This is a genomic window from Bacillus sp. GC_Bacil_1, from assembly GCF_026540675.1.
Taxonomy (GTDB): domain Bacteria; phylum Bacillota; class Bacilli; order Bacillales; family Bacillaceae_G; genus Bacillus_A; species Bacillus_A cereus.
Genome location: NZ_JALNUG010000003.1, coordinates 57,672 through 173,014, shown reverse-complemented (window position 1 = coordinate 173,014; position 115,343 = coordinate 57,672). Strand labels below are relative to the sequence as shown.

Below are 115,343 nucleotides of genomic sequence, written 5' to 3'. Positions count from 1 at the left end.
ATGTTAAGAAAGATATTGAAACAGCTAAAACGGAGTTAAATCAAAAGGTTCAAAGCGTGGAAGGTAAAGCGCAAGAAATAGCTGGACAAATAGTGGATGTTCAAAAGCAAGTTAATGGCAAAGTGGATCAAACCTGGATTGATAATCAGTTGAAAGATAAGGCTGATAAATCTGGTGTTTATACGAAAGATGAAATTAAAGATGGTTTCATAGGTAAACAAATTTATGAAACTGATAAACAAGGGAACGTACAGAAATTCAGGGATATTAATACATCTATTGGTCAAACGAATGAAGCTCTTACACAGAAAGCGGAGAAGTCAGAGCTAACGAAAACAAACGACGGTTTAACTAAACTGCAAAACAAAACAAATGAAATTGAAACAACAGCAAATGGCACTAAACAAAAGTTAAGTGAACTAGAAACCACTGTTAATAACACAAATGTCGGTGGAAGAAACTATGTTCTTGAATCTGATAAATTTATATCACCACCTAGTACTATGCAAAGTTTCAAATTTGTAAATGATTTAAAAGACTTACAAGGAAAACAGGTTACATTAAGTGTTTATGTTGAAATTAAAAATGCGAAAATGGGAGTTAATCCATCTAATAGAATCGGTTTTGAACCTTCTATACGATATTCTGATAATACAATTCAACATCTCGGCGCTTGGTTAAGAATAACGGATGGTATGAACTTTAAAGGTATTATAAGTACGACTGTATCGATTAAGGATATAGAAGTCTTAAAAACAGAACAGAATGCAGTGTATATTCAATGTGGCGGTGACTACGTAAAAGTAGGTAGACCCAAAATAGAAATTGGCAACAAAGTAACAGACTGGACACCAGCACCAGAAGATCAAGTAACAACAACTGATTTTACTAAAAAGACGGTAGAAATCGAGACTACTATTAAAGGGATTAACACTACGGTTTCTAATGTTCAAAACGAACAAGGAAAGCTTACTGAACGTGTAACGAAATCCGAGCAAACCGCGGATGGATTTAAAACTTCAATTGAATCGTTAACTAAGAAAGATACTGAGATTAGTAATAAATTAAATACGGTTGAATCCACTGTGGAAGGTACGAAAAAAACGATATCTGCTATACAATCCGATACGACATCACTTAAACAGACAACAACTGAAATTAAAGAAGAAGCAGGAAAGATTAGTGAGAAGTTAACAAGTGTAGAAAAGAACTTCAATGAGCAAGAAATAGGAGTACGTAATTTAATATCAGACACGAAATATTGGGAAACGACGCAACTATCTTCAAATTCAGCTTATGGAGTATTTAAGAATAACTTAAATCAAATATTTAGTGAATTAGCTGGTGGAATTGTAACCTTTAGCTTCGATGTAAAAATTACAACAACGGATAAAACGGCAGGTCGCGTTCAGTTCTATGGCGAAAACGGTTCACCTAAATATACATTCATTAGACAAATATTCACAGGAATTACGGACGAATTCCAACGGGTTACGTACACTACAAAAATTACAGAGCTGCCTAATAACACAGGACAAGCGAGACTGGAATTTTGGGGAATAGATGCTAAAACAACAAAAATCATTATTCGAAATTTCAAACTTGAAAAGGGGAATAAAGCTACTGGATGGACACCAGCGCCTGAAGATCAAGTAACAACCGATGAATTCACCAAGAAAACAACCGATATTGAAAAAAGTGTGGATGGTATAAAAGAAAATATAACTATGGTTGAACAAAATCAAACGGGATTTGATAAACGTGTAACAGCAGTAGAGAAAAACTCTGAAAGTATTTCTCAAAATGTTAGCAAGTTACAAGAAACGCAAACGACACAAGGTAAACAGATTTCTGAAGCGCAATCTACAATCAAACAACATTCTGACGCGCTAAATTTAGCTGTAAAAATGAAAGATGTTGAAGATTACGTAGGTGGAATTGGTAATCAAACGGTTTTACGCAATGTCTTGTGGAAGAACGATACGAAATATTGGCAATTAACTTCAAACGCAGCAAGAGATACACAAGTCACTTATAAGGGGTGCAATTCACTTAGTGTTATTACTACAGGTAATGCGAGCAATTTGTATAAAGGAGCATCGCACGATTATATAAATGCCGGGCCTGGATGGAATTATGTTTTCTCTGCTTACTTTTATACAGATAACAAAGCTAGTATAGATGCCGGAGCTGCTATCGAGATTCAATGTTACGATGCAAACAATAAAATGATTAAAAATTACTTACAAGAAATAACTATTTCACAAGGAACATGGATTCGTACACATGTGGCAGGGCTATTAGTTGAAGGCACAAAAAAAGTTAAAGTACTGTTTTGGGTTCGTAAAAATGGTCGTCTATGGATGGCACAACCCATGTTGCAAATTGGTGATAAACCTTCTTCATTTATGGAGAACCCTGTTGATATTGTAGATAAAGATAAAATCATGGAAGAAGTGGCCGATAAGGTAGCAACTGAAGGTTACACTAAAAAAGTTACAGAGTTAGAAAGAAGTATCGCTGCTAATGAAGAAGGCGTTACTATCATTTCCGGAAAACAGGAAAGTTTTATTAATGAGACCTATAATGCCTATGTAAAGAAAACGGAATCTAAATTCCAGGTATTAGATGAAGGAATCCTTGCGCAGATTTTAAAGGACGGCATTGTTACTGCTATTAATATGTCCCCTGGGAAAATTACAATCAATGCTGCAAAACTTGATATTAATGCAGATACAGTTGTGAAATGGCTCACTGCACAAGGGATAGATGCCAATGTAATTAAAATTTCTGGTGATGTTGTAACGATTGATAAAAGCGGTATTACTGTTAGAATGGCAAATTTTCTTTATCAAGATGAATTCGGCAAAAAATATTCTGTTATGCCGAAAAAGAACCTTATTGCGGATCATATGTTTTCCAGTATTTCATGTTATTTACCAACGAATAATATGAGAAGAATTAAGCACAGCCCCGAGTGGAAAATAACAGGCGAACCGTACATTGAAGATAACTATACCAATTTCGGTTATGAGCAAATGATTAACGCTATGCGTATTAATGTTCAGCATTGGATTAGATATCCATTGTTTAGTGGTGTGAAAAGGGGGAAGAAGTATACTTTATCTGCCCATTTCCGTGCGGCAACTTTGAACGGGAATATCACATCTGATTATCCTCGTTTACGGGTTATAACAGGGCACTTTGCGCCAGATGGACGACCGGTAGAGGATTTAAGGTTTGAAAAAGCATATGATGCGCCAGGAAGAAGTATAGTCCGTTATTCTAACACTTTTACAATCCCCGACAACTTTCCTGATAATGGATTTTGTTATTTTGACATTTATGGTGCTGGGGATTACGCAAGTAATATGGCTGTATGTGTATCAGGTGTGCAACTTGTAGAAGGTGATTTACCAGCTGTTTATAATTGGGATACTACTATCGATAATATTGCATCCGGTTATACTCCTGTACAATCGCTATCTATAGGTAATAGAGATACATTTTTAGGTTATGGAGTTACCTCCCCTGAGTTTCGAATTAACACGAATGCAGACGTTCATTTTAACAGAAAAATATCAACTTACGGAGTGAACGTTGGAGGACAACCATTTGGATCTTATGGATCTATCTTTTATGCGAATGGTGCATCTGGTTGGTCATTCTATACGATGGGCATTGATGGTAACTGGAAAACTTGGAATGGTATATAAAAGGAGAGGTATGAATGGAAAATAACAATATACAAGGAATGCCTTTACAAGCAGGTGAAGGCAGTCCGTTTGTGGGTAGATTAGTAGATGCGGAGCGTATCCAAAATGGCGTTCTGGTACAAATACCTTTTGACATGTTAGATTATGCGGGCATTCAAGAAAAAGAAAAAGTTGAAGTTTGGGGCATGTCTGACGGCACACTGAGTATTCGTATGGCAACCAAATGTGAAATGTGTAATAGAGGGGCTAGACTCTTCGAATTACAAATAGGGAGTAATTCGAAGAAAGTTTGTGCAGAAGATTATTATAAACTTACAGGTGAACAACCTCAAATAACATTAAATGAAAACAAATCAGAGCAACCATAGGTTGGTCTTTTTATTTTGCACGAAAAGGAGATGAGAACAGTGGAAGATGCAATTTTCAACTCAGTCATTCAACAAGGTGCATTTGCAGCGTTATTTGTGTGGATGCTATTTACTACACAAAAAAAGAATGAGCAGCGTGAAGAAAAGTACCAACAAGTAATTGATAGAAACCAACAAGTAATAGAAGAGCAAGCAAAGGCTTTTGGATCTATCTCTAAAGATGTAACAGAAATCAAACAAAAACTATTTGAAGGAGATGTTCAATAATGGGGTATATCGTTGATATTTCAAAATGGAATGGTAATATTAATTGGGATATAGCAGCACTGCAATTAGACTTAGTAATTGCTAGGGTACAAGATGGTTCTAACGTAGTTGATCATATGTATCAAAGTTATGTTGGTGAAATGAAAAAACGTGGTGTTTCTTTTGGTAACTATGCATTTTGTCGATACGTTTCTGAAAATGATGCACGTGTAGAAGCTCGTGACTTTTGGAATCGTGGAGATAAAGATGCATTGTTCTGGGTAGCTGATGTGGAAGTGAAAACAATGGGGAATATGTTAGCTGGAACATTAGCTTTTATTGATGAATTACGTCAATTAGGTGCTAAAAAGGTTGGGCTATATGTTGGTCATCATACATATAAAGAATTCCAGGCGGATAAAATAAACGCTGATTTTGTATGGATTCCCCGATATGGTGGGAATAGACCAGCTTATCCATGTGATATCTGGCAATACACAGAGACAGGTAATGTACCTGGTATCGGTAAGTGTGATTTGAACCAATTGATTGGCAGTAAATCGTTATCTTGGTTTACAGGAGAGGAACAAACAGAACAATCTGTTGCTAATGGTGGCTATCAATACGTTAAATCTGGTGGATTTGGTATTTCACTGGTTCAGGAAGTCGTAAATGCTATGAATGAGCGCGGAACAAAAGGGAAGGTTGTCTCTGATCCATTAACTGGTTTAGCTTACTTACAAACTGAAGTACTACCTAATGGGGAGCTTGATAAGATTACAGCTTGGATGGATGAAAGAAACTGGTGGTACGAGTACATTAAAAAATAAAACAAAAGAATAGTTTGATGTATAAAAAAGTCGCCCTTAATTTGAAGTGCACCCCAATTGGACGGCTTTTTTATACAAGTTTACTTTTGCTACATCTTACTACATTATAACGACTATGCCATAGTTATTGTATTTGGTTTCTATTATAAATTGGTATTAAATAATTTAATTGAAGTGCACTGCATTTCTATCCATTCATTTGCTATATCTTGCTCGATTCCTTCTATATCAATTAGTACTATACTATCATAGACATTTAGTGTTGCTAAGTTATCCTCACTGTTATAATCTAACTTAGCGATGACTTTAAAGCCTTCATCATTCTGAATTATTGCATTTGCATTTTCAACTGAAAAGGCTATATTTGTATTCCATATAAATTCATCATCTATATCTATTTCGACATTATAGTTTTCATTTTTTTCTGGTTTATTGCCATCCCACTCAGCGATAAATTGACTGCTATCAACTTGAACTAATACTTTATATCCATCTAATAACTTTTCTGATATATCTACTATTTTTACATTCATTGCTTATTACTCCTGTATTATTTTTTATAGGGTACTCTAACTATGTAACAGCAAATAAAGCCTATGTGTATGTGAGGTAAAGTGAAAAAAGGCTCTCAGTTAAGAGAACCTTTTTATCTATCTTCAACGCCATTCTATATCATTTGAATCAAAGTAGCAGCAGGTACCCTAATTCCTTCTAATTAATTATTTTTCGATACAAGCCAATTGTTTTCATAATTTAGATTTTCGTTATTCCCCACATACTGAATTCATAATGATATTCCGTTCTTTCGATACATACGCCGAATTCTAAATCATCACCAACTAATACAAAATCCGCATACCCAGTTAGAAATCTTGATATGGTTGATAACTCTTCTAGATTATCAAATACTTCAGCAATGTTTAGCTTAACTGCTTCAATTTTACCACCCTTAGAGAAAAAGAGTCTCCCTTGATTAACTGGAAATTTAATGTTTTTAGCTGTTTCTTTTAACAGCGCTATTGATAGTCTTCCGTTTTCTTCATAATCAGTGCTACCAAAATTTTTTATGTTTGAATTTTGTTCTAGCGTATTAAATAATTCTTTACAAAATAAATCATTAGATTCTGCATCCATAAATGAGTCCATAGAAATCGTAACAATATTAGAAAGTTCGTCTATTAGTTCTTTTCTACTAGCGTTTCTTTTTGCTTTCATTTTTAGAATTTCGATTCGGCTTTTATTCATATTACTCAAAATCTTTCACACCTTTAGTTTCTTATTTTTTTCCTTTTTTCTTGTATCCTTCAAAATCTTCCGGATAATGTCCAGGGTGTTGGTTATATCTTCCTTTTTCCAGTGGGCTTCCTTTTTCATCATCTGCAGTATGGAAATGGGAACCCCTTCCCATTTTATCTTCTCTATGCTCAATTATATATACTTTTTCATTCTTAATATTAGAATATTCTTCTACCCACCTATGTTCACTAGTTCCATCAAAGATTTGAGTAGGTTTTTGGCGTGGAGTAGAGTTTGGGATTCCAGCGTTACGTCTAGCTTTACGATATGCGCCATTACTAGTTAATAATTTGTCCTGTCTCTCAAGATGAGCTTTATAATTTTCAGTAGCTCTAGCAGTTTTAGCGGCTTTAGTAGCTTGAGCTGCATCTGCAGTCATTTTTACACCTTTTCCAACTTTAGCGAGTTTTCCGAATGGTGTAATACCAGCTACGGCCATTCCGCCTGCAAAAATTCTATCCCAGGTTGACAGTTTTTCTCCAGTAGAAGGGTCAACTCCATCCCAAACTCTTTTAATATCATACTCACCAGTTAATTCACCAGCAATATCTCGAGCTAGTTTGCCGCTATCAAATCCTTTTTCTTCAGAAGAAGGTTTACCACACATTGCGCCTTCTTCCAATGTAACATCTTGATCATCCGCATTACGGAATTTTTCAGCAATTCGTTTTAAATCTTCTTCCACTTGTATAATTGAATTGATAGATGTAAAAGCTCTTGGTCTCGCATCATTGAACATTTGAATGAACTGTTGATTAGAGGCACCAATCCATTGAAAACACAATTGATCTATTTCATTACATAAATTATTATGTATAGATTCTAATGCGATTCGGGTATTACTTGCACGATTCGCAACTTCTTCTAGCATTTCAGGTGTTACTTTGATTTGAACCATTTTTTTCCTCCCTCCCCCAATTAAAATTATGAGACAAAAAGAAAAAAATGTAAATACAGAAACTTTAGATTAATATAATAATATTCGCGTGAAATAGAATCTGCTTAATTGTAAATGAAGCCTATATATGTTAAATATTTTCTTACAAAAGAATAGTTGTATGAACAAAAATTATTATCTGGTTCTATATGTAGATGATTATATATTGATTTTCATCTTTATAAATGTTAGGGTAAATATACACCGTTTCTTATTTATCTATGAGTACTGTCTGTAGAACGAATAGAATAATTTGAAAAAAATCCCCTTTTGCACCTATATGCAGAAGGGGATTTTAATATTTATGAGATTTAAAATTTACTTTTAGATAATGCTTTAAGTACTGGCTTTACAATTAAACCTATTAAACGAAAGCCTTTAAATATAGAGCGTACAACTTTCATGAAGATGCCCCCTAAACTAAATAATGTATCAAGTATTTATTATTTCTTTTCTTTAACTTCATATTTAGCTTCAATAAAATTCAGTACTTTACCCTTTGGGTCATCATTCTCAAATTGAACAGCAGTAACTGTATGTACACCTGGTTTTAATGTATCTTCTGCTAATGTGAAAGTTGATTGTGTTAATTCACCGACTTGAGTAGTTCTATCAAAGATTTTATCAACGTAAACAAATGTTTGTTTGTCACCTTGGAAGTTAGCATAATCTAAACCGATTTGATCCATGATTGTGTTTTTATCCGAGAATAAGACAGGTACATTTCCATTTTCGGAGTTTCCGGCTGGAGTATCAACTGTTATTTTTCCTTCTCCAACTGGTTTAGCATCTTTAGGGAAAGGATGCTTACTAGTTTTTTTAGTACTAGTTTCAGATTTTTCGCTTTGTGTTGTTTGATCTTTAACTTCACTCTTGCTATCTGTAGAACCACATCCAGCTAAAAGTCCTATTGATAGTCCTGCAATAATTAATTTTTTCAAAGAATGTTCCTCCTAGTTGATGTTAATAACTGTATTATTATATCAAAAAACAAAGATGTAGAGATTGTTTATGAAATAATAAAATGAATACTTTATGTTTAGAAAATTTTTCTTCCATATAAAATTATAACAATTTAACAAAACATGATTTCTATATACAATAGAAGAAATAAAAGGTCCTTCTTGTGTTATCACCCTGTTGGCGTCAACCTCATGCGCCTAATGGCCACAAAAAATATCTATTTCGTCCCATTCGGTCAAGATGCGCCAGAGAAAAAACCGAACTCAATGGTAGCTCGTATGGAGTTACTGGAAGATACAGTATTAGAAGCGCTGCAAGGAAAGCAATTGCAACCGGTGGTCGTAGAAAAATTCAGATATATGAATTAAAAAACGAAAAAAAACGGACAATTTTTGATGAAACCATCATTCTTACTGTAGAATATGATAAAATTAACGTTATTAAGATTAGAAGGGGTATTGTATACTCCTTCTGATTCTAAGTTATAGAAGGATTGGTATCTAGAAAGGGGCATAGTGATGGAAAAGCAAAAAACTTTTCATGTCGCTGTAGTTGGAGCAACCGGCGCAGTTGGTGAACAAATGTTAAATACTTTAGAGAAACGAGAATTTCCAATCGGGAAATTAACGTTACTTTCATCTAAACGATCTGCAGGTAAGAAACTTGTATTTAAAGGCGAAGAATTTACAGTTCAAGAGGCAACTCCTGAAAGCTTTGAAGGAGTAGATATCGCACTATTTAGTGCTGGTGGATCTGTATCGAAACAATTAGCGCCAGAAGCAGCAAAACGCGGTGCGATTGTTGTTGATAATACAAGTGCATTCCGTATGACAGAAAACGTGCCACTTGTTGTACCTGAAGTAAATGAAAACGACTTAAAAGAACATAATGGTATTATTGCAAATCCAAACTGTTCTACAATTCAAATGGTAGTAGCTCTTGAGCCAGTTCGTCAGCAATATGGTTTAAAACGAGTAATCGTTTCCACATATCAAGCTGTATCAGGTGCTGGTGCGGCAGCTATTGAAGAACTTCATGAACAATCACAAGCAATCTTAAATGGCGAAGAAGTTAAGGCAAATGTTCTTCCTGTATCAGGTGATAAGAAGCATTTCCCAATTGCTTTTAATGCGATTCCACAGATTGATAAGTTCCAAGATAATGGATTTACATTTGAAGAAATGAAAATGATTAACGAAACAAAAAAAATTATGCATATGCCTGAATTAGAAGTAGCGGCAACATGTGTACGTTTACCAGTTGTATCAGGACACTCTGAGTCTGTTTACATCGAAGTAGAAAAAGAAGGCGTAACAGTAGCAGAATTAAAGAGCTTACTTGCAAATGCGGAAGGTATTGTTCTGCAAGATAATCCAGAAGAGCAGTTATATCCAATGCCAGCTACTGCAGTAGGTAAAAACGAAGTATTCGTTGGAAGAATCCGTAAAGATTTAAATAACGATAAAGGATTCCATCTTTGGGTCGTATCTGATAACTTATTAAAAGGCGCTGCATGGAATTCTGTTCAAATTGCAGAGCGCTTAGTAAAATTACAATTAGTGTAAACGGCTAAGAGAAGGTGCAAAATATGAAAATAATTGTTCAAAAATTTGGTGGCACATCAGTACGTGATGACAATGGACGTAAGCATGCGCTTCATCATATAAAGAAATCATTAGCTGCTGGTTATAAAGTAGTTACTGTCGTATCTGCTATGGGTCGTAAAGGTGAACCATATGCAACGGATACGTTATTAAGTCTTGTAAATCAAGAGGAATCTACTATTTCTAAACGTGAGCAAGATTTATTATTATCGTGCGGAGAGTTAATCTCTGCAATTGTTTTCTCTAATATGTTGAATGAGAACGGTATAAAAGCAGCAGCATTAAATGGTGCACAAGCTGGTTTTGTAACGAATGATGACTTTACGAATGCAAAGATTATTGAAATGAATTGCGATCGTATACATGAAGAGTTAGAAAATGTAGATGTAATCGTCGTTACAGGATTCCAAGGGCAAACGAAAAAAGGTGATACGACAACACTTGGACGCGGAGGTAGTGATACTTCAGCTTCAGCATTAGGTGTTGCACTTCATGCTGAATACATCGATATATTCACTGATGTAGAAGGTGTTATGACTGCGGATCCTCGTATTGTAAAAGATGCACGTCATCTTCAAACTGTAACGTATAACGAAATTTGTAACATGGCTTATCAAGGTGCGAAAGTCGTTCATCCACGTGCAGTTGAAATTGCGATGCATGCAAAAGTGCCACTTCGTGTACGTTCTACGTATTCTGATAGTGAAGGTACGCTTATTTCAGCATATGACGGTGCTACAAGAGGTCGTGATGTAGAAGAACGTCCTGTTACAGGTATCGCCCACGTATCAAACGTAACGCAAATTAAAGTGCTTGCAAAAGAAACGGCATATGATTTGCAACAACATGTGTTTAAAGAGATGGCGAACGAAGGAATAAGTGTCGATTTAATTAATATTTCACCTACTGGTGTAGCATATACGGTGAGTGATAATGTATCAAGTCATGCAGTTAAATTATTAAAGAACCTTGGATATGAGCCAATTGTGACAGAGCATTGTGCGAAAGTATCTATCGTTGGAGCTGGAATGGCAGGATACCCAGGGGTTACTGCGAAAATCGTTACAGCTTTAGCGGAAAAAGGTATTCAAATCCTGCAATCGGCAGATAGTCATACAACAATTTGGGTTCTTGTAAAAGAAACTGATTTAGTGGAGGCTGTAAATGCATTACATAGTGCGTTTGAGCTTTCAAAAGAAAAGCAACTGGAACAATAAGGAGTGAGACCATGATAGATTTTGGGACAATTGCAACCGCGATGGTAACACCGTTTGATATAAACGGGAATATCGATTTTGCAAAGACAACGAAATTGGTAAATTATTTAATTGATAACGGTACAACAGCAATCGTGGTAGGAGGAACGACAGGAGAATCTCCTACATTAACTTCAGAAGAGAAGGTAGCGTTATATCGCCATGTCGTATCTGTTGTCGATAAAAGAGTGCCCGTAATCGCTGGAACAGGTAGCAATAATACGCATGCTTCTATTGACTTAACTAAAAAGGCAACAGAAGTTGGTGTGGATGCAGTAATGCTAGTAGCACCGTATTATAATAAGCCGAGTCAAGAAGGAATGTATCAGCATTTTAAAGCAATTGCTGAAAGTACGCCGCTTCCGGTTATGCTATATAACGTTCCAGGACGATCTATTGTACAAATCTCCGTTGATACAGTTGTTCGTTTATCAGAAATAGAAAACATTGTTGCTATTAAAGATGCCGGCGGCGATGTGTTGACAATGACAGAAATCATTGAAAAAACAGCGGACGACTTTGCGGTATACAGCGGTGATGACGGTTTAACGTTACCGGCTATGGCAGTTGGGGCTAAAGGTATCGTTTCGGTAGCATCTCATGTTATCGGAAATGAAATGCAAGAAATGATTACAGCATTTCAAGCAGGAGAGTTTAAAAAGGCACAAAAATTACATCAATTACTTGTAAGAGTAACTGATTCGTTATTTATGGCGCCAAGTCCAACTCCAGTAAAAACAGCGTTACAAATGGTTGGATTAGATGTAGGTTCTGTACGTTTACCACTTCTTCCATTAACAGAAGAAGAAAGAGTAACGTTACAATCTGTAATGCAATCTATTCCTCGTTAATAAAAATGACCTAGTGTGAAACTAGGTCATTTTTTTATTGATATGAAAATGTTTGAATCTGTTTTAAAGTGAATCTTTTGTAAAATGATTTTAGGATCGCCTTTCTCGTCTGTATATGACCCTATAATATAGAAAACATTTTATGTTGAAAACGAGTATATTACGCTACGCGTTCTCTACTTGTTAAAGTATGATATTGTTCTTTCATTAATTTGGTTCCAACATCTTTTTCTCGATAATGGCTGTCAAATCCTGCTAAAAATTTAACCTTATTAAATTTCTATTAGATTTTGTAATTCATAGCCTTTTGTCATGTAATGCAATGTTTATAAGAAAAGGATCTTACATCTTTAATTTTGTTGAAAAGTAGTTGCTAGTACAGAAAATACTTTCGATTATGTTTTTATAGGAATTGCCTCAAATATGACGTAATCTATAAAAAAGCTTCATTTTATAAGTGTTTTTGTGCAATTCAAGAAAAAAATCTAGGAAATCCATCAAATGAAAGTAATTTAAAGTGTTTAAGTTATTTTTTCAAATAACATGGAGTATAAAAGCAGCGGAAATAAGCCATATACTTTTAGTGCTGTTCCTTTCTTTTACTTTTTCTTTCGCACGATTTAACTTGTGTTCTATTTCTTGTATCAGGTATAATATGGCTAAGTAGCTTAGTACGGGTATGCTTAGCAAAATTGGGAAAAATTATAATTTAATTAAATTTTCATATCATATCGAATAAGATATTTGATTTATATAATGAAAGAGAGGTGAAACCTGGTTTAAAAAATAAACAAGGACATGATATCGCATAACGGTAAGGACATTCGTCTTGGACGGTGAAAATATGGTGGTTGTAGAGTTTCCCCTGGTGTCTCTGCAATTTTAGTGAAATCAGTGTTTGCAAGATTTTTAAACCAGGCAACAACATGAAGAGAAAAGAGAATGAGTCTGTTAAAGTATTTGCTCTTGGTGGAGTAGGTGAAATCGGGAAAAACATGTACTGTGTTGAAATTGATTCTGAAATCTTTATCGTAGATGCGGGGTTAATGTTCCCGGGAGATGAAATGTTTGGAATTGATATCGTTATTCCTGATATTACATATTTAGTGGAAAATCAAGAGCGAGTAAAAGGTTTATTTATTACTCACGGTCATGAAGATCATATTGGTGGAATTGTGTATGTGCTTCGTAAATTATCTATTCCAGTCTATGCAACGAAATTAACAGTAGGACTTATACAAGAAAAACTTGGTGAAGCGGGCATGTTAGGCCGTGTAGACCTAAAAACAATCGATTCAAATTCAACAGTAGAGTTTAACACTACAACAGTGTCATTCTTCGGAACGACACATAGTATTCCGGATTCTGTTGGCGTTTGTTTCCATACATCAAAAGGTGCAATCGTATATACGGGAGACTTTAAATTCGATCAAACTCCAATTGGAAATAGTGGAGCAGATCTTGGGAAAATGGCGCAAATCGGAAATGAAGGTGTACTTTGCCTATTATCTGATAGTACAAATGCAGAGCGTCCAGGGTATACAGGTTCAGAAAAAGAAGTTGGTGTAGAAATTTCTAAAGTGTTCTACGGTGCAGAAGGTCGTATTATCGTTGCTTCATTTGCATCGAATGTACATCGTATTCAACAAGTATTTGATGCAGCTGCCGAAACAGGGCGAAAAGTAGCGGTAGTAGGACGTAGTATGGTGAAAGTAGTAGACATTGCAAGACGTCTTGGTTATTTAGATGTTCCAGAAGGTATGGTTATTTCATTACAAGAAGTAGACAACTTCCCAGAGAAAAAGGTAGCTATTTTAACGACAGGTAGTCAAGGTGAACCGATGGCTGCTCTATCTAGAATGGCAAAACAAGCACATAAACAAATTTCAATTCGTAAAGGTGATACTGTTATCATTGCTGCTTCGCCAATTCCGGGTAATGAAATATCTGTATCAAAAATTATTGATTTGTTATTTAGAGCTGGAGCTGAAGTTGTTTATTACGGCGAAAGAAAAGTTCACGTTTCAGGTCACGGTAGCCAAGAAGAATTAAAATTAATGTTAAATTTAATGAAACCGAAGTACTTTGTACCCGTACATGGTGAGTTTCGTATGCAAAAAGCACATGCGTATTTAGCTGAAGATGTAGGTATTACAAGAGAAAATATCTTTATCGTAGAAAAAGGTGATGTAATTGCTTTTGGTGACGATGAAGCGAACTTAGTCGGTAAAGTACAAGCTGGTAATGTTTTAATTGATGGATTAGGTGTAGGTGACGTTGGTAATATCGTTCTTCGAGATAGAAAGATGTTATCTCAAGATGGAATATTAGTAGTTGTTGTAACACTTGGTAAAGATGAAAAGAAAATTATCTCTGGTCCAGAAATCATTTCACGTGGTTTCGTATATGTTCGTGAATCAGAAGCGTTAATTGAACGATCTACAGAGATTGTACGTATGATTGTTGAGCAGTCAATTAAAGAATATTCGATTGAATGGTCAATGTTAAAACAAAATATTCGTGAATTATTAGGACAGTTCTTGTACGAAGAGACAAAGAGAAAACCTATGATTTTACCGATTATTATGGAAGTATAAAAAAGATCACCCTTATGGGTGATCTTTTTTTCTTTTTAACCCTATCGAATGAAATTTATAACTTAAGAAATAATAGTTATATACGAGTGAAAGGGGATGCGAAATGACAGAACGTGATCGATATACAAATGAAGAAAAAGAAGCTGAGCCAAAAGAAGCTGGAAAAGAGGCTTCAATAGTAGAAAAAATTCAACAGCTTGGACAGACAAATGTACCACAGATGAATGAATCACGTATTCATTGTTTAACGATTATCGGACAAGTGGAAGGTCATGTTCAATTACCGCCGCAAAATAAAACAACAAAATACGAGCATATCATTCCGCAAATTGTTGCGATTGAACAAAATCCAAAAATTGAAGGTTTGCTGTTAATATTAAATACGGTTGGAGGTGACGTTGAAGCTGGACTAGCAATTTCTGAAATGGTAGCTTCACTTTCAAAGCCAACAGTATCTTTAGTTTTAGGTGGGGGACATTCCATTGGTGTACCGATTGCTGTTTCTACTGACTATTCGTTTATTGCGGAAACTGCGACGATGACAATTCATCCGATTCGTTTAACAGGTCTTGTCATAGGTGTGCCACAAACATTTGAGTATTTGGATAAGATGCAAGAAAGAGTCATTCGTTTTGTGACGAAGCACTCGAAAGTAACAGAAGATCGTTTTAAAGAGCTTATGTTTGCGAAAGGAAATTTAACGCGAGATATTGGGACGAATGTAATTGGTGGGGATGCAGTAAAGTACGGTCTTATAGATGATGTTGGTGGTATTGGAAATGCAATTCGAAAATTAAACGAATTAATCGATGTTCGCGCGGAAGGTAGTGCAGAAGGGACAATGTTACAATGATTTTATATACAATTATGCCAGAGCAACTTGTGTATCCGGCCGATTATTCACAATGTGAAAGTCAAAAAGTTGTAAATATAAATGGTGTGGAATTAATGGTTTCTGAAGAGGAACATGGGTGTTATTCTATTGTACGTGTGCTAAGTACGGACCCACTTCACTATTTAGAGTTTGAGCCAGGTCAGAAAATAACCTTTTAGCAAAAAGAAGGATTTTGTTTAGAAGCTATGGTATAATATAAAAAACAAGACGGTTGAGCAGCCATGAGTAGGCTGCTTTCTTCTGTTTATTTAGCATTTTACAAGAAGTGTAAAAATAGAAGATATAAAGACCTGAAAAATAGAGAAAACAGACATATAAATAGAGCGTTTTTAGGAGAGCTTTACTTATATGTAGAACACGAGGTGAAGAAATGGCAAAACAAAAGCAAAGAGGGACGAAGGCAAAGGCAAGACGTACGATAAAGCCAACTTTGTATTATGAAATCGTCGGTTTAACTCTTTTTGCACTTTCGATCATTACGATTTTACAGCTAGGCGTTGTAGGGAAATCGTTTGTGTTATTTTTTCGCTTCTTCTTTGGTGAGTGGTACATAATTGGTGTGTTAGGTGTAATAGCTTTATCGGTTTCCTTTGTTATAAAACGCGGATGGCCGAACCTTTTAAATAAACGGTTAATTGGATTTTATTTAATTGTATTGGCAATATTAATGTTTAGTCATATTACATTATTTAACCTTCTTACAAAAGATGGAGCAGTGCAAAATACTTCTGTTATTGTGAGTACGAAAGATAACTTCTTTCTTGAAATGAAAAAAGGGCCAGATAGCGTTCATTTAGGTGGTGGTATGTTTGGTGCGCTTATGTTCGCGACATGTTACTTCCTATTCGACGAAGTAGGAGCCTATATCATTGGAATTATTTTAGTTATTCTCGGGGTACTCTGTATAACAAATAAACATATTGGAGAAGTGTTAGCTCCAGTTGGTAGAATTCTTAGAAGTCAATTTCAAGTGATACAAGGGGATTATAAAGATTGGAGATCCAAAAGAACGGCTGAACAAACAGAAAAGAAAAAAACAACAAGAAGTACAAGAAGCAAACGTGCTGCAGAACAAGAAGAAGTTATTGAGCCGATGGAAGAAATCCAAATTGATCCGCCAATTATTTCAAATTTCACTGAGAATTATCCTGTAAATGAAGAAGAGGGTAAACGAATTGAAGTAGAGCAAGAAGATTTGATCACTTCACCGTTTATTGAAGAGACTCCACCAATTGAAGAATCAAAGAAAAAGCGTGGAGAAAAAATTGTTGAATCGTTAGAGAGTGAAGCGCAAGCACCTCCTATGCAATTTTCAAATGTAGAAAATAAAGATTACAAGCTTCCTTCACTTGATATATTAAAATTTCCAAAGAATAAGCAAGTTACAAATGAAAACGCGGAAATTTATGAGAATGCTCGTAAATTAGAACGTACATTCCAAAGTTTCGGAGTGAAAGCGAAAGTAACCAAAGTGCATAGAGGTCCTGCAGTTACAAAATATGAAGTGTATCCTGATATGGGGGTAAAGGTAAGCAAAATTGTCAGTTTAAGTGATGATTTAGCCCTTGCTTTAGCTGCAAAGGACATTCGTATTGAGGCGCCAATTCCCGGGAAATCAGCTGTAGGGATCGAAGTTCCGAACTCAGAAGTTTCGATGGTAACGCTGAGGGAAGTTCTTGATTCTAAGGCTAATAATCATCCGGAAGAGAAGTTGTTAATTGGTCTTGGCCGAGATATTACAGGTGAAGCTGTATTAGCCCGTTTAAATAAAATGCCCCATTTACTCGTAGCTGGTGCGACAGGTAGCGGGAAAAGTGTATGTATTAATGGTATTATTGTTAGTATTTTAATGCGTGCAAAACCGCATGAAGTAAAATTAATGATGATTGACCCGAAAATGGTAGAGTTAAATGTATATAACGGTGTGCCTCATTTGTTAACGCCAGTTGTAACTGATCCGAAAAAAGCATCGCAAGCATTGAAAAAAGTTGTGAGTGAGATGGAACGTCGTTATGAATTATTTGCTCATAGTGGTACACGTAACATTGAAGGATACAATGATTATATAAAAGAACATAATAGTCAATCAGAAGCGAAACAACCCGAATTACCGTATATTGTAGTAATTGTGGACGAGTTAGCAGATTTAATGATGGTTGCTTCGTCTGATGTAGAGGATGCGATTATGCGTCTAGCGCAAATGGCTCGTGCTGCTGGTATTCATTTAATTATTGCAACGCAACGTCCGTCAGTTGACGTTATTACGGGTGTTATTAAAGCAAATATTCCATCACGTATTGCATTCGCTGTATCTTCTCAAACAGATTCTCGTACAATTCTTGACGGTGGTGGTGCAGAAAAGCTACTAGGTCGTGGCGACATGCTGTTTATACCAATTGGTGCATCGAAACCTGTACGTGTACAAGGTGCATTTTTATCAGATGATGAAGTTGAGAGAGTTGTAGAATATGTTATTGGACAGCAAAAAGCACAATATCAAGAAGATATGATTCCGCAAGATGTTCCTGATACGAAGCAGGAAGTAGAAGATGAATTATATGATGAAGCGGTTCAACTTGTAGTGGAAATGCAAACAGCATCTGTTTCTATGCTACAACGTAGGTTTAGAGTAGGTTATACGCGAGCTGCTCGTCTAATTGATGCAATGGAAATGAATGGTGTAGTAGGTCCATATGAAGGTAGTAAACCGAGAGAAGTACTCATTAATGATGTACAAGAAAAAAGTTCTTAAAAAAAGCCTAATTGTTTTTACAATTAGGCTTTTTTATATAGTGTTTTTGTTATATACTATACTCAGCAATAAAGAAAGGGCTTACATTTATAAGGTCCCTATAGAATACGAATACTTTGAGTGTGTTTTATGTGAATGTTCGATATTTAATACAGAAAAATGTTGGATTTTGTTGACACGTATGAGAGCAAGTGGTAAGATTACTTCGAAAAGAATCACTGCCTCATATAATCTTGGAGATAAGGTCCATAAGTTTCTACCTGGCAACCATGAATTGCTAGACTATGAGGGGAAAAGTGTGTAACAAAGGATGTAAAGGATCTTTGTGCCGAACTTTTTCTCGAAATGAGGAATGTTTATGGTGCAAAGTTTTTTTTATACAGTAAAGAGTGAAAATTTCATTTTAAAAAATTATTATTATTTATTCGACAATTGTGCTTATTTTTAGTGGTTAGTCATTTGTACTATGTTGTAAGTTGAAAAAAGAGAAAAGAAGTCTTACATCAGAGGTCGAATAATTGAAATGCGGGGGAGTCTTATGTCAGTAAAATCCGATAGTCGTCACCTATATTTACGGGTGATTGATCACATCAAAGAAAAAATTAAAGATGGGGCTTATAAAGAACGACAAAAGTTACCATCAGAGTTTGATTTAGCGAAAGAACTTGGCGTAAGTAGAGCGACTTTAAGGGAAGCGTTACGTATTTTAGAAGAAGAAAATGTTGTCATTCGTAGACATGGTGTAGGGACATTTGTAAATGCAAAGCCATTATTTTCTTCTGGAATAGAACAACTTTCTAGTATTACAGATATGATTTCTAGTGTGGGGAAAACACCAGGAACGATTTTTTTATCATCATCTACTACAACTTTAACAGAAGAGGAAAAAGAGAAGTTTAATAGTGAAGATGGTTTTAATGCAGTGATGATTGAACGCGTGCGTACAGCAGATGGGGAACCTGTTGTATATTGTATCGATAAACTTGCAAAAGAAATATTGCCAGATTTATCGGGTTACAATGAGGAATCATTATTAACGGTGATACATAATAACACGCATAAGCGCATAACATATGCGGTTGCTCACATTGAGCCAATTGGCTATCACCCTAAAATCTCACCAATTTTAGAATGTGAGCCTGAAACAGCACTGCTTGTATTAAAACAAATGCACTATGATCAAAATGATGAGCCAATCTTATATTCTATCAATTACTTTAGAGCTGATAAGTTTAGCTTCCACGTATTAAGAAAGCGTATGTAGGTAAGTTCCTTTTTAGGGAGGTGACAGCAAGAAGTAAGGGACAGCAGCGAAAGAATAAATAAATATATATCATTTTTGGAGGGGTTTCTAGTATGAAGAAAAAAGCAGGTCTTTTATTATCATTAACATTAGTAGCAAGTACAGTTTTAGGTGCATGTGGTAACTCGGATAAGGCAAGCAGTGACAAGAAAGACACGAAAGACTTCAAGGTTGGTATGGTAACGGATGTTGGGGGCGTTGATGACAAATCGTTCAACCAATCTTCTTGGGAAGGACTAAAAAAGTTTGGTAAAGATAATGGATTAAAGGAAAAGACAAATTATCGTTACCTACAGTCTGAAAAAGAAGCGGATTATATTCCAAACTTAAAGAAATTTTCAAAAGATAAGTATGATTTATCTTTCGGAATTGGTTATAAATTAGAAGGTGCAATTAAAGAAGTAGCAAAAGAATCTCCAAAACAACAATTTGCAATCGTTGATACTGTAGTAGATGCACCAAACGTAACGAGCATTACATTTAAAGATCATGAAGGATCATTCCTTGTAGGTGCGGTAGCAGCTATGTCAACAAAATCAAATAAAGTAGGATTTGTTGGTGGGATGAAGAGTGATTTAATTAGTAAATTCGAAAATGGATTTAAAGCGGGTGCAAAAGCAGTAAATCCAAACATTGAAATCGTATCTGAATATGCAGAAGCATTCGATAAACCTGAAAAAGGTACAGTTCTTGCATCAGCAATGTACGGTCAAGGCGTAGACGTAATTTACCATGCTGCTGGTGGTACAGGTAACGGTGTATTCACTGAAGCGAAAAACCGTAAGAAAAAAGGTGAAAATGTTTGGGTAATCGGTGTTGACCGTGACCAAAACCAAGAAGGTATGCCTGAAAACGTAACATTAACTTCAATGGTAAAACGTGTAGATATCGCTGTTGAAAAAGTAGCACAAGAAGCGAAAGACGGTAAGTTAAAAGGCGGTAAAGTAGAAGCGTTTGGTTTAAAAGATGACGGTGTTGGTATTGCAAAAACAACTGACAACGTGAAAAAAGTTAACCCTGAAATTTTAACAAAAGTAGAAGAGCTTGAAAAGAAAATTACAGACGGTGAAATTAAAGTACCAGCTACAGATAAAGAGTATAAAGAATATGAAGCTTCTCTAAAAAAATAAATAGAGAAATAGCAAAGGTTAGTTCATAGAACTAACCTTTGTATGTATAAAACTTCCGAATTGCTTAATAAGTTAATAGTGTAATAGGGAATGTTCCCTGTTAAAAGGAGGAACACAATGGAATACGTAATTGAGATGAATAACATTACGAAAGTATTCCCAGGCATTGTAGCGAATGATGATATTACGCTGCAAGTAAAGCAGGGTGAGATACATGCTTTACTTGGAGAAAATGGTGCAGGGAAATCCACATTGATGAATGTACTATTTGGTTTGTACCAACCAGAACAAGGTGAAATTAAAATTAAAGGAAAGTCTGTAAACATTACCAATCCGAATGTGGCAAATGACCTTGGTATTGGAATGGTTCATCAGCACTTTATGCTTGTTCATAATTTTACAGTTACAGAAAATATTATTCTCGGAAATGAACCGAAGAAAAAAGGGAAAATTGCTGTTGAGGAAGCTGCTAAAGAAATTCAAAAACTGTCTGAACAATACGGTTTAGCTGTAGATCCATATGCGAAAATACAGGATATTTCAGTTGGTATGCAACAGCGTGTTGAGATATTAAAAACTCTTTACCGCGGTGCAGAAATTTTAATATTTGATGAACCGACAGCTGTGTTAACACCGCAAGAAATTCATGAGCTAATTCAAATTATGAAAAAGCTTGTGCAAGAAGGAAAATCTATTGTTCTTATTACACATAAGTTGAAAGAAATTATGGAAGTTTGCGATCGTTGTACGATTATTCGTAAAGGAAAAGGAATTGGAACGGTTGACGTTGCAAATACGGATGAAAATAAACTTGCAGAATTAATGGTCGGACGTCAAGTGAATTTTAAAACAGAAAAAATAGACGCGAAACCAAAAGAAGAGGTACTTTCAATTGCAAACCTTGTTGTTCACGATGCACGTCAACTACCTGCTGTAAAAGGCCTTGACTTAACTGTTCGTGCGGGGGAAATTGTTGGGATTGCAGGGATTGATGGAAACGGACAAAGTGAATTAATAGAAGCAATTACTGGTTTACGAAAAGTTGAGTCAGGTTCTATTGCAATTAAAGGGAAAGAAATAACAAATTGGCCTGTTAGAAGAATAACAGAAGAAGGAATTGGTCATATTCCAGAAGATCGTCATAAACACGGACTCGTCCTTGATTTTTCTGTTAGAGATAATATAGTTCTGCAAACGTACTATAAGAATCCGTTTTCAAAGAAAGGGATTTTAAATTTCAGCAAAATTACAGAAAAAGCAAAGGCTCTTATTGAACAGTTTGATGTACGTACACCTAGTGAGCAAACGTTAGCACGCGCTCTATCTGGGGGAAATCAACAAAAAGCAATTATTGCACGTGAAGTAGACCGTGATCCGGATTTATTAATCGCAGCACAGCCAACACGTGGTTTAGATGTAGGAGCAATTGAATTTATTCATAAGAGATTAATAGAGCAAAGGGATAAAGGGAAAGGTGTATTACTTTTATCACTAGAGTTAGATGAAATCTTAAATGTTAGCGATCGAATTGCTGTTATTTATGAAGGGAAAATTGTAGCAATAGTTGATGCGAAAGAAACGAATGAACAACAGCTTGGATTGTTAATGGCTGGAGGAACAAAGAAGGAGCAGGTGGGTACAAATGGCTAAAAAACTTTTAACAGAACGAACGATAAATATTTTAGTCCCAGTACTATCCGTTATTTTTGGCTTACTTGTCGGAGCGATTGTAATGCTAGTTAGTGGTTATGATCCAATTGTGGGTTATAGTGCACTTTGGACAGGGATGTTCGGCAGCGCAAGTGCGATTGGTGAAACGCTTCGTACAATGATACCGCTTATTCTTGCTGGTTTATCAGTGGCGTTTGCATTTCGTACAGGTTTATTTAATATCGGGGTAGAGGGTCAATTGCTAGTTGGTTGGCTTGCAGCGGTTTGGTTCGGTTATGCAGTTTCACTACCAGCTTTCCTTCATATTCCATTATCTATTTTATTCGCAGCATTGGTAGGAGGAATTTGGGGCTTCATTCCTGGATATTTAAAAGGAAAGTTTCAAGTTAATGAGGTTATTGTAACAATTATGATGAACTATATCGCATTATATGTAACATATGACATCATTAAGCGCTTTTTACATGAAGGTAATGATAAAACGTATGACATTAAAGAGAGTGCATCACTATCTTCAGACTGGCTTGCTTCTATTACTGATGGTTCGCGTCTTCACTGGGGAATTATTGTAGCAATATTAATTGCTATTTTAATGTGGTTCTTATTAGATCGAACAACTTTAGGCTACGAATTAAAGTCGGTAGGATTTAATCAGCATGCTTCTCAATATGCAGGTATGAAAGTTTCTCGTAATGTAGTATTCTCCATGACAATTGCTGGTGCATTTGCGGGGATTGGTGGAGCGATGGAAGGATTAGGAACATTCCAGAGTATGACAGCGATGTCTTCGTTTACAGGAGTAGGATTTGATGGGATTGCTGTAGCATTACTTGGAGGGAATAATCCGTTTGGGATAATCCTTTCAGCTTTATTATTTGGTGGTTTGAAAAGTGCTTCCCCTCAAATGAACTTTGAGGCAGATGTACCATCAGAGCTTATTAATGTAATTATTGCATGTATCATCTTCTTTGTTGCATGTAGTTATGTGTTAAGATGGGCGCTTACACGCATGAGCAAGGAGGGGAAATAAATGAGCTTTTTAGATATATTAGCCATTCTTGTGACGGGTACGTTATATACATCGGCACCTATCATTTTCACAGCACTAGGTGGTGTATTTAGTGAACGATCGGGTGTTGTAAATATCGGATTAGAAGGACTAATGCTATTTGGTGCATTTATTGGAGTTGTTACAAACTTATTAATGGGTGATACTTGGGGAACGATGACTCCGTGGATTGCGTTATTATTTGCGGCAATTGGTAGTGGATTATTTGCATTACTTCATGCGGTAGCTTCTATTACATTCCGAGCAGATCAAGTTGTAAGTGGTGTAGCAATTAACTTCTTATCTCTTGGTTTAACGGTATTTGCAATTAAGAAGATTTTTGATAAAGGGCAGACTGACTTTATTCAGTATCGTATTGAAAAGATTGATATTCCAGGCCTTTCGGATATTCCGGTTTTAGGGAAAATATTTTTCTCGAACGTACCAATAACGTCGTATATTGCCATTATTTTAGCATTCGTTGTTTGGTATGTTATTTATAAAACACCGTTCGGTCTTCGTCTACGTGCTGTTGGTGAACACCCAATGGCAGCGGATACGATGGGGATTAACGTATATAAAATGCGCTATATTGGAGTCTGTATTTCAGGAGTGTTTGCTGGAATTGGTGGAGCGATTTTTGCAATGTCAATTTCTAATAACTTCTCAGGGGCAACTATTACAGGACAAGGTTTCTTAGCTTTAGCTGCTATGATTTTTGGAAAGTGGAATCCACTAGGCGCACTAGGTGCAGCTCTATTCTTTGGTTTTGCACAATCTCTTAGTGTAACGGGCGGAACAATTCCTGTATTAGATCAAATTCCAAGTGTTTTATTAACGATATTACCATATGTATTCACAATATTAGCGCTTGTTGGTTTTGTGGGTCGTTCTGAAGCTCCGAAAGCATTAGGAACTCCTTATGAAAAAGGAAAACGATAAGTATTTTATAAGTATAAAAAAGCTCGCACATTAGTGTGGGCTTTTTTACATAGAATATATTTAATACGGAATTTTACTATGTTCCTTACATATTAAAGTTTTTAGAAAGAATCATATGTAAGCATAATAAGGGAGAAAAGTTGATTTTTTATTTCTAAAAACTGTATATTGAAGAGGAATATTCCTATATACGTAAAGGAGGGCTATAAATGAAACTAATGGAACAACAACTACATGAGTTAGGTGGTTTGCGCGTACATATTATTCCGACTGATAAATATAAAACGAATACCTTTGTATTTCGTTTTAAAGCGCCTTTAAATGAGGAGACGGTGACAGAGCGTGCCCTATTGCCATACGTATTGCAAAGTGCGACAGAAAAATTACCTTCTGTAATTCGTCTTCGTCAATATTTAGAAGAATTATACGGGTCTTCTTTAGCAGTAGATGTAAGTAAAAAAGGGGAAGACCATATTATCTCCATTTATGTAGACATTGCAAATGAAGTATATTTACATGATGCACCACCGTTATTTGAAAAAGCGCTTTCTATGTTGTCGGATATTGTGTTACATCCAGCGACGGAGGGGAACGGTTTCCTACCTTCTATCGTAGAAAGTGAAAAAAGAGCACTGTTACAGAGAATTGAAGCTACTTATGACGATAAAATGCGTTATGCAAACGAGCGTTTAATTGAAGAAATGTGCAAAGTAGAACCGTATCGTTTAAGTGCAAATGGAAAAAAAGAGAGTGTTGCTTCTATTACAAATGAAAGTCTGTATCAATATTATCAAAAGGTGTTAGCGGAAGATGAGATGGATCTATATATTATTGGTGATATTTCAGAAAACGCCGTTGATCTTGTAAGTAAGTATTTTTCTATTTCAGCTCGTCCAGTGAGAGAAAGAAATGTACTCCTTCATAGACGAAATAATGAAGAAAAAGAAGTTGTTGAAAAACAAGAATTAAAACAAAGTAAATTACACATCGGTTATCGTACATTTGTCACATATAAAGATGAAGATTATTTTGCATTGCAATTGTTCAATGGATTGTTTGGTGGTTTTTCTCATTCGAAGTTATTCGTAAATGTGCGTGAAAAAAATAGTTTAGCGTACTATGCAGCATCGCGCTTTGAAAGTCATAAAGGTTTATTATTTGTTATGTCAGGAATTGAAGCGAAAAATTATGAAAAAGCAGTTGAGATTATTAAAGAACAAATGCTTGCGATGCAAAACGGAGAGTTTTCTGAAGAAGAAATACATCAAACAAAAAGTGTCATCCAAAATCAAATATTAGAGGCGATTGATACACCGCGTGGATTTGTAGAAATGCTATATCATGGTATTATTTCAGATCGTACACGTCCAGTTAAAGAATGGCTTACAGGTATAGAAAGTGTTACAAAAGAAGAAATTGTAAAAGTTGCTAAAAATATTGAACTAGATACAATTTACTTTTTACAAGGAACGGAGGGAGAGTAAATGGAGAAAATTATTTATGAGCAATTAAAAGAAACACTCTATTATGAAAAACTTCCTAATGGATTAGATGTATATGTTTTACCGAAACAAGGATTTAATAAAACATTTGCGACGTTTACAACGAAATATGGTTCAGTAGATAATACATTTGTACCATTAGGGAAAGAAGAAATGATTCGTGTACCTGATGGGATTGCACATTTTCTTGAGCATAAATTATTTGAAAAAGAAGATCACGATGCTTTCCAATTGTTTAGTAAACAAGGAGCATCGGCAAATGCTTTTACATCCTTCACACGAACAGCTTACCTTTTTTCATGTACTTCAAACGTAGAACAAAATTTAAATACATTACTAAACTTTGTGCAAGAGCCTTATTTCTCTGAAAAAACAGTTGAAAAAGAGAAGGGGATTATTGGGCAAGAAATTCAAATGTATCAAGATAACCCAGATTGGCGTTTGTACTTTGGGTTAATTGATAGCTTGTTTGTAAAACACCCAATTAAAATTGATATTGCAGGGACAATCGAATCTATTAGTAAAATTACGAAAGATTTATTATATGAATGTTATGAAACATTTTATCATCCGAGCAATATGTTATTATTTGTTGTGGGTGCAATTGATCCAGAGAAAACAATGGATTTAGTACGTGAAAATCAAGCAAAAAAAGATTATAAAAACCAGCCAGAAATTGTGCGTTCATTTGAAGAGGAACCAAATGAGGTAAATGAAAAGAAAAAAATTATTTCAATGCCTGTGCAAACACCGAAATGTTTAGTTGGTATTAAAGCGACTAATTTAAAAGAAAAAGGGCAAGCGCTTTTAAAACAAGAAATTGCGCTTACGTTACTTTTAGATTATTTATTTGGAAAAAGTTCTGTTCATTACGAAGCTTTATATAATGAAGGGCTTATTGATGATTCATTCTCGTATGACTATACAGAAGAAAATAACTTCGGTTTTGCAATGGTTGGCGGTGATACGAAACAACCTGATGAATTGGCAGATCGTTTAAAAGATATTTTATTAAAAACAGATTATGATCAATTAGATGCGGCGGCATTAGAACGAGTGAAGAAAAAGAAAATTGGTGGTTTTTTACGCTCGTTGAATTCACCAGAATATATTGCAAATCAATTTACACGATATGCGTTTAATGAATCTAGTCTATTTGATGCATTGACTGTATTAGAAGGGCTAACCGTTCAAGACTTACAAGAAGTAGCAAAATTATTGTTATCAGAAGAAAAAATGAGTGTTTGTCAGGTGTTACCGAAAAAATAACATTTTAAAGATACCCTCATCTTATCATTGAAAAATTGTAAGATGAGGGTATTATTTAGTTGTGTGAAAAGTGAACTTGTAGAGATAAGAGAGGGAATTTATGAAAAAGTATGCGTTAGTAACTGGAGGGAGCGGAGGGATTGGCTCTGCTATTTCGAAACAATTAATTCAAGATGGATATACAGTTTATGTTCATTACAATAACAGTGAAGGAAAGGTATTGGAATTGCAGAAAGCATGGGGGGAAGTTATCCCTGTGCAAGCGAATTTGGCTTCTAGTGATGGAGCAGAGCAATTGTGGAGACAAATTGAACATCCTATTGATGTTATTGTATATGCAGCTGGGAAGAGTATTTTTGGACTAGTAACAGATGTAACAAACGATGAATTGGATTATATGGTAGAACTTCAAGTGAAGAACGTATATAAATTACTTTCAATGGCACTTCCGCCTATGATTGGGAGGAGAAGTGGTAATATTGTAATTGTTTCATCTATATGGGGACAAATAGGGGCTTCTTGTGAAGTGCTTTATTCAATGGTAAAAGGGGCGCAAAATTCATATGTGAAAGCTTTGGCGAAAGAAGTGTCTTTAAGTGGATTACGTGTGAATGCGGTAGCACCAGGAGCAATTGAAACGGAAATGTTAAGTGTTTTTTCTGAAGAAGATAAAATGGGAATTGCTGAAGATATACCATTAGGTAGAATAGGGTTACCAGAAGAAGTAGCAAAAACAGTTGCATTCCTCGTATCACCAGGAGCATCTTACATAACTGGACAAATCATCGGAGTGAATGGTGGTTGGCACTGCTAAAAATTTCTTACATAAAAAATGAATAGTTGCACAAATTAAGCATGATTTTATTACTCAATAGTGAGGTGCTTAATTATGTCAGTATTAGATAATTTTGATCAGTGGAAGAGCTTTTTAGGAGATCGTTTAGAGCAAGCGCAAGGAAAAGGTTTAGACGGCGGTGCGGTATCAGATATGGCATTTCGTGTTGGCGACTACCTTGCTAATGAAGTAGAAGGACGCAATGACCAAGAGAAATTATTAGCTGAGCTTTGGAAAGTTGCTGATGAACAGGAGCAACATACCATTGCAAACTTAATGGTTAAGTTTGTACAACATAAGTAAAAGTAGAGAGGAGATTCTCCTCTCTACTTTTTTTGTATAATAATTACACAGGATAGATTATACATTTAGCTTCCCTATTAAGGTGAAATCATATAATATAGTACGTAGGTGTAAAGTAAGCAAGGGGAGTGATCTTGGATGATTGAATGGTATTTTGAATATGAAATACATAAAAACCGACCTGGCTTGCTTGGTGACGTTTCTTCGTTAATCGGTATGCTCGGCATTAATATTGTCACAATTAATGGTGTAGATAATGCACGACGTGGGTTACTTCTTATGTGTGATAATCAAGAGCAAATCTCTAGACTTGAATCAATTTTAAATACGATGGATAACATAACGGTAACGAAATATCGTCCGCCCAAGCTAAGAGATAAGCTAGCGGTTAGGCATGGTAGGTACATACAACGAGATGCAGATGATAAGAAAACATTTCGATTTGTGCGTGATGAATTAGGCTTACTTGTAGACTTTATGGCAGAAATTATGAAAAAAGAAGGCCATAAACTAATTGGGATACGCGGAATGCCTCGTGTCGGAAAAACAGAATCCATTGTTGCTGCAAGTGTTTGTGCAAATAAAAGGTGGTTATTTGTATCATCTACTCTTATTAAGCAAACTGTTCGCAGTCAATTAATTGAAGATGAGTATAGCGATGACAATATTTTCATCCTAGATGGAATTGTGTCAACGAAGCGTGCTAACGAAAGACATTGGCAGCTCGTTCGTGAAATTATGAGATTGCCTGCAACGAAAGTTGTGGAACATCCTGATGTATTTGTGAGTCAGTCAGAATACACATTGGATGATTTTGATTATATTATCGAGTTGCGTAACGATTATGATGAAGAAATTCAATATAATTTAGTAGATGAAATTGAGCAAGGTACGCAAAATAATTTCTCTATGTTTGACTTTTAAAGAAATATTGAGGTGTTAGTAGTGACGGAATTGGGACAAAAGCTGAAAGAAGCAAGAGAAGCGAAAGACTTGACTATTGATCAGCTGCATGAGATTACAAAAATTCAAAAACGCCACTTAGTGGCAATTGAAGAAGGCAATTATGATGTATTGCCAGGAGCTTTTTATGCGCGTGCATTCATTAAACAATACGCAGATGCGGTTGGATTAAATGGAGAGGAACTGCTTGTAGAACATCAGAGTACGATACCACAATCTGAGAAGCGTGAAGTTCCACAAGTATCAACGGGACAAAAAACACAAGAAACAATGCAAAAATCTTCATCATGGCCAATTGCAGATCACATGCCGAAAATCTTAGTTGCGTTGTTAGTAATCGCAGTTGGAGTGGTAATCTGGTTTGTGTTTCAAGCGTTAACTGGAAAAGATGATGAAAAAGTTCCGAGTGCTCAAAGTGAGAAAATTGAAGTTCAAAAAGCAAAAGATTCTCCGTTAGATACGAAGAAAGATGAAGCGAAAGCGGAAGAACCAAAAAAAGAGGAACCAAAAAAAGAGGAACCAAAGAAAGAAGAACCAAAGAAAGAAGAGCAACCAGCACCACCAACGGGACAGCAAGAAGTGAAAGTAGTTGGAACAACTGGTAAGGTATCTACTTTGGAAATTCATAATAATAAAACGTTAGAATTGGAAATCATAGCGAAGGGTACAAGCTATGTAGATGTTAAAGATGATGCGGGTAACGAAATTTTAAACACTACAGTACAAGGTGGTCAAACAGAAAAACGTGATGTATCAACATTAAAAGAAGTACGACTTAATATTGGAAATGCAACGAATGTTGAAGTTAAACTGAATGGCCAAGTGGTTGCTTTCCCATTGGACCCAGAAAAAGAACTTCACCAAAGATTGGTGATAAAAAACCAAGGGATAGGGCAACCTGCACAATAACAGTCATCGCTTCGATGACTTTTTTCAATGAACAAATGTTTTTGATATGATGGAGGAATAGCTGTGAATTTACCAAATAAAATTACAATATCTAGAATCTTCTTAATTCCAATTTTCATGGTAATTATGTTAGCGCCCTTTAATTGGGGTTCATACACAATTGGTGATGTTGATTTACCAATTCAACATTTAGTGGGGGCACTTATCTTTATCGTTGCTTCAGCTACAGATTGGATTGATGGACATTACGCAAGGAAGTATAATCTTGTAACGAACTTAGGAAAGTTTCTTGATCCGTTAGCTGATAAATTACTGGTTTCAGCAGCACTTATTACATTGGTAGAGATGCGATATGTACCGGCTTGGATTGTTATTGTAATTATCAGTCGTGAGTTTGCTGTAACAGGTTTACGTCTTGTACTTGCTGGAACAGGGGAAGTAGTTGCGGCAAATCAGCTAGGGAAAATTAAGACATGGACACAAATTATTGCGATTGCAGCATATTTATTACACGATGTACCTTTAAATTTAATCCATATTCCAGTTGCGGATATCTTCATATGGATTGCATTAATCTTTACTGTTATTTCAGGATGGGATTATTTCTGGAAAAATAGAGCTGCTTTTGTAAACTCAAAATAGAAGTTTATGGGGGAATTGGGATGAATGCTGAGATTATTGCGGTTGGAACTGAATTATTACTTGGACAAATTGCAAATACAAATGCCCAGTTTTTATCTGAAAAGTTGGCTTCAATTGGAATTAACGTGTACTATCATACTGTTGTTGGTGATAATAATAAGCGACTGCAAAAGGCGATTGAAGCTGCGGAAGAACGTGCTGATATCCTTATTTTTACAGGTGGATTAGGACCGACAAAAGATGATTTAACGAAAGAAACGATAGCGACTAGTTTAGATGAAAAGCTTGTGTATGATGAAAAGGCATTAGACTTAATAAGTAATTACTTTAAGCGTACAGGCCGTGAATTTACGGAGAATAATAAAAAGCAAGCGCTCGTTTTAAATGGAGCAACAGTATTTGCAAATGACCACGGTATGGCGCCGGGTATGGGGGTAAATAAGAACGGAAAAGTTTATATTTTATTACCAGGGCCGCCAAAAGAAATGAAACCAATGTATGTAAGTTACGTAGAGCCTTTTTTACGTAATTTTACAACAGGAGAAAACATTTATTCACGTGTGCTTCGTTTCTTCGGTATTGGGGAGTCCCAATTAGAGGTGAAAGTTCAAGATTTAATTGATGGACAAACAAACCCAACAATTGCCCCGCTAGCAAATGATGGAGAAGTGACATTACGTTTAACCGCTAAGCATCAAAATGTTAGCGAAGCGGAGAAACTAATTCAACATGTGGAAGATTTGATTTTAGAAAGAGTAGGAGAATTTTTCTACGGATATGACCAAGAATTTTTGCATTATAAGGCAATCGAGTTATTGAAGAGAAAAGGGTTAACTTTAGCATGTGCAGAAAGTTTAACAGGTGGTCTTTTTGGAAATCAAGTAACTGAAAATGCTGGTGTTTCTTCTGTATTTAAGGGCGGTGTCATTTGTTATCATAATGATGTGAAGCAACATGTTTTACGTGTGCCTGAAGAAGTGTTGCATACTGATGGTGCAGTTAGTAAGGAATGTGCTCGTTATCTTGCTGAAAATGTTAAGGATTTATTAAAAGCGGATATCGGAATTAGTTTCACTGGGGTAGCAGGGCCAGATGCTTCAGAACAGAAAGAGCCAGGAACAGTATTTGTTGGATTAGCGATTAAAGGTGAACAAACTGCAGTCTTTCCTCTTAATTTAAGTGGAAGTCGTCAACAAATTAGAGAACGATCAGCAAAATATGGATTTTATCATTTATATAAAAAGCTAGAAGAGATATAAGTTTCTTCTAGCTTTTTTTATAGTTAAATTCCGTATTTGTGTGATGGAAAATAAAAAAATCGAATAAATGTTCGATTTTTGTTGGCAAATTGAATTGAAAATAGGTATAATAAGATTAGCAATTCAGTTAAGGAGGAATTTTGAATGAGTGATCGTCAAGCGGCATTAGATATGGCGTTAAAACAAATAGAGAAGCAATTCGGTAAAGGTTCAATTATGAAATTAGGAGAACAAGCGGAACGTAGAATTTCTACAATTTCAAGTGGTTCTTTAGCACTTGATGTGGCGCTAGGGGTAGGCGGATACCCACGTGGCCGTATTATCGAAATTTACGGACCTGAAAGTTCAGGTAAAACGACAGTTTCATTACATGCAATTGCAGAAGTACAACGTCAAGGTGGACAAGCAGCATTCATCGATGCGGAGCACGCAATGGATCCTGTATATGCACAAAAATTAGGCGTTAACATAGATGAATTACTATTATCACAGCCTGATACAGGGGAGCAAGGATTAGAAATCGCAGAAGCACTTGTACGAAGTGGTGCGGTTGACATTATCGTAATTGACTCTGTAGCAGCTCTTGTACCGAAAGCAGAGATTGAAGGAGACATGGGTGACTCACACGTAGGTTTACAAGCACGTTTAATGTCACAAGCACTTCGTAAGCTTTCAGGAGCAATTAACAAATCAAAAACAATTGCAATCTTTATTAACCAAATTCGTGAAAAAGTTGGGGTTATGTTCGGAAACCCAGAAACAACTCCAGGTGGTCGTGCGTTGAAATTCTATTCAACTGTCCGTCTTGAAGTGCGTCGTGCGGAGCAATTAAAGCAAGGTAACGACATCGTTGGTAATAAAACAAAAGTAAAAGTAGTGAAAAATAAAGTAGCGCCACCATTCCGTGTTGCTGAAGTTGATATTATGTACGGAGAAGGTATTTCAAGAGAAGGTGAAATCTTGGATATGGCTTCTGAGCTTGATATCGTTCAAAAGAGCGGTGCTTGGTATTCTTATAATGAAGAACGTTTAGGACAAGGTCGTGAAAATTCGAAGCAATTCTTAAAAGAGAATACGGACTTAAGAGAGGAAATTGCCTTCTTTGTTCGTGATCATCACGGAATTGGTGAAGATTCTGGTGTGGAAGACACGGAAGATTCAACTCTTCAAGATTAAAAAATAAAAGACACGGGTCCCGTGTCTTTTATTTTTTTACCTTCTATTAAAGGGGTATCTATCGTAGTGGTTAAAATATTTTTTTGACTCAAATGGGATGTGTAAAGAGGAATATTCATATGTTTTAAGGGAATAAAATGGTATTTACTAAGGTTTTCCAGGATAATAAGCTATCAATTTTTCAAATTCAGATAACATTCAGGACTGAAGGTAAAGAAAGTAAAAGTAGACAACGCTTGACAATGAAAATTACGATAGATACAATGAGAATGTATATTTTTTCTTATATACGATATACTCTTCTCAAGAAGAGAAGTAATATTCGGAGTAAGGTTTAAAACTTACCGAAATAATAATATGACATTTTAATTGTGAAATGAAGAAAGTCCCTTAAAAAAGCGGGACGACGGTCTTTGCTGTATGTTGTAATTTAATGTACATGCCGACAGTCTTTTTTCATTCATAGCAAGGGGAGGTGAAATCATGAGTAGTACAGTTTGGATACTCATCTCCATTTTGCTTGCAACAACAGTCGGTGCAGTTGTTGGCTTTTTTGTTCGAAAGTCTATTGCTGAAGCGAAGATTAATGGTGCGGCTAATGAAGCGAAACGTATTCTAGACGAAGCGAATCGTGAGGCTGAAGCACTTAAGAAAGAAGCGCTTTTAGAAGCAAAGGATGAAATTCATACACTTCGTACAGAAGCTGAATTAGAAATTCGTGACCGTAGAAGCGAATTACAAAAACAAGAAAATCGTTTAATGCAAAAAGAAGAGAACCTTGATCGTAAAGACGAAACGCTCGATAAACGCGAGCAGCAGTTAGAGAAGAAAGAGGATTCTCTTGTAGCGAGACAACAACAGATTGAAGAGTTGGAAAGCAAAGTGGGAGAGTTAGTTCAAAAGCAACAAACAGAATTAGAGCGCATTTCCAATCTGACACGCGAACAAGCGAAAGCAATTATTCTTGGTAAAGTAGAAAATGAAGTTTCTCATGAAATCGCTGTTATGGTAAAAGAAAGTGAAGTTCGCGCGAAAGAAGAAGCGGATAAGAAAGCAAAAGAGATTTTATCTCTTGCAATGCAAAGATGTGCAGCTGATCATGTTGCTGAAACAACCGTTTCGGTTGTAAATCTTCCAAATGACGAAATGAAGGGACGTATTATCGGGCGTGAAGGTCGTAATATTCGTACGTTAGAAACGTTAACGGGTATTGACTTAATTATCGATGATACACCAGAGGCGGTAATCCTTTCTGGATTCGATCCAATTCGTCGTGAAACAGCTCGTATCGCTCTTGATAAACTAGTACAGGACGGACGTATTCACCCAGCGCGTATTGAAGAGATGGTCGAAAAATCAAGACGTGAAGTGGACGAGTATATTCGCGAAGTCGGAGAGCAAACAACGTTTGAAGTGGGTGTTCATGGATTACACCCAGATTTAATTAAAATTTTAGGTCGTTTAAAATACCGTACAAGTTATGGACAAAACGTCTTAAAACACTCTATGGAAGTTGCATATTTAACTGGACTTATGGCAGCAGAGCTTGGCGAGGATGAAAAACTAGCAAGACGTGCTGGTCTATTACATGATATCGGAAAAGCGATTGACCATGAAGTAGAAGGTAGCCACGTTGAAATTGGTGTTGAACTCGCAACGAAATATAAAGAGCATCCTGTAGTTATAAACAGTATCGCATCTCACCATGGTGACACAGAACCAACTTCTATCATTGCAGTTTTAGTTGCAGCAGCAGATGCTTTATCAGCTGCAAGACCGGGAGCTCGTAGTGAAACGCTTGAAAACTACATTCGTCGTCTTGAAAAGTTAGAAGAGATTTCAGAGTCTTATGAAGGCGTTGAAAAATCATTTGCAATTCAAGCAGGACGTGAAGTTCGTATTTTGGTAAAACCAGATACAATCGATGATTTAGAAGCTCATCGTTTAGCTCGTGATATCCGAAAACGTATTGAAAATGAACTGGATTACCCAGGACATATTAAAGTAACTGTTATTCGTGAAACACGTGCAGTGGAATACGCAAAATAAAGTGGTGAAACACCACTTTATTTTTTTGTGTTGGAATTGGATAAAATAAAGACAGTTAGTTATATAGCGTAAAAGTGAAACAAACTTATAATAAACATATTATAAGGAATTTCCTTAATGCTATAGCAATAAAAAATGCAGTACATAGAAAGGGTAAGACATATGAGAATATTATTTGTTGGGGATGTAGTAGGATCTCCTGGTAGAGGTATGATTCAACAATACGTACCGGCATTAAAGAAAAAATATACACCTACAGTAACAATCATTAATGGAGAAAACGCAGCAGGTGGCCGTGGGATTACAGAAAAAATATATCGAAACTTTTTAGAGTGTGGGGCGCAAGCAGTTACACTTGGAAACCATGCTTGGGATAATCGTGAAGTATTTGAATTCATAGATGATGCAAAATATCTTGCAAGACCAGCTAACTTCCCAGAAGGAACTCCAGGAAAAGGACTTATCTTTGTGAACTGTAATGGAACAGAAGTTGCAGTTATTAACTTACAAGGACGTACTTTCCTTCCTCCGATTGATTGTCCATTCCGTAAAGTGGATGAATTAATTAATATTGCGAAAAAACGTACGAATATTATCTTTGTTGATTTCCATGCGGAGACTACAAGTGAAAAACAAGCGCTAGGTTGGTATGTAGATGGACGTGCTACAGCAGTAGTAGGTACGCATACGCATGTTCCTACAGCGGATAACCGTATTTTACCAAGCGGAACGGCATATATTACAGATGTTGGGATGACAGGGCCATATGATGGAATATTAGGTATGGACCGAGAAGCGGTATTGAAGAAGTTTTTAACGAACTTACCGGTACGATTTGAAGTAACAAGTGGTAGAACGCAATTAAGTGCAGTGTTAATTGATGTGGATCCAAATACAGGAAAAGCAAAGAAAATTGAGCGCATTTTAATTAATGACGATCAACCATTTTTTGAGTAAATTTCCGTTAAATTTTAGATAAGTTATTATATTTTAATTTTTTAGAAAAATTACGGAAATTTAGCAGGAATACGCGCCATTCCTCGTGAATATAAGTTAAAGTGAAATAATTGCTAATACTTTTTAAAGAAACGAGGAGGAAACGCGGAATGGAAATATTAAAAGTTAAAGCAACGTCGGTCCCTAATTCTGTAGCTGGTGCACTTGCAGGTGTTATTCGCGAACGCGGAACAGCAGAAATTCAAGCTATTGGTGCAGGTGCATTGAACCAAGCGGTAAAGGCAGTAGCAATCGCAAGAGGATTTGTAGCGCCTAGTGGTTTGGACCTGATTTGTATCCCAGCGTTTACAGATATTATGATTGATGGCGAAGAGCGTACAGCAATAAAATTAATTGTAGAACCTCGTTAAGTTTTAAACAACCTGTTTGCAGTATGCAAACAGGTTGTTTTTATAATGGAGGACTGAAAATGAAAATTTTTGATGCTCATTGTGACGTGCTTCTTCAGTTATGGAGTGCACAAGGGAAAAGGAATTTTAACGATGATTCACAATTACATATTACATTTGAACAGTTAAAGAGAAGAAAAGGAAGTATACAATGTTTTGCTATATATGTACCAGAAACAGTGGCATATGAAAACCGATTTGAAGCAGCATTACAAATGGTAGATATTTTTTATAATGAAATTTTATCCCTACCAGGTGTAAAGTTTATTCAGACAAAAGATGATATTAACATGTTAAAACAGGACGAGGTTGGAGCGATATTAACACTAGAAGGATGCGAAGCAATTGGAAAAGAAGCAATGAAATTACGGTTGTTGTATCGCCTAGGAGTACGTTCTTTTGGACTAACATGGAATTATGCCAATCTCTTAGCTGATGGTGCGCTAGAGACACGTGGGGCGGGTTTAACGAATTTTGGTAAACAGGTTGTACAAGAACTGAATGCGCTACATGTATGGACTGATGTGTCTCATCTAAATGAAAGAAGTTTTTGGGATGTTATAGAGATTGCAAAAAATCCTATTGCTTCCCACTCAAATTGTATGAAACTTTGCGAGCACCCACGTAATTTAAACGATGAACAACTTAAAGCTCTTATAAAGAAAAATGGCATGATCGGTGTCACTTTTGTACCGCAGTTTCTAACAAGTGAAAGGCAAGCAAATATAACTGATATCATAAAACATATCGAATATATTTGCTCGCTAGGTGGAGAAAACAATATAGGGTTTGGTTCAGATTTTGATGGGATTGTAGATACGGTTGTCAATGTATCTGCCTATGGAGATTATGAAAATGTCATGAATGAGCTTTATAAATACTATGCTGCATCTACTGTAGAAAGATTTTTATATGATAATTTTGTTGAACATATGAGTTTTTAAGTTTGCGGTTTAAAATTCAGAAAAATTAAAATTAATTCATTTGATTTTATTGCTTTTTTTAAGACCTAATACTAGAATGAAAAACAAAATAGCTTTATACTAAAGATTCAGGGAAATCAGAAGAGGCATAATTTGCGTCCGTTGTAGTTTATTTGCATAAAAAATGCTAAACTATTACTGTAAAAAAATACACTACAATGAATGCAGCCAAAAGGGGTGTAGGAGATGATTAGTCAACTTTCATGGAAAGTTGGAGGCCAACAAGGTGAAGGAATTGAAAGTACAGGAGAAATCTTCTGTATTGCATTAAACCGATTAGGATATTACCTATACGGTTACCGCCACTTCTCATCACGTATAAAAGGCGGCCATACAAATAATAAAATTCGTGTAAGTACAACAGAAGTACGCGCGATCTCAGATGATTTAGATATTTTAATTGCTTTTGACCAAGAAACAATTGATTTTAACTTCCACGAACTACGTCCAGGTGGAATTGTAGTTGCGGATGCGAAATTTAATCCAACAATACCCGACAATACAGATGTAAATCTATATGTGATACCGTTTACAGATATTGCTTCAGAATTAGGCACATCATTAATGAAAAACATGGTTGCTGTTGGAGCATCAAGTGCAGTATTAGGATTAGACGAAACAGCTTATTTAGATGTTGTTGAAGAAATCTTTGGTCGTAAAGGAGAGCAAGTCGTTCAAAAGAATATGGACGCAATTAAACGCGGCTCTCAATATATGAAAGAATTACTAGGTGAGAAAGTAAACATGATGCAGCTTGAAAAAGCTGATGGTAAAAAACGCATGTTTATGATTGGAAACGATGCAATCGCATTTGGTGCGGTAGCTGGTGGTGCTCGTTTTATGTCAGCATACCCAATCACACCTGCATCAGAAATTATGGAATACTTAATTAAAAAATTACCGAAAGTCGGCGGAACAGTAATCCAAACTGAGGATGAAATTGCAGCTTGTACAATGGCAATCGGCGCAAACTATGCTGGTGTTCGTACATTAACTGCATCTGCTGGTCCTGGTCTGTCATTAATGATGGAAGCAATCGGTTTAGCAGGTATTACAGAAACCCCATTAGTAATTGTTGATACACAACGTGGTGGTCCAAGTACGGGATTACCAACGAAACAAGAACAGTCTGACTTAATGGCGATGATTTACGGTACGCATGGTGAAATTCCAAAAATCGTAATGGCGCCAAGTACAGTTGAAGAAGCTTTCTATGACATTGTAGAAGCATTTAACTTATCTGAAGAATATCAAGTTCCTGTTATTTTCTTAACAGATTTACAGCTTTCGTTAGGAAAACAAACAGTAGAACCACTTAAATTAGATAAAGTGAAAATCCGTCGTGGTAAGCTTGATTTAGAAGCAGAATTACCAGAACGTGAAAATAAAGCATACTTCAAGCGTTATGAAGTAACTGAAGACGGCGTTTCGCCGCGTGTTTTACCTGGTATGAAAAATGGTGTTCACCATGTTACAGGTGTAGAACATGATGAAACTGGAAAGCCATCGGAATCAGCAATAAACCGTAAAGATCAAATGGACAAACGTTTCCGTAAAATGGAGAACTTGAAGTTTAATACCCCTGTTTATAAAAATGTTAAGCATGAAGAAGCAGATGTATTGCTTGTTGGATTTAACTCAACTCGTGGTGCGATCGAAGAGGCAATGACGCGTTTAGAACAAGAGGGTATGAAAGTAAACCATGCTCATGTGCGTTTAATTCACCCGTTCCCAACAGCTGAAATCGATCCACTTGTGAAAAAGGCGAAGCGTGTTGTAGTAGTAGAAAACAATGCAACAGGTCAACTTGCTAACATTATGAAAATGAATCTTGGTAATGGTGAGAAAATTTCTAGTCTTTTAAAATATGATGGAAACCCATTCTTGCCGAAAGAGATTTACAACGAATGCAAAAAAGGGGTTGTATTAAATGGCAACATTTAAGGACTTTCGTAACAGTGTAAAGCCAAACTGGTGCCCAGGTTGCGGAGACTTCTCAGTGCAAGCTGCAATTCAACGTGCAGCAGCTAACGTTGGCTTAAATCCAGATGAACTTGCTGTTATTTCTGGTATCGGCTGTTCAGGCCGTATTTCAGGTTATATTAATTCATATGGTGTGCATAGTATTCATGGTCGTGCCCTTCCAATTGCACAAGGTGTGAAAATGGCAAATCGTGATTTAACAGTTATCGCTTCAGGTGGTGACGGTGATGGATTTGCAATTGGTATGGGACATACAATCCATTCTATTCGTCGTAATATCGACATTACGTACATCGTAATGGATAACCAAATTTACGGGTTAACAAAAGGGCAAACTTCACCACGTAGTGAAGCGGGATTTAAAACGAAAAGCACACCACAAGGTTCAATTGAACCATCACTAAATGTAATGGAAATGGCTTTAACAGCTGGTGCGACATTTGTGGCGCAAAGCTTTTCGAGTGATTTAAAAGAATTAACACAAATTATTGAAGCTGGTATTAACCATAAAGGATTTTCATTAATTAACGTATTTAGCCCATGTGTTACTTACAATAAAGTAAATACTTACGATTGGTTTAAAGAGAACTTAACGAAACTAAGCACAGTAGAGGGATATGATCCATCTAATCGCATGATGGCTATGCAAACGTTAATGGAAAATAACGGTTTAGTAACAGGTTTGATTTATCAAAATACTAAGCAACCATCATATCAAGAACTTGTTAAAGGCTATAGTGAAGAGCCTTTAGTGAAATCTGATTTAAATATGGATCAGAAAATGTTTGATGAGCTTGTTGCTGAATTTATGTAATGTAAGAAGAGGAGGTTGCCGATTTGGCAACCTTTTTTATGTGCAAAAAATATAGGGTAGTTTTATTTACTTAGAAAATTCAGAATGGTAAAATAATATGTAAATCGTTGTATGAAAATGGCAAGTTCATTGCTTATGAAATGTAAGATACTAAAGGGCCTCTGAATTGTTAAAATTGGCGAAACACGTCATACTATGGTAATGTTTATAGGGATAAAGCAATATGCTTTTGGGTAGGACAACAAGAAATGATAAAAAGGGAATGTCTATTTGCGTGGGGAAGACTTCATTCTTATGAATGATTAGATTGATTACTCAAGTTTCAAAGGACAAGTTATCTCCAAGCTATCTAACCATTTTTGAGGTGAGTCTAAGCGCATTAAAATGGACTATAGAGTGTGTATAGTTAAGGGTGAAAGGAGATTACCGATGAACGAGCAACAACGATTAGCAAGTCAACAAGCAAATTCCTCTACGAAAAAAGAAGAGAAAGATTATAGTAAATACTTTGAAAGTGTATATCAACCACCTTCCTTAAAGGATGCGAAAAAGCGCGGGAAAGAAGAAGTTAAAATTGAGCGGGATTTTGGCTTACCTGAAGAGTTTCGCAATTTTGGTACAGGCCGAAAGTTCTATATTCGTACATATGGTTGTCAAATGAATGAGCATGATACGGAAGTAATGGCAGGTATTTTCACAACACTTGGATATGAACCAACTTTTTCAACTGAAGATGCAGATGTAGTTTTATTAAACACTTGTGCCATTCGTGAAAATGCTGAAAATAAAGTGTTTGGTGAACTAGGCCATTTAAAGTCACTAAAACGAAGCAATCCGGACCTTTTAATTGGTGTATGTGGTTGTATGTCTCAAGAAGAATCTGTTGTAAATAAAATTATGCAAAAAAATCAGCATGTAGATATGGTGTTTGGAACGCATAATATTCATAGATTACCGTACATTCTAAAAGATGCGATGTTCTCGAAGGAAACGGTAGTTGAAGTTTGGTCAAAGGAAGGCGACGTAATTGAAAACCTTCCGAAAGTACGTCGTGGTGATATTAAAGCTTGGGTAAATATTATGTATGGCTGTGATAAGTTCTGTACGTATTGTATTGTACCGTATACACGAGGAAAAGAGCGAAGTAGACGTCCAGAAGATATTATCCAAGAGATTCGTCACTTAGCTGCGAATGGTTATAAAGAAATTACATTACTTGGACAGAACGTAAATGCATATGGTAAAGATTTTGAAGATGTAAAATACGGTCTTGGTGATTTAATGGACGAACTTCGTAAAGTTGATATAGCCCGTATTCGTTTTACAACGAGCCATCCACGTGATTTCGATGATCACTTAATTGAAGTACTTGGCAAAGGTGGCAACCTAGTAGAACATATCCATTTACCAGTTCAATCTGGAAGTACAGATATGTTGAAAATTATGGCGCGTAAATATTCGCGTGAGCATTATTTAGAACTTGTAAGAAAAATTAAAGAAGCAATTCCAGATGCAGTATTAACAACAGATATTATCGTTGGTTTCCCAAATGAAACAGATGAGCAATTTGAAGAAACGATGTCGTTATATCGTGAAGTAGGATTTGATACTGCCTTTACATTTATTTATTCTCCTCGCGAAGGTACACCAGCTGCAAAAATGAAAGATAATGTACCGATGGAAGTAAAGAAAGAACGTCTTCAACGCTTAAATACACTAGTAAATACGTTGGCAATTGAAAAGAATAGTCGTTATAAAGGTCAAATTGTAGAAGTGTTAGTTGATGGGGAAAGTAAAAATAATCCGGAAGTACTTGCAGGTTATACTCGTACGAATAAACTTGTAAACTTCGTTGCTTCAAAATCTTTAATTGGTCAGCTTGTGAAAGTAAAAGTAACGGAAGCAAAAACTTGGTCTCTTAACGGGGAATTAGTTGAAGAGCCGATTGAGGTGAAATAATAGATGAAAGTATATTCGAAAGATGACATTGTTGAACAAGCGAAAGAATTAGCAAAAATGATTTCTGAAACAGAAGAGGTTGATTTTTTTAAGAAAGCAGAGGCGCAAATTCATAAAAATGAAAATGTAAAGCGCGCAATCGATGAAATTAAAGCACTGCAAAAACAAGCAGTAAACTTGCAACATTACGGGAAATGGGAAGCTTTAAAAAAGGTAGAAGCTGAAATTGATGCATTGCAAGATAAGTTAGACAGTATTCCAGTTGTACAAGAATTTAAATCTTCACAAACATATGTAAATGACTTATTACAGTTAGTTGCTAGTACAATTTCTAACAACGTAACAGATGAAATATTAATTTCAACTGGTGGCGATGTACTTAAGGGTGAAACTGGCGCAGCGGTAGAAAGTAAAAAAGGAAATTGTGGTTGTTAAAGAGATGTCATATTGACATCTCTTTTTTTTAGTTGATTAAACGTAAGTTCTTCTCAAAAAAAGAATGACACATTCCGCTATTGTCACGCATATGATTAAGTGAATAGTGATTGAGGAGGGTTACGAATGTCCGAATTTAGAGAGATTATTACAAAAGCAGTGGTTGGAAAAGGACGTAAGTATACAAAGTCAACGCATACATGTGAATCGAATAATGAACCAACAAGTATTTTAGGGTGCTGGGTAATTAACCACTCGTACGAAGCAAGAAAGAATGGGAAGCATGTGGAAATTGAAGGTTTCTATGATGTGAACACTTGGTATTCATTTGATGGAAATACAAAGACTGAAGTTGTAACAGAACGCGTGAACTACACGGACGAAGTCAGCATTGGTTATCGTGATAAAAACTTTTCTGGTGACGATTTAGAAATTATTGCTCGTGTTATTCAGCCACCAAATTGTTTAGAAGCGCTTGTATCACCAAACGGTAATAAAATTGTTGTAACTGTAGAACGTGAATTTGTAACAGAAGTAGTTGGAGAAACGAAAATTTGTGTAAGTGTAAATCCTGAAGGCTGCGTAGAATCAGATGATGATTTCCAAATTGCTGATGATGAATTTGAAGAATTAGATCCGAACTTTATCGTTGATGCAGAAGAAGAGTAATAGAAAGCTAGGGAGAAGTTCTTCCTAGCTTTTTACTTTACATAAGTGGCGCTGAATGAACATGATTCTTTATGAAATATGTTATAATGAAGATAGACTCCTGAAATAGGAGATATGGATGTCCGTGAAATGTGACATATATGAAAATTGATTACTATGTAAGAATTATGGAGGAAAAGTATGACGCAATATACCCCTATGATACAGCAATATTTAAAGGTTAAGGCAGACTATCAAGATGCCTTTTTATTTTTCCGATTAGGCGATTTTTATGAAATGTTCTTTGAAGATGCCGTTAAAGCAGCTCATGAGCTTGAGATTACATTAACGAGCCGAGATGGTGGCAGTAGTGATCGTATACCGATGTGCGGTGTACCCCATCATGCAGCTAAAAATTATATTGAACAACTTGTTGAAAAAGGATATAAAGTTGCTGTTTGTGAGCAAGTGGAAGATCCAAAAACAGCTAAAGGTGTAGTGCGCCGTGAAGTAGTACAACTAATTACGCCAGGAACGATGATGGAAGGGCGTACAATTGATGAGAAAGAAAACAACTTCTTAGCCGCATTAACACATTTTGAAGATGGATCATATGCTTTAGCTTGTAATGATTTAACGACTGGACAAAATACAGTAACGTTATTGACTGGTTCAGTAGAAGATATTTTATTGGAAGTGTATGCAACTGGTTCGAAAGAAATTGTTGTAGATTCTTCATTTTCTAAAGATGAATTAAATAAATTAACTGAAACGTTAAAAATGACAATTTCATATGAAGATGCAACGGCAATTCCTGAAGGATTAGAACATCTTGTGAAAAATGTTTCGCAAGCAAAGTTAATTAAAGCAATTGGACGCTTATTTAACTATGTGATAAGAACGCAAAAACGTTCATTAGATCATTTACAACCTGTAGAAATTTATTATACGAATCAATTTATGAAAATTGATGTGCATTCAAAGCGAAATTTAGAGCTGACGGAAACACTTCGAACGAAAGAAAAAACAGGATCATTATTATGGCTATTGGATAAAACAAAAACAGCTATGGGTGGTCGTATGTTAAAACAGTGGATGGAACGTCCACTTATTCAGAAAGAAAAAGTTGAAGAGCGTTTAGAAATGGTTGAAACATTTGTAAATGATTACTTCTTACGTGAAGATTTAAAAGAAAAATTAAAAGAAGTATATGATTTAGAACGTTTAGCAGGAAAAGTTGCATTTGGTAATGTCAATGCAAGGGACTTATTACAGTTAAGACGATCTTTACTTCAAGTGCCAGCTATTTTAGAAGCGATTAGTTTGTTAGATAATGCTTATGCAGCAAGGTTAATTCAAGGAGCGGATCCATGTGAGAGCTTAACTGAATTACTAGGAAGAAGTATTCAAGAAAACCCACCGCTTTCTATTAAAGATGGAGATATTATTAAAGACGGTTATAATGACAAGCTTGATCAATATCGTTACGTTAGTAAAAACGGAAAAACGTGGATCGCTGAGCTTGAAAAACGAGAGCGTGATATTACAGGAGTTAAATCGTTAAAAATCGGGTACAACCGTATTTTCGGCTACTACATTGAAGTGACGAAGGCGAATCTTGCAGCACTTCCAGAAGGCCGCTACGAACGAAAACAAACGCTTGCTAATGCTGAACGTTTCATTACAGATGAACTGAAAGAAAAAGAAACGTTAATTTTAGAAGCAGAAGAAAAAATTGTACAACTAGAATACGATTTATTTACAGCGCTTCGTGAAGAAGTAAAAGTATTTATTCCGAAATTACAACATTTAGCGAAAGTAATTAGTGAATTAGACGTACTGCAAAGTTTTGCGACAGTTAGTGAAGAAGAACAGTTTGTAAAACCTGTACTAACAACGAAGCGTGAAATCTTTATTAAAGATGGTCGTCATCCTGTCGTTGAAAAAGTATTGAACGGGAAATTGTATGTACCGAATGATTGTATTATGCCAGAAGAGATGGATGTCTTTTTAATTACAGGACCGAACATGTCTGGTAAAAGTACGTATATGAGACAGTTAGCACTTGTAACGGTTATGTCACAAATTGGTTGTTTCGTACCAGCAACAGAAGCAGTATTACCTGTATTTGACCAAATCTTTACGAGAATTGGTGCAGCAGATGATTTAATTTCAGGTCAAAGTACATTTATGGTCGAAATGTTAGAAGCGAAAAATGCAATTGCAAATGCATCAGAAAGAAGTTTAATTTTATTCGATGAAATTGGACGCGGTACATCTACGTATGATGGCATGGCACTTGCACAAGCAATCATTGAACATATTCATGACCAAATTGGTGCAAAAACGTTATTCTCTACGCATTATCACGAATTGACTGTGTTAGAAGAGAGTTTAAATCAACTGAAAAATGTACACGTTTCAGCAATTGAAGAGAATGGAAAAGTAGTATTCCTTCATAAAATTCAAGATGGAGCAGCTGATAAAAGTTACGGAATTCACGTTGCGCAACTTGCCGAGCTTCCAGATAGCTTAATTGCCCGCGCGAAAGAAGTGTTAGCACAACTAGAAGGACAGGAAGAAATTATTATTCCAAAGCGTGTAGAAGTAAAGGTACAAGAAGTTGTTCCAGAACCTGTAGTTGTAAAAGAAGAACCGGCAGAAATAGAAGAAAAGAAAGAAGAGACTGAAGAAGAGTCACAACTATCTTTCTTTGGAGGAGACCAATCTTCAAAAAAACAAGACAAGCCTGTGCTTGATCAAAAAGAAAGCGCAGTACTTGCGCAAATTAAAAAAATCGATTTACTTGATATGACACCTTTAGAAGCGATGAACGAATTGTATCGCTTACAGAAGAAGTTAAAGAAAGGATGAGTAAGTAGATGGGGAAAATTCGCAAACTCGATGACCAACTCTCTAATTTAATTGCGGCAGGGGAAGTAGTAGAGCGCCCTGCCTCAGTCGTAAAAGAACTTGTGGAAAATTCTATCGATGCGAATAGTACATCTATTGAAATCCACTTAGAAGAAGCTGGGTTATCGAAAATTCGTATCATTGATAACGGTGATGGTATTGCAGAAGAAGATTGTATCGTCGCTTTTGAACGCCATGCGACGAGTAAAATTAAAGATGAAAATGATCTGTTTCGTATAAGAACACTCGGTTTCCGCGGTGAGGCATTGCCGAGTATTGCCTCTGTTAGTGAATTAGAATTAATTACTAGCACAGGTGATGCGCCTGGTACACACCTCATCATTAAAGGTGGAGACATTATAAAGCAAGAGAAAACTGCGAGCCGAAAAGGAACAGATATTACAGTACAAAACTTATTCTTTAATACACCAGCGCGTCTTAAATATATGAAAACCATTCATACGGAGCTCGGGAATATTACAGATATCGTGTATCGTATTGCAATGTCACATCCAGAAGTATCGTTAAAACTGTTTCATAATGAAAAGAAATTGCTTCATACATCAGGTAACGGTGATGTAAGACAAGTACTTGCATCGATTTACAGTATTCAAGTTGCGAAGAAGCTTGTTCCAATTGAAGCGGAATCTTTAGACTTTACAATTAAAGGCTATGTAACATTACCAGAAGTAACGAGAGCATCTCGTAATTATATGTCAACGATCGTAAATGGTCGTTACGTTCGAAACTTTGTACTAATGAAAGCAATTCAGCAAGGATACCATACATTACTGCCAGTCGGCCGATATCCAATTGGCTTCTTATCGATTGAAATGGATCCAATGCTAGTTGACGTTAACGTACATCCAGCGAAATTAGAGGTTCGTTTTAGTAAAGAACAAGAATTGCTAAAGCTTATCGAAGAAACATTGCAAGCTGCATTTAAAAAAATACAGCTCATTCCAGATGCAGGCGTAACAACGAAGAAAAAAGAAAAAGACGAAAGTGTGCAAGAACAGTTCCAGTTTGAGCATGCGAAGCCGAAAGAACCATCCATGCCGGACATCGTTTTACCAACTGGCATGGATGAAAAACAAGAAGAACCGCTGCCTGTGAAACAGCCAGCACAACTGTGGCAACCGCCGAAACAAGAATGGCAACCACCACAGTCGCTCATAAGAGAAGAACAAAGTTGGCAGCCATCTACTAGACCGATAATTGAAGAACCAATTCGAGAAGAGAAATCGTGGGACAGTAATGAAGAGGACTTTGAACTAGAGGAATTAGAAGAAGAAGTTCGGGAAATAAAAGAGATTGAAATGAATGGGAATGACTTACCACCGCTTTATCCAATTGGACAAATGCACGGAACATATATTTTCGCTCAAAATGATAAAGGCTTATATATGATTGACCAGCATGCCGCGCAGGAACGTATTAATTATGAATACTTCCGTGATAAAGTAGGAAGAGTAGCGCAAGAAGTACAAGAGTTACTTGTACCGTACCGTATTGATCTATCTCTTACTGAATTTTTACGTGTCGAAGAACAGTTAGAAGAACTAAAAAAAGTCGGGCTATTTTTAGAACAATTCGGCCATCAATCCTTTATCGTCCGCTCACATCCAACGTGGTTCCCGAAAGGACAAGAAACAGAAATTATCGATGAAATGATGGAGCAAGTCGTTAAACTAAAAAAAGTTGATATTAAAAAGTTACGTGAAGAAGCAGCCATCATGATGAGCTGTAAAGCATCCATTAAAGCGAATCAATATTTAACGAACGATCAAATATTTGCTTTACTGGAAGAACTACGTACAACAACAAACCCGTACACATGCCCGCACGGAAGACCAATTCTTGTGCATCATTCTACTTATGAGTTGGAGAAGATGTTTAAGAGGGTTATGTAGGGTGAATAAAATTACATTTCAAAAGGGAGCAACATTTACTGTTGCTCCCTTTTAATATGTAGATTTAATTGTTAAACGAAAATAAGGTGGAGTAATTTTGCAGTTTATTTCTTGGTTGCGTTAGCTTAAATTTATCTATGTATAAAAAAGCGCTGTATACAGCACTTTTTAAAAGGTGCATGAATTGTATAATAAAGGTTTCTACATTACTAACCAAATAACTATGCATGGCCAAATGTTGCTTCTTATTTGGCTAATTGTTATAAGGATCTATACAATTATTTATTTTTATTATTATTGATTTTTTCAGTGTATAGAACTTGCTCTTTATAGTGCTTCTTAATTGGAAAGTTATGTGTACCTGTCCCGTTCTTGAATTTTTTATCAATGGGGTTCTTTAGAGGAACTGTTGTAGTTTCAGTAAATTCATATGGGTAATTTATTTTAGATTTATCTTCAAACATGAAAATGCCTCCTTTTAGGATCTCCTAAATTCTTTACTATAACATGATATGCATATAGATTTTTTTTGGACTAGTTATTTATATAGGTTAATGGAATTTAATTACATAACCACTGAAACATTTTAAAGGAAAACAATTTGAGAAGAAATGGTAAGGATAGCTGTTAGCTCCTATTGTTGTTTTTTTGTTTGACAGCACAGTGAATTATGCATATAAATTCAATATAGATTGTTTTTATAATATGGTTTATATGGGGTTTTCCTGATAATATAATGTGGGATATTATAGTGTTATTAGGTTATTAGGAACATTTAATGCTGTTTCATAACTGAAAGGAAATTGAAAAAAAACTGAAACTTTTCTCATAAAAATTCAATCTAACTTGAAAAATGAAAGGAAAATGAAATTTTCCAAAAGATATTCTTTGTTAAGATAAAAAGCATACATACAAAAAGTATTGACATATCTTAAAAATGTATTTTCAAGATATAGTGGGGGAAAAGATGAGATTAGAAAAACAATTAATAAAAAAGGTGTATTATGAAACATTCCTAATGGAAAATGAAACAAAACCAACTCTTGACGTACTTGGACAAGCTTATGTAAACGAAGAAAAAAATCAGATTTCTGATGGGTCTTATATTCGTTTTGCACAAGGTGAATTTTATTATCGTCATCAAGATTTTGAAGCAGCTATTTTTAAATGGGAGAAGGTTAGTAATGAATTAGCACCATGGGCACAAAAAAATATTGCGGATGCTTATTTCGAACTTAATCAATTATCATTTGCTGAAAATATTTATACTTCCGTTACTACTGATAATAAAATATTGATGACCGAAATTAGATTACAATTACTTTCTCTTTACATTGAGCAAAATAATTTTGACTCAGCTTTCGGTGTTATTAAAGAAGCAGTTTCTTTAAATCCTGATTATCCGAATGTCACAAAAATTGCCCGTTCCTTTTATGAGGAACAGCAAGATTTTGATAGTGCAGTAGAGCTTGCTGTGAATGAGTTAATTCGAATAGAATCGTATCCGTGGTTTGAGGTGTTAAAAGGATATATCGATAAAGGGTTTACTAAACATATTTCACCAGACTATTTTTATGATGCATTAGCTACATTAAATAATGTAGATCAAGTACAATTTACACAAATGGTTTCATCACTTTGGAACAGTTATAAAGATGAACAAAATTATTTATTATGGCTTAATACAATAAATGAATTTTTCTTACATATTGAAATACATTCGTCCGATATATGGAACAAAGTTTCTGCTCTTTACGAAGAAACGTACTTTGCATTAATTCAAGGTCAATATACGCTTAGACAATTAAACGATATCATACCAAATCTGTTAGCAAATTGGTTAAAGGTAGTCAATCCATCTTATGCTGTATTTCCATCTGCAGCTGTATTGGCATGGGATGAGATTTTCCCTTCCAAAATAGATTCAGCAAATATAGAACATGCGGAAAATTTACTGTCACATTCTATTAATCATGTAAATGGCTTAGAGTACAGCTTACATCTTTTTGAATCTATTACACAATGGGCACAAAAGCACAATATAGAAATAGGTCACCGATTTAAATGGCTAGTTGACGAGCTCGCAGATTTAAGAACAAATCGTATTTTAGTAACGGGAACTTCAGGAAACGGAAAAACTACATTTATTAACTCTATATTAGGAGAAAATATATTAGAAAAATCAATTTCAAATGTAGTAGTTTTAAAAAATGATGCTCATATAGAAATAAACGCCATAACAGACTCAGCAATTACAACAACGGAAGATGTCTCTGATTACCATAATATGATGTCTCAGCACCATCAAACATATAGAGATAGAGCGTGTGTTGAATTTAAATTACCATGCAGATTTTTAAATGAAAATAAACTTACATTTGTAGTGACACCTGGCTTTAATAGGAATAACGACACTAGAGATGAGATATTCGAATATTTAAATTCTGTAGACGAATTACTATTCGTATTGAATGCGGATTCACCTTTTACTGATAAAGAACGTGACATTCTATTAAGTATTCAAGAACATACGCCAAATTTACAAATTCATTTCTTATTAAATAAAATCGATAACATTTACAGTGAAGCAGAAGTAAAAAGGGTATTACATGATACGGCAGCGAGAATAAACACATATTTCCCACATGCGAGAATTTTCCCTTATTCTTCGTTATATACAAGTAGTCAACAATTAAATGATTTAACTGAGTTTATTCATTTTAACTTTAATCATAAACATATCGATGCAGAACGTACTGAAAAGTTATTATATTTCATTCGAAAAACAATTACATATCTTTTGGATAAACGTGTTGAGAAAGAAAACAATCTAGTGGATGCTATTAATTGGAATGAAGATATGCTAGTGAAACTAAACGGTAGCATTAATAACCTTACTGCATTTGAGAGGGAAAAAATTCATTTCATTACACAATCATATCGTTCAATGAAGACTGAAATTACGAATGATCTTACTGAAAATATCCCGAAGATATTAAAGAGTTGTTCTAATATAATTAGTGAAGAAAGTGATTTCGGGCACATGGATACGGAACTAAATAAAGCAATGAATGAAAGAGTGCATAAATATTTAGAACAAACTGTACTACCTAATCTTGCTCTTTCTATGCAAAATTGGATTGCAACTTCTAATAATGAGCTTCTCCAAAGCCAAACGTATTTAGAAGAACTTAGTGAAGGGCTTAATTCACTATTTGGAGAAAATAGAATACAGTTAGAATGTGACTTTAAAGTGCTTGATGACTGGCGCAGAGATACTGACAGGATGACGACTAGAATACAAATGGATGAAGTAAATATTTTACGTCGATTTACGCCAGCACAATTTTTACTGAAAAGTGCCGGTAAATTATTTGGAGTTCTTCCTAAAAATAAATCTATGCTATATAACAAATACAAACAGTATGTAGAAAATGAAGATTATACTGAGGTAACGGCTTCTATTATGAAGAAATTTTTCTTGCAATTTGAGCTGTTTGAAAACACACAAGAGCGAGATATTAATATATTCTTTAGGAATCCATTTAACTCCTTAAAGCAAGCTGTAGAAAACACGCATTTAGAAATACAAGAAAAACAAGAGATATTACATAAGATGAAATCAAATCCTGAAATCTATCATGATTCTATCATGCTCTTTGAATTGAGATTGCGTCAATGTGAAGTAATTTTAAATATAGGTAATGATAATACCTATACGGATGTAGCTTTAGAAACAAGCGTAGAATAAAAGTAAAAGGGAGCAACTGTAATAAGTTGCTCCTTTTTCATATATAGATTATTTTTCTGTTTCTTTAATTTTAGTTTGTACTTCGCCAGTTTTAATTTTATTGCTTTCTGAGAAGCGTAATAAATCGCCTTCAATAATTTTGTCAGACATTCGTAATTCATTTTGTGCACGTTTAATGAGGGCTTGAGCTTCTTTTTTTGGTAAATCTACAATTTCACCTGTTATACGGTCGTAGAAAGTGTTGTTTTTGTATGCATACTTATCTGTAATGAAGCTACCATCACGTAAAACAACAAAGCCAGTATATTCATCTGAAAACATATCATGGCCAAAACGAATATCATTCGTAGAATCAACACCTAATAAATTTAGAATAGTAGGTTTCATATCGATTTGTCCAGTAGGCTTTGAAATAGTTTGACCTTCTGTTTGTCCAGGAATATGAATATATAAAGGTGTACGTTGTAAATTTAAAGTATCAAATTCTGTTATTTGATCTTTTTCTAAAAACTGTGCCATTGCACGATTATGTTTTTCGGAAATACCATAATGATCACCGTATAACACAATAATAGAATCATCGTAAAGCCCCTCGGCCTTTAGACGTTCAATAAATTTTTTAATTGATTCGTCTAAGTAACGTGCTGTTACGATGTAACGATCAAATACGCCATTACCAGAGTTGTATGGTTCAATGAATTTTGTATCTTCATCATACGTAAATGGATAATGGTTTGTTAAAGTAAGGAAACGAGCATAGAATGGTTGATTAACAGTTTTTAATATATCTACTGATTGATCAAAGTATTCGATATCTTTTAATCCCCAATTTAAATTTGTTTCTGGTGTAATTTTGTAATCAAGCTCATTATAGTAACGATCATAACCAAGAGCAGAGTACATAATATTACGATTCCAAAATGTTGCGTTATTCGCATGGAATACAGAAGTGAAATAACCTTGCTGACGTAAAATTTCTGGAGTTGCAGTATAATCATTGTTACCGTGTGTGAAGAATACAGCCCCTCGATTTAATGGATACAACGACGTATCGATTAGAAATTCAGAATCGGATGTTTTCCCTTGACCAGTTTGATGGAAAAAGTTATCAAAGTAATAACTTTCATTTATGAATTCATTTAGGAATGGTGTAACTTCTTGCCCATTGACTGATGCGCCTATTAAGAAGGTTTGCAAGGATTCAAGAGTGACGACAATTACATTTTTTCCTTTCGCTGCACCAAACATATTAGGGTTTGGCTCGCTTTGGTTTGCTTTTACGTAGTTTTCAGTTTCTTGTAATTTACTACTATCAGCAAGCGCTTTTTGTGAACCGGCTTTTACTTGCAGTGTTAAGTCATATACTTGGTGAGTATATAGGCCTAAATTTTTGACAAGCATTACTCGGTCGAATGATCTCGTTAATAATTCAGGGCGCTCTTTTTCTGCAAGATGTAGATTCGCAAAGAATACACCAATTGTTAAAAGAAAGTATAACAAGCGTGTAGAATGAGTTACACGTTCGGTTTTAAAGACCAATGATTTCTTTTTTAATAAAATAAAGAAGAAAACAATGTCTACGAATGCGAGTATAATTTTGTAGTTTAATATTTCTATAATACTGCCGCCTAATTGTCCAAAGTTTGAGGTTTGTCCAAGTACTGGTAATGTAACGAAATCACTATAAAAATCATAGAACATTACATTTCCAACGAGTACGATTGTTAATAAGAAATTAATACATAGCGCTATATAATTTCGCTTTTCACCAGTTGAAAATAATGCTAATCCAACAAATGCTAATGATGCGGCTAGAGGACTAATAAACAAAATAAGCTCTTGCGTTGAAGACTCGATTTTTAAATCAAAACTGAATCGCGTAATAAGATATGTTTTTAACCATACTGCTAAAGCCATTATTATAACAAAGCTTATATTTTGCATTTGTAAATTTATTTTATTCTTCATTTTTACACCTTCTTTATACAATTTATTTAACTGAAGTTATATATTATGTTTTTATAACTATTAGAGTGTAATGAACCATTTAGACTCTGTTTTCTAAAGGGAATAATTTGAAGTATTCATATACATACAATGGGGATTTTTAAAGCGTAGTAGCATAAATATAACTCTTTTTGAGAAACGGACAGAACAAGTCATAGTTGTAGTGAAATTGACTTATAGACATCCTACCATATTAAACACTATGATGATGTTACAAAATATCGAACAAATGAAAGTGAAAATGGATAGAGACTTTTAAAACTGTTGACATTCAATTTATTAGAATTGAATACCAACAGTTTTAAATATGTAGTTATATTACATATGTATCTTGTAAAATTCCGATTTTTTGTCGGTTAATCATTAGCCGGGAAGGATAGGAGGGCTTATTAATATATTTTTACTATATAAGTAAAGTGTTTTGAAATTAGGAATATTTGACTAGAATCTTAATGATAGAAATTAAATGTCAGATAAGTACTTTCCAACATACAGACCACTTGCAGCTGCTTGAGATAATGAGTGCGTAACGCCTGAACAATCTCCAATTAAAAATAGCCCATGTATACTAGTTTCAAAATGATTATTAATTTTTATCGTAGGAGCATAGAACTTTCCATCAATTCCATATAGTAAAGTATGTTGATCAATAGGTTCTTGTATAAATTGTTCTAAACGTAATAAAAATTCTTTGAGCCCTTCAATATATAATTGAGGAATTTCTTGATTCAAATCTCCATAATCCCCCTGTAGTGTAGGCTGTATACGGCTATGTTCCATGCTGTTTTCCGCTGTAGGTTGTTTCTTTAGTAAGTCCTCTAAGCGCTGTATAACAACCCGATCTCGTCCTTGGTTAATGCCTTTAATAATTGAACTTGCGTATACATTTGCTTCTTTGAGAGTTGGAAAATAGCGAGGAATAAATAAAGTGAAATTTAAATTAGAAGTGCCAGTTCCTTGCTCTCGAAAATTTTGACCGTCAGGCATAACTAAACCTTCTTCGTACTTTCGAATGATGCGTCCTTTTGGATTCATACAGTAAGTAGTTGCTGTGAAATGCTCACCTTGATAAGAAAGTTTTGTTTCAAAAGTATCTTTTAATATAGAACGTAATTGATGTTCTTTCATTTCTACTCTAATTCCTAAATCTACACGTGTTTGCTCCTGAGAAATATTTAGGGAACTGCACATTTCTTTTAACCAATCGGCCCCAGAGCGCCCAGTTGCAAATACTAGTTGCTTAGTTTGAACTGTTCCTTGATTTGTATCTATTGTAAAATGATCTTCCTGTTTCAGAATATGTTGTACATCTATATGAAATTGGATCTTTATTTTCGTCAGTAAAAATTCATAGAGCTGCTGAAAAATGTTACTGGAAAGTGTAGTACCAAGATGTCTTACTTCTGTTGTTAGCATTTGTAAACCACACGCTTCAGCTCTCTTAGTGAGACTTGAATTTTCAGTAGAATATTTTGAAACCGAACTTCCACCAAACTGACATAGAATTTCATCTACTTCAGCCATGAGTTGTATAAAACCCTCTTTACCGACTTTTTTCTCAAGTTCTCCGCCAAATCCGTTTGTATAATTAAATTTCCCTTCAGATTTGCCTAAACCACCAAACCCGAAATATTTATCACATGTAGTACAATTACACACTTTTCCTTCGTCTAAAGGACAATGGCGATCTTCTAGCGCTTTACCTTTATCAAGAATTAAAACTTTTTTGTTACTTTTAGCTAGTGAATAAGCCATAAAAATGCTACTTACTCCAGCGCCGATAATCGTAATATCATACATATTCTTCCACCTGCTAACGAATAGTTTGTTTTTTATTTTTCTAGTGTATAACAATTTTATGAAGTTAAGAAATAGCTTTTATTAATAAAGTGGGAGTTTTTGAACTTGATGCTTTATTAATTTCTACGAGTGGTGGAGTAAATACAAAAATTTTTATTTGAAAGAAGAAACAGTTAAAAAAATAACTATGTCATATGATTAATAACATCTTACATAGAAAAAAACAGACCTTTTAAGTGAAGAGGTCTGTTAATGATTTTAAATCTTATTTAGCAAACACATGATTACCAATTACTGCTACTGTTTGACGTGTCGTAATCCACTTGTCCGTTGATGTTTTTGGATTGTAGAAATAAATCCAGTCTGAATCTACTCCATTTGTGGAGATAGCCTCTTCTACAGCCATTTTTGCTTCTGCACTTGCAGGTTGATTAATTCTTCCATCTGTAATAGGAGTAAATGCATATCCGTATTTAATAGGTTCATAAATAACGCCTGTTATTGTATTTGGAAAACCTTTTGCATTTACACGATTTAGTATAACTTTGGCTACTGCTACTTTTCCTTTATAGGATTCGCCACCTGCTTCAGCGGTAACTAAGCGTGCCATTAAGTCTTTTTCTTTTTGTGAAATACTTGAGTTGATTTTTAAATGTTGTCCTGTATAAAGCTTGTTTCCGACTGTATTGTTCATTTGTTTTATAGATTGGACAGTGACATTGTAACGCTTTGCTATCGTTTCTAATGAATCTCCCGGTTGTACTTGATAAATAATTTGTTCAGAAATGTTCGCAGGCTTGGCATTTTGAGGAACAGTGATTTCATTTGATTTCACGGACCCTGGAATATGTAACTGTTCGCCAATAAAGGTTTTATCGTTTCCTTTATTATTAGCCTGTTTAATGGATTGTATTGAAACTCCGTATTGTTTACTAATGCCCCAAAGTGTATCGTTCTTTTTTACTGTATGAATGGTAGAAGCTTCAGCTGTACTTTGACTACATACGAATGTAATTGCGGCCGCAGATAAAGGAATTATATGTTTTATTTTTAGTAATTTCATTGTAAATCCTCCTAAGAAAAAATTAAGGTGAAACGATTAAGTAATGTAGTTTGGAATGTGTATATGCGTAATATATTAATGTAAGTATATTAGCACATATAAAATAAATAATCACTATAAGTTTCATATTCGTTTAGTGTAGAGTCAGAATATGAAATATTGCATATGAAAATACATTGAAGTTCATATTTCTGATTACTATAATCTATTTAGTAGAAAGGGAATACGTTATAGAATTAATCATTATAGATTAATATAATGATTAATAATTATTAATAGGAGGATTGATGTAATGAAAATATTTCAAAAAATGTGTGCGTCAACTGTAATCATTACAACACTTTTAGGAACAGGAGGCACTATCAATAGTGTATATGCTGATTCTATAGAACAGCAGAGTAAATTAGGGATAGAACAAGAAACAGATAAGCAAATCATTGTAAAATTTAAAGCGGATTTGGATTTGCCATATGAAGATGGTATTGAAAAACGAATACAATCTCAAACGAATGATAAAGTAATAAAAGATCTTTTGACAGAATATCCAGATGTAACATTTACTCGTTTATTCACATCTGTAAGCCCGGAACAAATACAAAACCTTGAAGTGAAAGCACCTAATCATGTATCTACAAGTTTATTAAACTACTATATTCTTCAAAATCAAAATAGTGGGTATGAAGAAATAGTAGATAAGTTAAAGGCATCTTCTTTAATAGAAGATGCGTATATGAAGAAACAAGAGAAAATAATGCCACCTGAAGTGCAATCATCAAGTGTAGCTCTTAATCCTAATAACAATCCTAGATTTAAAAAACAAGGTTATCTTGAAGCAGCCCCATACGGTATTAATGCGCCTTTCGCCTGGGGAATTCAAGGCGGTAATGGAAATGGTATTACTTTTGTTGATATGGAATACGGATGGCTATTAAATCATGAGGATTTATTACATCAAAATATTGAATTAATGTCTGGAAGAAATATAAATCAGCATGTCGGTCATGGGACGTCTGTACTAGGAATTGTATCCTCTGAGGACAATGAAGTCGGGAATATTGGGATTGCGCCAAAAGCGAAAGCAAAGGTTATCTCTCAAATAAGAGATAACGGACAGTATAATACGGCTGATGCAATATTAAGCGCTGTAAATGAGTTAGAAGCTGGGGATGTTTTATTATTAGAGGCGCAAGCATCCTTTGATGGATATGGTGATAAATATTTACCTGTTGAAGTACAACCAGATATTTTTGATGCAATTCGTGCTGGTACAGATAAGGGAATTGTAATTATAGAGGCTGGAGCAAATGGGTGGAATGATTTAGATCAGTTCAAAGATAGAAAAGGTAAGCAAGTCTTAAATCGTAATAGTAAAGATTTTAAAGATTCGGGTGCAATTATGGTAGGAGCTGGCTCTTCATCTTTCCCTCATGAACGTATGTGGTTTTCGAATTATGGAAGCCGTATTGATGTGTACGGATGGGGAGAAAATGTAGATACAACTACAGCTGAGCAAAGTAGAAGTGCTGTAAATCTTTATACTTCAAGCTTTAGCGGAACATCTAGTGCCTCGCCAATTATTGCTGGGGCAGCCACTTTAGTACAAAGCATTGCTAAAGAAAATTTAGGACAACCATATAGACCAAGTGAACTAAGAGCAATATTAAGCAACCAGAGCACAGGAACAAAATCTAAAGATCCATATGCAGATAAAATTGGTGTTTTACCAGATTTGAAGTCTATACTAGTAAACTTAGGTTATGAACAAAGAAAACCAAACGGTGGGAATGAGTTACAAGTAACAGAAAATGAACCAAACAATGAGCCTAGACAGGCAAATAAAGTTAACTTTCATACACCGGTGAAAGGAACGCTACATAATAGTGATAGAGTAGATGTATTTACTTTCCAAATTGACTCACCGGAAAATATTAATATTTCTCTACTAAATGAACAAAATATCGGAATGACATGGGTACTTCATCATGAATCAGATTTAAATAACTATGTAGCATATGGTGAAAATGAAGGAAATGTAGTTAAAGGAACTTATAATGCAAAGCCAGGGAAATATTATTTATACGTCTATAAATATGAGAATAAAGATGGTTCATATGTATTGAACATAAAATAAGCAAAAGGAACTTCAGATGAAGTTCCTTTAAATTTTTCTAATTTAGTATATGTGAATGATTTTTTAACTTTACTTCTATGCAATATTTCATATTGATGAAATGTTATTTATTTTTTATGAACTAGCTTATATTATATTCAATAAGTTTGATGTAAAAACAGAAAAAGTGAGGGATAATAATGAGCAATAAGAAGTTAATTTTGAAATTATTCATATGTAGTACAATATTTATCACATTTGTATTTGCTTTACATGATAAGAGAGTAGTTGCAGCTAGCTCTGTTAATGAGCTTGAAAATTGGTCAAAATGGATGCAACCTATACCTGATAATATCCCGTTAGCACGAATTTCAATTCCAGGAACACACGATAGTGGGACGTTCAAGTTGCAAAATCCGATTAAGCAAGTGTGGGGAATGACGCAAGAATATGATTTTCGCTATCAAATGGACCATGGAGCTCGCATTTTTGATATAAGAGGACGTTTAACAGATGATAATACGATAGTTCTTCATCATGGGCCATTATATCTTTACGTAACACTGCATGAATTCATAAATGAAGCGAAACAATTTTTAAAAGATAACCCGAGTGAAACAATTATTATGTCTTTAAAAAAAGAGTATGAGGATATGAAAGGGGCAGAAGGTTCATTTAGTAGTACGTTTGAAAAAAATTATTTTGTTGATCCTATCTTTTTAAAAACAGAAGGAAATATAAAACTTGGAGATGCTCGTGGGAAAATTGTACTACTAAAAAGATATAGTGGTAGTAATGAATCTGGAGGATATAATAATTTTTATTGGCCAGATAATGAGACGTTTACCACAACTGTAAACCAAAATGTAAATGTAACAGTACAAGATAAATATAAAGTGAATTATGATGAGAAAGTAAAATCTATTAAAGATACGATGGATGAAACGATGAACAATAGCGAGGATTTAAATCATCTATATATTAATTTTACAAGCTTGTCTTCTGGTGGTACAGCATGGAATAGTCCGTATTACTATGCCTCTTATATAAATCCTGAAATTGCAAACTATATAAAACAAAAGAATCCTTTGAGAGTGGGCTGGGTAATTCAAGACTACATAAATGAAAAGTGGTCACCATTATTGTATCAAGAAGTTATAAGAGCGAATAAGTCATTAATAAAAGAATAAAGATGATGAGAGTAAGAAGCGATAAAATATATCGCTTCTTTTTCTTTTCCAATAACCAACAATAGAAATTGTACTTTTATAATAGAAAAAAATAAAAACATAAGATATAATCATACATATAAAATTTGTACCTATAAATTTTATATGTATGATTGAATTTGATTTGTTGTAATGAAATGGAGGTATATACTATGAAGTTTCCACATGATTTTTTATTCGGAGCTGCTTCAGCTTCTTATCAAGTAGAAGGTGCATGGAATGAAGATGGAAAAGGTGTTACGAATTGGGACGAGTTTTCAAAAATTCCTGGCAAAACATACAATGGAACAAATGGTGATGTAGCTGTTGATCATTATCATCGATATAAGGAAGATGTTCGCTTAATGGCTGAGATGGGATTAGAATCGTATCGTTTTTCTATTTCTTGGGCGAGAATATTGTCGACTGGAGATGGAAAGGTAAATGAAAAAGGGATTGAATTTTATAACAACTTAATTGATGAATGTTTAAAATACGGGATTGTGCCGTTTGTCACTTTATATCATTGGGATTTACCATTACCGTTAGAAAAAGATGGTGGATGGACGAATAAAAGAACAGCAGAGGCTTTCGTAAAATATGCAGAAACTTGTTTTAAGGCATTTGGTGACAGAGTTAAGCATTGGATTACTTTTAATGAGACAGTAATGTTTTGTGGATTAGGTTATTTAAAAGGTGCACATCCACCAGGAATCCAAAATGATGTTCCAAAGTATTTTCAAGCGACTCATTATGTATTTTATGCACATGCGAAAACAGTTGCGGTGTACAAGCAGCTGAAACAATATGGTGAGATTGGGATTACACATGTTTTCTTACCTGCTTATAGTGTGGATGATCAAAAAGAAAATATACAAGCAGCAAATCATGCGAATGAATATGAAACGTATTGGTATTATGATCCAATTTTAAAGGGCGAGTATCCGTCTTATGTTGTACAACAATTAAAGGAAAAAGGATGGACTCCTAATTGGACGGTTGAAGAATTAGAAATCATTAAACAAAATGCAGAAGAAAATGATTTTATTGGCTTGAATTATTATCAACCAATACGAGTAGAAAGATACGATATGGATATAAAGAGTGAGGAACATTCTCGAGAAAACTCAACGCTTGCTCCAGGTAACCCTTCTTTTGATGGTTTTTATCGAACAGTTAAAATGGATGATAAAACATATACAAAATGGGGATGGGAAATATCTCCCGAAGGTTTCTTAGAGGGATTGCATATGTTGAAAGCGCGTTACGGTGACATAAAGATGTATGTAACGGAAAATGGACTTGGTGATGAAGATCCAATCATTGACGGAGAAATTGTAGATGTTCCGAGAATTAAATTTATTGAAGCGCATTTAAAAGTAATGAAGCGTGCAATTGAAGAGGGAATTAACTTAAAAGGTTATTATGCATGGTCAGTGATTGATCTTTTAAGTTGGTTAAATGGATATAAAAAGCAATATGGCTTTATTTTTGTCGATCATAATGATAACTTAAAACGTAAGAAGAAACTTTCGTTTCATTGGTATAAATGTGTGATCGAAACGAGAGGGGAAGAGTTATAACAGATAAAAGAGTATTTTAGGAGAAAGTGTATGAGTGCAAAGTATAAACAAATTGCAGATGTGTTAGAGCAAAACATTCGAGATGGGCTTTTTAATGAAACGAAAAAACTACCTACAGAAGAAGCGTTGATGAATCGATTTGAAGTAAGCCGTAATACGATACGTAAAGTAATTAGTCAGCTTGTGAATAGAGGTTATATTTTTCAAGTGCAAGGTAGTGGCATGTTTTTACGCGAAACTTCTGTAACAGATTACATTAATTTAGGAAGTTTACGTGGATTAACGAAAAATCTTGTTTCACAAAATATTGAAACGAAAGTGTTAGAGCTGGAAGTAATAGATGCGGACGAAGAGATAGCAAAGCGGATGCAATGCGAAGCTGGAACTAGGTTGTATTTTTTGAAGCGCTTAAGAATTGTAGATGCTAAACCATTCTCTATTGAAGTAAGTTATTTCAAAAAGGATATTATTCCATATTTGAACGAAGAAATAGCATTAAGCTCTGTATACAGTTATTTCATTGAAGATTTACGATTAAATATTGGTTTTGCTGATAAAGTTATTAGTTGTGAAAAAGTAAATAAAGAAAATGCACAGCTTTTAGAATTAAATGAAGGTGATCCGGCGCTTCTTATTGAAAATACAGTGTATCTTGTAAATGGAACAATTTTTGAGTTATCTCAGTCGATGTTTCATTATGAAAAGGCGAAACTTTTAAATCGAATTAATTTTAAATGAAAAATTATCGTGTGAAAAAAGCAACTGGTCCTAAGTGATCAGTTGCTTTTTATTTTTTAAGTGGATGAGCAAAAAAACACGAAAGTGGTTGGTCCGCTTTTTGCAAACATCTATTATGATAAGAGAAGAAAGGTAGTATGTTATCAACGTTTTAAAGAGGAAGGTTTTTATGTAAGTTCTTTAATTAAAATAGATAGGTCTTAGAGAGGTGAAAAGACAATGAGTTTTGCAATTTCACTAGTCGTTATTATTGTAATTGTATCGCTATTTGGGACTGTACTAGTTGCAAGAAACGTGGAGGAGAATTACGGTAAGTCTACAAAAAGAAATGTGAAAAACTTATCTGCAATCTATATTCTTCTTCTTTTTGTTCTACTGGCCGGGGTAACATGGTATGCGGTAATGATTTGATAGTTTGTAAAAGAACTGGAAATGAGAGTATGAAGTTGGAATTTCAGAAGCTATTGAGTAATCAGAAAGAGAACCATTTTGGATATATCCATTTACGGATAAGAAAATGTGACTAATTAATACTATTTTTACGGTGAATACTGTTAGTAAAAAATGAGGATAGTTCGTTTTGAAAGGAGGAAACTAGATGGAATGGAAACCAAATCGTGCAGATAAGACACCTGTATATAAACAAATTGCTGATTATATTGAAAGAGGCATTTCTTCAGGTGAATTTCCTTCTGATAGTAAGTTACCTTCTGAGCGTATATTGGCAAAGGAATTACAGGTGAACCGGAGTACAATAGTAGCTGCGTATGAAGAATTAAAATCACTTGGAGTAGTAGAACGGCAAAAGGGAAGCGGAACACGGGTTAATACAGACATATGGGGTGTCTCACATAAACGAATACCGAACTGGGGTAGGTACGTGGAGGATGGATCGTTCTTACCTAACGTACCACTCGTTCAACAAATTCGAACGGAAACACAAAAAGATGATTTAATTAATTTAGCGAGTGGTGAACTGTCACCAGAATTAATTCCGAGTGATAGATTTCGAACAATTTTGGCGGAGAAAACATTTATGGAAAATCTCGGCTATGACCATCCACTTGGAAATGAGATGTTGAGAAAAACAATTGCAGCACATGTTCAGCAATATAAACAAATTGAAGCAGATTCAAGCTCTATTCTTATTACGTCTGGAGCACAACAGGCGCTTAATCTTATCGTTCAATGTTTATTAAAACCTGGCGATGCGATTGCGATTGAAGATCCGTCATATTGTTTTTCGCTTCCAATGTTTAAATCGGCCGGTTTAAACATATTTCATTTACCTGTTGATGAGCATGGAATGAATCCAGATGACTTAATCGATTTGCACAAAAAGCATCGCATTCGTATGGTATTTTTGAATCCAGATTATCAAAATCCAACAGGTACTGTGCTTTCATTAGCGAGACGTAAAAAAATTTTAGAACTGTCTTCTGAGTTCGGTATACCAATTGTAGAAGATGATCCGTATAGTTTAATTTCTTTTAATGGAGAAGTGAACCCGACATTAAAATCAATGGACCAAAATGGAAATGTTCTTTATATAAGTTCATTATCAAAAATTGTTGCATCAGGATTACGTATTGGATGGATAATTGGTCCTACACGTGTAATTGAGCGTTTAGCAGATGCAAAGCAACAAGTTGATTTTGGCCATAGTGTATTTACGCAGTGGGTAGCAAATCAATTTTTAGAATCAAAGGATTTTCATACACATATTACGATACTTCGTGGACAATTGAAGCAAAGAAGAGATGAATTAATTGCAGAGCTTGAAGGAACATTGGGAGACCGAGTTGAATGTTTCGTGCCAGAGGGTGGAATACATGTATGGTGTAAAGTGAAAGGAAAGTTTGATGAATATCACTTATTAGGTGAATCTATACGGAATGGTGTCGCATTTGTTCCGGGCAGTGTTTTAGGTTCGAAAAATGAATATATACGATTTACGTTTGGTAGAGCGAATATAGAACAAATTCAACTTGGAATTAAACGGTTTGCCGACACGCTAAATGAAATTTCATAATATGGATGTGTGATAGTGAAATGAGGGAAAGAAATGAAGTACGTGATGCTTTTACTTCAAGTAGGCGTGCTATATATATTTAGCTTAGTGGGTACGTGGATTCAGGAAATATTCCATCTATCAATACCGGGAAGTTTAATAGGGATGTTAATGCTGTTCCTGCTCCTTTCCACTCGCATTTTACCGTTAAAATGGTTTGAGTTAGGTGCGGAAAAGTTAATCGTATTTTTACCGTTATTTTTAATCCCTTCGACAACAGGGCTGATGGAATACGGGTCTTTTCTTTTAAGTAAGGGGAGTATTATATTCCTTTTAGTAGTTGCAAGTACTGTAGTAACTTTGATTGTTTCAGGGTATATAAGTCAATTATTAATAACAACAAAAAAATAAAATCGACAAGGTGCACGATTCAAATGGTCTTAATTATTATTACTGTAGCAATTTATTTCTTGGCGACAAAGCTATATAAAAAATTTACGTTTGCATTTACGTTACCGGTGTTAACAGTTACGGCAATTATGATTTGTTTATTTTTGATTTTTGGTATTTCTCATCATGAGTATAGGGAAAATGGAGGAGACATTCTTTCAAGCTTATTGAGCCCTGCAATTGTAGCATTAGCCATACCTCTATTTAAAGAGCGAAAGATACTTATGAAAAATTTTTTATCGATACTTATTGGAGTAGTAATAGGTATAGTGGCTGTAACGGGTATGAATGTAGTGATTGGCGGAATTTTAAATATAGATAAGGAACTTATATTAACTACTTTACCACAGTTAGCAACGATGCCTATTGCCTTATCATTAGCGGATCAAATTGGTGGTATTCCATCTATGACTTCTAGTTTTGTAGTTGTTGCAGGAATAACAGGTGCTATTATCGGACCAACAGTACTTAAGCTTTTCAGTATAACAAGTACGATTGGAAAAGGAGTTGGAATGGGCTGTGCATCACATATTATCGGTGTGAGCCGTTTAGTGAAGGAAGGCGAGAAAGAAGCGACTATCGGTTCGGTAACGATGATTGTAACTGGAATACTCATTAGTATACTAATACCGTATGGAACGAAATTTATTTTTTAAATGTAATGGAGATGATAACAATGACAACATGGTTTATAGTTACATTATTTGTTTTTGGAGCTATTAAAGTATTAGTTTCTAGCATGCCCACTTCTGTTGTAGAATCAATTATTAGTAAATTTGAATTGCATCAAAAGCTTGAGGCGGAAAATACTTCTATATCGATAGATGGAAAAAATATAGAGGGAGAAATGAAACTACAAGTTATTCATGAATTTAATGAGGCTTTGTTTTTAGATAAACATTATTTCCCGCCGCACGGAGAAGGGACACCAATAGTCATTGATACGAAGAAAGGGAATAAAGAGATTAGGTTTTCTCTATATAGCTATGAGGAACATGTTGATGTCATTAAGCAATATAAGAAGAAAGTCGTTGCCTATCGTTTACGCTCTAAAAGCCTTCAAACACTGGCACCATTAGCAATAATGGAAGAGTATGCTTAAGAAGGGACCTATAATGGTCTCTTTATTTTTTTATCCAATTATATACGTTCCAAATAAAAGAATAAAAAATCATATAACCAAATAAAGAATATGTATGGTTCCAATTCGCACTATGTACAAATAAACCTAAACTTTCAGCAATCTGTTCAAAAAGGCTAGCGCAAATACCGATCGAAATAATAAATAGAATTCTAGAAACTTTAGATAATTTTTTTGAAATGTGTATAAAGATAACTGTTAAAATCGGCAGTACGAACAATGTAAAAGCTATATTAACTAAAAATGTGGATGAGAAGGGTCTAGCTGGAAAGGAATATATTTGTTTATGAACAAAAAAAGCATCTAAACAAGTTCCAATAATAGAAGAGAGAAAGATTGTAACTACTAATGCTAGAAACTCATTCTTCTTCTCGGAGGAGGACATTTTTCTTTGCGAGAATTGCGAGTTCAATTTTTTCGAGTGTTTTGCAGTAGTCTTCTGTAATTTGTCCATTTATATTTTCCTCCTTATCAACTAAGTAATTTACAACTTGCCAATCGGTAAACCAATCTTCACTGTCAACTTCTTCATGCTTCATATCTCGCCATGCATAGACGAGTGAAGGACTGTATATACGATAAGCGCCACTTCGCAACTGGCATTTTTTTATTCGGCGCTTATAAAACTCACGGGAAAAAGATTCATTTACACTTGAAAATAAATGGGGCCAGTAATCTTTCCTTGAGCCTGTATGCGGATGATGTTGGGCCCAGCTTATTATTTGAGATAAAACATGTGTATCTCGAAATAATAATGAATACAATCTTTTTCCAATTAATATGCGTTCATGTAAGGAAGTGAAATGTTTCATTGTATCACCAAATAGTAATACTTTTTGTTTTTTATCATTTTCGTAGAATGGGAAAAGGATATGATTAAACTGAAAGAAATCAAAGAGTTTAAATCCAATACTATTTAGTACAGTCTTTTTAAATTGTACATTTTGAATCACTCTTTTTTCTAAGTAGTTTTGTTCATTAACAATAGTTGCAATCGCTAATGTTTTTTTGTTGCCTGTTTTCCAAAAATCGTTCCACATCGTTTCCATAAATGTAGAAACATTTAGGTGAGGGAGAAGGTGAAATAACTTTTGTGATCTCTTTACACTTTGTTCGTAAAGTAAAAATTGAGGGTATACATCTTGGAAAATAAGCCAATTCCCTCTTTCTAAAAAAGAAAAAAATATGAATTGATCTTTCTCTGATAAAATTCTCGTATATAAATCGCCCTTTAAATCAGTCATATTCCAACCGCCGTTACGTGATACCATATGCCCAAGCAGTGCCCAATGTATTTCTGGATATTGAATGTAAAATTGGTAGTATGCGCGTGTTCTTGTAACATTATTTTTATTTAGCTGTTCTGTTTGTATTTTTATTTTGTTGATGATGAGTTGCTCTTCTTTCGTTAATTTATACATGGTATCAGAAGGAATAAGTTTGCTTTTTTGTTTCAATTCATTTTTTACATCGAATAGGGAGAGAGGCAGTGCTTTGGAAGGTCCGTTATATGTATGATATGAATTGTGTCGGTCCATTCCGTTACCTCCCTTTTTCATAAATTTAAACATGATTATTGGCTATGAATCATTCTATTTATTTTATTACGAGTATAAGAAATAAATGAGCGGTGTTTTTTTACAAGGAATTTATTTATCATGCAAACAGTATAAAAAATCTTACTGTTGTGAGGTGAAATGAAAAACAGAAACTAAGTTTAATAGTTTCTGTTTTTTTATTTTGTCAATTAAATGTAACAAACGACGATTATGATTTGAATCAATTGAAAATAATTCAATAAATATTATTTAAATTGAGATGTTTCGTAGGAGGAAAAGGAATGTTAAATAAAATAATTTTAATTACTGGTGGTACAGGTTCGTGGGGGCATGAACTTATAAAACAACTATTAGAAAAATCACCGAAAGAAATTAGAATTTTTTCAAGAAATGAAACGGTTCAGTTTGAAATGCAGCAACAGTTTATAAATGATGATAGGCTAAAATTTATTATTGGAGATATTCGTGATAAAGATCAACTAGTCTATGCATGCCAAGGTGTACATTATGTATTCCATCTTGCAGCTTTAAAACACGTTCCAGTATGTGAGTATTATCCTTATGAAGCTATAAAAACTAACATACATGGTACGCAAAATGTAATTGAAGCCTCTACACAGATGCAAGTTGAAAAAGTTATATATGTTTCAACGGATAAAGCAGCTGATCCATCAAATACGTATGGGATGACAAAAGCAATTGGTGAAAAATTAATGGTTCATGCGAATATACAAACGAAGAAAACAAAATTCATTTGTGTTCGTGGTGGAAATGTTTTAGGAACGAGTGGAAGTGTAGTACCGCTTTTTAAACAACAAATTAAAAGATCTTCAGAAGTAGGGATTACCGATGCGAATATGACTAGATTTTTCTTAACAGTTGAAGATGCTGTTGGATTGTTATTTAAAGCCGTATATCAAGGTAGAGGCGGGGAAATCTTTGTTATGAAAATGCCGGCATGTAAAATAACAGATTTAGCAGAAATATTAATTGAAGATTCAAAAAAAGAAAATATTAAGGTGAAAGAGGTAGGGATAAGACCGGGTGAAAAATTAAGTGAAATGCTTCTATCTGAGGTAGAGAGTAAAACAAGTATAAGTTTTGATCAAAATTATTTTGTGGTACTACCGACGATTCCTATCGAAGGACTTCAAGAATATTATTCTAGCTATCCGCTAGTGGATGTGAAGAGTTTTAGTTCTCAACAAGACTTGCTTGCAAAACATGAGGTGAAACAAATGCTATTAAAAGGAGGGTTTTTGCGATGAAAAAAAATGCGAGCCTTTTAATAACTGGTGCAAATGGTTTCACAGGACGCCATGCTTGCCAATATTTTTTAGAGCAGGGCTTTCATGTAATTCCTATGTTTCAAAATCGTGCACATAGAGAAAAAATTAGAAATGGTATTACTTGTAATTTAACTAATAAGAGCGAAGTAATGAAGGTAATGAAACAAATAAAGCCAGACTACGTATTGCATTTAGCAGGAAGGAATTCGGTTATAGAATCTTGGACAGCTGCTCTTGAGTATATAGAGATTAATGTAATAGGAACGTTATATTTATTAGAAGCAATTAAGCAAGAAGCCTCGCATTGTAGAACATTAGTTATAGGATCTGCTTTGCAAGCAGATAGTATGAACGAAATAAAAATTTCAAATCCATATAGTTTAAGTAAAACGATGCAAGTCATTATTGCAGAGGCTTGGGGAGGATTAATGGATTCAAATATTATCATTGCAAAGCCCTCAAACTTAATTGGTCCAGGGGAATCGAATGGCATTTGTTCGATTCTCGCAAAGAAAATGTTAGATATAGAATCAGGTAGAAGTAAATCCATTATTGAAGTAAACAGTTTGAAAGATAGTAGAGATTTTCTAGATGTACGTGATGCGATTAAAGCGTATCATGTGTTATTACGAGATGGAATAAATGGAAAACAATATAATATCGGATCAGGAGTAAAACGATCTTTATTAAATGTACTAGAACAATATAAAGAATTAACACAGCTAAATTTTTTTATAGAGGAAACAGAGAAAAATGGGAGCGACTCAAATGAGAGTTTAGCAATAGAGGAAATAAAAAGGTTAGGTTGGATCCCAGAAATTGAATTTCATCAATCATTAAAAGATGTACTTGAGTATGCGAAGTGTAGTGACATCTGCATGCAATGAAAAACAAAAAAAGGGTGTAAGAAATATATGAATGATTATGAAATAATAGATAATCAAAATACGCTATTTCTTTCAATTGTTGATACGTTGGATTGGAGAGATGAAGAAGCGCATGTATTGCATCTTTATGAGGCAATACATAAATATCAAGCGTATGTAGAAGAAAAAAGGGTTAATCAAATAAAGTCAGCATTAGAGACGGAAACTAGATATGTGATTCAAATCTTTGCTCAATACGAGTGTAGTGAGTATGGAAATGATTTTTATGAACTCATTAACGATCTTTTACAAGATATAGAGGTGGAGTTAAAGATTTATATAAAAAATAATAAGTTTATTTACATTTAAAAGGTAAAGAGAAAGCTAGATTTTTAATAATAAAGGTGGGTATAAGTTATGAGCAAAACGATTCTTTTTACTGGGGGCGGTACAGCTGGACACGTTATGATTAATATTGTATTAATTCCTAAATTTATAGAGAAAGGCTGGAGAGTCGAGTATATTGGATCAAAAAATGGAATTGAAAAATCATTAGTGCAAAATGTTAAATACAATAGTGTTTCAACGGGCAAGCTTAGGAGATATTGGGATTGGGAAAATTTTAAAGATCCTTTTAAAATTATACGAGGTTGTTTACAAAGTTATAAATTAATTAAGAAAACAAAGCCTGACGTTATCTTTTCAGCAGGAGGATTTGTTTCAGTTCCTGTAGCTATAGGAGCATGGTTAAATCGTGTGCCTATAATTATACGTGAACCAGATAGCACATTAGGACTTGCCAATAAAATAGCATTACCTTTTGCTACAAAGCTATGCACAACATTTCCTCAGACAGGAGAAAATGTAAGTAATGAGAAGAAGGTTTATGTAGGACCAATTGTAAGGGAAGAAATTGAGAAGGGTAACGTATTACGAGGAAGAAGATATTGTGAATTTCAGCAAGATAAACCAGTATTATTAATTATGGGTGGGAGTCAAGGTGCTAAGTGGATAAATGATATGGTAAGGGAATGTTTAGATACAATACTATTAAACTTTAATATTATTCATATATGTGGTAAAGGAAAGGTAGACCCATCTATTGGCATGGAGGGGTATATGCAATTTGAATATATAGGCGACGAGTTGCCGCATATACTAAATATGGCAAGTGTTGTAGTTTCCAGAGCGGGTTCTACTGCTATTTCTGAATTGTTATTTTTGAAGAAACCGATGTTGCTTATCCCGTTAACTAACAGTTCCAGTAGGGGAGATCAAGTTTTAAATGCTGAATATTTTTCACGGCAAGGATATGCTGAAGTTATACTCCAAGACAGAGTAAGTACGAATACATTTATACATGCAGTAAATAAGTTGTATACAAATAAGGAGAAATATATTCAAAACATGAATGGATATAAGAAAACAAATGATGAGGGAATTCATCAAATAATAGATATAATAAATGAAGTGGTGAAGTAATAGAAATGTAAATAGAAAAACAAAAGGAAAGAAGGTATCTTCTTTCCTTTTTACTATATTTGTTCAAATTCATTATTATTTATTCTAATTAGTTATGTACTATCGGTGAATGCCGTTTTCTAATAGCTCAGTAAATGCATGAATATGAATAGGTTTACTGTAATAATAACCTTGAATAAACTGACATTTATTTTTTTGAAGGAAATTTACGTGCTCTTTTGTTTCTACACCTTCAGCAATGACAGACATTCCTAATGTATTTGCTAATGTGATGATCGTTTTAATAATTTCCATTCCATCATCACATGTTTCAGACATTGTAATAAATTCTCTCGGGATTTTTAACGTATCAATTGGATACAAAGGTAAGTAGGCTAGCGAAGAATAACCTGTACCAAAGTCGTCGATTGAGATGTGAATCCCTAAACTTTTTAGTGTGCGCAGTTTTATCAATGTTTCTCGCTCATCCATCATTGCAATTCGCTCTGTTAATTCAAGATCAAGAGAGCTTGCTGGTAAACCTGTATTTGTTAAAGTAGAAGAAATAGATTTTACAAAATCCTCTTGTTCAAATTCTTTAGCAGATAAATTTACACCTATTTTTAAATGTGAATATCCGAGTGCGTGCCAACGTTTCATTTGCTTACAAGCCTGCTCTAATGTCCATTTTCCTATTGAAATAATTTGTAGTGTTTCTTCTGCAATCGGAATAAACTCGTATGGAGAAATAATACCTAATTCAGGATGATTCCACCTAATTAAAGCTTCTGCACCGATAATTTTATTAGATTCACTATCAACTTGAGGTTGATACAAAAGGAACAATTCTTCATTTTGTAGTGCGTTTGGTAAATCTTTTTCTAATCGTAATCGTCTTTCAATTTTTTTAGCGATTACATCGTCATAAATAGAGACAGAATTAAGCTCTTTTGCTTTTGCATCATACATTGCAACATTAGCGTTTTTCAGAAGTGTAGCGGTATCGATTCCGGAATGTGGATAAATAGCGATACCGATACTCAGTGATAAAGTTAATTTATGCTCATGTATGATAAATGATTTTTTCATGCATTCAAATAATTGGTTACATAATTGGAATAAGTAATCTTCGTCAGTATAGTTTTCAATTATGATTGTAAATTCATCGCCACCGATTCTTGAAAGATGAGTATGTGATGGAAGACATGATTGGAATCGCTTTGCTACTTCTTCTAATATGTAATCTCCTGACGAATGTCCAAGTGTATCGTTAATTGCTTTAAAGCGATCTAAATCTAAATATAATAATGCAAACTCGCTTTCTGTTATTTTAGCATTTTTTATAACTCTCTTTAATTTCTTATGGAAAAAGGCACGGTTCCCAATTTTCGTTACAGTGTCATGGAATGCTAAATATTTTATTTCTTCTTGCTGTTTTTTTAGTGCAGTAATATCTTTCACCATAATATAGCTTCCTGAAATTTGTCCGTCTATTATAATAGGAATGATTGTAACGTATAAAAAATAAGTAAAGCCATCTTTATATTGAGAACTAAGTTGTAAGAATGCCGATTCTTGTTGTTTCACTTTTTCTAATGCCAATGCTAGCTTATGCTTATCTTCATCTAAAATGATTGAAAAACAAGTTTCACCTAGTAGCTCATCCGTTGGTGCCCCAAGTAGTACACTCCCAGCCTTATTTACATTTAAGAATATTCCATTTAAATCAATGGTGAAAATAGGGTCAGGATGATATTCATATAATGATTTAAACTTTTGTTGTTTTTGAGAAAGAGCCTCTGATTTATGAACTAAATCAGACGTCCGTACAGTAACTTTTTCTTCTAGTTGGGCATTAAATGCCTGCAAACGTTTTGTTAAGGAATTGTTTTGCATACGTACGATAGAATGACGAATGAGTACGAAAATAAAAGTAATACAATTCCCTGTAATGAGAGTTGAAGATGATGTTTGTTCTTTTAATGTAAACCCGATTAGTATTGCAACAGCAAGATAGGGAAATACAACTAAAGCTTTTTTTCCTATTATAGGGTTTACAATGAAATAATTTTTATGGCTATTATGATCTTCTGAAATAGAGCCAGCTATTGCAATAAGTAATATAGGTATTCTATATAAAAGACGTAATAATGTTATTGTTTCTGTTGATAAGTGGTTATTTAAGTAAAAATAAATATAGTTAAAAGTTGCAGAACTTATTAATACAAAAATAAATATATAAATTTTCCGTTTGGAATTAAAAATTGTTGGACGGAAAAAGAGACTAACACCTAGCAGTAGAAATAATAAATCTGCAATTGGATATAAAAATGAAAGGAAAACATCCCCTAGTGAAAGAGCGAATATATTTAAATTTGGCTGATTAAATAAATACCATTCTAATGTAAATATGGAAGTAAGCACTATGCATATATCACAAATAAAGAACGCTTTTTCCCATTTATTGCATTCCTTTAAAATTTTATAGCAGAAAGCGATAAGACAGAAAAATAGAAAAAACATGTAAAATACATCAGAAATAGTAAAACGATCTATTGGAATTTCGAAGAAGCTATCTTGATATGTATATACTATTTTCCCTAATAAAAAACTACCAATTGCTATTGTAATACATATCCAAAACGGATTTGAACTGACTTTTTTAGAATATATAGAGTAAATCAGTGATACAAATGTAATGGCTTCAACGACAAGTGAAGCGAAGCGTACATCTGAATTTGAAAAATGAGTAGGGAACAGATAGAAAAACATAAAATAGATTGAATAGCATATTAATGTTCCGATTAATATACATAATTGTAAATTTTTATTTAATTTCAATGAAATCACCTTCTTTAATTATGCACTATGTTCGTTATATCTATACATAATAATATTATTTAAGAATTGTATCAGATTTCCTTATAAAAATCATGTTTATAAGGAAAGTGTTAAAGAGTATAAGTATTCTTAAAGTTGAAAAAATATTGCGGTTGATAGTATAGACTGTATCAAGACTTTAAATAGAAATTGTATATTTAGTCATCCTTTGAATTGTAAAGTTTTTTTAGTGATTTGTAAGTGGAGATGCAAAATTGCATATAAAATGATGGGGATTTTTATTTTTAGTCTGAAAATTAATATTTGTAGAAATGTTAGGAAAAGATATAAAATAAGAACGTGTATTCTTACAGAGTGGAATAGTATTGCCACTAAATAGGGAGGTTTTTTTATGATATATCGAATTAAAGATGCAGAAATATACTATGAAATTGTGGGGGAGGGTAAACCGGTCATTATCATACATGGCTGCGCTCCTGACCATAGGTTAATGATGAAATGTATGGAATCAGTATTTCAGAAATATGAAGGTTATAAGCGAATATATATTGATTTACCTGGAATGGGAAAATCGAATGCTCCAAATTGGATAAATAGTTCAAATCGTATAGTAGATGTGCTTATCACATTTATTGAGGAAATCATTTCTACTGAAAAATTTTTATTGGTAGGAGAATCATATGGAGGCTATTTAGCCAAAGGTATACTTACAAAGATGTTTGAGAGAGTTAGCGGATTATTATTAGTATGTCCTGTTGTTGTAGCGGAGCCAGAAAAAAGGATTCTTCCAGATAAACAGGTAATTGTACAAGATGAGGAATTTTTAAATACGCTCACTTCCACAGAAAGAGAGGAATTTTGTGAGTTAGCTGTAATAGCAAATGAATATACATATAAGCGATTTAAAGAAGAAATTAAGCCTGGGTTAGATGTTGCTAATTATGAATTTATTGAAAGGTTGCAAAAGAATTACTCTCTTACTATGGATTTTCAGCATGAAAAATATGAAAATCCCGTTCTTTTACTGACTGGAAGACAAGATATATCAGTAGGTTATCAAAATATTATAGAAATTATTGAAGAATATCCAAGGGCAACGTTAGCAGTGTTAGATATGGCAGGGCATAATTTGCAAATTGAGCAGCCTGAATTATTTGAGAGTTTAGTAGGAGAATGGATTAGACGAACAAATCAGCACAGTTTATAAAGTATTTTAGTATTACCCCTAAGTGTTGAAATGGGATAAATGAACTTGATTTATTAACTTATCTCGCTATTTGCCGGGCAGCCCGATTAGTGAGGGCTGATTAAAGTTTCACTTTATAAAAAATTTTAAGGAGAAATTATGAGCACATATATTTATATGGTTAGACATGGTGAATCACCAAAACTAGAAGGAAATGAAAGAATGCGCGGGTTAACTGAGAGGGGACATATGGATGCCCGTGGAGTAACTGACATATTAAAAGCGGAGAGGATTGATACTTTTATTTCCAGTCCTTATAATCGGGCTATGTTAACGATAGAGGAGTCAGCTAATTTCCATGAAAAAGAAATAGTAGTATATGAAAATCTTAAAGAGTGTATGTTTTCAAGTGAGGATCAGGTTATATCAGACAAGGAGGTGTATCCACTTGTACAGAAGATGTTCTCTAATCCGGACTTCGCACGAACGGAAGGAGAGTCATATGTAGATTGCCAGAGAAGAGTAGTGAAAGTATTAAAAGAAATCTTAATGGATTTTCGAGGATGCAAAATTGTAATTGGTACACATGGGCTTGTCATGACATTAATGATGAACTATTTTGATAAACAATATGGTTTTGAATTTTTAATGAATACGTCAAAACCGGATATATATAAGATGGAATTTAAAGAAGAACAATTAATGAATGTAGAGAGATTATGGAAAGCTGAATAAAATTAGTTGCATGGATTTTGTTGTAAAAGTTACTTTTATAGCAAAGTCTTTTTTTGAATAGAAAGCATCTTTATCAACTATTGTTAGAATGTTAAATAAATAAGTAATTATTCAGTCTTTGAATAAATTATGGAGAAATTGGTTTAGGGAAACAATTTTAAATGTGTCAAAACTCCAAACGTTGGATTTATATTCAATAGGAGAAAAAGATGTAGAATTTTGTCTTACAGTCCCCGTTTACTTTTCATTTCATTACATATAGGCTTTGTGGTGTAAGGGAGGACATTACCTTTACGCAAAATCTATAAGGAGGTCATTGTAATGAAACAGATTAAAAAGTTTGCGGGAGTTGCTTTAGCGGGGACGATTGGATTAAGTGGACTACTGTTTTTAGAACCAAGTGTAAGCGTTGCGGAAGCACAGCAAGTGAAAGTAGAAAATTTCAATACAATTGATGTAACGATGAATCTAAATGAATTGTATGTATTAAGTGGCAGAAGCATTGATATTCTTTCTGGAGATAAAGAAGCAATTCAGTTAAATAAATACACAATTAGTTTTAATAAACCTGGGAAGTATGTGATTAAAGTAAATGGCTGTATTTATGATGATGTATATACTTTTATTGTAAATGAGTAGTATATATTCTTAAATTGCGAGATAAAAACAGAAACACCCTATTTGCGATGAGAGTCGTAAATAGGGTGGATTTATTTGTATTAAGCTGTACTTTAAATATGTTCGCTAATTTTCTTTTTGCCATGTAAAGTATGTAAAAGTGTTTGAAACATCTTAAATGATTGCTGAAAGATTGGACTTTGAATAAAGGTGTACAGAAAAGTTACGATGAAAACAGGACCTCCTAGCATAAATCCAATAACTAGTACAATACATTCTACTATGATTCTAGCACGGCTAATAGAAAGTCCTGTTTTGTCTGAAATAGTAAGCATGAATCCATCACGGGGTCCAGCGCCAATCCCAGCCGCAACGTACATACCTCCCCCGATACCTGTAATGGCAATACCAGAAAATAAAATGAGTAAGTTTATCCATAAATAATTACTAGCGTCTGGAAGCATGTTTGATTGTAAGAAAAAGTCCATAATGGGACCGATAAGTAGTGCATTCAAAAATGTCCCCACATTTATATATTTTCGATCTACTAGTAAAGATATTAGAACGAGACATAACCCACATATGACACTCCACGTACCGATGGTCCATCCAAACTTTTGGTAGAGAGCCATATTTAAAACTTCCCAAGGGTGCAAGCCGAGAAATTTAACTTTGACTGCAAGAGCGTTTCCAAGGCCAAAGAAAATTAATCCTAAGAAAAAAAGAAAATAGCGAAAGAGAGTTAGCCTCATCTTTACAACCTCCCATATTTTATAATTATGTATGTTACCTGTTACAGTTTTAATGTACAAATATTATGTCTTTTTATCATTCGTTTAAAAGTGTTAACAATGTAAATGAAATATATATCTTCACAGTCAAAAAAGTTAAAATATTTCGTTTTAAGGATTATAATGCAGGGAGAAACATAAAAGGGAGTGAATGAACTTGAAACAAGAACTTATTGAAAGATTTACGAGATATGTAAAAATTGATACGCAATCAAATGAAGAAAGTCATACAGTACCAACAACACCAGGACAAATTGAGTTTGGTAAGTTATTAGTGGAAGAGCTAAAAGAGATTGGGTTAACAGAAGTAACGATGGATGATAATGGCTATGTAATGGCAACACTTCCAGCTAATACGGACAAGGATGTTCCTGTAATCGGATTTTTAGCCCATTTAGATACGGCAACAGACTTTACAGGGAAAAACGTCAAACCACAAATTCATGAAAATTTTGATGGTAATGCAATTACGTTAAATGAAGAGCTAAATGTTGTGTTAACACCAGAGCAGTTCCCGGAATTACCATCATATAAAGGACATACCATTATTACAACTGATGGTACAACACTTCTAGGAGCAGATGATAAAGCTGGTCTTACAGAAATTATGGTTGCAATGAACCATTTAATACATAATCCGCAAATTAAGCACGGGAAAATAAGAGTAGCATTTACACCGGATGAAGAAATTGGTCGTGGGCCAGCGCATTTTGATGTAGAAGCGTTTGGTGCATCATTCGCTTATACGATGGATGGAGGTCCATTAGGTGGTTTAGAGTATGAAAGTTTTAATGCTGCAGGTGCTAAGTTAACGTTTAACGGAACGAATACACATCCTGGAACAGCGAAAAATAAAATGCGCAATGCTACTAAACTTGCTATGGAGTTTAATGGGTATTTACCAGTAGAAGAGGCGCCAGAATATACAGAAGGCTATGAAGGATTCTATCATTTACTTTCTTTAAATGGTGATGTTGAGCAAAGTAAAGCGTATTATATTATTCGAGACTTTGATCGTGAAAATTTTGAGGCACGTAAAAATAACGTTAAAAATATTGTGAAGACTATGCAAGAAAAATATGGCGAAGATGCAGTCGTTTTAGAAATGAATGATCAATACTATAACATGCTTGAAAAAATTGAACCGGTAAGAGAAATTGTTGATATTGCATATGAAGCAATGAAAAGTTTAGACATTGAACCAAATATTCATCCGATTCGCGGAGGCACAGATGGATCACAATTATCATATATGGGATTACCGACGCCGAATATTTTCACTGGTGGTGAAAACTATCACGGTAAATTTGAGTATGTTTCGGTAGATACTATGGAAAAAGCCGTTCAAGTTATTGTGGAAATTGCAAGACGTTTTGAGGAGCAAGCTTAAAAAAGAACCAAGTAGTACGAATGTGCTACTTGGTTCTTTTAATATAGTACTCGCCACAAATAAAAAGTCGCATAAGACTCCCAATTAGCCCAGTTTGCCGCGAAATCTTTTATTTCATTTTTTGTCGGTTTATTTTCGGAACCTGTTATAAATTTAATTGCATTATGCAGACCAACATCATCAATTGGAAAAGCCGAAGGAAATCTTAAACAACGCATTAAAACATAGTTGGCAGTCCATGGTCCTATACCATGGATAGCAGTTAATTGTTTCTCAGCAACCTTTACATCTTGTGTTTGCAGTAAATCCTCTTTTGATAATTTTCTCTCTGTAATAAGCTTCGCAATACTGATTAAATATTCACATTTTCTAGTCGTCATTTTTAATTGTTGAAGATTTTTTACATGTAGATTTGCAATTGTTTCAGGTGATGGGAATATCCAATGTTTTCTACCGTCCCATTCTACATAACTTCCAAATTGCTTAACTAATCTCCTTTTTAGCGTATAAGCATATGTTAGGTTAATTTGTTGACCGATAATTCCCCAGGAAAGTGCCTCAAATAAGTCTGGAATGCCTAAAGTACGAAGGCCATAATATTGTTCAATTGGTCCTTGAAGGAGTAAATCATGTTCAGCTAATGTATAAAATGGGGCTAAATCAGTAGTTAAATCAAACCATTCTTTTACATAGTTAACTACAGCTTCACGTATCGATTTTTCAGATGTATATGGTTCTTCTAAACAATGTATTTGAATATTTCCATCTGTATTTACACTAATTTCAACTAAAGGATTTACATCTTGAACAGGGATAACTTTATAAATTTTGTTGTCTTCAATATGGAACATACATTCATTGTTCGAACGTGATAGATAGCGTAAATTTTCTTGAAAACAAAATTCTTTCGGAACTGCTACAGATAATGCGCTATTATATTCTGCTGTCATATGAATTCCACCTGCACCTTTTCTAATGTAAGCAATTTTTTCTTCATTTCTAATCCACCCCTAAATCCGGTTAGTTTCCCATTCCTCCCAATAACGCGGTGACAAGGAATTGTAATAAGAAGAGGGTTAGCAGCAATAGCAGAAGCAACGGCGCGCACAGCTTTAGGTTTTTGAATTCTTTCAGCAATTTCTGTATAAGAATATGTCTTTCCATAAGGAATTTCACGTACCGCATTCCAAACAGATAATTGAAAATTAGTTCCATAAGCATCGATAGGAAATGTGAAAGTTTCTCGCTTGTTTTCTAAATGCTCGATAACTTCTTTCGTATATATTTGCAAGTAATCTGGACTATGGATCAATATATGTTGGGGCAGTTTTTTTCTAGCCCATATATTTAATTCTTCAAAGTTTTCTTCTTGTGATCCAATGAAGCATAGTCCATTTTCAGTTGCAGCAATATGAAATCGCCAATTTTCATGTGTAAGTAGCGTCCAATATATATAATTATTTTTGTAGGAATTCATTATCGTATCCCTCTTTCATTTCGTTCTTTTTTCGATATTCAGTAGGAGTAAATCCGGTTTTCTTTTTAAATAAAGTTGCGAAATACTCTGGGTTTTCTATCCCGACAGCAGTACTAATTTCTTTAATAGATTGATTTGTGTGTAAAAGGTATTCGGTTGCTTTAAGAACCCTGAATTGTTGTATATATTCTATAGGAGTTAGCCCTATTATTCTTTTGAAAGTACGCTGTAAATGAAAAGGGCTACCGTGACACATTTCCGCAAGCATGTCGAGAGTTAAGGATTCGTCATAATGCTTTTCGATATAGTCTTTAATTTGTTCTACCCACTCTTCATTAGGTAAAGTGATCCCGTTTGGCTTACAACGTTTGCACGGGCGAAAGTTTTTACTTAATGCTTGCTCTGCATGATGAAAAATTCGTACATTGTTTCTATTCGGTATTCTTGATTTGCATGATGGTCTGCAAAAGATTCCAGTTGATTTCACAGCATAAAAGAATTTGCTATCATAGGAAGAATCATTATGAATAATTGCTTGCCAATACTCATTTGTTAATGTAACTCCTTCCTTGTGCATAGAACATCACCTCTGAAATTAGTATAACCTGAATAAAGTGCGTATGTATGTATTCATAAATGTAAGAGCAAGATTACAAAGGTGAAAATATGATTGTTTTCTATTTTGTGATAGCATGAAATTTGGAAATAAACATCAAGAGGAGGACTATAAATGAAGTTAATTTCATGGAATGTAAATGGTTTGCGAGCTGTTATCGCAAAAGGTGGATTTTTGGAATATCTTGAGGAATCAAGTGCTGACATATTTTGTCTACAAGAGATTAAATTACAAGAAGGACAAATTGATTTAAATCTAGAGGGATATTATACATACTGGAATTATGCTGTGAAAAAAGGATATTCAGGAACGGCTATTTTTTCAAAAAAAGAACCGCTTTCAGTTACATATGGTTTAGGCATTGAAGAGCATGATCAAGAAGGACGACTTATTACTTTAGAATTCGAAGATTTTTACATGATAACGTTATATACACCAAATTCAAAACGTGGATTAGAACGATTAGATTACAGAATGAAATGGGAAGATGATTTCAGGTCCTATATCAAACGATTAGATGAGAAAAAACCAGTTATTTTTTGTGGAGATTTAAATGTTGCTCATAAAGAAATCGATTTGAAAAATCCGAAAAGTAATCGTAAAAACCCTGGATTCTCTGATGAGGAACGAGAGAAATTTTCATGTATTTTAGAAGAAGGGTTTGTTGATACATATCGTTACCTTTATCCTGATCAAGAAGGTGCATACTCGTGGTGGTCGTATCGTATGGGTGCGAGAGCGAAAAATATCGGATGGCGTTTAGATTATTTTGTTGTTTCGGAAAGAATGAAAGACCAAATAACAGAAGCGAAAATTAATAGTGAAGTAATGGGATCTGACCATTGTCCAGTTGAATTACATATAAATTTCTAAAAAAAGAAGTATCCATCTAACATTAGGCGGATACTTCTTTTTTAATTCAGTTTGTTAAAATTTTTCAAATCTTTCTTGAAATAATTGCATATTAAATATATACTTAGTAACGATAATCATTATCAATGAAAAATATTATCAATGGATGAGGTATAAAAGAATTATAGCTTAGGGGAAGTGAACGAGAATGAGTTCTGGATAGAATTATTAATCTAATGAAATATATATGTAAGACAAGTTTCATATAGTTAAATTTTATTGAGAATATAGTTTGGAAAATTCGAGAGGAGATATATAAAGATGAATAAAAAGTTATTTACATTAGGGATGGTTACAGTTTTAAGTGTAGGTTTAGCGGCATGTAATAGTGCGGATAAAACTTCAGGCGAGCAAAAACAACAGACAAAAGCTACGGAAACGAAAAAAGATGAAAAACGAAAAATCACATATTTAGGTAAAGAATATACAGTGCCAGCAAAAGTAGATAAAATTGCGACAGCTAGTTTAGAGTCAATGGAAGATGCGGCAGTACTTGGAATTAAACCAGTTGGTGCCATTACTGTTGGTGGTAAATTACCGAAGTATCTTGAGAAAGATTTAGAAGGTGCGAAATCTGTTGGTGAGAAAATGGAACCAAATTTCGAAACATTACTTCAATTAAAACCAGACGTTATTACATCAAGTACGAAATTCCCAGCAGAAACAGCTGAAAAGTTTACGAAAGTAGCTCCTACATTCCCGGTATCACACGTTTCAACAAATTGGGAAGATAACTTAAAGTTAATGGGAGAATTAACTGGTAAAAAAGATAAAGCAGAAAAAATTATTAAAGACTACAATTCGGACGCTGAAAAAGCAAAAGCAAAACTAGGAGATAAGTTAAAAGATAAAAAAGTACTTGTCATTAGACTAAGAGCAAATGACTTATTCCTATACCCAGAAGGAGTATACTTTAACCCTGTAATTTATAAAGATCTTGGACTAACTGCTCCAGAACAACTTAAAACGGTAAAAGCACAAGAAAAAATTTCTTTAGAAAAATTAGCTGAAGTTAATCCTGATTATATCTTCTTGCAATACGAAGCAAGTGAAAATAATAAACCGAAAGTGCTAGAAGATATTGAAAATAATCCAATTTGGCAAAGTATGAACGCTGCGAAAGAAAAGAAAGTATTTGTAAATGTTGTAGACCCAATGGCACAAGGTGGTACAGCTTGGAGTAAAACAGCATTCTTAAAAGAAGCAGTGAAAAAATTATCTAAATAATACAATAAGTAAGGTGCGTTGAATGATATGCAGAAAACAAATGCAGTACCAGTAACTATATTATGTATAGCACCCATACTCATCTTATTTACAGTTATACTTTCGATTTTGTATGGGGCAAAAAGTATTGACGCTGAAACAGTGTGGAACGCATTATTTCATTTTGATTCAAGCGATGTAAATCATAATATTATTATTACTTCACGTTTACCAAGGGTAGTTGCAGCTCTTTTAGTCGGAGCATTTCTAGCCATATCAGGAGCACTTATGCAGGGGATGACAAGAAACTATCTTGCATCCCCTTCTATTATGGGTGTGACGGATGGCGCTGCCTTTGTTATTACACTTAGCATGATTTTTCTTCCGGGAATGTCATCAATTGGTATGGTTTTATGTTCAATGATTGGTTCTGCACTAGGAGCCGGTATCGTGTTTGGTTTTGGTTCGCTCCTTCAAAATGGCTTATCACCAGTTAGGTTAGCGATTATAGGAACAGTTATTGGAACATTTTTAAGTAGTGTATCGGCTGCAATGGCTTCGTATTTCCAAATTTCTCAAAATGTTAGTTTTTGGTTTAATGCAAAGTTAGATCAAGTAGATCCTAATATCATTAAAATCACGATACCGTTTGGGATAATTGGAATAATTTTAGCACTGTTAATATCAAAATCTATTACCATTCTTTCATTAGGCGAAGAGGTTTCTATTAATTTAGGGCAACGTACAAAACTAGTTAAAGCGATGGCAATTTTATCGGTAATTTTCTTAACAGGAACAGCAGTTGCTTTAGTGGGGAAAGTTGGTTTTGTAGGTTTAATTATTCCGCACATTACCCGCTTTATAATTGGGGTAGATTATAAGTGGATTTTGCCATGTGCAGGTGTTATTGGTGGCGTTTTCTTAGCGTTATGTGACGTTTTGAGTAGATTTGTAAACTATCCATTTGAAACACCTATTGGAGTCGTTACCTCTTTAATTGGAATTCCTTTCTTCCTTTATTTAATCCGTACTAGAGGAGGAGAGCGACATGCCTAAAAGTTCAAGTCAACGTTTCGGAATGACGATGGGGATTATTATATTTTTAATACTATGTGCTATTTATATTAGTTTAACAAATGGTACGTTCGATATTACGATTACAGATGTATTTAAAACACTGTTTAGAATTGATCCAGTACCAGAACATGATTTAGTTATTTTTGAGTTTCGCCTTCCGCGCATCGTAATTGCTGGATTAGTAGGATTAGGCCTTGGTGTTGCGGGTGCCGTTATTCAAGGGATTACGAGAAATGGGTTGGCGGACCCAGGTATTTTAGGCGTAAATGCCGGAGCAGGAACAGCGATTGTCATTTTTATGTTTTTCTTTCAAGGGCAATTAAAAAGCACAGACTGGGTTTCTATTATGATGATGCCAATGTTTGGTTTAGTAGGCGGATTAGGTGCAGCTATCATCATTTATCTGTTTTCTTGGAAAAACGGTAAATTAGATTCGCAGCGACTTTTATTAACAGGGATTGCAATTGGATCAGGATTTGGAGCCTTTTCTATGTACTTATCACTCAAAATGAAGTCAACTGATTTTGAAATGGCCGCAGTGTGGGTGTCTGGAAGCATATATAGTGCGAACTGGAAGTATATTGTGGCTATGTTACCATGGCTTATTATCTTAATTCCGCTTATACAAAAGAAAGCTTATTTATTAGATTTATTTCAATTGGAAGAAACGAGTATTACAAGTTTAGGTGTTTCAGTAGAAAGAGAGAAATCGATTTTACTATTAAGTAGTATCGGGCTTGTGAGCGCATGTGTTGCTGTTTCAGGGAGTATCGGTTTTATTGGCTTAATGGCACCGCATATAGCGAAAAGGCTTGTCGGTATTCAACATAAGTATATAATTCCTACGTGCGGCGTAATCGGAATGTTTCTTGTAATTGCTTCAGACTTTATTGCGAAAACAGTTTTTACACCTGTAGAGCTACCAGTTGGAATCGTTATTTCTATTGTCGGTGTACCGTATTTCTTATATTTACTTTATAAGGCGAAAGCGTAAGAGGAGGAATAAAAGTGAGTATTTTAAGTGCAAAAAATTTAGAAACAAGTTATGAAAAGCTTACAGTGTTTCGCGATTTAAATGTGGAAATACAAGAAGGAAAAGTAACGACAATTATAGGTCCAAACGGTTGCGGTAAATCGACATTGTTAAAAACAATGGGAAGAATTTTAAAACAAAAAAGCGGTAAAGTATATTTGCAAGGACAGGATTTACATACAATTCCAACGAAAGAAATTGCGAAGCAGTTAGCTTTACTCCCGCAAACTCCAATTGCACCAGGTGAACTTAAAGTGGAAGAATTAATTTCTTATGGACGCTATCCACATCGAAATAACGTAAATAAGTTAACGACAAAAGATAAAGAAATGATTGATTGGGCATTAGATATAACGAAAACTTCTGAATTTCGAACGAGACAAATTGCAAATTTATCAGGTGGCCAAAGACAGAAGGTATGGCTAGCGATGGCATTAGCACAAGAGACAGAAGTGTTGCTATTAGATGAGCCAACTACATACCTTGATATGTCTCATCAATTAGATGTATTACAAATTGTGGAGAAGTTAAATAAAGAACATAATTGTACGGTTGTTATGGTATTACATGATATTAACCATGCAGCAAGGTTTTCAGATGAAATTATTGCAATGAAGGAAGGAGAAATTGTTACAACTGGTAGCCCAGAAGAAATCATTACAAATGAAGTGTTAAAAGAAGTATTTCATATTGATGCACGTGTCATGATTGATCCGTATAACGGGGCTCCTGTTTGTTTCGGTTATGATAGCGTTGTATCTCAAGAAGAAAAAATCGAAATATATGTAACAAGTTAAAAAGGGGGGGATAGGGTGAATACTACAGTTGAAAAACAGCAGATTATAACATCTAATACAGAGCAGTGGAAAATGTATTCAAAATTAGAAGGTAAGGAATATCAAATTCATATTTCAAAGCCGAGGCAACCAGCACCGGATTCAGGATATCCTGTCATTTACGTATTAGATGGCAATGCCTTTTTTCAAACATTTCATGAAGCAGTTAAAATACAATCAGTAAGAGCGGAAAAAACCGGTGTTTCACCAGCTATTATAGTAGGAGTGGGTTATCCAATTGAAGGCGCATTTTCAGGGGAAGAAAGGTGCTATGATTTTACGCCTAGCGTAATTTCAAAAGATGCCCCTTTAAAACCAGACGGTAAACCGTGGCCTAAAACAGGAGGAGCACATAATTTCTTTACTTTTATTGAAGAAGAACTGAAACCACAAATTGAAAAGAATTTTGAGATTGATAAAGGTAAGCAAACTTTATTTGGGCATTCTTTAGGTGGCCTATTCGCTTTGCATATACTATTTACAAACTTGAATGCTTTTCAAAATTATTTTATTAGTAGTCCATCTATATGGTGGAATAATAAATCCGTTCTTGAAAAAGAAGAGAACCTTATAATTGAATTAAACAATGCTAAGTTTGAAACAGGAGTGTTCCTTACAGTTGGATCACTTGAACGAGAACATATGGTTGTAGGTGCAAATGAATTATCAGAGCGCCTTCTCCAAGTAAACCACGATAAACTTAAATTTAAGTTTTATGAAGCTGAAGGGGAGAATCATGCATCTGTTGTGCCGACGTCTTTAAGTAAAGGATTGAGGTTTATTAGTTACGTATAGGAAAAAAGGTTATGGATAAAACATTCCATAACCTTTTTTAATATGTAGAATTGTCCTTTTCGAAAGTTTTGTTTCAACTTTTCGTCTAAAGAGACAAAAAGTTGTCACAAATCGGTCACAATTAGCATAAACATAAAATAGACGAAATGAACTTATTTCCAAAAGGCTTGGTTTATTTCAATCATGATTCGTAGAGTTGAAAAAGCATGGATTAAAAGTTCACTATATTCCCAAGGAGGTAGATCGTATGAAAACTATTCTTGCTATCGCTGGACTTATTTGGGTTTTATCGCATGGCATTCCAATTTATGAAGGAGAACAAATTCGCAGTGCTCTAAATAAAAATTTTAATGAATATCATATCATTGATCGGCAAGATAATGTTGTGACAGTTCGAGTAAATGACTGTTTTCATACGGTAACCGTTGAAGGAACTTCAGTAGTGAATGATACAAAAGTATGTGATCAGCAATAATTATATATGGAAAGAAAAATTCTCGGATTAAATATCTGAAAATTTAAATTTAAACATTATAGACGAAGAATAAGCGGGGGCGGGTAATCCCCGCTTATTCTTGTTTCACTTTATTGAATTTTGATGAGAGATATAATGATTTTTTGACAAAAAGGAAAGGGTATACTGAAAATTGAGATTAAGAAGCTAATGAGTTGTTAAGAATAATCATAAAGTGTAAATATACTCTTATGGGGTATCATGCGTAGATATTTAATGCTATAATTGGTATACTCATAAAAAACAATTGTTTTATTGGATGAAGAGAAACTTTAAGAAGGTGATAATATGGATCATAAAGAGCATGAAGCAGTAACACATAGATCAGAAAAAGAAAAAGAACAGATTATAAATAGATTAAAGAGAATTGAAGGACAGGTCCGCGGTATTCAAAACATGATTGAAAATGATCGTTATTGCGTAGATATTTTAGTGCAAATTTCAGCGATTAATGCAGCGATGAAAAAAGTAGGAATGGGCGTTCTCAAAAATCATACGAGTCATTGTGTTTCAGGAGCTATTAAAAATGGAAATGGTGACGAAGCAATTGAAGAATTAATGACAGTATTTGAACGTTTTTCAAAAGCGTAAAAACAAGCTAGTATTTAACTGGCTTGTTTTTTTGTTTACCCTCATATTGGATTTTGGTGTATTGTAGTGAAAAAGTGTGTGTAAAATAAACTTTTAGAAAATAATTGAAAAATCATGATACAAAACCATTGATTACCTTAGGGGGGTATGGTAAGATGTAATTGTGATTAACAAACAATGAATAAACAAGAGGAGGATTTTAAATGGAACAGTTAACATTACAAGTTGAAGGTATGTCTTGTGGACATTGTGTAAATGCTATCGAAAGCAGTGTGAAAGAGCTAAACGGTGTTGAACAAGTGAAGGTTCAATTAGCAGAAGGAACTGTTGAAGTTACTATCGACTCGTCTGCTGTAACATTAAAAGATATCGTTGCTGTAATCGAAGATCAAGGATACGATGTTCAATAATTATTTTTAGATATGGAAATAAATCGTACTTTAAATGAAGTACGATTTATTTTGCTAATAATTATACCTCATAAGGGTATATAGAGGTGAGAGACATGAATGAAAAAAAAGAGGCCAATCTTCAAATATCAGGAATGACATGTGCGGCATGTGCAAATAGAATTGAAAAAGGTCTAAAAAAAGTAGAAGGTGTTCATGAGGCAAATGTAAATTTTGCGCTTGAAAAAACAAAAATAATGTACGATCCAACTAAAACAAATCCGCAACAATTTAAAGAAAAAGTTGAATCATTAGGATATGGAATTGTAAGTGATAAAGCTGAATTTACTGTTTCAGGAATGACATGTGCAGCATGTGCAAATAGAGTTGAAAAGCGTTTAAATAAGTTAGATGGTGTGAACAAGGCGACAGTAAATTTTGCTTTAGAATCAGCCACAGTAGACTTTAATCCTGATGAAGTTAATGTAAATGAAATGAAGAGCGCGATTACGAAGCTAGGATATAAATTAGAAGTGAAACCAGATGATCAAGATGCATCAACTGATCATCGATTACAAGAAATTGAAAGACAAAAGAAGAAGTTTATTATTTCGTTTATTTTATCTTTCCCATTATTGTGGGCAATGGTTAGTCATTTCTCATTTACGTCATTTATTTATTTACCGGATATGTTAATGAACCCTTGGGTGCAACTAGCACTTGCAACTCCTGTTCAATTTATCATTGGTGGACAGTTTTATGTTGGGGCTTATAAAGCGTTACGCAATAAAAGTGCTAATATGGATGTTCTCGTGGCGCTTGGAACGTCGGCCGCGTACTTCTATAGTGTATATTTAAGTATTCAATCTATTGGTTCTTCGGAACATATGACAGATTTATATTTTGAAACGAGTGCGGTACTTATTACATTAATTATTTTAGGTAAATTATTTGAAGCGAAAGCAAAAGGGCGCTCATCAGAAGCAATTAAAAAATTGATGGGTTTACAAGCGAAGACAGCTACAGTTGTGCGAGATGGAACAGAAATAAAAATTTTGATTGAAGAAGTAGTAGCTGGTGATATCGTCTATGTAAAGCCTGGTGAAAAAATACCAGTAGATGGTGAGATTGTAGAAGGAAAATCAGCGATTGATGAATCGATGTTAACGGGTGAAAGTATTCCTGTTGATAAGTCAATTGGGGATGTAGTAATAGGTTCGACAATAAATAAAAATGGTTTTTTAAAAGTGAAAGCAACTAAAGTAGGCAGAGATACTGCATTAGCTCAAATCATTAAAGTAGTAGAAGAGGCACAAGGTTCAAAAGCTCCTATTCAAAGGGTAGCGGATCAAATTTCAGGTATTTTTGTACCGGTTGTAGTTGTGATTGCGATTATCACATTTGCAGTATGGATGATATTTGTTACACCTGGTGATTTTGGCGGAGCACTTGAGAAAATGATAGCAGTACTTGTTATCGCTTGTCCATGTGCATTAGGTCTTGCAACGCCTACATCTATTATGGCAGGATCAGGAAGATCGGCTGAGTATGGTATTTTATTTAAAGGTGGAGAGCATTTAGAAGCAACGCACCGATTAGATACAGTTATTCTAGATAAAACAGGTACTGTGACAAACGGAAAGCCTGTGTTAACAGATATAATTGTAGCAGATGGATTCCATGAAGAAGAAATACTACGTTTAGTAGGTGCGGCAGAAAAAAATTCTGAACACCCACTTGCAGAAGCGATTGTGGAAGGAATTAAAGAAAAGAAAATTGATATTCCAAGTTCAGAGACGTTTGAAGCGATTCCTGGATTCGGTATCGAATCAGTCGTAGAAGGAAAACAATTATTAATTGGCACACGTCGATTAATGAAGAAATTCAATATTGATATTGAAGAAGTTTCAAAATCAATGGAAGAGCTAGAACGAGAAGGAAAAACAGCAATGCTTATTGCAATCGATAAAGAATATGCTGGTATAGTTGCCGTTGCAGATACTGTGAAAGATACTTCAAAAGCAGCTATCGCAAGACTGAAAAAAATGGGTCTAGACGTTGTGATGATTACAGGAGATAATACACAAACTGCTCAGGCGATTGCAAAGCAAGTTGGTATTGATCACGTAATTGCAGAAGTATTGCCAGAAGGAAAAGCAGAAGAAGTGAAAAAACTGCAAGCAAATGGTAAGAAAGTAGCGATGGTTGGAGATGGGATAAATGATGCTCCTGCTCTTGCTACAGCGAACATTGGTATGGCAATTGGAACGGGAACGGATGTAGCGATGGAAGCAGCGGATATAACGTTAATCCGCGGTGATTTAAATAGTATTGCTGATGCGATCTTTATGAGTAAAATGACGATAAGAAATATTAAACAAAATTTATTCTGGGCATTAGCTTATAACGCGTTAGGAATTCCAATTGCGGCATTAGGCTTCTTAGCCCCTTGGGTTGCTGGAGCAGCGATGGCATTTAGTTCTGTATCCGTTGTATTAAATGCATTACGATTACAAAGAGTTAAATTAAAATCTTAAAAAGTTACATTAAGTAATTGAATAGAATTAAAGAACAATACTTTGAATAAGTATTGTTTTTTTGTTCGTATAGAAATTAAAACGATATAATAAAGAAGAATTATTGAATCGTATGTAGTAGAAAAGTTAAGAGGTAGTTTGGTAAGGAGACTTATATATGTTAAAAGATATTATAATTAGAACATTTCAGAAAGAAGATTTAAATCAAGTATTACAATTGTTCTATGAAACAGTTCATACGGTTAATGCAAAAGATTATAATGAGTTACAGCTACAAGCATGGGCACCAGATCGACTAGATAGAGAAAGCTGGTTAAAGTCTTTAGAAAAGAATATTAGTTATGTAGCGGATCATAACGGTGTGATAGTCGGATTTGGAGATTATAATGAGGATCATTACGTAGATCGTTTATTTACACATAAATATTATCAAGGGAAAAGGATAGCCTCATCGATATTACAGAAGTTAGAAAAAGAAGCAGTGAACCTAGGGCATAGGGAAATCTATACAGAAGCGAGTATTACAGCAAAATCTTTCTTTGAAAGTAAAGGTTTTATTTGCATAAAGGAACAAAAGAAACAGCATAATGGTCAGATTTTTATTAATTATGTTATGAAAAAAATATCCTTCTCATAAATGAGAAGGATATTTTTCATTATTTTACAGCTTCTTTTAGTTCTTTACCAGCTTTGAAAGCAGGTACTTTAGAAGCTGCGATTTGCATTTCTTCACCAGTTTGTGGGTTACGGCCTGTACGAGCAGCTCTTTCACGAACTTCGAATGTACCGAATCCGATAAGTTGTACTTTTTCACCAGCAGCTAAAGTGTTAGTGATTGATTCTACTACAGTTTGTACAACTACAGTAGCTTCTTTTTGAGAAATCTCAGCATTTTGTGCTACGTTTTTAATTAATTCTGTTTTGTTCATGTTTTTCACCTCATATGTAAATAATGCTATTTAAGTTGTTATTATAACGTATAAAACATTCGAGAACAAGTGTACGTACATATATTCGCAAAAAAAATGAAATTTGTAATATTTTTTAGGGCACTTTATAGACATTCCATTTAAGCGGACAGAGATTTGTTTTTCATTTCAGTCTTCTCTTGATAAGAAGGTAGTTTCTTATTATAAGATATGAAGTAAGGTAGTGCTACAAATAACATACCTCCTACTAAATTTCCAAAGAAAACAAAAATAAAGTTTGGAAAATATTCAACCCAAGTGAAATGACCGGCAAAAATCGCGGCTGGGATGACAAACATATTGGCTACAACGTGTTGAAATCCAATCGCAACAAAAGTCATAACCGGGAACCAAATACCGATAATCTTTCCGATAAATTCTTTACTTCCCATACTGAGCCAAACAGCTAAACAAACGAGCCAATTACATCCGATTGCAGAAATAAATGCTTGCAATGGTGTATCTTGTAGTTTCGCTTGAGCGATAGAAATAGTTTTCGCTAAAAAAGCTCCTTCAGTTAAGCCGACGATATGACCGAAAAAATAGGCTACGAATACAGCTCCTATGAAATTGCTAAATGTAACAATAACTAAATTTCGTATGAAATAAAATAAAGTAATTTTCTTTTGGAGCCAGGCCATAGAAACTGTCATCATGTTACCAGTTACTAGTTCACCGCCTGCAAGAATAACGAGAATAAGACCAACAGGGAATACAGCAGCGCCTAGAAAACTAGAAAATGATCCCCAATATTTTGGCATTGTCCCAATAACATGAATATCGAGTAAATACCCTAATGCGATAAAAGCACCACCAAAAAAACCAAGAATTAGCATAGGGAGCAATGATAAATGAGCTTTTTTCCTTCCTGAATTCGCAGCAAGTTCCGTAATTTCTTCTGGTGTAAATACAGACATGAATAATCCCTCCGTAATAAAATGATGGAATGAATAGAAAAAATTTCAAAAATCTATGTATTATAAAAATATGTTATGACTTCTGTATAAAATTGTCAAAGTGAATAGAGAGGGAATTAAAAATTGATAACATTGTTCATGTTGTCACATGAATGTAACAATAAGGATTTAAAGTGTTTGTAGAGGTGAAAACATGAATACGAATCATGTAAAAAAAGAACGAAAAAAATCAATCATAAAGATATTTATTATTAGTTTTATAAGTATATTAATGATACCAGTAAGTTTGTATTATTATGCGACAGAAATAGAACGAAAACTAGTAACAGTTACGTGGAATGAAATAGAAGCTTCTACAATTCCTAAAGAGTTTAATAATAAAAAAATATTGCAGTTTTCAGATGTACATTTAGGGCCAGAGTTTACATTGAAGCAACTTGAACATTTGGTGGAGAAGATGAATGAAATACATCCAGATATCGTAGTTTTTACTGGAGATTTAATAGATAAATTTGGGTCTTATAGTGCGGAAAGAGAAGAAGCAAAGGCTATTTTGCAGAAAATTTACGCGCCCTTAGGGAAATATGCTGTGTTTGGGAATCATGATAGGGGCGGGGGCGGTAGTTTATTTTACAAAAAATATATGGAGGAAGCTGGTTTTTCTGTATTAGTAAATGAAGTGCAGAAAATTAAAGTGGAAAACGGCAAATATATTACAATATCAGGTTTAGATGATTTTCTATTAGGGAAGCCACAAATAGATTCAACTTTAAAAAACTTGAAACAAAATGATTTCAACATGTTATTAGTACATGAGCCGGATGTTGTAACCAAAATAAATCGTTACCCAATGGATCTTCAACTGTCAGGACATAGTCACGGAGGACAAGTCCAAATTCCTTTTGTAGGTCCATTAATTACTACCAAACTAGCTGAGAATTATGTTGAAGGTATGTATGAAGTAGAGGGGAAGAGTAAGCTGTTATATTTATATGTAAATCGAGGTATTGGGACAACCCGAATGCCTGTTAGATTTTGGAGTGTACCAGAACTTTCAGTATTTGTATTGAAGCAAAATAGTAACTAATGTATTCAATTCCACATCATCATTCTCAATTTGATTTTGATGAACGAGATATGGTGATTTACGGTAAATGAAAACAACAATAGGTCCTATAACCTATTGTTGTTTTTTATTATTTTTGCAAGGGAAGAGTATCAAAATATGTTCTGTAATTATTAGAGAATTCAAAGTTGTTTTTTGCATCCCAATTAATAGACCAAGACATTAGGCCGCGGAATGCAGGATAGCCACTTTGGTTAGAAAGTTTATACTTTCCTCCGAACGGAACTCCTTTAATGATATAATTTAAAGCTTTTTTCATTTCAGTTGGCGAAATGTATCCACCACTTGGAGCTGCCGCTGGTGCTGCTGGAAGCCCAATCATAACTTGATCTGAGCGAAGAGCTGGGAAAATGTTATTTGGATTACCACCTACAGGAAAACCATGTAAGAGCATATCTGCCATAGCGACTTCGTAGTCTGCAGTACCTTGATTGTAGTTATTACCGTCCATTCCAACCCCGCTGCCAGCGTTGTAGTGTTGAACGTGAATGTATGTTAGTTTATCTTTCACTCCGTAAATAATTGGTAAATATGCACCCCAGATACTTCCGTATGCGCTATAACCGCCTTGAACATAAGCTGTTTCAGGAGCCATGCTTAATAGAAAATCTGGACCATAATGATCTGAGATTGTTCGAATAGCTGATATAAGATTTACGATTTGGGGAGTAGTTGGATTTTTGAAATTAATGTCATTTCCGTTTAAGTAAATACCTGATTCAAGGTCAATATCTATTCCATCAAAACCGTATTTATCGATTAGAGATTGTATGGAATTAATAAAACGTTGCTTAGCGGCATTGTCAGGAAGTAAAACGACTCCATTTTGTCCTCCTATTGAAAGAACTACTTTCTTTCCTTTACTTTTTAAATAAGAAATATCTGATTTGAAGTCTGCATCTGTACCATACACAGGAGAAAATTCAACAGTGGAACGATCACCACCAGTTTCACCAAAAGATACATTGATTACATCCCATTTTGGTGAAACGTCTTTTAATTTAATAATGCCAGTACCGTTATCAAAGTTATGCCAGTATCCAACGAGTAATTTTGAACCTAAATTGTTTGCTGCTTGTGTTTGGAAAGGGGATAGCGGTAGTAGTAAGAACATTACTAAAATACAACAAAATAATTTGAACTTGTTTAACATATCAACACTCCTATACAAAAAGTTGTCTAGATGTATAATCTTGTTTATTTAATAATATCTGAAAATTCTTTCTTTTGTAAGAGGACTATAATTTTCTCAACAATTGTGTGTGGGAAAGTATTAAACCTAATGAAATAATTTTTGAAGGAGATTGAATTGTAATTGTTAAATTCAGAATATTTTGATATATTTTAACGTATAGAACAAAATCTTTCGCACAGTACTCTTACATAAATTTCAAAATTTAGTTTGGAAGGGGATGTACAAGAGTTGGATAAAAATCTAAAGAAAGATCTCAAAATACGCCACATTACAATGATCTCAATTGGCGGCGTAATAGGGGCTGGTTTGTTTGTTGGAAGTGGTGCCGTTGTACATTCGGCAGGACCTGGTTCTATCGTTTCATATGCATTAGCAGGACTTCTAGTCATTTTCGTCATGAGAATGCTAGGAGAAATGGCAGCTGTAAATCCGACAAGTGGTTCATTTGCAACGTATGCAAGAGAAGCAATTGGTCCATGGGCGGGTTATACAATAGGCTGGTTATACTGGTTTTTCTGGGTAATTGTTATTGCAATAGAAGCCACAGCAGGTGCTGGTATTATCCAATATTGGATTCCACAAATACCGCTATGGTTATTAAGTTTAATATTAACAATTTTATTAACGCTGACGAACGTTTTTTCGGTGAAATCATTTGGAGAGTTTGAATATTGGTTTTCTTTTATTAAAGTAATAAGTATTGTTTTGTTCCTTTGTCTAGGTCTTGCTGTTATTTTAGGATTTGTTCCAGGAACAGAAGCACCCGGCACTTCGAATTTAATTGGACAAGGTGGGTTTATGCCAAACGGTATAAGTTCGGTCTTGCTTGGAATTACTGTTGTTATATTTTCATTTATGGGATCAGAGATTGTAGCAGTAGCAGCTGGTGAATCTGCAGAACCTGTAAAAGCAGTAAAAACAGCAACAAACAGTGTGATTTGGCGTATTCTTGTATTTTTTATTGGGTCTATAGCGGTAGTTGTTACGCTACTGCCATGGAATTCAGCTAACATATTAAAAAGTCCATTTGTAGCTGTACTTGAACATATAGGAATACCAGCGGCAGCACAAATTATGAATTTTATCGTTTTAACAGCTGTACTTTCTTGCTTAAATTCAGGCTTATATACAAATTCAAGAATGCTTTTTTCAATGGCAGAAAGAGGAGATGCGCCAAAGTCATTTTTAAAATTGAACAGTAGTGGTGTTCCTGTTCGAGCGGTTTTATTTGGAACGTTCTTCGCTTATATTGGAGTTGTTTTTAGTTACATTTCTCCAGATAAAGTCTTTTTGTTTTTAGTGAATGCATCTGGCGGGATTGCGTTACTAGTTTATCTCGTTATTGCAGTTTCGCATTTAAAGATGCGTAAAAAAATGGGGAAAGTAGAACAAAAAAATTTGAAAGTGAAAATGTGGCTTTTTCCGTATGTAACGTATGTTACAATTGCTGCTATTATAGCAGTTTTAGTTGCGATGTTCGCAATTGATACTTTACGTTCACAAGCACTTTTAACAATGTTTGTTACAGTTCTTATCATACTTTCTTATTTTATTTTTAATAGAAATAAAAATAGCACAGTTTTGAATCCTAAAAGTAAGAATGAGGAATCTGTTCGATTCTAATTTTCTTATTTTCGAAGAGAGTTACACCCAGTCATTGCTATAAAAGAATCATATATAATCATAGAAACAAGTAATTACTATTGTCATAGTGGATATAAACTTTTTTCTTGACTTTTTATACGAAGGCGAGCAAAATGGTAAAAAAGGAAGGGGGGATGATGATGGAAGAGTACGTATTAGAGCTGTATAACCTGTTATATACGACAGAATGGCAAGATATTGTTTCGTTTCTAGGAATAGTATTTTGCATGAAAATTGTAATTGTATATATGGAAGAGCAAGGTATGTTCTATTCCTTCTCATCTCCGTTCGATGTGCAGCGCGAGCCGTTGCTAAACTATGCCAATGTGAATTACGAACAATTTCCTTTTGTAGTTTTCTTTATGATTCGATTTATTACAGCAATTGTAAAGAAGAAGGAAAGTGATGATGAAGAGTGCCACGCAACTTGTAAGGTAGCTAACGTTTTTTAAGCTAAATACAAGGAGGAGATTTATATGTGGTTTCGATTTCTTATGATTGGTTTCTTTTCATTAACAGCAATTTCATTAATGGGATATCAAGTGTCTGAAATTTTTCAAGCATATAGCGATACATTTTTTAACAAAAATTAATCGCGTTGCTATTTGAATAATAAAGCGATAAAATCCTTCTTAAGAAGTTTTATTAAGAAGGATTTTTTTCTTTGTTTTGTCTTGCTGTGTCAAACTATTGTCACATTTACACTGTGAATAATATGTTAAAATAGTGAGGTTACGTATACATACTTGAAGGAAGAGGGAGTGACCATTTTGGTGGATCAATCAACAAATCAGAAAAGCTATGCTCCTATTGTGATAACGCTTTCTGTAATTGTAAATGCGATTATTTTATTTTTGTTCTTTGGACCTGTTGGCTATGAAGGAGAAGTACATTTTGATGTAACGATTTTACCAATGTTAAACGCGATTTTTAATAGCTTTACGTTCGTATTTTTATTAGCAGCGTTATTCTCTATTATTAAAAAGAATGTGAAAATGCATCGTGGTTTCATCCTTGCAGCATTTACGACAACTTTACTATTTTGTGTGTCGTATTTATCGTATCATTACTTAGCACCGGCAACACATTTTGGAGGAGAAGGATTCATTAAATATGTGTATTTCATCATTTTAATTACACATATTATCCTAGCAGCAATTATCGTACCACTTGCATTGTTTGCACTTGTATTTGGTTTTACAAATCAATTAACACGTCACCGTAAAATTGTACGTTGGACAATGCCAATTTGGTTATATGTAAGTTTATCTGGTGTTATTGTGTACTTAATGATCTCACCTTATTATCAATAAAAGTCTCAGCCTTTAGGCTGGGGCTTTTTTGTTAAGCAAATCTTTTTGTGAAATGAAAAAAATATGGTATACAAAAGTATAGTTGCTTTTCAAATAGAAGGGATGGTAAAGAAATATGCAAAATTTTGTATTTCGTAATCCAACGAAACTTATTTTCGGTAAAGATCAATTAGAACAGTTAAAAACTGAAATTCCACAGTTTGGTAAGAAGGTTCTTCTCGTATATGGAGGAGGCAGTATTAAAAGAAACGGTATTTATGATAATGTGATTTCTATTTTAAAGGATATTAATGCAGAAGTATTTGAATTGACGGGTGTTGAACCGAATCCTCGTGTATCAACTGTAAAGAAAGGGATTCAAATTTGTAAAGATAATGGAGTCGAATTTATTTTAGCAGTTGGTGGAGGAAGTGTAATCGACTGTACGAAAGCGATTGCTGCTGGTAGTAAATATGATGGAGATGTATGGGATATTGTAACGAAAAAAGCATTTGCTAGTGAGGCATTACCATTTGGTACTGTACTTACTCTTGCTGCGACAGGTTCTGAAATGAATGCAGGCTCGGTAATTACAAATTGGGAAACGAATGAAAAGTATGGATGGGGAAGCCCAGTTACATTCCCGCAGTTTTCAATTTTAGATCCAGTTCATACTGCATCTGTGCCGAGAGATCAAACGATTTATGGTATGGTAGATATTATGTCACATGTATTAGAACAATATTTCCATCATGGAACGAATACAGAACTACAAGATCGTTATTGTGAATCTGTTTTAAAAACAGTAATTGAGACAGCTCCCAAGCTTTTAAGTGATTTAGAAAATTATGAGCATAGGGAAACAATTTTATATTGCGGAACGATGGCGTTAAATGGTATTTTAGCGATGGGAGTAAGAGGTGACTGGGCAACTCATAATATTGAACATGCAGTTTCTGCTGTTCATGATATACCGCATGGAGGCGGCTTAGCAATTCTATTCCCTAACTGGATGAAGCATGTCGTAGATGAAAATGTAAGTCGTTTTAAACAGTTCGCTATTCGTGTATTTGAAATAGAAACAGATGGAAAAACAGATAAAGAAGTGGCGTTAGAAGGAATTGAGGCACTGCGTCAATTTTGGACTTCAATTGAAGCGCCAGCAACATTAGCTGATTACGGTATTGGAGAAAATGAAATTGATATAATGGCTAATAAAGCGATGGCGTATGGTGAATTTGGTAACTTTAAAAAATTAAATAAAGATGATGTTCTAAGTATATATAAAGCTTCTTTATAAGTGAATTTAGAAAAGAAACCTATTTGATTGTTTGATCGAATAGGTTTCTTTTTTTGCTTTTTATAAACGTTTATGAATGTTTGTGATTATTTTTGATTGTTTATGGTTGATTTTTGTGACCGTTTTCATTATACTGTAATCAAAGAAGAGGTGAATAAAATGTTAACTCCTGAACGTCATCAAATGATATTGCAACTTGTAAAAGAACAGAAAGTTGTAAAATTACAGCAATTAGTTGAAAGAACAGAAAGCTCTGAGTCGACAATTCGCCGTGATTTAGCACAATTGGAAAAGCAAAGGTTATTAAAAAGAGTTCATGGTGGTGCCGCTGTTTTAACAGGAAAAGGGCAAGAACCAACGATGGTTGAAAAATCATCCAAAAACATTCAAATAAAACAACAAATTGCTAATTATGCAGCTAGCGTTGTTGAACAAGGTGATTGTATTTATTTAGATGCGGGGAGTACAACATTTGAAATGATTCCATTTTTAATCAATAAAGATGTTACTGTCGTTACGAATGGACTTATGCATATTGAAGCTTTAGTTGAAAATAATATTCGTGCGTATTTACTAGGCGGAATGATGAAGAGTAGGACGAAAGCTTTAATCGGTGCTATGGCACAGGAAAGTATGCAGAAGTATCGCTTTGATAAATGTTTTTTAGGTGCAAATGGTGTACATGAACAGCTTGGCTTTACAACGCCAGATCCAGAAGAAGCGCTCCTAAAACAAATGGCACTAACATTAGCAAACGAAGGATATTTCTTAATTGATGAAAGTAAGTTTTCAGAAGTTGCGTTTGCGAAAATTGCAAATGTTGAAGATGCAAATATTATTACAAACCATTTAGAAATTGATTTAGAAAAATATAAAAAACAAACCAATGTAATTGAGGCTGATAAACAATGATCTATACAGTTACTTTAAACCCATCTATTGATTATGTAGTGCAAGTTCCTTCTTTTGATTTAGGAACAATAAATCGAGCGGAGAAAGATATGAAGTTTCCTGGAGGAAAAGGAATTAATGTTTCTCGTGTTCTTCAGCGTTTAGGTGTTAAAAATATAGCACTTGGATTTACTGGTGGATTTACTGGTCAATTTATTAAAGAGGTATTACATGACGAAGGTGTAACAACAAACTTCGTCCAAGTAGATGAAGATACTCGCATTAATGTGAAAATAAAAGGGAAAGAAGAAACAGAATTAAATGGCCAAGGTCCTATTGTAACAAAAGAGCAGTTCGAACAGTTAATGAAAAAAATTGAGAGTATGCAACCTGGAGATTGTGTTGTACTCGCTGGGAGTGTACCGATCTCTATTCCAAGTACTTTTTACGAATCAATTGCTGCGTTTGGAGCTGAAAAAGGTATTCGTGTAGTAGTAGATGCAAGTGGAAGTGCACTGCAACATGTAATTAAAAATAAGCCATTTTTAATTAAGCCAAACCATCATGAACTTGGTGAGTTGTTTGGAGTGGAGCTTTCAACAGTAGAGGACGTTTTACCTTATGGAAGAAAATTAATTGAACAAGGTGTAAAACACGTTATCGTATCGATGGCTGGAGAGGGAGCTTTATTATTTACGGCAGAAGGTATATATGAAGCGACTGTTCCAAAAGGTGTTGTAATTAATTCAGTTGGGGCCGGAGATTCTCTTGTTGCAGGGTTTGTAGGCAAATATGAACAGACAAAAGATATTGAAAAGGCATTTCAATACGGCGTTGCAACAGGGAGTGCAACAGCATTTTCAGCTGATTTATGTAAGAAGGAAAAAGTAGAAGAATTATTGTCGCAAGTAATTGTAGCTAAGCGATAGGGGGAAGCAACATATGAAAATTACAGAACTATTAAAAAGGGATACAGTCATTATGGATTTGACAGCTTCAAATAAAGAAGCTGTCATAGATGAATTAGTTGAGAAATTAAACGGGGCAAATCGTTTAAATAGTAAAACGGAATTTAAAGAAGCTATTTTAAAGCGGGAGTCCCAAAGTACGACTGGAATAGGGGAAGGTATTGCAATACCTCATGCGAAGACAAAGGCTGTTAAACAACCATCGATTTGTTTTGGTAGAAGTGTAAGCGGTATCAATTATGAGTCGCTTGATGGACAACCGGCACACTTATTCTTTATGATTGCTGCAAGTGAAGGAGCGAATAATACTCATTTAGAAACGTTGTCTCGTTTATCGACATTATTAATGGATGAAGGGTTTCGCAAGCAACTATTAGAAGCGAAGGATGAAAGTGAGCTTCTTCAACTATTTGATGAAAAAGAGAATGAAAAAGAAGAAGAGATTGAAGTCGCAAAACCAGAAGGAAATGAACCGTACGTACTTGCTGTTACAGCTTGCCCAACTGGAATCGCTCACACATATATGGCGGCGGATAGCTTAAAAGCAAAAGCGGCAGAGTTAGGAATAGCGATTAAAGTTGAAACGAACGGATCAACAGGTATTAAAAACGGTTTAACGAAAGAGGATATTGAACGTGCAACAGCTATTATTGTTGCGGCAGATAAACAAGTAGAAATGAATCGTTTTGCTGGTAAACATGTCATTCAAGTGCCAGTTGCTGATGGGATTAGAAAAACGGAAAATCTGCTTAAACGAGCTGTCAAACAAGATGCACCAATCTTTAAAGGTGTAAAAGAGGATGGGAAAACAGAAAGTATTGAGAGAGAAAAAGGATTAGGAATTTATAAGCATTTAATGAGCGGTGTAAGTAATATGCTTCCATTCGTTGTTGGTGGCGGGATTTTAATAGCGCTAGCATTTTCGTTTGGTGGTATAAAGGCGGAAGGTCCTTTAGCTGAATTGTTCATGTCAATTGGTGGAGGAAAAACAGGTGCATTTTTATTCCTTGTACCAATTTTAGCTGGATTTATTGCAAGCTCTATTGCTGATCGTCCTGGTTTTATGCCTGGTGTTGTAGGTGGATTTTTAGCGGCGAATGCGAATGCTGGATTTTTAGGTGGATTAATTGCTGGTTTCTTAGCTGGATATGTTGTTTTAGGGTTAAAAAGATTATTTTCAGGACTACCAGTACAATTAGAAGGAATTAAACCTGTTTTGTTATATCCAGTCTTTGGATTATTGATTACAGGAGTTGTAATGCAAAAAGTAGTAATTCCGCCTGTAGTAGCATTAAATGAAATGTTGACAGGGTGGTTAAATGGTTTAAATGGTACGAATGCTATATTACTAGGTCTTATTTTAGGTGGTATGATGGCAATTGATATGGGTGGTCCAATTAATAAAGCGGCATTTACGTTTGGTATTGCTGCAATAGAAGCACAGAATTTTGGAGTGCACTCAGCAGTTATGGCTGGTGGTATGGTACCGCCACTTGCGATTGCATTCGCAACTACATTCTTTAAATCAAAGTTTACAGAAGCGGAACGTAAATCTGGTTTAACAAATTATATTATGGGGGCATCGTTCATTACAGAAGGTGCGATTCCGTTTGCAGCTGCAGATCCGGTTCGAGTAATCGTAAGTTGTGTTGTTGGTTCAAGTATTGCAGGTGCGTTATCTATGTTATTCCAAATTACATTACCGGCACCGCATGGTGGATTATTTGTAATAGCGTTAGTAAATAAACCGTTACTATATATTTTCTCTATATTAATTGGAACAATTGTCTCGGCTATTATGCTAGGTGTTTGGAAAAAGAAAGTTCAATAACAAATAAAAAGAGAGTAGCTTTTAGTAGCTGCTCTCTTTTTATTACAAAAAAATAAGTTAACAATGGAATATTGATGTTTTTTGGTAAAAGATGTAACGAATTGTGAATTTTTTGTAACAAAAAAGTAACACTGTAATTTTTTCTGGAAAAAAATTCTTGTGCTCGTATATGAAAAATATATGAAAACCACTGGAGATTGTATGAGAAATACATTTTATTAATATGGAAATTTATGTTACAACTCGTTAATTGTATATTACGAATGCTTTGTAATTGTGTGATTTCTAAAAATTCTAAAAATCTGTTGCTATAATGAAAATACGAAAACAAAGCAAATGGAGGCTATTCATGAAAAAATTATTAAGTATAGCAACAGCAGCAGTTTTTGGTCTTGGGATTTTTGCGGGTTCTGCTAAAGCGGAAACAATTGTAACAACAGACGTATTAAATGTTAGAGAAAACCCAAATGTAGAGTCAAAGCTTGTAGGTAAAGTGTTAAGTGGGAATACACTAGATGTTATAAATACAGAGAATGGATGGACAAAAATTAAGTTAAACGGTAAGGAAGCGTTTGTAAGTGCTGATTTTACAAAGAGCACATATTATGTAACGGCGGGCGTATTAAATGTTCGTGCTGGAGCGAATACTGATTCTGAAATTTTAGGTAAACTTAATAAAAATGATGTGATTGAAACGACGAATCAAGTTCAAAATGAATGGTTACAATTCGACTACAATGGAAAAGTCGGATATGTTCACGTGCCATTTTTAACAGGAACGGCACCTGTAATTGAAAAGAAAGAGGTTGTAGCTCAAGAAGAAGCGCCGGTTAAAAATAATACAGCAGTTAAGAATAAAGAGTCTGTTAAGAGTAACGATTCTATTAAGAATGTAGAATCAAGTAAACCTGTGGTAAAAGAAAAGCCGGCTGCAAAACCAGTTGCGAAATCTACTGAAACAAGTGCGCCTACTGGTGGTCGTGAAATTACAGTAGAAGCGACGGCATATACAGCAGATCCGAGTGAGAATGGTTCGTATGGTGGTCGTGTATTAACTGCAATGGGGCATGATTTAACAGCAAATCCAAATATGAAAGTAATTGCTGTTGATCCGAAAGTAATTCCGCTTGGATCAAAAGTATGGGTAGAAGGATATGGAGAAGCGATTGCTGGAGACACTGGTGGTGCGATTAAAGGAAATCGTATTGATGTATTAGTCGGTTCAGATGGTAGTGCTAATAGCTGGGGGCGCAAATCTGTAAAAGTGAAAGTTATACAATAGGTTATCGATATTAATATAAAAAGCGGTTGCTTGAAATTATGTAAGCAGCCGCTTTTTATGGATTATTGAAAGGGATAAATAGTTTTACCTGTAATAATTTTATATGCACTGCAAAATTGTGTTTGTATATATTCTGTATTTTTATTTTCTGGATGTGATGTTGTTTCATGGAGAGTAGAATGAAAAGCCCGTAGTAAACAATTTAGGGCGAAGTATAATTCCTCTTGTGAACAATTTTGTTCTTTTGTAGAAGTAGCTAAAATGAGGTCTTTTGTCAAAGATGAAAAATTGATGGTGGATTGTTTCATAGTTAACTCATCCTCTCGAAACTATTTTTATCATGTATATGCAGAATTGGACAAACTATGTTCTTTTTTATATGTAATTTCATGTACCGAAATGAAAGAACTTGCAATCATGCCGTTAAAATTGGTAAGATTGGGTATAATCAATAGATGGAGTATATTACATAAAGAGAGTTGAATGCTATGGGAGAAGTGCAACGTGAAAAAGTTGCTGTCATCATTGGACCAACAGCTGTTGGAAAGACGAAGTTAAGTATCGATCTTGCCAAAGCGTTGAACGGTGAAATTATTAGTGGTGATTCCATGCAAATCTATCGAACGATGGATATTGGAACTGCAAAGGTAACACAAGCAGAGATGGACGGAATTCCACATTATATGGTCGATATAAAAAATCCGGAAGATTCATTTTCTGTCGCGGAATTTCAAGAACGTGTTCGCAAACATATTCGAGAAATTACAGAACGTGGTAAATTACCAATTATAGTTGGTGGGACCGGTCTTTATATACAATCTGTTTTATTCGATTATCAGTTTACAGATGATGCTGGTGATGTGATATACCGAGAGCAAATGGAAAAGTTAGCTTTAGAACGCGGTGTGGAATATGTACATAAAAAATTGCAAGAAGTAGATCCGGAAAGTGCGGAGCGTATTCATGCAAATAATGTACGACGTGTCATTCGGGCGTTAGAAATTTTCCACACGACGGGTGAAAAAATGAGTGACCAAATTGAGAAACAAGAAAAAGAGTTACTCTATGATGTTTCATTAATTGGCTTGACAATGGATCGAGAAATGCTATACGATCGCATTAACTTACGAGTGGATTTGATGATGGAACAAGGCCTATTAGAGGAAGTAGAAGGTCTGTATAATAGAGGGATACGAGATTGTCAATCTATTCAAGCGATTGGATATAAAGAAATCTATGATTATTTTGAGAATCGAGCCCCTTTAGAAGATGCGGTATCACAATTAAAGACGAATTCGCGTCGTTATGCAAAGCGTCAATTAACGTGGTTCCGTAATAAAATGGATGTCACGTGGTTTGATGTTACAGACGGTGAAAAAACGTCAGAAATTTTACGATACATAGAAGGAAAGTTACAAGTAAAGTCGAATAATAGTAAGTAGAGAAAAAGAGGAGGATTCGACATGAAGCAATCAATCAATATTCAAGATCAGTTTTTAAATCAACTCCGTAAAGAAAATACGTTTGTTACGCTGTACTTATTAAATGGTTTCCAGCTTCGTGGACTAATTAAAGGATTTGATAATTTTACAGTCCTGCTGGAAACAGAAGGTAAGCAACAGCTTATTTATAAACATGCAATTTCTACATTTGTACCACAAAAAAATGTTTCAATTGAATTAGAATAGTAATGAATTATTGTACATAACAAAAAAAGAGCGAGTTTCCTCGCTCTTTTTTTATTTGTCATAAACAATCTATGATGAAATTTAAGCGATTCTAAATACAGTAAGGCGGATGTTAGTATTTCCTGTCGCAGGGATCGTAATCTCATTAAGAGTAGATTGAACAGAAATTCTTGCACCAGCTGCTAATGTTTCGATTGTAGTAAATGAAAGTGAGTCGCCTATTAAATTTGAAGAGAAATTATCAGTTGCGACTGCTCCATTAATTGAAATTCCTACTCCGAGTGGAGCGCATCCTGGCGCAGTTGTAGAAATGGATACGCTAATTACATAAATACCACCGTTAATAACAGTAACTGTATCTGTGCCGTTGAAGATAATATTGTTTACGTTAATTGCAGTACTAAAAATAAAGTTATTAAATTGCAGTACTGTTTGCTGAATATTGTTTGTTACAACAATTGTTGCTATAGGGAAGCTAGGTCCAGTTGGCCCAGTAGGTCCGGTAGGTCCACCAGAAGGTCCAGTAGGTCCGGTAACTCCTATACCAGTAGCGCCGGTAGCACCGGTAGCACCTGTGTTACCTTGAACACCTTGAGGTCCAGTAGCACCAGTAGCACCTGTGTTACCTTGAGCACCTTGAGGTCCGGTAGCGCCGGTAGCACCTGTGTTACCTTGAGGTCCCTGAGGTCCAGTAGGTCCAGGAGGCCCGCCAGAAGGTCCGGTAGGTCCGGTAACTCCTATACCAGTAGCGCCAGTGGCACCGGTAGCACCTGTGTTACCTTGAACACCTTGAGGTCCAGTAGCACCAGTAGCGCCAGTGGCACCGGTAGCACCGGTAGCACCTGTGTTACCTTGAACACCTTGAGGTCCAGTAGCGCCGGTAGCACCGGTAGCACCTGTGTTACCTTGAACACCTTGAGGTCCAGTAGCACCAGTAGCGCCGGTAGCACCAGTAGCACCTGTGTTACCTTGAGCACCTTGAGGTCCGGTAGCGCCGGTAGTACCTGTGTTACCTTGAACGCCTTGAGGTCCAGTAGCACCTGTGTTACCTTGAACACCTTGAGGTCCAGTAGCGCCGGTAGTACCTGTGTTACCTTGAACACCTTGAGGTCCGGTAGCGCCGGTAGCACCAGTAGCACCTGTGTTACCTTGAACACCTTGAGGTCCAGTAGCGCCGGTAGTACCTGTGTTACCTTGAACGCCTTGAGGTCCAGTAGCACCTGTGTTACCTTGAGCACCTTGAGGTCCAGTAGCGCCGGTAGCACCAGTAGCACCTGTGTTACCTTGAACGCCTTGAGGTCCAGTAGCGCCGGTAGCACCAGTAGCACCTGTGTTACCTTGAACGCCTTGAGGTCCAGTAGCGCCGGTAGCACCAGTAGCACCTGTGTTACCTTGAGCACCTTGAGGTCCAGTAGCGCCGGTAGCACCAGTAGCACCTGTGTTACCTTGGACGCCTTGAGGTCCAGTGGCACCAGTAGCACCTGTGTTACCTTGAGCACCTTGAGGTCCAGTAGCGCCGGTAGCACCAGTAGCACCTGTGTTACCTTGAACGCCTTGAGGTCCAGTAGCACCTGTGTTACCTTGAGCACCTTGAGGTCCAGTAGCACCTGTGTTACCTTGAGCACCTTGAGGTCCAGTAGCGCCAGTGGCACCAGTAGCACCTGTGTTACCTTGAGCACCTTGAGGTCCAGTAGCGCCAGTGGCACCAGTAGCACCTGTGTTACCTTGAGCACCTTGAGGTCCAGTAGCACCTGTGTTACCTTGAACGCCTTGAGGTCCAGTGGCACCAGTAGCACCTGTGTTACCTTGAGGTCCCTGAGGTCCAGTAGGTCCAGGAGGCCCGCCAGAAGGTCCGGTAGGTCCGGTAACTCCTATACCAGTAGCGCCAGTGGCACCGGTAGCACCTGTGTTACCTTGAACACCTTGAGGTCCAGTAGCACCAGTAGCGCCGGTAGCACCAGTAGCACCCGTGTTACCTTGAGGTCCAGTGGCACCGGTAGCGCCGGTAGCACCCGTGTTACCTTGAGGTCCAGTGGCACCGGTAGCGCCAGTAGCGCCCGTGTTACCTTGAGGTCCGGTAGCGCCAGTAGCGCCCGTGTTACCTCGAGGTCCAGTAGCACCAGTAGCGCCGGTAGCACCCGTGTTACTTTGAGGTCCAGTAGCGCCGGTAGCGCCCGTGTTACCTCGAGGTCCAGTGGCACCGGTAGCGCCAGTAGCGCCCGTGTTACCTTGAGGTCCAGTAGCGCCGGTAGCGCCCGTGTTACCTCGAGGTCCAGTGGCACCGGTAGCGCCAGTAGCGCCCGTGTTACCTCGAGGTCCGGTAGCACCAGTAGCGCCTGCTGGTCCAGTAGGTCCGGTAGGTCCTTGAATGAACGAAGCAGAATTAACTAGAGCAGTTTGTAATGCTGCTATTAATTTAAGAAGCTCTTGAAGTGTGCAAGGGTCAATTCGGAATAATTTTGTAATGTATAGTAAATAGTTAATGAGATTTTGAAGCTCAATAAATACAGCGCTTGCTACAAAGGTTGGATTTCTTAATATAGTTATTAAGTTTTTAATAATAGCTAACCCTTGTGCTTTCAGGGAGGAAGTAGCGTCTAGTGAACAAATAAATTTACTTAGTAGGTTCAATGTATCGATTAGATCTTCAATATTTTGGGGAGATGGATTTGCAAAAAGTGTTGGGATTATTTTTGTTAAATCAATAATAATCGCACGAAATGTTCTAAGTTGAGCTTTAGTAATTGGGATTGATGGAGTATTTGGGATTCGTCCAGCGCTACTTGGAAAGCATGGTTTGGAGAATTTGTTTTGATTGTCGTTATAACGAGACATTAAATCTCTCCTTTCTCACGAAAATGTGAACGAAACTCATCATAGTAGATGCAGAAATTAGTTAAATGGTCATAGTAAAATCGTTTGTTTAAAGAAAAAATAGAAAAAACGCCTTACAATAAGGCGTTTTTTCTATTTTCTGCGTATTGATAATATCGCTTTAATGAAATTTTTGATTTGAATCCAGCGAGTTTTATAATTTCTGATTCAGGAGTTTCTTTTTTTATTAAGTTTAAAATATAGGTGTTACGAAAATGTTGTCCTGAAATTCCTTTACGTAAATTGGCTCTAGCCACTTCGAGGCGAATCATTTTTTGTATAGCAATTTCCGTTAATGCCTTTGGTGCATCATTTTCATATACCCACCTGTATGTTCCACGGTTAAAATCAAATGCGACAAACAATGAATCATCACTATGATACTTAGGACGAACTGGTTCTGGGATACTTTTGTAATAATTATATAGTTGTTTTTTGTCTTCTTTTGCTAATGTAATTGTTCTTTCTACACCTGCGGTTGCTGGGATTGACAATGTGTTAGTTTCAAAGTGAACGTGATGCATTGTTAATGCTGTAAGTTCCTGTAAGGATAAACCGTAGTCGATCAATAGATTTAAAATAGCAATATTGCGATCCATTAATAAAGGGCGCACAGGAATTTGTTTTTCTGAAAGTCCTTCTAATGAAGTGACTATATACTTTAATCTTTTTTCTTCATCAGGTGAAATGAAATCTTCGTTACGAAGTGTACGGTCTGGTTGAATAGATATTTCCATATTCTTCAATGGATTGGGAATGTTTAGAAAGTGATGCATTCTATTTAATACAGTAAATACACGATGCATCGTTTTTTCTGAGTAATGTCGATTCGTTTTTAAATCGGAAAAGTAATCTTCGTAGTCTTTTGTACAAAGTGTAGCCCATATATTACTGGAAGGGAGCTTTTTGTTTTTTTCTAACCAATGTCCGAAGTCTTCAACGTCATAAACATAACGTTTAATAGTTGAGGGTTTTCGGCCTTTATTCAATAAAAAAATAGAAAAGGCTTGTATTGTATCATGGAATTCCGTTGTCTCCATAGTCCCACCACCTTAATTATTTCTTATATTATAGCAAACTTTTCTGAAAATAGGCATTTACAAGGGGGACAGGAATAATAATATTTGGTGAGTGGATAAAGTGAAACTATAATCAGTGGGGATTTTGTTCATCCTCTGCGATTATTAGTTGAACCAATCGGGCATTTACGGGCGGTTATCTCCCGCTTAAATACCAAGCGTTTGCTGAATGTCGAGGTGGGAGTCTTACTGCTCGCAAATAGCGGGATAAAATGAGGTGATTGTATGGAACAATCGATGCGAAAGAAAAACAACAATCAAATTAATATTGTGTTAAACCATCGAAAGAAAATTTCTTTGCCAGCCGCAGAAAATAAAACGGTAATTTCAAATGAAACTACAATTAAACATGAAATGCTGCAGAGAATTGAAGAAGAGATGGGGAAGCTTGTTGGGATGGATGATATAAAAAAGATAATAAAAGAAATATATGCTTGGATTTATGTGAATAAAAAAAGACAAGAGAAGGGATTGAAGTCTGAGAAGCAAGTGCTTCATATGCTGTTTAAAGGGAATCCGGGTACAGGGAAGACAACTGTTGCTAGAATGATAGGAAAATTGCTGTTTGAGATGAATATTCTATCGAAAGGCCACTTGGTTGAAGCTGAACGTGCTGATCTTGTAGGAGAGTACATCGGCCATACAGCTCAAAAAACAAGAGACTTAATAAAAAAAGCAATGGGAGGTATTTTGTTTATTGATGAGGCGTATTCTTTAGCTCGAGGAGGAGAGAAGGACTTTGGAAAAGAAGCAATTGATACGCTTGTAAAACATATGGAAGATAAACAACATGGTTTTGTATTGATTTTAGCTGGATATTCAAGAGAGATGAATCACTTTCTTTCATTAAATCCAGGGCTGCAATCTCGTTTTCCATTTATTATTGAATTTGCGGATTACTCGGTAAATCAGCTATTGGAAATTGGAAAGAGAATGTATGAAGATCGTGAATATCAGTTATCAAAAGAAGCTGAATGGAAATTTAGGGATCATTTACATGCGGTGAAGTATTCGTCGCAAATTACATCGTTTAGTAATGGGCGATATGTACGGAATATTGTTGAAAAATCAATTCGTACACAGGCGATGCGGTTGTTGCAAGAAGATACGTATGATAAAAATGATTTAATTGGAATATCGAGTATGGATTTGATGCTCGAAGAGGAGACGCACAGTACATAAACTGTGCGTCTATTTTTGTGTATAAGTTCGTTTACTCTTTTTTTGCTTTTTCTTGGTGCGCTTTATGGAAGCGTTCCATTTTAGCGCTCTTTTCGTGTGCTGAATTAGGGTCGTGTCCAAATTGGTTTACTGAACTTTTTTGAGCTCCTTTATTAACGTGGTTTGTCATTTGTATTCACCTCACTTTAAAAATTAGTATAAACATTATATAAAGAAAAAATCGTTAGAAAAGAAAAACCTCTTTACGATATGTAAAGAGGTTAGATTGCTATTTATGCATTGAACGTTCTTTCGTTTCGATACGTCTGTGCGGTAAATGCCATTTGTAATGAATAGAAACCATGCGGAAGCAAACAATTAAAATGAATAAAATGTAAAGGGCCCAATCGCTAACAATAATTTGAGCGCCAATTAAGAAACCTGCTAAAATTGTCCAAAAGGCATATACTTCAGCTCGAAGAACGAGAGGTTTTCTGCGGGCTAAAAGGTCGCGAATGATACCGCCGCCGATACCAGTTAAAACAGCTGCCACGATTGTGGCACTAATTGGTAAATTTAATTTTTGAGCATATAATGCTCCTTGTACAGCAAATGCTGATAAGCCGATAGCGTCAGTGATATTTTCCCACTTTTTCCAATGTCTAATTAACTTATTTGGAAAAAGAAAAATAATAGTCATTGATAAAAGTGCGATTTGGAATAACATGTCTTGTTGCCAAAACGCGACAATCGGATAACCGATTAATAAATTACGAAGGGCACCTCCCCCAAATGCGGTTGCCATTCCTAAAATATACACCCCGAAAATATCATAATCCTCTTCCATTGCAACAATGGCTCCGCTTAGTGCGAAAGCGATTGTGCCTATGATGCTAAAAATCTCCCATGCCATGAATTTTCTCCCCCGCTAACTAGATGAAATGTGCTTCCTCTGCTATTATATTAGAAGGTTTAAATTTCGAAAAGGATGAGTGAACATATTTGATGGAAGAAAAAGAAAAAGTCATATTAGTAGGCTGTCAATTGCCGCAAGATGATGATGAAAAATTTATGCATTCCATGAAAGAGCTTGCATCACTAGCTAAGACTGCGAGAGCGGAAGTGTTAGTTTCAACAACGCAAAAACGACCAAAGTTTCATCCGGCAACTTACATAGGTAAAGGGAAATTAGAAGAGCTTACAATGCTAACTGAAGAATTAGAGCCGGATGTTATTATATTTAATAATGAATTAACGCCGAGTCAAATTCGGAATTTATCCTCAGTATTAGATTCGAGAGTAATTGATCGAACGCAACTAATACTAGATATTTTTGCGCAACGTGCGAAGTCGAGGGAAGGTAAGCTTCAAGTAGAATTAGCTCAGTTGCAATATACAATGCCACGTCTTATGGGGCAAGGGTTGTCCTTATCACGTCTTGGTGGTGGTATTGGAACGAGAGGACCGGGTGAGACGAAACTTGAGACGGATCGTCGTCATATTCGATCGCGTATGGATGAAATAAAGAAACAACTTGCAGTTGTTGTGGAACACCGAAAAAGATATCGTGAGAGAAGAAAAGACAATAAAGTATTTCAAATTTCATTAATAGGCTATACAAATGCAGGGAAATCGACACTGTTTAATAGATTAACGGAAGCTAATACGTTTGAAGAAAACCTTCTGTTTGCAACACTAGACCCAACGACGAGGAAGATGCCCTTACCTTCTGGTTATACAGTATTACTAACTGATACTGTTGGTTTTATACAAGATTTACCCACTTCATTAATTGCTGCTTTTCGTTCAACACTGGAAGAAGCGGGGGAAGCAGATATTATTTTACATGTAGTTGATTCTGCGGATCCTAACTACATAGGGCATGAAAAAACAGTAAAACGATTATTATCAGAACTTGAAATTAATCATATTCCTATTATTACGTTATATAATAAAAAAGATGAATTACATCAAAACTTTATTCCGTTTCCGAAAAGTGATTTCTTAATGACTAGTGCTTTTGAAGAAAGTGATTTATTGCGTATAAAAGAAGCGATAGAAATGAAAATGAAGAAAGAAATGGATCGTTATCGAGTAGAAATCCCTCCGAGTGAAGGTAAGTTATTAACGCTTTTAAAGACGGAAACGCTATTAGCAAAGATGGAGTTTCTGGAAGATAAATTTGTATATGATTGTGCAGGGTATATTTTTACTCATTCATCGCTTAATGTGCAATTAAAGAGATTTTTAGTGGAAGAAGGAGAAAATAAAAATGTTTGATCGTTTGAAAAATGGAGAAAAAATTGCTCCAATCGTAAAAGAAGTAGAGAATCAGATTACAGAAGTACATAAACGTGCGGATGAAGTAATTGAAAGTAATCAGTTTCGTGTATTAGAAAGTTTTCGTAAACATAAAATTAGTGACTCGCATTTTATCCCGACGACAGGTTATGGTTATGATGATATTGGCCGTGATACGTTAGAAAAAGTGTATGCTGATGTATTTGGGGCGGAAGCTGGACTTGTTCGTCCGCAAATTATTTCAGGTACTCACGCTATTTCTACAGCGTTATTCGGTATTTTACGTCCAGGAGATGAGTTATTGTACATTACTGGGAAACCGTATGATACGTTAGAGGAAATCGTTGGTGTGCGTGGGAAAGGTGTAGGTTCATTTAAAGAATATAATATTGGTTACAATGCAGTTCCGCTAACTGAAGGTGGGCTTGTTGATTTTGAAGCTGTTGCAGCAGCGATTCATAGTAATACGAAAATGATCGGTATTCAGCGCTCGAAAGGTTATGCTACTCGTCCATCGTTTACTATTTCTCAAATTAAAGAGATGATCGCGTTTGTTAAAGAAATTAAACCTGATGTTGTTGTGTTTGTAGATAATTGTTATGGGGAGTTTATTGAAGAGCAAGAGCCGTGTCATGTTGGTGCAGATTTAATGGCGGGTTCGCTTATTAAAAACCCAGGCGGGGGAATTGTAAAAACTGGTGGTTACATTGTCGGTAAAGAACAGTATGTTGAAGCGTGTGCATATCGTTTAACATCTCCGGGAATTGGTGCGGAAGCTGGAGCGTCTTTATACAGTCTGCAAGAAATGTATCAAGGGTTCTTCTTAGCGCCACATGTTGCAGGACAAGCGCTGAAAGGTGCAATTTTTACAGCTGCGTTTTTAGAAAAGTTAGGAATGAACACGTCACCAGCGTGGAATGCACCAAGAACAGACTTAATTCAATCTGTTCAATTTGATGATAAAGACCGTATGGTTGCCTTCTGCCAAGCGATTCAATATGCATCTCCAATTAATTCGCATTTTACTCCGTATGCAAACTATATGCCAGGTTATGAAGATGATGTAATTATGGCGGCGGGAACATTTATTCAAGGTGCAAGTATTGAATTGTCTGCTGATGGTCCGATTAGACCACCGTATGTTGCATATGTGCAAGGTGGATTAACGTATTCGCATGTTAAAATTGCGATTTGTTCTGCGATTGATGAATTGATTGAAAAGAATTTATTAACAATTTCTTAAAGGGGAGCTGTCGATATCGGCAGCTTTTTTCGTATAAAAGTAACGATTTATGCGATTAGAAAAAAGAATGAAAAAATTTATAAAAAAATCATGTAAGAAAAGCTAACATCTATTGACACTAAACATAACATGTTATAAAATGAGAAGCAGTTAAGGCGAAGGAGGAACTGAAAAATGAAAGAAGATAGACGTTCTGCCCCGCTGTTTCCAATTGGTATTGTTATGGATTTAACACAATTGTCTGCGCGTCAAATTCGCTACTATGAAGAGCATAATCTTGTTTCTCCAACCCGTACAAAGGGGAATCGTAGATTATTTTCATTTAACGATGTAGATAAGTTGTTAGAGATTAAAGATTTGTTAGATCAAGGCTTGAATATGGCTGGTATTAAGCAAGTGTTACTAATGAAAGAAAATCAAACAGAAGCAGTGAAAGTAAAAGAAGAAACGAAAGAAATTTCAAAAACTGAGCTTCGCAAAATACTTCGAGATGAACTACAACATACAGGTAGATTCAATCGAACTTCATTGCGACAAGGTGACATTTCAAGATTTTTTCACTAAAGATAACTGATTCTGAAGGCGATTAGAGGGACTAAGGAGGAATTTATAATGTCTAGATACACAAAAGAAGAT

The 115,343-nt window shown here is 35.0% G+C and carries 104 protein-coding genes, 1 pseudogene and 1 riboswitch (2 of these 106 cut by a window edge); of the genes and pseudogenes, 82 read left to right on the top strand and 23 right to left on the bottom strand.

Annotation, left to right across the window (positions count from 1 at the left end):
- The 4 genes in view from OXT04_RS06200 to OXT04_RS06185 are tightly spaced (at most 30 nt apart) and all read left to right on the top strand, a layout consistent with a single transcriptional unit that may run on beyond the window.
- Positions 1 to 3,716, top strand: partial view of a phage tail spike protein gene (locus tag OXT04_RS06200; protein WP_267413995.1) — the 3' portion only. The gene continues 1,432 nt to the left of window position 1, outside the view; 3,716 of the gene's 5,148 nt are visible here — the last part of the coding sequence; the start codon falls outside the window, past its left edge; the stop codon is at positions 3,714 to 3,716.
- 14 nt (positions 3,717 to 3,730) lie between these two features.
- Positions 3,731 to 4,084: a hypothetical protein gene (locus OXT04_RS06195; RefSeq protein ID WP_097822684.1), complete on the top strand. Its 354-nt coding sequence runs from the start codon at positions 3,731 to 3,733 to the stop codon at positions 4,082 to 4,084.
- Positions 4,085 to 4,114: 30 nt separating this feature from the next.
- Positions 4,115 to 4,351: a BhlA/UviB family holin-like peptide gene (locus tag OXT04_RS06190; protein WP_001261076.1), complete on the top strand. Its 237-nt coding sequence runs from the start codon at positions 4,115 to 4,117 to the stop codon at positions 4,349 to 4,351.
- Complete coding sequence (locus OXT04_RS06185; RefSeq protein WP_097822683.1) at positions 4,351 to 5,160, top strand: GH25 family lysozyme; 810 nt, start codon at positions 4,351 to 4,353, stop codon at positions 5,158 to 5,160. Before OXT04_RS06190 ends, OXT04_RS06185 begins: the two co-directional genes overlap by 1 nt.
- A 143-nt stretch (positions 5,161 to 5,303) precedes the next feature.
- Here the strand turns inward: OXT04_RS06185 and OXT04_RS06180 are convergent, their stop codons facing one another.
- The 4 genes from OXT04_RS06180 to OXT04_RS06165 all read right to left on the bottom strand — a co-directional run bounded on the left by OXT04_RS06180 (position 5,304) and on the right by OXT04_RS06165 (position 8,334).
- Positions 5,304 to 5,693: a hypothetical protein gene (locus OXT04_RS06180; RefSeq protein ID WP_097822682.1), complete on the bottom strand. Its 390-nt coding sequence runs from the start codon at positions 5,691 to 5,693 to the stop codon at positions 5,304 to 5,306.
- Between the two features lie 220 nt (positions 5,694 to 5,913).
- Positions 5,914 to 6,414: a YxiF family protein gene (locus tag OXT04_RS06175; protein WP_000069067.1), complete on the bottom strand. Its 501-nt coding sequence runs from the start codon at positions 6,412 to 6,414 to the stop codon at positions 5,914 to 5,916.
- Between the two features lie 22 nt (positions 6,415 to 6,436).
- Entirely contained in the window at positions 6,437 to 7,354 is a 918-nt protein-coding gene (locus OXT04_RS06170; RefSeq protein ID WP_000249941.1) for a WXG100 family type VII secretion target, read from the bottom strand.
- 482 nt (positions 7,355 to 7,836) lie between these two features.
- Positions 7,837 to 8,334, bottom strand: a complete 498-nt coding sequence (locus OXT04_RS06165; RefSeq protein ID WP_065229241.1) for a hypothetical protein — start codon at positions 8,332 to 8,334, stop codon at positions 7,837 to 7,839.
- 201 nt (positions 8,335 to 8,535) lie between these two features.
- Here OXT04_RS06165 and spoVFB point away from each other — a divergent pair.
- From spoVFB to mutL, 33 genes and pseudogenes are all read left to right on the top strand, one after another.
- Positions 8,536 to 8,724, top strand: a pseudogene (gene spoVFB, locus OXT04_RS06160) (dipicolinate synthase subunit B); the annotation flags it as partial.
- Positions 8,725 to 8,874: 150 nt separating this feature from the next.
- A complete protein-coding gene (gene asd / locus OXT04_RS06155; RefSeq protein ID WP_000414846.1) occupies positions 8,875 to 9,921 on the top strand; it encodes an aspartate-semialdehyde dehydrogenase in 1,047 nt (348 codons plus the stop codon).
- A 23-nt stretch (positions 9,922 to 9,944) separates the two neighbouring features.
- Positions 9,945 to 11,177, top strand: a complete 1,233-nt coding sequence (gene dapG, locus OXT04_RS06150) for an aspartate kinase (protein ID WP_000692450.1) — start codon at positions 9,945 to 9,947, stop codon at positions 11,175 to 11,177.
- Positions 11,178 to 11,188: 11 nt separating this feature from the next.
- Positions 11,189 to 12,067, top strand: a complete 879-nt coding sequence (dapA, locus tag OXT04_RS06145; protein ID WP_000564763.1) for a 4-hydroxy-tetrahydrodipicolinate synthase — start codon at positions 11,189 to 11,191, stop codon at positions 12,065 to 12,067.
- A gap of 926 nt (positions 12,068 to 12,993) precedes the next feature.
- Entirely contained in the window at positions 12,994 to 14,664 is a 1,671-nt protein-coding gene (locus OXT04_RS06140) for a ribonuclease J (RefSeq protein WP_000823089.1), read from the top strand.
- A gap of 103 nt (positions 14,665 to 14,767) precedes the next feature.
- Positions 14,768 to 15,517 (top strand): translocation-enhancing protein TepA, encoded by a 750-nt coding sequence (tepA, locus tag OXT04_RS06135; RefSeq protein WP_000139807.1) that lies wholly within the window; start codon positions 14,768 to 14,770, stop codon positions 15,515 to 15,517.
- Positions 15,514 to 15,717 (top strand): YlzJ-like family protein, encoded by a 204-nt coding sequence (locus OXT04_RS06130; RefSeq protein WP_000605020.1) that lies wholly within the window; start codon positions 15,514 to 15,516, stop codon positions 15,715 to 15,717. The genes tepA and OXT04_RS06130 overlap by 4 nt, the downstream gene beginning before the upstream one ends.
- Positions 15,718 to 15,929: 212 nt before the next feature.
- The gene (locus OXT04_RS06125; RefSeq protein ID WP_090977222.1) at positions 15,930 to 18,311 is read left to right on the top strand and encodes a DNA translocase FtsK; all 2,382 of its coding nucleotides are present in this window, start codon (positions 15,930 to 15,932) and stop codon (positions 18,309 to 18,311) included.
- Between the two features lie 203 nt (positions 18,312 to 18,514).
- Positions 18,515 to 18,616: riboswitch (purine riboswitch) on the top strand.
- A 233-nt stretch (positions 18,617 to 18,849) separates the two neighbouring features.
- Positions 18,850 to 19,575: a GntR family transcriptional regulator gene (locus OXT04_RS06120; protein WP_000114182.1), complete on the top strand. Its 726-nt coding sequence runs from the start codon at positions 18,850 to 18,852 to the stop codon at positions 19,573 to 19,575.
- 92 nt (positions 19,576 to 19,667) lie between these two features.
- On the top strand, positions 19,668 to 20,744 hold the full coding sequence (locus OXT04_RS06115; protein ID WP_000725773.1) for a BMP family lipoprotein: 1,077 nt from the start codon (positions 19,668 to 19,670) through the stop codon (positions 20,742 to 20,744).
- A gap of 117 nt (positions 20,745 to 20,861) precedes the next feature.
- Entirely contained in the window at positions 20,862 to 22,394 is a 1,533-nt protein-coding gene (locus OXT04_RS06110; protein ID WP_000456925.1) for an ABC transporter ATP-binding protein, read from the top strand.
- The gene (locus tag OXT04_RS06105) at positions 22,387 to 23,445 is read left to right on the top strand and encodes an ABC transporter permease (RefSeq protein ID WP_001085255.1); all 1,059 of its coding nucleotides are present in this window, start codon (positions 22,387 to 22,389) and stop codon (positions 23,443 to 23,445) included. Before OXT04_RS06110 ends, OXT04_RS06105 begins: the two co-directional genes overlap by 8 nt.
- On the top strand, positions 23,446 to 24,405 hold the full coding sequence (locus OXT04_RS06100) for an ABC transporter permease (RefSeq protein WP_000008857.1): 960 nt from the start codon (positions 23,446 to 23,448) through the stop codon (positions 24,403 to 24,405).
- 209 nt (positions 24,406 to 24,614) lie between these two features.
- Positions 24,615 to 25,889, top strand: coding sequence for an EF-P 5-aminopentanol modification-associated protein YfmF (gene yfmF / locus OXT04_RS06095; protein ID WP_086388052.1), 1,275 nt, complete (start codon positions 24,615 to 24,617; stop codon positions 25,887 to 25,889).
- Positions 25,890 to 27,176, top strand: coding sequence for an EF-P 5-aminopentanol modification-associated protein YfmH (gene yfmH, locus OXT04_RS06090; RefSeq protein WP_000411277.1), 1,287 nt, complete (start codon positions 25,890 to 25,892; stop codon positions 27,174 to 27,176).
- Between the two features lie 100 nt (positions 27,177 to 27,276).
- Positions 27,277 to 27,990 (top strand): elongation factor P 5-aminopentanone reductase, encoded by a 714-nt coding sequence (gene ymfI, locus OXT04_RS06085; RefSeq protein ID WP_000759626.1) that lies wholly within the window; start codon positions 27,277 to 27,279, stop codon positions 27,988 to 27,990.
- 75 nt (positions 27,991 to 28,065) lie between these two features.
- Positions 28,066 to 28,314, top strand: a complete 249-nt coding sequence (locus OXT04_RS06080) for a DUF3243 domain-containing protein (RefSeq protein ID WP_000114444.1) — start codon at positions 28,066 to 28,068, stop codon at positions 28,312 to 28,314.
- Between the two features lie 138 nt (positions 28,315 to 28,452).
- Positions 28,453 to 29,238: a DUF3388 domain-containing protein gene (locus OXT04_RS06075; RefSeq protein WP_000574107.1), complete on the top strand. Its 786-nt coding sequence runs from the start codon at positions 28,453 to 28,455 to the stop codon at positions 29,236 to 29,238.
- Between the two features lie 21 nt (positions 29,239 to 29,259).
- Positions 29,260 to 30,186 carry a helix-turn-helix domain-containing protein gene (locus tag OXT04_RS06070; protein ID WP_267413968.1) on the top strand — a complete coding sequence of 309 codons (927 nt, stop codon included), beginning with the start codon at positions 29,260 to 29,262 and terminating at the stop codon, positions 30,184 to 30,186.
- Positions 30,187 to 30,249: 63 nt separating this feature from the next.
- The gene (pgsA, locus tag OXT04_RS06065; RefSeq protein ID WP_001052977.1) at positions 30,250 to 30,828 is read left to right on the top strand and encodes a CDP-diacylglycerol--glycerol-3-phosphate 3-phosphatidyltransferase; all 579 of its coding nucleotides are present in this window, start codon (positions 30,250 to 30,252) and stop codon (positions 30,826 to 30,828) included.
- A 20-nt stretch (positions 30,829 to 30,848) separates the two neighbouring features.
- Complete coding sequence (locus OXT04_RS06060; RefSeq protein WP_065229238.1) at positions 30,849 to 32,087, top strand: competence/damage-inducible protein A; 1,239 nt, start codon at positions 30,849 to 30,851, stop codon at positions 32,085 to 32,087.
- A gap of 144 nt (positions 32,088 to 32,231) precedes the next feature.
- Positions 32,232 to 33,263 (top strand): recombinase RecA, encoded by a 1,032-nt coding sequence (gene recA, locus OXT04_RS06055; protein WP_001283854.1) that lies wholly within the window; start codon positions 32,232 to 32,234, stop codon positions 33,261 to 33,263.
- A gap of 483 nt (positions 33,264 to 33,746) precedes the next feature.
- Positions 33,747 to 35,312 (top strand): ribonuclease Y, encoded by a 1,566-nt coding sequence (gene rny / locus OXT04_RS06050; RefSeq protein ID WP_000099769.1) that lies wholly within the window; start codon positions 33,747 to 33,749, stop codon positions 35,310 to 35,312.
- A gap of 162 nt (positions 35,313 to 35,474) precedes the next feature.
- Positions 35,475 to 36,269, top strand: a complete 795-nt coding sequence (locus tag OXT04_RS06045; protein WP_001221097.1) for a TIGR00282 family metallophosphoesterase — start codon at positions 35,475 to 35,477, stop codon at positions 36,267 to 36,269.
- Between the two features lie 149 nt (positions 36,270 to 36,418).
- Positions 36,419 to 36,679 (top strand): stage V sporulation protein SpoVS, encoded by a 261-nt coding sequence (spoVS, locus tag OXT04_RS06040; protein WP_000404341.1) that lies wholly within the window; start codon positions 36,419 to 36,421, stop codon positions 36,677 to 36,679.
- Between the two features lie 59 nt (positions 36,680 to 36,738).
- On the top strand, positions 36,739 to 37,662 hold the full coding sequence (locus OXT04_RS06035; RefSeq protein WP_000688047.1) for a dipeptidase: 924 nt from the start codon (positions 36,739 to 36,741) through the stop codon (positions 37,660 to 37,662).
- A 225-nt stretch (positions 37,663 to 37,887) separates the two neighbouring features.
- Positions 37,888 to 39,645, top strand: a complete 1,758-nt coding sequence (locus OXT04_RS06030; RefSeq protein WP_267413959.1) for a 2-oxoacid:acceptor oxidoreductase subunit alpha — start codon at positions 37,888 to 37,890, stop codon at positions 39,643 to 39,645.
- Complete coding sequence (locus OXT04_RS06025; protein WP_000190155.1) at positions 39,632 to 40,498, top strand: 2-oxoacid:ferredoxin oxidoreductase subunit beta; 867 nt, start codon at positions 39,632 to 39,634, stop codon at positions 40,496 to 40,498. Before OXT04_RS06030 ends, OXT04_RS06025 begins: the two co-directional genes overlap by 14 nt.
- Before the next feature lie 429 nt (positions 40,499 to 40,927).
- Positions 40,928 to 42,457, top strand: coding sequence for a tRNA (N6-isopentenyl adenosine(37)-C2)-methylthiotransferase MiaB (miaB, locus tag OXT04_RS06020; protein WP_267413957.1), 1,530 nt, complete (start codon positions 40,928 to 40,930; stop codon positions 42,455 to 42,457).
- A gap of 3 nt (positions 42,458 to 42,460) precedes the next feature.
- Positions 42,461 to 42,892: a YlbF/YmcA family competence regulator gene (locus OXT04_RS06015; RefSeq protein ID WP_000870460.1), complete on the top strand. Its 432-nt coding sequence runs from the start codon at positions 42,461 to 42,463 to the stop codon at positions 42,890 to 42,892.
- Positions 42,893 to 43,018: 126 nt separating this feature from the next.
- Positions 43,019 to 43,561, top strand: a complete 543-nt coding sequence (cotE, locus tag OXT04_RS06010; RefSeq protein WP_001288799.1) for an outer spore coat protein CotE — start codon at positions 43,019 to 43,021, stop codon at positions 43,559 to 43,561.
- Positions 43,562 to 43,741: 180 nt separating this feature from the next.
- Positions 43,742 to 46,414, top strand: coding sequence for a DNA mismatch repair protein MutS (mutS, locus tag OXT04_RS06005; protein ID WP_065229237.1), 2,673 nt, complete (start codon positions 43,742 to 43,744; stop codon positions 46,412 to 46,414).
- Positions 46,415 to 46,422: 8 nt separating this feature from the next.
- Entirely contained in the window at positions 46,423 to 48,366 is a 1,944-nt protein-coding gene (mutL, locus tag OXT04_RS06000; RefSeq protein ID WP_016080555.1) for a DNA mismatch repair endonuclease MutL, read from the top strand.
- 278 nt (positions 48,367 to 48,644) lie between these two features.
- Here mutL and OXT04_RS05995 read toward each other — a convergent pair whose 3' ends face one another.
- Entirely contained in the window at positions 48,645 to 48,830 is a 186-nt protein-coding gene (locus OXT04_RS05995) for a hypothetical protein (RefSeq protein ID WP_000461138.1), read from the bottom strand.
- A gap of 503 nt (positions 48,831 to 49,333) precedes the next feature.
- On the opposite strand from OXT04_RS05995, the gene OXT04_RS05990 reads away from it, so the two are divergent.
- On the top strand, positions 49,334 to 52,117 hold the full coding sequence (locus OXT04_RS05990; RefSeq protein ID WP_016512419.1) for a dynamin family protein: 2,784 nt from the start codon (positions 49,334 to 49,336) through the stop codon (positions 52,115 to 52,117).
- A 48-nt stretch (positions 52,118 to 52,165) separates the two neighbouring features.
- Here OXT04_RS05990 and OXT04_RS05985 read toward each other — a convergent pair whose 3' ends face one another.
- The 3 genes from OXT04_RS05985 to OXT04_RS05975 all read right to left on the bottom strand — a co-directional run bounded on the left by OXT04_RS05985 (position 52,166) and on the right by OXT04_RS05975 (position 56,987).
- Positions 52,166 to 54,085: an LTA synthase family protein gene (locus tag OXT04_RS05985; protein ID WP_000791039.1), complete on the bottom strand. Its 1,920-nt coding sequence runs from the start codon at positions 54,083 to 54,085 to the stop codon at positions 52,166 to 52,168.
- 501 nt (positions 54,086 to 54,586) lie between these two features.
- Entirely contained in the window at positions 54,587 to 55,924 is a 1,338-nt protein-coding gene (locus OXT04_RS05980; protein ID WP_000272120.1) for an NAD(P)/FAD-dependent oxidoreductase, read from the bottom strand.
- A gap of 265 nt (positions 55,925 to 56,189) precedes the next feature.
- Positions 56,190 to 56,987 carry a cell wall hydrolase gene (locus OXT04_RS05975; RefSeq protein WP_090977230.1) on the bottom strand — a complete coding sequence of 266 codons (798 nt, stop codon included), beginning with the start codon at positions 56,985 to 56,987 and terminating at the stop codon, positions 56,190 to 56,192.
- A 292-nt stretch (positions 56,988 to 57,279) separates the two neighbouring features.
- Here OXT04_RS05975 and OXT04_RS05970 point away from each other — a divergent pair, with 292 nt between their 5' ends.
- From OXT04_RS05970 to OXT04_RS05930, 9 genes are all read left to right on the top strand, one after another.
- Positions 57,280 to 59,118 carry a S8 family peptidase gene (locus OXT04_RS05970; protein ID WP_090977231.1) on the top strand — a complete coding sequence of 613 codons (1,839 nt, stop codon included), beginning with the start codon at positions 57,280 to 57,282 and terminating at the stop codon, positions 59,116 to 59,118.
- A gap of 179 nt (positions 59,119 to 59,297) precedes the next feature.
- The gene (plcA, locus tag OXT04_RS05965) at positions 59,298 to 60,287 is read left to right on the top strand and encodes a phosphatidylinositol diacylglycerol-lyase (protein WP_000066297.1); all 990 of its coding nucleotides are present in this window, start codon (positions 59,298 to 59,300) and stop codon (positions 60,285 to 60,287) included.
- A gap of 191 nt (positions 60,288 to 60,478) precedes the next feature.
- Positions 60,479 to 61,888 carry a glycoside hydrolase family 1 protein gene (locus OXT04_RS05960; protein WP_090977235.1) on the top strand — a complete coding sequence of 470 codons (1,410 nt, stop codon included), beginning with the start codon at positions 60,479 to 60,481 and terminating at the stop codon, positions 61,886 to 61,888.
- A 30-nt stretch (positions 61,889 to 61,918) separates the two neighbouring features.
- The gene (locus OXT04_RS05955; RefSeq protein WP_001274912.1) at positions 61,919 to 62,626 is read left to right on the top strand and encodes a GntR family transcriptional regulator; all 708 of its coding nucleotides are present in this window, start codon (positions 61,919 to 61,921) and stop codon (positions 62,624 to 62,626) included.
- A gap of 219 nt (positions 62,627 to 62,845) precedes the next feature.
- Positions 62,846 to 63,037, top strand: a complete 192-nt coding sequence (locus tag OXT04_RS05950; RefSeq protein WP_000006458.1) for a hypothetical protein — start codon at positions 62,846 to 62,848, stop codon at positions 63,035 to 63,037.
- A 187-nt stretch (positions 63,038 to 63,224) separates the two neighbouring features.
- Entirely contained in the window at positions 63,225 to 64,658 is a 1,434-nt protein-coding gene (gene pdxR, locus OXT04_RS05945; protein ID WP_000454956.1) for a MocR-like pyridoxine biosynthesis transcription factor PdxR, read from the top strand.
- 33 nt (positions 64,659 to 64,691) lie between these two features.
- Complete coding sequence (locus OXT04_RS05940; protein ID WP_000878380.1) at positions 64,692 to 65,048, top strand: CidA/LrgA family holin-like protein; 357 nt, start codon at positions 64,692 to 64,694, stop codon at positions 65,046 to 65,048.
- A gap of 23 nt (positions 65,049 to 65,071) precedes the next feature.
- Positions 65,072 to 65,743, top strand: coding sequence for an LrgB family protein (locus OXT04_RS05935; RefSeq protein WP_074625419.1), 672 nt, complete (start codon positions 65,072 to 65,074; stop codon positions 65,741 to 65,743).
- A 20-nt stretch (positions 65,744 to 65,763) separates the two neighbouring features.
- On the top strand, positions 65,764 to 66,189 hold the full coding sequence (locus OXT04_RS05930; RefSeq protein WP_000214633.1) for a YfmQ family protein: 426 nt from the start codon (positions 65,764 to 65,766) through the stop codon (positions 66,187 to 66,189).
- A gap of 22 nt (positions 66,190 to 66,211) precedes the next feature.
- Here the strand turns inward: OXT04_RS05930 and OXT04_RS05925 are convergent, their stop codons facing one another.
- Positions 66,212 to 66,613 (bottom strand): CBO0543 family protein, encoded by a 402-nt coding sequence (locus OXT04_RS05925; protein ID WP_015406501.1) that lies wholly within the window; start codon positions 66,611 to 66,613, stop codon positions 66,212 to 66,214.
- Complete coding sequence (locus OXT04_RS05920; protein ID WP_090977236.1) at positions 66,588 to 67,766, bottom strand: DUF2515 domain-containing protein; 1,179 nt, start codon at positions 67,764 to 67,766, stop codon at positions 66,588 to 66,590. The genes OXT04_RS05925 and OXT04_RS05920 overlap by 26 nt, the downstream gene beginning before the upstream one ends.
- 302 nt (positions 67,767 to 68,068) lie before the next feature.
- Between OXT04_RS05920 and OXT04_RS05915 the strand changes: the two genes are divergently transcribed.
- The 4 genes from OXT04_RS05915 to OXT04_RS05900 are packed head-to-tail and all read left to right on the top strand — an operon-like array spanning position 68,069 to position 71,424.
- Positions 68,069 to 69,055 (top strand): UDP-N-acetylglucosamine 4,6-dehydratase family protein, encoded by a 987-nt coding sequence (locus OXT04_RS05915; RefSeq protein ID WP_063537109.1) that lies wholly within the window; start codon positions 68,069 to 68,071, stop codon positions 69,053 to 69,055.
- Positions 69,052 to 69,963 (top strand): SDR family oxidoreductase, encoded by a 912-nt coding sequence (locus OXT04_RS05910; RefSeq protein WP_088025022.1) that lies wholly within the window; start codon positions 69,052 to 69,054, stop codon positions 69,961 to 69,963. The genes OXT04_RS05915 and OXT04_RS05910 overlap by 4 nt, the downstream gene beginning before the upstream one ends.
- A 27-nt stretch (positions 69,964 to 69,990) precedes the next feature.
- Complete coding sequence (locus OXT04_RS05905; protein WP_065229228.1) at positions 69,991 to 70,311, top strand: DUF6572 domain-containing protein; 321 nt, start codon at positions 69,991 to 69,993, stop codon at positions 70,309 to 70,311.
- 48 nt (positions 70,312 to 70,359) lie between these two features.
- Positions 70,360 to 71,424: an undecaprenyldiphospho-muramoylpentapeptide beta-N-acetylglucosaminyltransferase gene (locus tag OXT04_RS05900; RefSeq protein WP_053563777.1), complete on the top strand. Its 1,065-nt coding sequence runs from the start codon at positions 70,360 to 70,362 to the stop codon at positions 71,422 to 71,424.
- A 99-nt stretch (positions 71,425 to 71,523) separates the two neighbouring features.
- Here OXT04_RS05900 and OXT04_RS05895 read toward each other — a convergent pair whose 3' ends face one another.
- A complete protein-coding gene (locus OXT04_RS05895; RefSeq protein WP_044307328.1) occupies positions 71,524 to 74,244 on the bottom strand; it encodes a putative bifunctional diguanylate cyclase/phosphodiesterase in 2,721 nt (906 codons plus the stop codon).
- Between the two features lie 391 nt (positions 74,245 to 74,635).
- Between OXT04_RS05895 and OXT04_RS05890 the strand changes: the two genes are divergently transcribed.
- The 3 genes from OXT04_RS05890 (at position 74,636) to OXT04_RS05880 (ending at position 76,804) form a co-directional block, all read left to right on the top strand.
- A complete protein-coding gene (locus tag OXT04_RS05890; protein WP_046392965.1) occupies positions 74,636 to 75,451 on the top strand; it encodes an alpha/beta fold hydrolase in 816 nt (271 codons plus the stop codon).
- Between the two features lie 138 nt (positions 75,452 to 75,589).
- The gene (locus tag OXT04_RS05885; RefSeq protein ID WP_267413899.1) at positions 75,590 to 76,165 is read left to right on the top strand and encodes a histidine phosphatase family protein; all 576 of its coding nucleotides are present in this window, start codon (positions 75,590 to 75,592) and stop codon (positions 76,163 to 76,165) included.
- A gap of 321 nt (positions 76,166 to 76,486) precedes the next feature.
- Positions 76,487 to 76,804 (top strand): hypothetical protein, encoded by a 318-nt coding sequence (locus tag OXT04_RS05880; RefSeq protein WP_000809495.1) that lies wholly within the window; start codon positions 76,487 to 76,489, stop codon positions 76,802 to 76,804.
- Between the two features lie 92 nt (positions 76,805 to 76,896).
- Here OXT04_RS05880 and OXT04_RS05875 read toward each other — a convergent pair whose 3' ends face one another.
- Complete coding sequence (locus OXT04_RS05875) at positions 76,897 to 77,535, bottom strand: YczE/YyaS/YitT family protein (RefSeq protein WP_001241256.1); 639 nt, start codon at positions 77,533 to 77,535, stop codon at positions 76,897 to 76,899.
- Positions 77,536 to 77,731: 196 nt separating this feature from the next.
- Between OXT04_RS05875 and pepT the strand changes: the two genes are divergently transcribed.
- Positions 77,732 to 78,964 carry a peptidase T gene (gene pepT, locus OXT04_RS05870; RefSeq protein ID WP_000807014.1) on the top strand — a complete coding sequence of 411 codons (1,233 nt, stop codon included), beginning with the start codon at positions 77,732 to 77,734 and terminating at the stop codon, positions 78,962 to 78,964.
- Positions 78,965 to 79,002: 38 nt separating this feature from the next.
- On the opposite strand, the gene OXT04_RS05865 is transcribed toward pepT, so the two are convergent.
- From OXT04_RS05865 to OXT04_RS05855, 3 genes are read right to left on the bottom strand one after another with little or no spacing between them, the layout of a single operon-like run.
- Positions 79,003 to 79,914, bottom strand: coding sequence for a DNA-3-methyladenine glycosylase 2 (locus OXT04_RS05865; protein WP_267413895.1), 912 nt, complete (start codon positions 79,912 to 79,914; stop codon positions 79,003 to 79,005).
- Positions 79,911 to 80,441, bottom strand: coding sequence for a methylated-DNA--[protein]-cysteine S-methyltransferase (locus OXT04_RS05860; protein ID WP_267413894.1), 531 nt, complete (start codon positions 80,439 to 80,441; stop codon positions 79,911 to 79,913). Before OXT04_RS05860 ends, OXT04_RS05865 begins: the two co-directional genes overlap by 4 nt.
- Positions 80,422 to 81,018: a bifunctional transcriptional activator/DNA repair enzyme AdaA gene (locus OXT04_RS05855; protein WP_090977240.1), complete on the bottom strand. Its 597-nt coding sequence runs from the start codon at positions 81,016 to 81,018 to the stop codon at positions 80,422 to 80,424. The genes OXT04_RS05860 and OXT04_RS05855 overlap by 20 nt, the downstream gene beginning before the upstream one ends.
- A 153-nt stretch (positions 81,019 to 81,171) precedes the next feature.
- Here OXT04_RS05855 and OXT04_RS05850 point away from each other — a divergent pair, with 153 nt between their 5' ends.
- From OXT04_RS05850 to OXT04_RS05800, 11 genes are all read left to right on the top strand, one after another.
- Positions 81,172 to 81,930, top strand: coding sequence for an exodeoxyribonuclease III (locus OXT04_RS05850; RefSeq protein ID WP_016512427.1), 759 nt, complete (start codon positions 81,172 to 81,174; stop codon positions 81,928 to 81,930).
- Positions 81,931 to 82,230: 300 nt separating this feature from the next.
- Positions 82,231 to 83,196 carry an iron-hydroxamate ABC transporter substrate-binding protein gene (locus tag OXT04_RS05845; RefSeq protein WP_090977244.1) on the top strand — a complete coding sequence of 322 codons (966 nt, stop codon included), beginning with the start codon at positions 82,231 to 82,233 and terminating at the stop codon, positions 83,194 to 83,196.
- A gap of 27 nt (positions 83,197 to 83,223) precedes the next feature.
- Entirely contained in the window at positions 83,224 to 84,231 is a 1,008-nt protein-coding gene (locus tag OXT04_RS05840) for a FecCD family ABC transporter permease (RefSeq protein WP_001173064.1), read from the top strand.
- On the top strand, positions 84,224 to 85,246 hold the full coding sequence (locus OXT04_RS05835) for a FecCD family ABC transporter permease (protein ID WP_023522806.1): 1,023 nt from the start codon (positions 84,224 to 84,226) through the stop codon (positions 85,244 to 85,246). Before OXT04_RS05840 ends, OXT04_RS05835 begins: the two co-directional genes overlap by 8 nt.
- Positions 85,247 to 85,260: 14 nt before the next feature.
- A complete protein-coding gene (locus OXT04_RS05830; protein ID WP_000025764.1) occupies positions 85,261 to 86,082 on the top strand; it encodes an ABC transporter ATP-binding protein in 822 nt (273 codons plus the stop codon).
- A gap of 15 nt (positions 86,083 to 86,097) precedes the next feature.
- Positions 86,098 to 86,916 (top strand): alpha/beta hydrolase, encoded by an 819-nt coding sequence (locus OXT04_RS05825; protein WP_001098701.1) that lies wholly within the window; start codon positions 86,098 to 86,100, stop codon positions 86,914 to 86,916.
- A 247-nt stretch (positions 86,917 to 87,163) separates the two neighbouring features.
- A complete protein-coding gene (locus OXT04_RS05820; protein WP_000849103.1) occupies positions 87,164 to 87,391 on the top strand; it encodes a hypothetical protein in 228 nt (75 codons plus the stop codon).
- Positions 87,392 to 87,718: 327 nt separating this feature from the next.
- A complete protein-coding gene (locus tag OXT04_RS05815; protein WP_000349637.1) occupies positions 87,719 to 88,021 on the top strand; it encodes a metal-sensing transcriptional repressor in 303 nt (100 codons plus the stop codon).
- Between the two features lie 203 nt (positions 88,022 to 88,224).
- Positions 88,225 to 88,431 carry a copper chaperone CopZ gene (gene copZ, locus OXT04_RS05810; RefSeq protein WP_000436973.1) on the top strand — a complete coding sequence of 69 codons (207 nt, stop codon included), beginning with the start codon at positions 88,225 to 88,227 and terminating at the stop codon, positions 88,429 to 88,431.
- A gap of 95 nt (positions 88,432 to 88,526) precedes the next feature.
- A complete protein-coding gene (locus OXT04_RS05805; protein ID WP_001003176.1) occupies positions 88,527 to 90,947 on the top strand; it encodes a heavy metal translocating P-type ATPase in 2,421 nt (806 codons plus the stop codon).
- Between the two features lie 157 nt (positions 90,948 to 91,104).
- Positions 91,105 to 91,584: a GNAT family N-acetyltransferase gene (locus tag OXT04_RS05800; protein WP_267413885.1), complete on the top strand. Its 480-nt coding sequence runs from the start codon at positions 91,105 to 91,107 to the stop codon at positions 91,582 to 91,584.
- Between the two features lie 19 nt (positions 91,585 to 91,603).
- On the opposite strand, the gene OXT04_RS05795 is transcribed toward OXT04_RS05800, so the two are convergent.
- A complete protein-coding gene (locus tag OXT04_RS05795; RefSeq protein WP_001043904.1) occupies positions 91,604 to 91,876 on the bottom strand; it encodes an HU family DNA-binding protein in 273 nt (90 codons plus the stop codon).
- Between the two features lie 140 nt (positions 91,877 to 92,016).
- The gene (locus tag OXT04_RS05790; protein WP_267413883.1) at positions 92,017 to 92,832 is read right to left on the bottom strand and encodes a formate/nitrite transporter family protein; all 816 of its coding nucleotides are present in this window, start codon (positions 92,830 to 92,832) and stop codon (positions 92,017 to 92,019) included.
- A 193-nt stretch (positions 92,833 to 93,025) separates the two neighbouring features.
- Between OXT04_RS05790 and OXT04_RS05785 the strand changes: the two genes are divergently transcribed.
- Complete coding sequence (locus tag OXT04_RS05785; protein WP_001095330.1) at positions 93,026 to 93,919, top strand: metallophosphoesterase; 894 nt, start codon at positions 93,026 to 93,028, stop codon at positions 93,917 to 93,919.
- Positions 93,920 to 94,028: 109 nt separating this feature from the next.
- Here OXT04_RS05785 and OXT04_RS05780 read toward each other — a convergent pair whose 3' ends face one another.
- Positions 94,029 to 95,111, bottom strand: coding sequence for a chitinase (locus tag OXT04_RS05780; RefSeq protein ID WP_098256760.1), 1,083 nt, complete (start codon positions 95,109 to 95,111; stop codon positions 94,029 to 94,031).
- 270 nt (positions 95,112 to 95,381) lie between these two features.
- Between OXT04_RS05780 and gabP the strand changes: the two genes are divergently transcribed.
- The 8 genes from gabP to entD all read left to right on the top strand — a co-directional run bounded on the left by gabP (position 95,382) and on the right by entD (position 104,361).
- On the top strand, positions 95,382 to 96,776 hold the full coding sequence (gene gabP / locus OXT04_RS05775; protein WP_044307334.1) for a GABA permease: 1,395 nt from the start codon (positions 95,382 to 95,384) through the stop codon (positions 96,774 to 96,776).
- 134 nt (positions 96,777 to 96,910) lie between these two features.
- Positions 96,911 to 97,249, top strand: a complete 339-nt coding sequence (locus OXT04_RS05770; protein ID WP_003271231.1) for a hypothetical protein — start codon at positions 96,911 to 96,913, stop codon at positions 97,247 to 97,249.
- A gap of 318 nt (positions 97,250 to 97,567) precedes the next feature.
- Positions 97,568 to 98,110: a DUF420 domain-containing protein gene (locus OXT04_RS05765; protein WP_000228315.1), complete on the top strand. Its 543-nt coding sequence runs from the start codon at positions 97,568 to 97,570 to the stop codon at positions 98,108 to 98,110.
- Between the two features lie 115 nt (positions 98,111 to 98,225).
- On the top strand, positions 98,226 to 99,389 hold the full coding sequence (locus tag OXT04_RS05760) for an iron-containing alcohol dehydrogenase (RefSeq protein WP_001179068.1): 1,164 nt from the start codon (positions 98,226 to 98,228) through the stop codon (positions 99,387 to 99,389).
- A gap of 159 nt (positions 99,390 to 99,548) precedes the next feature.
- A complete protein-coding gene (locus tag OXT04_RS05755) occupies positions 99,549 to 100,301 on the top strand; it encodes a DeoR/GlpR family DNA-binding transcription regulator (protein ID WP_000957288.1) in 753 nt (250 codons plus the stop codon).
- Complete coding sequence (gene pfkB / locus OXT04_RS05750; RefSeq protein WP_000640854.1) at positions 100,298 to 101,209, top strand: 1-phosphofructokinase; 912 nt, start codon at positions 100,298 to 100,300, stop codon at positions 101,207 to 101,209. Before OXT04_RS05755 ends, pfkB begins: the two co-directional genes overlap by 4 nt.
- 13 nt (positions 101,210 to 101,222) lie before the next feature.
- Entirely contained in the window at positions 101,223 to 103,079 is a 1,857-nt protein-coding gene (locus OXT04_RS05745; RefSeq protein ID WP_000704609.1) for a PTS fructose transporter subunit IIABC, read from the top strand.
- Between the two features lie 349 nt (positions 103,080 to 103,428).
- Positions 103,429 to 104,361 carry a cell wall-binding protein EntD gene (entD, locus tag OXT04_RS05740; protein ID WP_023522798.1) on the top strand — a complete coding sequence of 311 codons (933 nt, stop codon included), beginning with the start codon at positions 103,429 to 103,431 and terminating at the stop codon, positions 104,359 to 104,361.
- A gap of 62 nt (positions 104,362 to 104,423) precedes the next feature.
- Here the strand turns inward: entD and OXT04_RS05735 are convergent, their stop codons facing one another.
- Positions 104,424 to 104,669: a hypothetical protein gene (locus OXT04_RS05735; RefSeq protein WP_000814431.1), complete on the bottom strand. Its 246-nt coding sequence runs from the start codon at positions 104,667 to 104,669 to the stop codon at positions 104,424 to 104,426.
- Between the two features lie 180 nt (positions 104,670 to 104,849).
- Between OXT04_RS05735 and miaA the strand changes: the two genes are divergently transcribed.
- Both miaA and hfq read left to right on the top strand, forming a co-directional pair.
- Entirely contained in the window at positions 104,850 to 105,803 is a 954-nt protein-coding gene (gene miaA, locus OXT04_RS05730; protein ID WP_000504953.1) for a tRNA (adenosine(37)-N6)-dimethylallyltransferase MiaA, read from the top strand.
- A gap of 21 nt (positions 105,804 to 105,824) precedes the next feature.
- Positions 105,825 to 106,049, top strand: a complete 225-nt coding sequence (gene hfq, locus OXT04_RS05725; RefSeq protein WP_000813896.1) for an RNA chaperone Hfq — start codon at positions 105,825 to 105,827, stop codon at positions 106,047 to 106,049.
- Between the two features lie 81 nt (positions 106,050 to 106,130).
- On the opposite strand, the gene OXT04_RS05720 is transcribed toward hfq, so the two are convergent.
- Together OXT04_RS05720 and OXT04_RS05715 are read right to left on the bottom strand one after the other, a co-directional pair.
- Positions 106,131 to 108,884 (bottom strand): Gly-Xaa-Xaa repeat protein, encoded by a 2,754-nt coding sequence (locus OXT04_RS05720; RefSeq protein WP_267413863.1) that lies wholly within the window; start codon positions 108,882 to 108,884, stop codon positions 106,131 to 106,133.
- 113 nt (positions 108,885 to 108,997) lie between these two features.
- Entirely contained in the window at positions 108,998 to 109,963 is a 966-nt protein-coding gene (locus OXT04_RS05715; RefSeq protein ID WP_267413861.1) for a tyrosine-type recombinase/integrase, read from the bottom strand.
- Positions 109,964 to 110,227: 264 nt separating this feature from the next.
- Here OXT04_RS05715 and spoVK point away from each other — a divergent pair, with 264 nt between their 5' ends.
- Positions 110,228 to 111,184, top strand: a complete 957-nt coding sequence (gene spoVK / locus OXT04_RS05710; protein WP_000438177.1) for a stage V sporulation protein K — start codon at positions 110,228 to 110,230, stop codon at positions 111,182 to 111,184.
- A gap of 31 nt (positions 111,185 to 111,215) precedes the next feature.
- Here spoVK and OXT04_RS05705 read toward each other — a convergent pair whose 3' ends face one another.
- Both OXT04_RS05705 and OXT04_RS05700 read right to left on the bottom strand, forming a co-directional pair.
- A complete protein-coding gene (locus OXT04_RS05705) occupies positions 111,216 to 111,353 on the bottom strand; it encodes a hypothetical protein (protein WP_000181505.1) in 138 nt (45 codons plus the stop codon).
- A 99-nt stretch (positions 111,354 to 111,452) separates the two neighbouring features.
- Positions 111,453 to 112,076, bottom strand: a complete 624-nt coding sequence (locus OXT04_RS05700; RefSeq protein WP_000312267.1) for a trimeric intracellular cation channel family protein — start codon at positions 112,074 to 112,076, stop codon at positions 111,453 to 111,455.
- Positions 112,077 to 112,168: 92 nt separating this feature from the next.
- On the opposite strand from OXT04_RS05700, the gene hflX reads away from it, so the two are divergent.
- The 4 genes from hflX to glnA all read left to right on the top strand — a co-directional run.
- Positions 112,169 to 113,443, top strand: coding sequence for a GTPase HflX (gene hflX, locus OXT04_RS05695; protein ID WP_267413857.1), 1,275 nt, complete (start codon positions 112,169 to 112,171; stop codon positions 113,441 to 113,443).
- Entirely contained in the window at positions 113,436 to 114,707 is a 1,272-nt protein-coding gene (locus tag OXT04_RS05690; protein WP_000460282.1) for a methionine gamma-lyase family protein, read from the top strand. Before hflX ends, OXT04_RS05690 begins: the two co-directional genes overlap by 8 nt.
- 174 nt (positions 114,708 to 114,881) lie before the next feature.
- Entirely contained in the window at positions 114,882 to 115,271 is a 390-nt protein-coding gene (glnR, locus tag OXT04_RS05685; protein WP_000656783.1) for a transcriptional repressor GlnR, read from the top strand.
- A 48-nt stretch (positions 115,272 to 115,319) separates the two neighbouring features.
- Positions 115,320 to 115,343, top strand: the start of a protein-coding gene (gene glnA, locus OXT04_RS05680) for a type I glutamate--ammonia ligase (RefSeq protein WP_000092763.1). Its footprint extends 1,311 nt past the window's final position; the window shows 24 of its 1,335 coding nt (coding positions 1–24); it begins with the start codon at positions 115,320 to 115,322; its stop codon lies beyond the right edge, outside the window.

Excerpts from the sequence above, each read along its gene's own strand:
- OXT04_RS05845 (WP_090977244.1), top strand. The coding sequence starts at position 82,231 with ATGAATAAAAAGTTATTTACATTAGGGATGGTTACAGTTTTAAGTGTA.
- OXT04_RS05985 (WP_000791039.1), bottom strand. The coding sequence starts at position 54,085 with ATGAAGAATAAAATAAATTTACAAATGCAAAATATAAGCTTTGTTATA.
- OXT04_RS05960 (WP_090977235.1), top strand. The coding sequence starts at position 60,479 with ATGAAGTTTCCACATGATTTTTTATTCGGAGCTGCTTCAGCTTCTTAT.
- yfmF (WP_086388052.1), top strand. The coding sequence starts at position 24,615 with ATGAAACTAATGGAACAACAACTACATGAGTTAGGTGGTTTGCGCGTA.
- OXT04_RS06120 (WP_000114182.1), top strand. The coding sequence starts at position 18,850 with ATGTCAGTAAAATCCGATAGTCGTCACCTATATTTACGGGTGATTGAT.
- miaB (WP_267413957.1), top strand. The coding sequence starts at position 40,928 with ATGAACGAGCAACAACGATTAGCAAGTCAACAAGCAAATTCCTCTACG.
- recA (WP_001283854.1), top strand. The coding sequence starts at position 32,232 with ATGAGTGATCGTCAAGCGGCATTAGATATGGCGTTAAAACAAATAGAG.
- spoVK (WP_000438177.1), top strand. The coding sequence starts at position 110,228 with ATGGAACAATCGATGCGAAAGAAAAACAACAATCAAATTAATATTGTG.
- OXT04_RS05915 (WP_063537109.1), top strand. The coding sequence starts at position 68,069 with ATGTTAAATAAAATAATTTTAATTACTGGTGGTACAGGTTCGTGGGGG.
- OXT04_RS05885 (WP_267413899.1), top strand. The coding sequence starts at position 75,590 with ATGAGCACATATATTTATATGGTTAGACATGGTGAATCACCAAAACTA.
- OXT04_RS05790 (WP_267413883.1), bottom strand. The coding sequence starts at position 92,832 with ATGTCTGTATTTACACCAGAAGAAATTACGGAACTTGCTGCGAATTCA.
- OXT04_RS06140 (WP_000823089.1), top strand. The coding sequence starts at position 12,994 with ATGAAGAGAAAAGAGAATGAGTCTGTTAAAGTATTTGCTCTTGGTGGA.
- OXT04_RS06130 (WP_000605020.1), top strand. The coding sequence starts at position 15,514 with ATGATTTTATATACAATTATGCCAGAGCAACTTGTGTATCCGGCCGAT.
- OXT04_RS05975 (WP_090977230.1), bottom strand. The coding sequence starts at position 56,987 with ATGAAATTACTAAAAATAAAACATATAATTCCTTTATCTGCGGCCGCA.
- OXT04_RS06105 (WP_001085255.1), top strand. The coding sequence starts at position 22,387 with ATGGCTAAAAAACTTTTAACAGAACGAACGATAAATATTTTAGTCCCA.
- OXT04_RS05865 (WP_267413895.1), bottom strand. The coding sequence starts at position 79,914 with ATGACAGCAGAATATAATAGCGCATTATCTGTAGCAGTTCCGAAAGAA.
- OXT04_RS05955 (WP_001274912.1), top strand. The coding sequence starts at position 61,919 with ATGAGTGCAAAGTATAAACAAATTGCAGATGTGTTAGAGCAAAACATT.
- OXT04_RS06185 (WP_097822683.1), top strand. The coding sequence starts at position 4,351 with ATGGGGTATATCGTTGATATTTCAAAATGGAATGGTAATATTAATTGG.
- OXT04_RS06190 (WP_001261076.1), top strand. The coding sequence starts at position 4,115 with ATGAGAACAGTGGAAGATGCAATTTTCAACTCAGTCATTCAACAAGGT.
- OXT04_RS05990 (WP_016512419.1), top strand. The coding sequence starts at position 49,334 with ATGAGATTAGAAAAACAATTAATAAAAAAGGTGTATTATGAAACATTC.
- OXT04_RS06195 (WP_097822684.1), top strand. The coding sequence starts at position 3,731 with ATGGAAAATAACAATATACAAGGAATGCCTTTACAAGCAGGTGAAGGC.
- entD (WP_023522798.1), top strand. The coding sequence starts at position 103,429 with ATGAAAAAATTATTAAGTATAGCAACAGCAGCAGTTTTTGGTCTTGGG.
- OXT04_RS05755 (WP_000957288.1), top strand. The coding sequence starts at position 99,549 with ATGTTAACTCCTGAACGTCATCAAATGATATTGCAACTTGTAAAAGAA.
- OXT04_RS05780 (WP_098256760.1), bottom strand. The coding sequence starts at position 95,111 with ATGTTAAACAAGTTCAAATTATTTTGTTGTATTTTAGTAATGTTCTTA.
- OXT04_RS06170 (WP_000249941.1), bottom strand. The coding sequence starts at position 7,354 with ATGGTTCAAATCAAAGTAACACCTGAAATGCTAGAAGAAGTTGCGAAT.
- OXT04_RS05785 (WP_001095330.1), top strand. The coding sequence starts at position 93,026 with ATGAATACGAATCATGTAAAAAAAGAACGAAAAAAATCAATCATAAAG.
- OXT04_RS05930 (WP_000214633.1), top strand. The coding sequence starts at position 65,764 with ATGACAACATGGTTTATAGTTACATTATTTGTTTTTGGAGCTATTAAA.
- OXT04_RS06045 (WP_001221097.1), top strand. The coding sequence starts at position 35,475 with ATGAGAATATTATTTGTTGGGGATGTAGTAGGATCTCCTGGTAGAGGT.
- copZ (WP_000436973.1), top strand. The coding sequence starts at position 88,225 with ATGGAACAGTTAACATTACAAGTTGAAGGTATGTCTTGTGGACATTGT.
- rny (WP_000099769.1), top strand. The coding sequence starts at position 33,747 with ATGAGTAGTACAGTTTGGATACTCATCTCCATTTTGCTTGCAACAACA.
- mutS (WP_065229237.1), top strand. The coding sequence starts at position 43,742 with ATGACGCAATATACCCCTATGATACAGCAATATTTAAAGGTTAAGGCA.
- OXT04_RS05875 (WP_001241256.1), bottom strand. The coding sequence starts at position 77,535 with ATGAGGCTAACTCTCTTTCGCTATTTTCTTTTTTTCTTAGGATTAATT.
- OXT04_RS06100 (WP_000008857.1), top strand. The coding sequence starts at position 23,446 with ATGAGCTTTTTAGATATATTAGCCATTCTTGTGACGGGTACGTTATAT.
- miaA (WP_000504953.1), top strand. The coding sequence starts at position 104,850 with ATGGGAGAAGTGCAACGTGAAAAAGTTGCTGTCATCATTGGACCAACA.
- OXT04_RS05970 (WP_090977231.1), top strand. The coding sequence starts at position 57,280 with ATGAAAATATTTCAAAAAATGTGTGCGTCAACTGTAATCATTACAACA.
- OXT04_RS05715 (WP_267413861.1), bottom strand. The coding sequence starts at position 109,963 with ATGGAGACAACGGAATTCCATGATACAATACAAGCCTTTTCTATTTTT.
- pdxR (WP_000454956.1), top strand. The coding sequence starts at position 63,225 with ATGGAATGGAAACCAAATCGTGCAGATAAGACACCTGTATATAAACAA.
- asd (WP_000414846.1), top strand. The coding sequence starts at position 8,875 with ATGGAAAAGCAAAAAACTTTTCATGTCGCTGTAGTTGGAGCAACCGGC.
- OXT04_RS05935 (WP_074625419.1), top strand. The coding sequence starts at position 65,072 with ATGGTCTTAATTATTATTACTGTAGCAATTTATTTCTTGGCGACAAAG.
- OXT04_RS06115 (WP_000725773.1), top strand. The coding sequence starts at position 19,668 with ATGAAGAAAAAAGCAGGTCTTTTATTATCATTAACATTAGTAGCAAGT.
- OXT04_RS05745 (WP_000704609.1), top strand. The coding sequence starts at position 101,223 with ATGAAAATTACAGAACTATTAAAAAGGGATACAGTCATTATGGATTTG.
- mutL (WP_016080555.1), top strand. The coding sequence starts at position 46,423 with ATGGGGAAAATTCGCAAACTCGATGACCAACTCTCTAATTTAATTGCG.
- pfkB (WP_000640854.1), top strand. The coding sequence starts at position 100,298 with ATGATCTATACAGTTACTTTAAACCCATCTATTGATTATGTAGTGCAA.
- OXT04_RS06180 (WP_097822682.1), bottom strand. The coding sequence starts at position 5,693 with ATGAATGTAAAAATAGTAGATATATCAGAAAAGTTATTAGATGGATAT.
- cotE (WP_001288799.1), top strand. The coding sequence starts at position 43,019 with ATGTCCGAATTTAGAGAGATTATTACAAAAGCAGTGGTTGGAAAAGGA.
- OXT04_RS05910 (WP_088025022.1), top strand. The coding sequence starts at position 69,052 with ATGAAAAAAAATGCGAGCCTTTTAATAACTGGTGCAAATGGTTTCACA.
- OXT04_RS06025 (WP_000190155.1), top strand. The coding sequence starts at position 39,632 with ATGGCAACATTTAAGGACTTTCGTAACAGTGTAAAGCCAAACTGGTGC.
- hflX (WP_267413857.1), top strand. The coding sequence starts at position 112,169 with ATGGAAGAAAAAGAAAAAGTCATATTAGTAGGCTGTCAATTGCCGCAA.
- OXT04_RS05795 (WP_001043904.1), bottom strand. The coding sequence starts at position 91,876 with ATGAACAAAACAGAATTAATTAAAAACGTAGCACAAAATGCTGAGATT.
- OXT04_RS05690 (WP_000460282.1), top strand. The coding sequence starts at position 113,436 with ATGTTTGATCGTTTGAAAAATGGAGAAAAAATTGCTCCAATCGTAAAA.
- OXT04_RS06030 (WP_267413959.1), top strand. The coding sequence starts at position 37,888 with ATGATTAGTCAACTTTCATGGAAAGTTGGAGGCCAACAAGGTGAAGGA.
- plcA (WP_000066297.1), top strand. The coding sequence starts at position 59,298 with ATGAGCAATAAGAAGTTAATTTTGAAATTATTCATATGTAGTACAATA.
- OXT04_RS06080 (WP_000114444.1), top strand. The coding sequence starts at position 28,066 with ATGTCAGTATTAGATAATTTTGATCAGTGGAAGAGCTTTTTAGGAGAT.
- OXT04_RS05925 (WP_015406501.1), bottom strand. The coding sequence starts at position 66,613 with ATGTCCTCCTCCGAGAAGAAGAATGAGTTTCTAGCATTAGTAGTTACA.
- OXT04_RS05735 (WP_000814431.1), bottom strand. The coding sequence starts at position 104,669 with ATGAAACAATCCACCATCAATTTTTCATCTTTGACAAAAGACCTCATT.
- OXT04_RS05770 (WP_003271231.1), top strand. The coding sequence starts at position 96,911 with ATGGTAAAAAAGGAAGGGGGGATGATGATGGAAGAGTACGTATTAGAG.
- OXT04_RS05720 (WP_267413863.1), bottom strand. The coding sequence starts at position 108,884 with ATGTCTCGTTATAACGACAATCAAAACAAATTCTCCAAACCATGCTTT.
- OXT04_RS05850 (WP_016512427.1), top strand. The coding sequence starts at position 81,172 with ATGAAGTTAATTTCATGGAATGTAAATGGTTTGCGAGCTGTTATCGCA.
- OXT04_RS06125 (WP_090977222.1), top strand. The coding sequence starts at position 15,930 with ATGGCAAAACAAAAGCAAAGAGGGACGAAGGCAAAGGCAAGACGTACG.
- OXT04_RS05995 (WP_000461138.1), bottom strand. The coding sequence starts at position 48,830 with ATGTTTGAAGATAAATCTAAAATAAATTACCCATATGAATTTACTGAA.
- OXT04_RS05940 (WP_000878380.1), top strand. The coding sequence starts at position 64,692 with ATGAAGTACGTGATGCTTTTACTTCAAGTAGGCGTGCTATATATATTT.
- OXT04_RS05700 (WP_000312267.1), bottom strand. The coding sequence starts at position 112,076 with ATGGCATGGGAGATTTTTAGCATCATAGGCACAATCGCTTTCGCACTA.
- OXT04_RS06060 (WP_065229238.1), top strand. The coding sequence starts at position 30,849 with ATGAATGCTGAGATTATTGCGGTTGGAACTGAATTATTACTTGGACAA.
- OXT04_RS05880 (WP_000809495.1), top strand. The coding sequence starts at position 76,487 with ATGAAACAGATTAAAAAGTTTGCGGGAGTTGCTTTAGCGGGGACGATT.
- glnR (WP_000656783.1), top strand. The coding sequence starts at position 114,882 with ATGAAAGAAGATAGACGTTCTGCCCCGCTGTTTCCAATTGGTATTGTT.
- OXT04_RS05855 (WP_090977240.1), bottom strand. The coding sequence starts at position 81,018 with ATGCACAAGGAAGGAGTTACATTAACAAATGAGTATTGGCAAGCAATT.
- OXT04_RS06035 (WP_000688047.1), top strand. The coding sequence starts at position 36,739 with ATGAAAATTTTTGATGCTCATTGTGACGTGCTTCTTCAGTTATGGAGT.
- OXT04_RS05760 (WP_001179068.1), top strand. The coding sequence starts at position 98,226 with ATGCAAAATTTTGTATTTCGTAATCCAACGAAACTTATTTTCGGTAAA.
- OXT04_RS06075 (WP_000574107.1), top strand. The coding sequence starts at position 28,453 with ATGATTGAATGGTATTTTGAATATGAAATACATAAAAACCGACCTGGC.
- OXT04_RS05820 (WP_000849103.1), top strand. The coding sequence starts at position 87,164 with ATGAAAACTATTCTTGCTATCGCTGGACTTATTTGGGTTTTATCGCAT.
- OXT04_RS05815 (WP_000349637.1), top strand. The coding sequence starts at position 87,719 with ATGGATCATAAAGAGCATGAAGCAGTAACACATAGATCAGAAAAAGAA.
- OXT04_RS05950 (WP_000006458.1), top strand. The coding sequence starts at position 62,846 with ATGAGTTTTGCAATTTCACTAGTCGTTATTATTGTAATTGTATCGCTA.
- OXT04_RS05805 (WP_001003176.1), top strand. The coding sequence starts at position 88,527 with ATGAATGAAAAAAAAGAGGCCAATCTTCAAATATCAGGAATGACATGT.
- dapG (WP_000692450.1), top strand. The coding sequence starts at position 9,945 with ATGAAAATAATTGTTCAAAAATTTGGTGGCACATCAGTACGTGATGAC.
- dapA (WP_000564763.1), top strand. The coding sequence starts at position 11,189 with ATGATAGATTTTGGGACAATTGCAACCGCGATGGTAACACCGTTTGAT.
- OXT04_RS05920 (WP_090977236.1), bottom strand. The coding sequence starts at position 67,766 with ATGGACCGACACAATTCATATCATACATATAACGGACCTTCCAAAGCA.
- OXT04_RS05890 (WP_046392965.1), top strand. The coding sequence starts at position 74,636 with ATGATATATCGAATTAAAGATGCAGAAATATACTATGAAATTGTGGGG.
- hfq (WP_000813896.1), top strand. The coding sequence starts at position 105,825 with ATGAAGCAATCAATCAATATTCAAGATCAGTTTTTAAATCAACTCCGT.
- OXT04_RS05905 (WP_065229228.1), top strand. The coding sequence starts at position 69,991 with ATGAATGATTATGAAATAATAGATAATCAAAATACGCTATTTCTTTCA.
- OXT04_RS06015 (WP_000870460.1), top strand. The coding sequence starts at position 42,461 with ATGAAAGTATATTCGAAAGATGACATTGTTGAACAAGCGAAAGAATTA.
- OXT04_RS05900 (WP_053563777.1), top strand. The coding sequence starts at position 70,360 with ATGAGCAAAACGATTCTTTTTACTGGGGGCGGTACAGCTGGACACGTT.
- yfmH (WP_000411277.1), top strand. The coding sequence starts at position 25,890 with ATGGAGAAAATTATTTATGAGCAATTAAAAGAAACACTCTATTATGAA.
- OXT04_RS05980 (WP_000272120.1), bottom strand. The coding sequence starts at position 55,924 with ATGTATGATATTACGATTATCGGCGCTGGAGTAAGTAGCATTTTTATG.
- ymfI (WP_000759626.1), top strand. The coding sequence starts at position 27,277 with ATGAAAAAGTATGCGTTAGTAACTGGAGGGAGCGGAGGGATTGGCTCT.
- OXT04_RS06110 (WP_000456925.1), top strand. The coding sequence starts at position 20,862 with ATGGAATACGTAATTGAGATGAATAACATTACGAAAGTATTCCCAGGC.
- OXT04_RS05835 (WP_023522806.1), top strand. The coding sequence starts at position 84,224 with ATGCCTAAAAGTTCAAGTCAACGTTTCGGAATGACGATGGGGATTATT.
- tepA (WP_000139807.1), top strand. The coding sequence starts at position 14,768 with ATGACAGAACGTGATCGATATACAAATGAAGAAAAAGAAGCTGAGCCA.
- OXT04_RS05840 (WP_001173064.1), top strand. The coding sequence starts at position 83,224 with ATGCAGAAAACAAATGCAGTACCAGTAACTATATTATGTATAGCACCC.
- OXT04_RS05800 (WP_267413885.1), top strand. The coding sequence starts at position 91,105 with ATGTTAAAAGATATTATAATTAGAACATTTCAGAAAGAAGATTTAAAT.
- OXT04_RS05860 (WP_267413894.1), bottom strand. The coding sequence starts at position 80,441 with ATGAATTCCTACAAAAATAATTATATATATTGGACGCTACTTACACAT.
- OXT04_RS05705 (WP_000181505.1), bottom strand. The coding sequence starts at position 111,353 with ATGACAAACCACGTTAATAAAGGAGCTCAAAAAAGTTCAGTAAACCAA.
- spoVS (WP_000404341.1), top strand. The coding sequence starts at position 36,419 with ATGGAAATATTAAAAGTTAAAGCAACGTCGGTCCCTAATTCTGTAGCT.